This is a genomic window from Dictyoglomus sp. NZ13-RE01, assembly GCA_002878375.1.
GTDB lineage: Bacteria > Dictyoglomota > Dictyoglomia > Dictyoglomales > Dictyoglomaceae > NZ13-RE01.
This window is the reverse complement of record NIRF01000009.1, coordinates 1-87,403: the sequence shown is the minus strand read 5'-3', so window position 1 is coordinate 87,403 and position 87,403 is coordinate 1. Positions and strand designations below refer to the sequence as shown.

77 protein-coding genes and 9 pseudogenes are annotated in these 87,403 nt (G+C 33.9%); 33 read left to right on the top strand and 53 right to left on the bottom strand.

Annotation, left to right across the window (positions count from 1 at the left end):
• The 3 genes from CBR30_07190 to CBR30_07180 all read right to left on the bottom strand — a co-directional run.
• Positions 1-201 (bottom strand): hypothetical protein (locus CBR30_07190; GenBank protein ID PMQ01274.1); only part of this gene is annotated, 201 nt, incomplete at its 3' end.
• Between the two features lie 118 nt (positions 202-319).
• Positions 320-1,099 carry an ATP-binding protein gene (locus CBR30_07185; GenBank protein PMQ01265.1) on the bottom strand — a complete coding sequence of 260 codons (780 nt, stop codon included), beginning with the start codon at positions 1,097-1,099 and terminating at the stop codon, positions 320-322.
• A complete protein-coding gene (locus CBR30_07180) occupies positions 1,089-1,268 on the bottom strand; it encodes a ferredoxin (GenBank protein PMQ01264.1) in 180 nt (59 codons plus the stop codon). Before CBR30_07180 ends, CBR30_07185 begins: the two co-directional genes overlap by 11 nt.
• 151 nt (positions 1,269-1,419) lie before the next feature.
• Between CBR30_07180 and CBR30_07175 the strand changes: the two genes are divergently transcribed.
• On the top strand, positions 1,420-2,760 hold the full coding sequence (locus tag CBR30_07175; GenBank protein PMQ01263.1) for a glutamine synthetase: 1,341 nt from the start codon (positions 1,420-1,422) through the stop codon (positions 2,758-2,760).
• A gap of 21 nt (positions 2,761-2,781) precedes the next feature.
• On the opposite strand, the gene CBR30_07170 is transcribed toward CBR30_07175, so the two are convergent.
• Positions 2,782-4,038: an Mg2+/Co2+ transporter gene (locus CBR30_07170; GenBank protein ID PMQ01262.1), complete on the bottom strand. Its 1,257-nt coding sequence runs from the start codon at positions 4,036-4,038 to the stop codon at positions 2,782-2,784.
• Between the two features lie 115 nt (positions 4,039-4,153).
• Here CBR30_07170 and CBR30_07165 point away from each other — a divergent pair, with 115 nt between their 5' ends.
• The 5 genes from CBR30_07165 to CBR30_07145 all read left to right on the top strand — a co-directional run bounded on the left by CBR30_07165 (position 4,154) and on the right by CBR30_07145 (position 6,228).
• Complete coding sequence (locus tag CBR30_07165; protein PMQ01261.1) at positions 4,154-4,522, top strand: iron-molybdenum cofactor biosynthesis protein; 369 nt, start codon at positions 4,154-4,156, stop codon at positions 4,520-4,522.
• 144 nt (positions 4,523-4,666) lie between these two features.
• The gene (locus CBR30_07160; protein ID PMQ01260.1) at positions 4,667-5,065 is read left to right on the top strand and encodes a transcriptional regulator; all 399 of its coding nucleotides are present in this window, start codon (positions 4,667-4,669) and stop codon (positions 5,063-5,065) included.
• 111 nt (positions 5,066-5,176) lie between these two features.
• Entirely contained in the window at positions 5,177-5,413 is a 237-nt protein-coding gene (locus CBR30_07155) for a 4Fe-4S ferredoxin (GenBank protein PMQ01259.1), read from the top strand.
• On the top strand, positions 5,413-5,766 hold the full coding sequence (locus tag CBR30_07150; protein ID PMQ01258.1) for a heterodisulfide reductase subunit A-like protein: 354 nt from the start codon (positions 5,413-5,415) through the stop codon (positions 5,764-5,766). The genes CBR30_07155 and CBR30_07150 overlap by 1 nt, the downstream gene beginning before the upstream one ends.
• 48 nt (positions 5,767-5,814) lie before the next feature.
• Positions 5,815-6,228 carry a zinc-binding protein gene (locus CBR30_07145; GenBank protein ID PMQ01257.1) on the top strand — a complete coding sequence of 138 codons (414 nt, stop codon included), beginning with the start codon at positions 5,815-5,817 and terminating at the stop codon, positions 6,226-6,228.
• 167 nt (positions 6,229-6,395) lie between these two features.
• On the opposite strand, the pseudogene nadE reads toward CBR30_07145, so the two are convergent.
• The 6 genes and pseudogenes from nadE to CBR30_07115 all read right to left on the bottom strand — a co-directional run bounded on the left by nadE (position 6,396) and on the right by CBR30_07115 (position 12,535).
• Positions 6,396-7,140 (bottom strand): annotated as a pseudogene (gene nadE / locus CBR30_07140) (NAD(+) synthase).
• On the bottom strand, positions 7,106-8,134 hold the full coding sequence (locus CBR30_07135) for a hydroxyacid dehydrogenase (protein PMQ01273.1): 1,029 nt from the start codon (positions 8,132-8,134) through the stop codon (positions 7,106-7,108). The pseudogene nadE and the gene CBR30_07135 overlap by 35 nt, the downstream one beginning before the upstream one ends.
• Positions 8,135-8,206: 72 nt before the next feature.
• Positions 8,207-9,307: pseudogene (locus CBR30_07130) on the bottom strand (transposase).
• Positions 9,308-9,371: 64 nt separating this feature from the next.
• Positions 9,372-9,601: pseudogene (locus tag CBR30_07125) on the bottom strand (IS200/IS605 family transposase).
• Between the two features lie 71 nt (positions 9,602-9,672).
• A complete protein-coding gene (locus CBR30_07120) occupies positions 9,673-11,388 on the bottom strand; it encodes a 2Fe-2S ferredoxin (GenBank protein PMQ01256.1) in 1,716 nt (571 codons plus the stop codon).
• Entirely contained in the window at positions 11,375-12,535 is a 1,161-nt protein-coding gene (locus CBR30_07115) for a methyltransferase (GenBank protein PMQ01255.1), read from the bottom strand. Before CBR30_07115 ends, CBR30_07120 begins: the two co-directional genes overlap by 14 nt.
• Here CBR30_07115 and CBR30_07110 point away from each other — a divergent pair.
• A pseudogene (locus CBR30_07110) lies at positions 12,471-14,151 on the top strand (beta-mannanase). The gene CBR30_07115 and the pseudogene CBR30_07110 overlap by 65 nt on opposite strands.
• 4 nt (positions 14,152-14,155) lie before the next feature.
• Here the strand turns inward: CBR30_07110 and CBR30_07105 are convergent.
• Complete coding sequence (locus tag CBR30_07105) at positions 14,156-14,716, bottom strand: hypothetical protein (GenBank protein ID PMQ01254.1); 561 nt, start codon at positions 14,714-14,716, stop codon at positions 14,156-14,158.
• A gap of 36 nt (positions 14,717-14,752) precedes the next feature.
• On the opposite strand from CBR30_07105, the pseudogene CBR30_07100 reads away from it, so the two are divergent.
• From CBR30_07100 to CBR30_07090, 3 genes and pseudogenes are all read left to right on the top strand, one after another.
• Positions 14,753-15,157: pseudogene (locus CBR30_07100) on the top strand (hypothetical protein).
• Between the two features lie 402 nt (positions 15,158-15,559).
• On the top strand, positions 15,560-16,738 hold the full coding sequence (locus CBR30_07095; GenBank protein ID PMQ01253.1) for an rRNA large subunit methyltransferase I: 1,179 nt from the start codon (positions 15,560-15,562) through the stop codon (positions 16,736-16,738).
• 15 nt (positions 16,739-16,753) lie between these two features.
• A pseudogene (locus CBR30_07090) lies at positions 16,754-17,071 on the top strand (hypothetical protein).
• A 9-nt stretch (positions 17,072-17,080) separates the two neighbouring features.
• Here the strand turns inward: CBR30_07090 and CBR30_07085 are convergent.
• From CBR30_07085 to CBR30_07045, 9 genes and pseudogenes are all read right to left on the bottom strand, one after another.
• Positions 17,081-18,331 carry a transposase gene (locus CBR30_07085; protein PMQ01252.1) on the bottom strand — a complete coding sequence of 417 codons (1,251 nt, stop codon included), beginning with the start codon at positions 18,329-18,331 and terminating at the stop codon, positions 17,081-17,083.
• A gap of 234 nt (positions 18,332-18,565) precedes the next feature.
• Positions 18,566-18,710 (bottom strand): annotated as a pseudogene (locus CBR30_07080) (ferritin).
• A 14-nt stretch (positions 18,711-18,724) separates the two neighbouring features.
• The gene (locus tag CBR30_07075; protein PMQ01272.1) at positions 18,725-19,888 is read right to left on the bottom strand and encodes an isocitrate dehydrogenase (NADP(+)); all 1,164 of its coding nucleotides are present in this window, start codon (positions 19,886-19,888) and stop codon (positions 18,725-18,727) included.
• 65 nt (positions 19,889-19,953) lie between these two features.
• Positions 19,954-20,478, bottom strand: coding sequence for a hypothetical protein (locus CBR30_07070; GenBank protein PMQ01251.1), 525 nt, complete (start codon positions 20,476-20,478; stop codon positions 19,954-19,956).
• Position 20,479: 1 nt separating this feature from the next.
• Positions 20,480-22,912 (bottom strand): beta-mannosidase, encoded by a 2,433-nt coding sequence (locus tag CBR30_07065; GenBank protein PMQ01250.1) that lies wholly within the window; start codon positions 22,910-22,912, stop codon positions 20,480-20,482.
• Positions 22,913-22,961: 49 nt separating this feature from the next.
• On the bottom strand, positions 22,962-23,375 hold the full coding sequence (locus tag CBR30_07060; GenBank protein PMQ01249.1) for a prepilin-type cleavage/methylation domain-containing protein: 414 nt from the start codon (positions 23,373-23,375) through the stop codon (positions 22,962-22,964).
• A 9-nt stretch (positions 23,376-23,384) separates the two neighbouring features.
• On the bottom strand, positions 23,385-24,308 hold the full coding sequence (locus CBR30_07055; protein ID PMQ01248.1) for an aryldialkylphosphatase: 924 nt from the start codon (positions 24,306-24,308) through the stop codon (positions 23,385-23,387).
• 69 nt (positions 24,309-24,377) lie between these two features.
• The gene (locus CBR30_07050) at positions 24,378-25,274 is read right to left on the bottom strand and encodes a type II restriction endonuclease (protein ID PMQ01247.1); all 897 of its coding nucleotides are present in this window, start codon (positions 25,272-25,274) and stop codon (positions 24,378-24,380) included.
• Positions 25,268-26,170, bottom strand: coding sequence for a DNA methylase (locus tag CBR30_07045; GenBank protein PMQ01271.1), 903 nt, complete (start codon positions 26,168-26,170; stop codon positions 25,268-25,270). The genes CBR30_07050 and CBR30_07045 overlap by 7 nt, the downstream gene beginning before the upstream one ends.
• Before the next feature lie 156 nt (positions 26,171-26,326).
• On the opposite strand from CBR30_07045, the gene cysK reads away from it, so the two are divergent.
• A complete protein-coding gene (gene cysK, locus CBR30_07040; GenBank protein ID PMQ01246.1) occupies positions 26,327-27,250 on the top strand; it encodes a cysteine synthase A in 924 nt (307 codons plus the stop codon).
• Here the strand turns inward: cysK and CBR30_07035 are convergent.
• The 3 genes from CBR30_07035 to CBR30_07025 are packed head-to-tail and all read right to left on the bottom strand — an operon-like array spanning position 27,227 to position 31,234.
• On the bottom strand, positions 27,227-29,074 hold the full coding sequence (locus CBR30_07035) for a multidrug ABC transporter ATP-binding protein (GenBank protein PMQ01245.1): 1,848 nt from the start codon (positions 29,072-29,074) through the stop codon (positions 27,227-27,229). The genes cysK and CBR30_07035 overlap by 24 nt on opposite strands.
• Positions 29,067-30,794, bottom strand: coding sequence for a multidrug ABC transporter ATP-binding protein (locus CBR30_07030; protein ID PMQ01244.1), 1,728 nt, complete (start codon positions 30,792-30,794; stop codon positions 29,067-29,069). Before CBR30_07030 ends, CBR30_07035 begins: the two co-directional genes overlap by 8 nt.
• Positions 30,779-31,234: a transcriptional regulator gene (locus tag CBR30_07025; GenBank protein ID PMQ01243.1), complete on the bottom strand. Its 456-nt coding sequence runs from the start codon at positions 31,232-31,234 to the stop codon at positions 30,779-30,781. The genes CBR30_07030 and CBR30_07025 overlap by 16 nt, the downstream gene beginning before the upstream one ends.
• Before the next feature lie 135 nt (positions 31,235-31,369).
• On the opposite strand from CBR30_07025, the gene nifS reads away from it, so the two are divergent.
• Positions 31,370-32,551 carry a cysteine desulfurase NifS gene (gene nifS / locus CBR30_07020; GenBank protein PMQ01242.1) on the top strand — a complete coding sequence of 394 codons (1,182 nt, stop codon included), beginning with the start codon at positions 31,370-31,372 and terminating at the stop codon, positions 32,549-32,551.
• 13 nt (positions 32,552-32,564) lie between these two features.
• Complete coding sequence (locus tag CBR30_07015) at positions 32,565-33,590, top strand: tRNA 2-thiouridine(34) synthase MnmA (protein PMQ01270.1); 1,026 nt, start codon at positions 32,565-32,567, stop codon at positions 33,588-33,590.
• Between the two features lie 6 nt (positions 33,591-33,596).
• On the opposite strand, the gene CBR30_07010 is transcribed toward CBR30_07015, so the two are convergent.
• Both CBR30_07010 and CBR30_07005 read right to left on the bottom strand, forming a co-directional pair.
• The gene (locus tag CBR30_07010; GenBank protein ID PMQ01241.1) at positions 33,597-34,775 is read right to left on the bottom strand and encodes an MBL fold hydrolase; all 1,179 of its coding nucleotides are present in this window, start codon (positions 34,773-34,775) and stop codon (positions 33,597-33,599) included.
• A gap of 83 nt (positions 34,776-34,858) precedes the next feature.
• Positions 34,859-35,293, bottom strand: a complete 435-nt coding sequence (locus tag CBR30_07005; protein ID PMQ01240.1) for a hypothetical protein — start codon at positions 35,291-35,293, stop codon at positions 34,859-34,861.
• An 84-nt stretch (positions 35,294-35,377) separates the two neighbouring features.
• On the opposite strand from CBR30_07005, the gene CBR30_07000 reads away from it, so the two are divergent.
• From CBR30_07000 to CBR30_06985, 4 genes and pseudogenes are all read left to right on the top strand, one after another.
• Positions 35,378-36,769, top strand: coding sequence for a histidine kinase (locus tag CBR30_07000; protein ID PMQ01239.1), 1,392 nt, complete (start codon positions 35,378-35,380; stop codon positions 36,767-36,769).
• Positions 36,770-36,771: 2 nt separating this feature from the next.
• Positions 36,772-40,266 (top strand): hypothetical protein, encoded by a 3,495-nt coding sequence (locus CBR30_06995; protein PMQ01238.1) that lies wholly within the window; start codon positions 36,772-36,774, stop codon positions 40,264-40,266.
• Between the two features lie 44 nt (positions 40,267-40,310).
• Entirely contained in the window at positions 40,311-41,705 is a 1,395-nt protein-coding gene (locus CBR30_06990) for a hypothetical protein (protein ID PMQ01237.1), read from the top strand.
• Positions 41,706-41,733: 28 nt separating this feature from the next.
• Positions 41,734-42,306: pseudogene (locus tag CBR30_06985) on the top strand (hypothetical protein).
• A 6-nt stretch (positions 42,307-42,312) separates the two neighbouring features.
• Here CBR30_06985 and CBR30_06980 read toward each other — a convergent pair.
• The gene (locus CBR30_06980) at positions 42,313-42,498 is read right to left on the bottom strand and encodes a hypothetical protein (protein ID PMQ01236.1); all 186 of its coding nucleotides are present in this window, start codon (positions 42,496-42,498) and stop codon (positions 42,313-42,315) included.
• 82 nt (positions 42,499-42,580) lie between these two features.
• On the opposite strand from CBR30_06980, the gene CBR30_06975 reads away from it, so the two are divergent.
• From CBR30_06975 to CBR30_06965, 3 genes are all read left to right on the top strand, one after another.
• Complete coding sequence (locus CBR30_06975) at positions 42,581-43,696, top strand: hypothetical protein (GenBank protein PMQ01235.1); 1,116 nt, start codon at positions 42,581-42,583, stop codon at positions 43,694-43,696.
• Between the two features lie 163 nt (positions 43,697-43,859).
• Positions 43,860-44,480 (top strand): type II restriction endonuclease subunit R, encoded by a 621-nt coding sequence (locus tag CBR30_06970; GenBank protein ID PMQ01269.1) that lies wholly within the window; start codon positions 43,860-43,862, stop codon positions 44,478-44,480.
• Positions 44,481-45,395 carry an SAM-dependent methyltransferase gene (locus tag CBR30_06965; GenBank protein ID PMQ01234.1) on the top strand — a complete coding sequence of 305 codons (915 nt, stop codon included), beginning with the start codon at positions 44,481-44,483 and terminating at the stop codon, positions 45,393-45,395. It begins immediately after the preceding gene.
• Here CBR30_06965 and CBR30_06960 read toward each other — a convergent pair.
• Complete coding sequence (locus CBR30_06960; protein ID PMQ01233.1) at positions 45,367-45,645, bottom strand: hypothetical protein; 279 nt, start codon at positions 45,643-45,645, stop codon at positions 45,367-45,369. The genes CBR30_06965 and CBR30_06960 overlap by 29 nt on opposite strands.
• Here CBR30_06960 and CBR30_06955 point away from each other — a divergent pair, their 5' ends adjacent.
• From CBR30_06955 to CBR30_06915, 9 genes are all read left to right on the top strand, one after another.
• A complete protein-coding gene (locus CBR30_06955; protein PMQ01232.1) occupies positions 45,646-47,505 on the top strand; it encodes a peptide ABC transporter substrate-binding protein in 1,860 nt (619 codons plus the stop codon).
• Between the two features lie 74 nt (positions 47,506-47,579).
• Complete coding sequence (locus tag CBR30_06950) at positions 47,580-48,590, top strand: ABC transporter permease (GenBank protein ID PMQ01231.1); 1,011 nt, start codon at positions 47,580-47,582, stop codon at positions 48,588-48,590.
• 14 nt (positions 48,591-48,604) lie between these two features.
• Positions 48,605-49,483, top strand: a complete 879-nt coding sequence (locus CBR30_06945; GenBank protein PMQ01230.1) for a peptide ABC transporter — start codon at positions 48,605-48,607, stop codon at positions 49,481-49,483.
• Positions 49,484-50,479, top strand: a complete 996-nt coding sequence (locus tag CBR30_06940) for an ABC transporter ATP-binding protein (GenBank protein PMQ01229.1) — start codon at positions 49,484-49,486, stop codon at positions 50,477-50,479. It begins immediately after the preceding gene.
• Positions 50,476-51,453: a peptide ABC transporter ATP-binding protein gene (locus CBR30_06935; GenBank protein ID PMQ01228.1), complete on the top strand. Its 978-nt coding sequence runs from the start codon at positions 50,476-50,478 to the stop codon at positions 51,451-51,453. Before CBR30_06940 ends, CBR30_06935 begins: the two co-directional genes overlap by 4 nt.
• A gap of 195 nt (positions 51,454-51,648) precedes the next feature.
• Positions 51,649-52,920: a hypothetical protein gene (locus CBR30_06930; GenBank protein ID PMQ01227.1), complete on the top strand. Its 1,272-nt coding sequence runs from the start codon at positions 51,649-51,651 to the stop codon at positions 52,918-52,920.
• 53 nt (positions 52,921-52,973) lie between these two features.
• Positions 52,974-53,849, top strand: coding sequence for an ABC transporter permease (locus CBR30_06925; protein ID PMQ01226.1), 876 nt, complete (start codon positions 52,974-52,976; stop codon positions 53,847-53,849).
• A 9-nt stretch (positions 53,850-53,858) separates the two neighbouring features.
• Positions 53,859-54,710 carry an ABC transporter permease gene (locus CBR30_06920; GenBank protein PMQ01225.1) on the top strand — a complete coding sequence of 284 codons (852 nt, stop codon included), beginning with the start codon at positions 53,859-53,861 and terminating at the stop codon, positions 54,708-54,710.
• A 71-nt stretch (positions 54,711-54,781) separates the two neighbouring features.
• Positions 54,782-56,140 (top strand): alpha-glucosidase/alpha-galactosidase, encoded by a 1,359-nt coding sequence (locus CBR30_06915; GenBank protein PMQ01224.1) that lies wholly within the window; start codon positions 54,782-54,784, stop codon positions 56,138-56,140.
• A 27-nt stretch (positions 56,141-56,167) separates the two neighbouring features.
• On the opposite strand, the gene CBR30_06910 is transcribed toward CBR30_06915, so the two are convergent.
• From CBR30_06910 to CBR30_06875, 8 genes and pseudogenes are all read right to left on the bottom strand, one after another.
• Complete coding sequence (locus CBR30_06910) at positions 56,168-57,487, bottom strand: hypothetical protein (GenBank protein ID PMQ01223.1); 1,320 nt, start codon at positions 57,485-57,487, stop codon at positions 56,168-56,170.
• A gap of 15 nt (positions 57,488-57,502) precedes the next feature.
• Positions 57,503-59,779, bottom strand: coding sequence for an alpha-xylosidase (locus CBR30_06905; protein ID PMQ01222.1), 2,277 nt, complete (start codon positions 59,777-59,779; stop codon positions 57,503-57,505).
• A complete protein-coding gene (locus tag CBR30_06900) occupies positions 59,779-60,603 on the bottom strand; it encodes an ABC transporter permease (protein ID PMQ01221.1) in 825 nt (274 codons plus the stop codon). The genes CBR30_06905 and CBR30_06900 overlap by 1 nt, the downstream gene beginning before the upstream one ends.
• A gap of 12 nt (positions 60,604-60,615) precedes the next feature.
• Complete coding sequence (locus tag CBR30_06895; GenBank protein PMQ01220.1) at positions 60,616-61,518, bottom strand: ABC transporter permease; 903 nt, start codon at positions 61,516-61,518, stop codon at positions 60,616-60,618.
• Entirely contained in the window at positions 61,508-62,809 is a 1,302-nt protein-coding gene (locus tag CBR30_06890) for an ABC transporter substrate-binding protein (protein ID PMQ01219.1), read from the bottom strand. Before CBR30_06890 ends, CBR30_06895 begins: the two co-directional genes overlap by 11 nt.
• Positions 62,810-62,879: 70 nt before the next feature.
• A pseudogene (locus CBR30_06885) lies at positions 62,880-64,099 on the bottom strand (hypothetical protein).
• Between the two features lie 2 nt (positions 64,100-64,101).
• Complete coding sequence (gene fsa / locus CBR30_06880; protein ID PMQ01218.1) at positions 64,102-64,746, bottom strand: fructose-6-phosphate aldolase; 645 nt, start codon at positions 64,744-64,746, stop codon at positions 64,102-64,104.
• Positions 64,743-66,137 carry an aldehyde dehydrogenase gene (locus CBR30_06875; GenBank protein PMQ01268.1) on the bottom strand — a complete coding sequence of 465 codons (1,395 nt, stop codon included), beginning with the start codon at positions 66,135-66,137 and terminating at the stop codon, positions 64,743-64,745. Before CBR30_06875 ends, fsa begins: the two co-directional genes overlap by 4 nt.
• Before the next feature lie 116 nt (positions 66,138-66,253).
• Between CBR30_06875 and CBR30_06870 the strand changes: the two genes are divergently transcribed.
• From CBR30_06870 to CBR30_06860, 3 genes are read left to right on the top strand one after another with little or no spacing between them, the layout of a single operon-like run.
• Complete coding sequence (locus CBR30_06870; protein PMQ01267.1) at positions 66,254-66,937, top strand: GntR family transcriptional regulator; 684 nt, start codon at positions 66,254-66,256, stop codon at positions 66,935-66,937.
• 2 nt (positions 66,938-66,939) lie between these two features.
• Positions 66,940-67,221 (top strand): hypothetical protein, encoded by a 282-nt coding sequence (locus tag CBR30_06865; GenBank protein PMQ01217.1) that lies wholly within the window; start codon positions 66,940-66,942, stop codon positions 67,219-67,221.
• A 2-nt stretch (positions 67,222-67,223) separates the two neighbouring features.
• Positions 67,224-68,381 carry a D-galactarate dehydratase gene (locus tag CBR30_06860; GenBank protein PMQ01216.1) on the top strand — a complete coding sequence of 386 codons (1,158 nt, stop codon included), beginning with the start codon at positions 67,224-67,226 and terminating at the stop codon, positions 68,379-68,381.
• A gap of 51 nt (positions 68,382-68,432) precedes the next feature.
• Here the strand turns inward: CBR30_06860 and CBR30_06855 are convergent, their stop codons facing one another.
• From CBR30_06855 to CBR30_06800, 12 genes are all read right to left on the bottom strand, one after another.
• Positions 68,433-69,356: a pseudouridine-5-phosphate glycosidase gene (locus CBR30_06855; protein PMQ01215.1), complete on the bottom strand. Its 924-nt coding sequence runs from the start codon at positions 69,354-69,356 to the stop codon at positions 68,433-68,435.
• Complete coding sequence (locus CBR30_06850) at positions 69,353-70,285, bottom strand: ribokinase (protein ID PMQ01214.1); 933 nt, start codon at positions 70,283-70,285, stop codon at positions 69,353-69,355. The genes CBR30_06855 and CBR30_06850 overlap by 4 nt, the downstream gene beginning before the upstream one ends.
• Positions 70,275-71,498 carry a hypothetical protein gene (locus CBR30_06845; GenBank protein ID PMQ01213.1) on the bottom strand — a complete coding sequence of 408 codons (1,224 nt, stop codon included), beginning with the start codon at positions 71,496-71,498 and terminating at the stop codon, positions 70,275-70,277. The genes CBR30_06850 and CBR30_06845 overlap by 11 nt, the downstream gene beginning before the upstream one ends.
• Positions 71,499-71,555: 57 nt before the next feature.
• Complete coding sequence (locus tag CBR30_06840; protein PMQ01212.1) at positions 71,556-74,615, bottom strand: restriction endonuclease subunit R; 3,060 nt, start codon at positions 74,613-74,615, stop codon at positions 71,556-71,558.
• Positions 74,616-74,618: 3 nt separating this feature from the next.
• Positions 74,619-75,908 (bottom strand): restriction endonuclease subunit S, encoded by a 1,290-nt coding sequence (locus CBR30_06835; protein ID PMQ01211.1) that lies wholly within the window; start codon positions 75,906-75,908, stop codon positions 74,619-74,621.
• Between the two features lie 23 nt (positions 75,909-75,931).
• Positions 75,932-77,461 carry a restriction endonuclease subunit M gene (locus tag CBR30_06830; GenBank protein ID PMQ01210.1) on the bottom strand — a complete coding sequence of 510 codons (1,530 nt, stop codon included), beginning with the start codon at positions 77,459-77,461 and terminating at the stop codon, positions 75,932-75,934.
• Positions 77,462-77,499: 38 nt separating this feature from the next.
• A complete protein-coding gene (locus CBR30_06825; GenBank protein ID PMQ01209.1) occupies positions 77,500-77,898 on the bottom strand; it encodes a hypothetical protein in 399 nt (132 codons plus the stop codon).
• 50 nt (positions 77,899-77,948) lie between these two features.
• Positions 77,949-78,302, bottom strand: a complete 354-nt coding sequence (locus tag CBR30_06820) for a hypothetical protein (GenBank protein ID PMQ01208.1) — start codon at positions 78,300-78,302, stop codon at positions 77,949-77,951.
• A complete protein-coding gene (locus CBR30_06815; protein PMQ01266.1) occupies positions 78,253-78,624 on the bottom strand; it encodes a DNA-binding protein in 372 nt (123 codons plus the stop codon). The genes CBR30_06820 and CBR30_06815 overlap by 50 nt, the downstream gene beginning before the upstream one ends.
• 91 nt (positions 78,625-78,715) lie before the next feature.
• Positions 78,716-79,492, bottom strand: coding sequence for a hypothetical protein (locus tag CBR30_06810; GenBank protein ID PMQ01207.1), 777 nt, complete (start codon positions 79,490-79,492; stop codon positions 78,716-78,718).
• Positions 79,493-79,495: 3 nt separating this feature from the next.
• Positions 79,496-80,062: a hypothetical protein gene (locus CBR30_06805; protein PMQ01206.1), complete on the bottom strand. Its 567-nt coding sequence runs from the start codon at positions 80,060-80,062 to the stop codon at positions 79,496-79,498.
• Positions 80,056-80,238: a hypothetical protein gene (locus tag CBR30_06800; GenBank protein PMQ01205.1), complete on the bottom strand. Its 183-nt coding sequence runs from the start codon at positions 80,236-80,238 to the stop codon at positions 80,056-80,058. Before CBR30_06800 ends, CBR30_06805 begins: the two co-directional genes overlap by 7 nt.
• Positions 80,239-80,448: 210 nt before the next feature.
• On the opposite strand from CBR30_06800, the gene CBR30_06795 reads away from it, so the two are divergent.
• Positions 80,449-81,102: a magnesium transporter MgtC gene (locus tag CBR30_06795; protein ID PMQ01204.1), complete on the top strand. Its 654-nt coding sequence runs from the start codon at positions 80,449-80,451 to the stop codon at positions 81,100-81,102.
• 2 nt (positions 81,103-81,104) lie between these two features.
• Here the strand turns inward: CBR30_06795 and CBR30_06790 are convergent, their stop codons facing one another.
• From CBR30_06790 to CBR30_06765, 6 genes are read right to left on the bottom strand one after another with little or no spacing between them, the layout of a single operon-like run.
• Positions 81,105-82,007: a dihydrodipicolinate synthase family protein gene (locus tag CBR30_06790; GenBank protein PMQ01203.1), complete on the bottom strand. Its 903-nt coding sequence runs from the start codon at positions 82,005-82,007 to the stop codon at positions 81,105-81,107.
• A gap of 3 nt (positions 82,008-82,010) precedes the next feature.
• On the bottom strand, positions 82,011-83,012 hold the full coding sequence (locus tag CBR30_06785; GenBank protein PMQ01202.1) for a hypothetical protein: 1,002 nt from the start codon (positions 83,010-83,012) through the stop codon (positions 82,011-82,013).
• Positions 83,009-83,818: a hypothetical protein gene (locus CBR30_06780; protein ID PMQ01201.1), complete on the bottom strand. Its 810-nt coding sequence runs from the start codon at positions 83,816-83,818 to the stop codon at positions 83,009-83,011. Before CBR30_06780 ends, CBR30_06785 begins: the two co-directional genes overlap by 4 nt.
• Positions 83,815-84,699, bottom strand: coding sequence for a hypothetical protein (locus CBR30_06775; GenBank protein ID PMQ01200.1), 885 nt, complete (start codon positions 84,697-84,699; stop codon positions 83,815-83,817). The genes CBR30_06780 and CBR30_06775 overlap by 4 nt, the downstream gene beginning before the upstream one ends.
• A 56-nt stretch (positions 84,700-84,755) precedes the next feature.
• A complete protein-coding gene (locus tag CBR30_06770) occupies positions 84,756-86,030 on the bottom strand; it encodes a hypothetical protein (protein PMQ01199.1) in 1,275 nt (424 codons plus the stop codon).
• A gap of 54 nt (positions 86,031-86,084) precedes the next feature.
• Positions 86,085-87,104 (bottom strand): LacI family transcriptional regulator, encoded by a 1,020-nt coding sequence (locus tag CBR30_06765; GenBank protein PMQ01198.1) that lies wholly within the window; start codon positions 87,102-87,104, stop codon positions 86,085-86,087.
• Positions 87,105-87,403: the final 299 nt, after the last annotated feature.

The window sequence follows — 87,403 nt, the reverse complement described above, 5'->3', positions numbered from 1 at the left end:
TAATTCTACCTTAATTCCCATTCTTTCGCTCCAGAGCCTCCAAAAATCTACAGAAATTCCAACAAGCTGTCCTTTTTCATTTATAAAGGTAAATGGTGGATAGTCTTTATCTATAACAATCTTTAAACTATTTTCATAATTAACCTGAGGAAAGATAGAGGTTATGATTAGAAGGCTAAAAAATATCAAAAAACTTTTAATTTCTTCATCCCAATTCTCCCCCTAAAAACTAAGTATATAGTATCATAAAAAGAGGTTTGATTGCAAAGGGGGAGAAAAAGGACAAAATTTTAAAAGAGGGAGGGGAATTTTTTCTCCCCTATTTCTCTCTTACAAAATTTTCAATTTTCTCTACAATATCCAAAAAACTTTTTGAAATTTCAGAATCTTTATCTTCAAGAAGGAAGGGATGTCCTACATCCCCACTCTCACTTATTCTTACATCTAAAGGAATTTTTCCCAAGAATGGTACTCCTAAATCTCTTGCTATACTTTCGCCCCCTCCACTACCAAAAATATCCACCCTTTTTCCACAGTATGGGCATACAAAGCCACTCATATTTTCTACAATTCCAATTACTGGCAAATTAAGGGCTTTTGCAAAATTTACAGACCTTCTTACTACTTTTTCAGAGACTTTTGAGGGAATAGTAACAATAATAGCTCCATCAGGATTTGGTAGTTCTTGTGCAATACTTAGAGGCTCGTCACCAGTTCCTGGGGGAAGGTCAATGATCAAAAATTCCAAATCCCCCCATGCAATATCCGATATAAATTGTCTTATTAACTGTGCTTTTAAAGGTCCTCTCCAAATTATTGGAGAGTCCTCATCCTTCACTAAAAAACCAGCAGATGCTACTTTAATTCCTAAGGGACCACTTGCAGGTATAATCCCCTCATCATACTGATACATTTTCTCTGAATTCATATTAAAAAGTTTAGGAATGCTATAACCATGTATATCCGCATCCAAAATCCCTACTTTATTCTCGTAACCTTTCAATGCAAAAGCAATTGCAAGATTTGCAGAAAAAGTGCTTTTTCCTACCCCTCCCTTTCCACTCATAACTATTATCTTATGTTTAATATTACCCTTCATTTTTTCTTCTCCTTTCCTCAATCAACTTATGATGTTCTGATCCTTCCCTTACTAAAACCGAACCACATTTTGGACATCTCTCCTCTCTACATGGAACTCCAGGAACATGCTCCTTTTTATAACCACATTTAGGACATATACAATATCCTACAGGACCTAATCCTTCCATATTTTTAACCTCCCAATATATTCAATCTACATATATTGACTAAATTCACAATAGCATATTTTAAACCACGCAGTTTATAATGTCAATTGACAAAACTTTCTTTTTAAAATAGCATATAAAAGTTTTCATTCAAGGAAAGGGAGGAGAAAAAATGGCTGGTAGTTTTCCAAAAACAAAAGAAGAAATCTTAAAGTATATCAAGGAAAATGATGTCTATTTTGTGGAAATCTGGTTCACAGATATCTTGGGATATTTGAAAAGCTTCACTATAACAGCCCATGAGTTAGAAAAAGCCTTTGAAGAAGGACTTGGTTTTGATGGCTCCTCAGTTAGAGGCTTCACAAGAATCGATGAAAGTGATATGATCGCCTTCCCAGAACCAGAAACCTTCACCATCTTACCTTGGAGACCTAAAGATAAAAAGGTCGCAAGAATGTTTGCTACTATTGTAGAACCAAGCGGAAGACCTTTTGAGGGAGATCCAAGATATGTGCTAAAAAGAGTATTGGAAAGAGCTAAAAATATGGGATTTACTTTCTATGTGGGTCCTGAATTGGAGTTCTTCTACTTTAAAACATCTAATCCTTCCCCTGAGGTTTTAGATTGGGGAGGTTACTTCGATCTAATCCCAAGAGATGAGGCTATTGATTTGAGACATCAGACTGTTTTGATGCTTGAGGAAATGGGAATTGAAGTGGAGTTTACCCATCATGAGGTAGCCCCCTCTCAACATGAAATTGATTTTAGATATGCAGAGGCTCTAAAAATGGCTGATACTGTTATGACTGCAAGATTGGCTATAAAGGAAGTGGCATATCTTAATGGAGTCTACGCTACCTTTATGCCAAAACCTTTATTTGGACAGAATGGCTCTGGAATGCATGTCCATATGAGCTTATTTAAAGAGGGAAGAAATGCCTTCTTTGATCCTAATGATAAATATCATCTTTCTGATACTGCAAAGCATTTTATTGCAGGCTTATTGAAACATGCAAAAGAGATAACCCTTATTACTAATCAGTGGGTAAATTCTTATAAGAGGTTGGTCCCTGGATACGAAGCCCCCGTTTATATCTCCTGGGCATTAAGAAATAGATCAGATTTAATAAGGGTTCCTATGTATAAGCCTGGAAAAGAGGAGGCTACAAGAGTTGAGTATAGAGCTCCTGATCCTGCATGCAATCCATATCTTACCTTCGCAGTAATGCTTTCTGCAGGTCTCGAAGGAATAGAGAAGAAATATCCTCTTCCTGAGCCGGTTGAAGAAAATGTTTATCATATGAGTGAAGAAGAGAGAAGAAGAAGAGGAATAGAAAGCCTTCCTGGCAGTTTAATTGAAGCTATAGAGCTCACTGAAAAGAGTGAACTTGTTAGAAAAACTTTGGGAGATCATGTATTTACAAACTTTATAGAGAACAAAAAGATTGAATGGGATAATTACAGAAGACAAGTGACAGGATACGAGCTTGAGACTTATTTGCCAGTGCTATAAAAATTTGGGGTAGACTTTAGTCTACCCCTTTAGATTTATTAACAGCAAAATATTTAATACAAGGACAATTATAAAGGTTAAAATTAAAAGTAGCTTTTCTATACCCTTGTTGTGATATTTTCCCATTACCTTCTTACTTGATGTCAATGTGATCTGGGCAAGAATTGTAAAAGGAAGCTGTATGCTCAAAATTGCCTGACTTATAATAAGCCCTTTGAAGGTGTCCTTTAAAAAGAAAATTATTAGGGTTGCAAAGAATAAAGATGAAATAATTCCTAACCTTGAGTGGTTGTCCTTTGTGTCAAAAGGCTCATTGGAATAACCTGCCACAACAATTCCAGAAGAAATTGCTGCAGTAATAGAGGAAGAAATTCCAGAAAAAAGAAGTGCAATAGCAAAAACTAAAGAGGCAAAATTTCCTAAGAGAGGTTTTAAAGTTGCCTGAGCTGATTCAAGCTCTGTCACCTGTATGTTAAATTTATAAAAAACTTGACTTGCCACTATAATCATTGAAGAATTTATAAGAAATCCTACAAACATGGAGAATATTGTGTCAAGGAATTCATAAGAAAGTTGCTTTTGAATTACCTTTTCATCCTCAAGATTAAATTGCCTACTTTGAATAACCTCAGAATGCAAGAATAAATTGTGAGGCATAACTACAGCACCAAGAACACTCATGATAATAAGCTCAGAACCTTTTGGAACCCTTGGCACAAACCATCCTAAAATTACCTCTTTTACATTAATTCCCACAAGGAAAAGCTCTATAATAAATGAAATACCAATAAGACTTACAAATCCAATAATAATGCGCTCAATTTTTTTGTAAGAATTTGTCAAAACAAGATATACAATAAAAATACTTACAATCACAGAAGCAATTTTTATAGGTATGTTAAAAAGCATTTTCAAGCCAATTGCAGCACCAAGTATTTCCGCAAGTGCCGTAGAAACAGTAGCAAGATATGCAGTTAAAAGGACAAATCGAGAAATATTCTTAGGGAAATATTTATTTATAGATTCTGCAAGACAAAGACCCGTTACAATCCCAAGATGGGCAGAATTATGCTGAAGAATAATAAGCATTATTGTAGAAAGAGTAACCATCCACAAAAGCTTGTACCCATACATTGATCCTGCGGAGATATTAGATGCCCAATTACCTGGATCTATAAAGCCAACTGTTACAAGAAACCCAGGACCAATGTACTTAAGGATTTCTAAAGCTTCAAGCCTTGGCTTATGTTTTGAAAATAAATCTTTAACCCTCTTCATAGATTACTAATTGATTATATATAAAAAAAATAAAAATTGTATATTGACAAAAATTTTTTGTCATTATATCATATGTGCAGTTAGCACATATGTAAATAAAAGGAGGTTGATAAAAATGAAAATAGCAATTGCGTCTGATGATGGAAGGACCATTTCCTCCCACTTTGGGAGAACAAGAGGATTTGTAATTTTTGAGATTGAAGATGGAAAGGTTCTTGGAGAGGAGTATAGACCAAATACATTTACAGGACATGCTCGGGGACTCCATCATTCTGGTCATGGTCACTATGATACCCATGGAGATATTATAAACGCCTTAAGAGACTGCAATGTGGTTATCTCCCATGGGATGGGAAGAAGATTATATGACGATTTAAGATCCGCAGGTATTCAAGTTATCGTTACAGAAGAGACTGATGTAAAAAGAGCCTTAGAGCTATACCTCTCTGGCAACTTAAAAGATTTTCCTGAGCTTACTGATTAAATTTTTTAAAAGGTGGATAGAATGGATGTTGGAGATATCTACCTAATCTTTGCTTTTTCCTTTTTATTACTTTCTGCCTTAAAAGATAAGAAGAAAACAAAAGATAACGCTTGACTTTTTAATTTTATGTGCTAATATGTGCATATGAATAGATACGCAATGATATTTAAAGTGCTATCTGAAGAAAAGAGATTAAAAGTTTTGCTTCTCCTTTTAAAAAGCAAAGGGGAATATTATGTGTGTGAGATTGCAGATGCTTTGGGGGAGAATCATTATAATGTCTCAAAATATCTTTCAGAATTAAAAAGGGAGGAAATTGTAAAGGAAAGAAGAGTTGGGAAAGGGGTGCTTTATTCTATTAAAGAGCCTGACAATGAGTTCAAGAGTTATCTTTTTAAGGCTCTTGAAAGTATACCTGATGAATATATAAAAGAAAATTTGGAATTATTGAATCTGAGGACAAGATTTAGGAAGGAAAATAGATGTGTTATTTTGAAATCCCATGAATGGGAAAAAATTATAGAAAAGAGGGATCTTTTATGAAGAAAATTTGTCCTTGCTGGTGGCATGGTTATTAAATTTTAAGCCTTATAAAAATATATATAAAAAGTTCCAAGGAATAAACAAATTTTAATGCAAAGGAGGAGAAAAGAGATGTCAAAACATTGGTATCCAATTATAGACTATGAGAAATGTATATCCTGTCTCTCCTGCGTAGAATTTTGTCCTCATGGAGTTTACGAGGTAAAAGATGGAAAACCATTTGTAGCTCATCCTGAAGAATGTGTTGATTTTTGTAAGGGATGTCTAAAGGGTGCTTGTCCAGTAGGAGCAATTAGCTACTTTGGAGATAAAAAGATGGAGTTAGCAGCAGATGGAGGTGAAAAATAATGAAAGGACTACTATTATGTGTATGTCAAGGGACTTGTCCATCTTTCCAAGGAATGAACATATTTGAGATTTTAAATACCATCAGGAGAGAGGGATTAGTAGATTTTGTAGCTTTACATCCACAGCTTTGTGCTGATGACGGAGAGAACTTCTTAAGTATTCTTGCAAAGGATGGAGAAAAAATTGAGAAGTTATATGTAGCAGGATGCGATCCCAAAATGCAGGTAAAAATGTTTAGGGATGCCTTCGAAAAGGCAGGATTTGATAAAACAAAACATTATGGGGTAGATATTCGCAACATGAATACAGAGCAAGCACTTTCAGTTATAAGAGAGCTTATAAAGAATTCATAAAATTTAGGGGGAGGTTTCTTCCCCTTATCTTTTAAGGAGGTTTTTAAAATGAGTGAAGAAGTTACTCCTAAAGAAGGAGCAAATTTACTTCCTGTTTGTACAAAGGAACCAGAAAAGTTAGATATTATTTTTGTATGTGATGGGGCTGCCAGTGTTGGACAAATTGGGCATGAAGTAGGAGTTAGACTAACAAATATGAGTGGACCTGCCCGTATGTGTTGTACCAGTGCTGTTGCCGCAGGTTCGGAGCCCCATATAAATGTAGGCAAGAAGGCAAGAAGAGTTATAGTTATAAATGGATGTGCTAATAAATGTGTAACAAAGATTATGGAAAAGAATGGTATAAAAATTGATTTTGATTACACTTTAACAGAATTAGGAATTAAAAAGATTCCTACTTTGGATTTTAGTGAGGATGAAGTAGAAAAGATTGTGAATATTATTCTAAAAGACCTTACCTAATTAACTGCTCTTTTTATCAATAGAATAGCCCCCAATAAGAGAGGAATTTTTCCAAATTACTGAATGGGGGCTATTCTCTCTTTGGGAAAATATTCTTGCTACAAAAACTTCTAAAAAGATTTGTATTTATTTAAGCTCCTCTAAGAAGTCCTTTTGTAGTAAATTTTTTATTCCTTAATCCTTTCTAAAGAAAGGGGCTTATTTTTTTCTTTTTTAACCCATTTATAATGTTCATATACGAGATTCAATAATTTTTCATCAAATTCCTTTAGCTCAGATGGCAACTTCCCCTCTTCAAACATCATAAGCATTTTATCTAAAGTATTATAATCTATACCTATGGAGAATTCGTCCGTAATTCCTGGCAAAAGGTCTAGAGAGGGTGGCTTTTCAAACTAAATAATTCATCCTCTCTGCATAAAATTATAAAAGAGCCATTCTTATTCTGTGTTTTATTCTATGATAGGCAATACCTTCATAAAACCAGTTTAATTTTATATTTATTTTCTCCTTTAAAGCAAAAAATATGGGTTTTCCTAAAATTTTACTATATTCTCTATATAAATATCTAACTGCTCTCCTCTTTAAAGGTCTAAACAAAAGAAGCCACAAAGGTATAGTTTTATATACTCCTAATACCCATAAAGCCTTTGTTAGAGAGATAATTTTATAAGGAATTCCAAGGGTTTCTACAACAAGTAATGCATCCTTTTTAGAAGATGGCTCAGAATCCATCTCAGGCATTATAAGGGCAAAAACTCTCTCTTTTCCTACAGCCTCCCGAAGAAGATAAGATACAACACAGGAATCAATTCCCCCGCTTACTCCTACAACATACCCCTCTTTTCCTTCCTCTTTCAACTTTTCCCTTAAAAAATTAACTATTCTCTCCTTTTCTTTTGATATATCCATGATTAGGCGCCAGGTCTTCAAAAAATTTTTTAATTTCTATTCTACCATCCTTTTCAATGCTCTCTAAAACAATAAATTTAGGCTTTTCCCTTTTTAAAGCTAAAATTAGATTTTCAGTAGCTATACTTGCCATATTCTCTATTGCCTCCTTTGTATGAGCCCCTATATGGGTGGTAACAACAACATTATCCAAAGAAAGAAGAGGAGAGTTTTCAGGAGGCTCTTTTTCAAAAACATCAAGCCCTGCTCCCAAAATCCTTTTATCTCTTAAAGCCTCATAAAGAGCATTCTCATCAATAATTCCACCTCTTGAGGTATTAATTATTATGGCAGAATTCTTCATAAGACTAATTTCCTTCTTAGATATTAAATGGTGGGTATCCTTTGTTAATGGTACATGAATAGAAATAATATCAGAGCCTTTCAAAAGCTCCTCCATACTTACATATTTCACATTTTCCCTTTCTGCCCATGAGTAATCTGGATAAATATCATAACAAAGAATATTCAAATTGAACCCCTTTAAAAGACTTACTAATCTCTTCCCTATACTTCCCGTTCCTATAATTCCCAGAGTTTTTCCATAAAGCTCATATCCCACAAACCTTCCCCAAAAACCTTCCCTTGCCTTCCTATCGGATACATGAATATTTCTAAGTACACAAAAAATGAGTCCTAATGTGAGCTCTGCAACAGCATTACTATTTGCACCTGGTGTATTTGTAACTATAATTCCCATCTTTTTGGCAGTTTCAAGATCTATGTTATCAACTCCAACTCCATACTTAGATATAACCTTTAGTCTTTCCGCCTTCTCCAAAACCTTCTCTGTTATGGGATCTATTCCTACTATTATCCCATCTACATCCTTAATAAGGTTTATTAACTCCTCCTCCTTCAAAACCCTTTTATATGGATGTGAACTACCATCCACCTTGAACAGGTGTAGGCTTCCTGATTCATCGGCCAGACTTGCCACCATGGTTTTATCCATGGCAGTAGAGGTCCAATCTCCACAGGCGTAAATTCGGGTGGTCCCCACCCTACTACTTCTTATACATCTATATCCATAGTCTCTTAAGTTCTTTCCTGCGTTCTCGTCCCTGTCATGAACTTCTCCACATTCAGGACATTTCCATACTCTATCTCTTAATTTCAGCTCTTTATAAATGTATCCACATTTACTGCACATTTTTGACGATGGAAATGTCCTATCTGCTTCTATTAATTCCCTTCCATACCACTCTGCCTTGTACCTTAGAAAATCTATAAACCTTGCAAAACTGCTATCCAGAACATACTTCGAAAGCTTTGTCCTTGATAAACCATTTACATTCAAGCTCTCAACCACCACGACTTGATTCTCGTCTATGATGGCTTTCGATATCTTGTGCATAAAATCTTCTCTTGTATTTTTTACATATTCATGCTCTTTTGCAAGCCTTTCTCTTGCTTTCTTCCAATTCTTAGAACCTTCCTTCTTCCTCGCAAGCTGTCTCTGTAACCTTTTCAGTTTCTTTTCAGCTTTGATTAGATATCTTGGGTATTCAATCTTCAAACACTCTGAATCATTCACAACTGTTGCAAAACTTTTCAACCCTAAATCTATCCCACAAATAAAATTCTGTGGTTCTTTAATTTTATTCCTCGGGTCCTGTACATCTACAAGTATGCTCACATAATACCTGCCTGCTTTTGTTTTAACAACTGTTGCTGATTTTATTCTGCCTTCAAACCTCCTGTGAAATTCCGCTTTTATTGCACTTTTTATCTTCGGTAAATATAAAAGCCCTTTTTCAAAATCTACCCTGATTGTCTCACTTCCACTTTTGGTTTTCTGATTGTTTGTCGTGTATGACTGTTCATCTTTCTTCCTCTTGAACTTCGGAGGGCTAAAATGTTTCGGATTATTGAAATGATCCTTAAATGCTTTCTCTTGTTGAAGCTGAACATTTGCAAGAGCAAGACTATCAACTTCTTTTAAAAAAGGATACTGCCTTTTGTACTTTGCTGGAGTTATCCTTGGAATTTTCCTATCCCGTCTTAATGCTTCAAGCTTTTCTTCCAGCATCATGTTCCATACAAATCTGCAACAACCAAAGGTCTTTTCAAAAAACTCTATTTGGTCTTTGTTCGGACATATACAATACTTATATGCTTTCAACATTTCCTTTTTTTACTCCTTCAGCTGAAGCACCACCACTTGTGATAAGACAATAACTTCTTGACTAAAAATATTCCTTCCAAAGCTTTTGCTTGATTTTTAGCTTTTATGAACTTAGAAAGTGGCGTTGTAGGAGTTGCCTTGAATAGAACATGAATATAGTCTTTCTCGTGATTCCACTTAATCAGAGTTTTCAAATTTTATCATCTATTACATCTCTTCTATATAATGTTTATTAGTATCAAACTTCATAATTATCACCAGGTCTATTGTATACTAAAACAAATTATTTATCAATCGCAATTCATCTCTATCTTACAGAAGATGGAGACTCCTTTCGAGTATATTAAACTTAAAATCTATGTTTTCTAAAAATACATGAACTCTACAAAGAGGTCCTGAAAGTCTTTACGAGATGAAAGCTCAGTATATTTAACCCTTTTAGATAAGAGTTCTGCAATTTTTTTATAATGCTTATTTAAAAGTACAAGTTCTGCTCCCTTTAAGGATGAATTTCCAACTGGAATTACCTTTCTCCTTTCTATCTTAGGGATTAAACCCACCTTAATGGTATTCTCAATATTTATAAAGCTCCCAAAGGCACCTGCAAGAAAAATCTTATCCACATCTTCTACTTTTATACCTGCCTCCCTTAATAATATTTCAATACCAGACCTTATAGCGGACTTTGCCAACTGAAATTCTCTAATATCCTTTTGCAAAATCTTCACATTTCCAAGCTCTATTTCTCCGCCTTTGATTTTTCCTGTATTATCAATAAGCCCAAGTTCCAAGCCTTTTGCTACCACGTCTATTAATCCTGTCCCACACATTCCCCTTTCCCTACTTTCACCTATAGTACTAAACCGTAACTTTCCTTCATCAACCCAAACATGATCAATAGCTCCCTCTTCTGCATTCATTCCCATACTAATATTTCCCCCTTCAAAAGCAGGTCCACATGCAGTAGCGCAAGAATAAATAATATCACCACTTTTTAAAACAATCTCCCCATTTGTTCCCATATCTATAAAAATAACATTTCCATCCTCCCTCCAAAGCTGAATAGCCAATATACCAGCCAAAATATCTCCCCCAACATATCCAGATATAAGAGGGAAGGTATATATTTTAGAAAAAGGATTTATATTATGAAAATTAAGAGAAAGGGCATCAAAGGTTAGAGAAGATGTAAACACAGGAATGTAAGGAGAAAAAGATATGGATTCTGGATTTACACCAATGAAAATGTGTGTCATAGTAGGATTTCCAGATAAAGCAATCTCATATATATCCGATAATCTCTGAAAGTTTTTGAGTCTCTCCTTAATCTCAGAAACAAGAGTATAATTTAGTGTATCTATTCCTCTCTCATTCTCCATAGTATACCCAATAAGGGAAATAACATCCGCCCCAAAAACATTCAAGGGATTTCTAAAGGAGGTATTCCAGATCTCTCTCCCATTAGATAAACTTAATATTTTCATAACAATAGTGGTTGTGCCAAGATCTATGGCAAGCCCCAAAGGATCATTAAAGCTTTCTTCTCTTATATCAATGATCTCATCCTTATAAACTATGACGTTCCCTAAAAAATTATTATTTTTAAAATAATCAGGAATCTTTCTTATCAAAAAGATATTAGCAATTTTGTATTTATTATCAAAGTAAGAAAGAAGTCTATCATGATAAGAAGTTTGATTAGTAAGATCAGGCTTTTCTAATTTAAAAGCTTTAACCTTAACCTCAGGGTTAATAGGATAATAAGCTTCCAATAAAAAATTAGTAAGGATATTTATATTTCTCTCATCCTCTAAAGGGGCAACATAAACTTCATCCTCTATAAAAACCTGACATGCAAGACGCACATTATTTTTTATCTCATACTCTCTTAAAAAGGATTTTTCTACTTCTGTAAGAGGAGAAACATTACCTTTCTCTATCTTTACTTTGCACTTACCACATAAACCTTTCCCTCCGCAGGGCGCAGAAATTTTAACTTTCTCTTTTTGAAAGATTTTTAATAAATTTCTCTCATCACTTATAAACACTTTATCCTTATAAAATACTTTATAATTTTTCATTGTAATCTTTGACTGCAGAGAAGAAAGCCTCAATATTTTCTAAAGGAGTTCTATAAGGAATATCACAACCTGAAGATATCACAAAATTTTTATAATCCTTCAATTCTTCTAAGAGATTAATAGTTTTATTATAAATCTCTTTTACTTCTCCTTTCATAAATACATTAACAGGATCTAAATTGCCCATAACAATAATATTTTCAGGAACCTTTCCTATTATATCCTTTTTCAAATCTACCGCATTTCCAAAATGAAGTATTTTACTACCTGTAGATACCATAGAATCTACAAGTTTCTGAGTATTTCCACAATTATGAAGTATTACAATAAAATGTTCATCCTGCAAATTATCAGTTATTCTTTTAATATAGCTTGAAGAAAACTCATCACAAAACTTAGGAGATAAAAGACCTGCTGCCGGTTCTGCTATCAATACTCCTTTTGCTCCCAACCTCTTCATCTCTTTTCCATATGAGAGTAAAAACTCAAAAGTTTTTTCAAGAAGTTCGTGGACTTTTTCTGGCTCTTCAATAAGGTTTACCATTATTTCATTAATATCATATAACCTTATGGATAAAGAAAAGGGACCTATCATGCTTCCAAAAACAGGAATTCTTGGATTTTCTTTTAAAACCCTTTCTAAGGTTTCAAGAACAATTTTAGTTCTTTTTCTGCCAACTTCAGAAACCTTAATGTATTTTATATCTTCTAAACTACTAATTAATGGTTTTTTAACCTTTGGTACCTCTTCCTCTTCAAAATCTATACTACATCCGAATTCTTCCGCCTCTACAGAAAGGTCCATTGCAGTTGCAACTCCATACACATCAAACTTCTCCATTATCTTCATTAAACAAAGATAATGTATCTCTGAATCTGTAAGCATTTGAGCCACATTATAACCAAGGATTTTTAAAATAGGATATGTAAGAATTGGGAAAGAAAATCTTTTGGGATAGTTTTCATAAATTCTATTGATCCACTTATTCATAAAATTCCCCCTTATAAAAACGTTTTTATAATGATAACCTATAAAAACATTTTCATCAAGTATGTATGTGATAAAATATAAAAAATTGTAAATAGGAGGTGATTTTTTGCAATTTGTTAAGATTTTACTTGTATTAACCCTAATTCTTCTTCTCACAGGATGTGCTCCAAAAACTTTAGGAGGTGAAGAGGTGATTATTTCAGGAGAATTTGATGCTCAAATAACAATTGATTCATCTTCTGAAAGAACCCCAATAAGTCCATATATTTACGGAGCTAACCAAGATATAGAAGGAGTAAACCATACAGCAAGAAGAATTGGAGGAAATAGATTAACAGGATATAATTGGGAAAATAATTGTTCCAATGCAGGTTCAGACTGGTACCATAGTAGCGATTATTATCTCCCATGGGTAATGGGCATACCTCAAAACCAATATAACATTCCTGCCATTGTGATACAAAAGTTTCATGAAAAGTCCTTAGAGATAGGGGCATACAGTGCTGTTACCTTACAGATGGCAGGATATGTAGCAAAGGATGCTAACGGAGAGGTTAAGGAGAATGAAACTGCTCCCTCCCCAAGATGGGCAGAAGTAAAATTCAAAAAGGACTCTTCTCTATCTCTTACTCCAGATACATCAGATAACTATGTTTATATGGATGAGTTTATAAACTTTCTCACAAATAGATATGGTAGAGCAAATACAAATAATGGAATAAAAGGATACTTACTTGATAATGAACCAGATCTATGGAATTCCATCCATCCAAGAATTCATCCTAACCCTGTTACATGTGATGAATTAATATCTAAATCTGTATCCCTTGCGCAGGTTATTAAAGAAATTGATCCGTATGCAGAAGTATTTGGATACGAATCCTATGGATTCATGGGATTTCTTAGCCTACAGAATGCTCCTGATTGGTCCAGTGTAAAAAGGAAATCATAGATGGTTTATAAGCTATTACTTAGAAAAAATGAGAGAAGAGTCTCAAAAAGCTGGAAAGAGGCTTTTAGATGTACTTTCTCTCCATTGGTATCCAGAAGCAAGAGACCCAAATGGAGTAAGAATATGTTTTGATGGAGAAAACAATACAAGCCCAGAGATGAGATATGCAAGAATGCAAGCCCCAAGAACCTTATGGGATCCAACTTATAAAACTACACAAAAGGGACAAATTACAGCAGGAGAAAACAGTTGGATAAATCAATGGTTTCCTGAATATCTACCTATACTAACAAATATAATAAACGATATAAACACATACTATCCAGGGACAAAACTTGCTATTACAGAATTTGATTATGGAGGAAGAAATGATATATCAGGTGGAATTGCCCTTGTAGATGTGCTTGGTATTTTTGGAAAGTATGGAGTATATCTTGCCACAAGATGGGGAGATAGTGGAACCTACGCAAAAAGCGCCTATAACATATATCTGAACTATGATGGAAAGGGCTCAAAATATGGAGATACATGTGTAAAGGCAGAAACCACAGATGTTGAAAACTTACCTGTATACTCAGCTATTCACGGAGAATCTGATAATAAATTACACATTATCATAATAAATAGAAATTTAGATAAAGTAGGAAAAGTAAGTATAGTTATTAATAATGCAAGCAAAAACTATTCTACTTCAGTTATATATGGTTTTGACTATTCATCTCCTGAAATAAGAAAAATGGGAGAGGTAAATAATATTCAAAACAATAGCTTCCAAATAAATATTCCACCTCTCACTGTTTACCATTTAGTATTGGAATAGTCATTTAAAATACAGGGAGGGGGGTCAACTCCATTGGTTTGATATGAGCCCCCTTTATTAAGGCTATTCCTAAAGATATATCTATCCAATCTTCTTCTAATACTTCTAAAAACCCTTCATCATACCAATTTAAGAAATCAGATTGGCTCCAAGAAAAAATAGCAACTTCCCTATTAACCCCGTCAAAGATTGTTCTTCCTATTACTTCTCCGATTTTGTTAAAACTATCCCATATCTCCATAACATTTGGAATTGGGAAAATTTTAGGTTTTATAAAATATTTCTCTCCATTTATGGTCCATAGATCATAGAGGGAGTAAAAAACTCTGGGATGAGAATTTATATTTATAACGCTTACACCAAACAAATCTTTTACCTTCAAATAAACAGGAGCTAGAGCCCTTAACTTTCCAAGTCTTTTTACAAAATGAGTAACAATATTTCTATTTTCATCCTTTGCAAAAGCAACAAATTTACCATCATAAGAAAAAATATTAAAAGAGGCAAAAGGACTTAGTACTCCAGAATCTCTTTTTATTATAAACTTTGTATCTTTAAAGATCATGGTTTATTATAATATGAAATTTTCTATAATCAAAATATGATTAATTTAAGATTTCATCATCTTTTATGTTTTCTTGGATTTAGAGGATTAGGATATGGAGAAAACTTTGTAGAAAATTTCAAGAAGATATATACAAAAGTTATCTTTGAAAACACCAAAATAAATCTTATTTTAGATCCAGATTAAATATGTAAGGGCTGTCCTAATCTCATAAACAGTGTGTGTAAATTTGAAGATAAGGTTAAAAAATTAGATACAAAGCTCTTGGAGTTTTTGAAGAAAAATGGATTTACAAACTTCCATAACATTTTACCAAGCGAGGTTTACACTATTTTAACTAAACTTTCCATAGAAGAATTTGAAAATATCTGCAGAGATTGTGAATGGTTCAAATTAGGATATTGTAAGGAAGGACTCATTAATTTAAAAAAACAAAAATAATTAGAAAGTGAGGGAAAAATATACTCTCTTTTTTAAAATTTTCCCTCTTGACAATGTTAAGGTATTGTAAAAGCTATGTTTTAGAAATAGATGTTTTCTAAAAGAAAGATTTTAACATAATTTTAATAAGGGTTGATTTTTTGAATGGATTTGGTATAATATAATTGCCACAGGCATCAAGGGGTCCGATGGAGGACCGTGGCAAGGCTCCCTGTGGCGGAGTAGGTCTCCTGACCTTTGGGAAAGGGGAAGTAGAGTTTCCCTGATTACTGAAGGAGATAAAGGAGGCTGAAAGCAAAGGGGGTGATTGCCATGAAAATCCGGAGGGTCCGTTGAGCCTGTGGCTTCTTTTTTTATAAACTCAAACCTTCCCCATTTCTAATAATCTGGTATAATATCTCTGTGGTACAGGTAATACTTAAGAAAAATGAACATAAAAATGTAGTAAAGGGTTTTCCCTGGATCTACTATAATGAGATAGATAAAATAATTGGCGAATACGAACCTGGGGATATTGTAGATATTTTGGATTCAAGCAAAAGTTTCATTGGCAGGGGATATATTAACCCAAAATCTAAAATTACAGTTAGAGTACTCACAAGAAAAGACGAGGAAATTAACAAAGACTTTTTTTATAGAAGAATATTACAAGCATGGGAGTATAGAAAAAAAGTAGTAGATACTTCTTCATGTAGAGTAGTGTTTGCGGAGGCAGACTTTTTACCAGGACTGATAATTGATAAGTTTGAAGACATTTTTGTAATTCAAACCTTAACCTTAGGAATTGACAGGTTTAAAGATGTAATCGTGGATGTTCTGAATGAAATCTTTAACCCAAGAGGAATTTATGAGAGAAATGATGTATCCGTGAGAGAAATAGAAGGGCTTCCTCTTCAAAAGGGATTTCTTAAAGGCAACTTTGATACAAAAATTTTGATTATGGAGAATGATGTAAACATTCTTGTAGATGTAGAAAACGGTCAAAAAACTGGATACTTCTTGGATCAGAGAGAAAATAGAGCTATGCTAAAAAATATTGTTAACAATGCTGAAGTATTAGATGCATTCTGCTATACTGGATCCTTTGCCATTCATGCTTGCAAATATGGAGCGCAAAAGGTGACGGCAGTTGATATATCTTCAGACGCATTAGAAATTGCCAAAGAAAATGCTAAAATAAATAGCTATGAAGATAAGATTGAGTTTATTGAGAAAAATGTTTTTGATCTACTAAGGGAATATCATAAAGAAAAAAGGCAATTTGATGTGGTAATCTTAGATCCTCCTGCTTTTACAAAATCTCAAAAGACTGTAGCAGATGCTTTAAGAGGATATAAAGAAATAAATTTAAGAGCCATGAAAATATTAAGAGAGGGAGGATTCTTAATAACCTGCTCCTGTTCTCAGCATATCACAAGGGAACTTTTTGAACAAGTTATTGAGTCTGCCAGTGAGGATGCTAATAGAATTTTAAGGCTTGTAGATTTTAGAACTCAGGCAAAAGACCATCCAATACTTCTCTCATACCCTGAATCCTACTATTTAAAATGTGCCATATATCAGGTGCTTAAAAAAGATTGAAATGCTAAATATGTAGTGCTAACCTTTGACGATGGACCAAGTATTGACCCAGATCTAACTCCCAAAGTACTTGATGTTTTAGAAAAGTATAATATTTCAGCTCCCATCTTAGAAAGAGCAAAAAGACTTGGCTGTGAATTTGGTAACCATTTAGTATACAGGGCAAACACCAAGATTTTTCCGACCACCAAATCTCGCTGTGAATAACCTGATGTTTGAATGCATATACCTCACCCTACGCCTCAAACTTTAGAAATAATTATTCCTGAATTATTAAAGCAAGGATATAAGTTTTTGACCTCCTCTCTGCCTCACAGAGACGAGGATTCCTGACAGCTCGATTCAGGCTGTCTTCCCAGCAGAATTTCTCATCCACGGATGGGTGTTCCATTCTACTGGGCAACGCAGGTGCCATCTGAATCTCACACCTGTGGGGCAGGCCAATCGCCCTACTACCAGGAATTTTATCCCTGTATACTTTTTGTAGATGTTTATAGCCCCAACTCCGTCCCTGTGGTACCTAAATCCACATTCTCCGCATTCATAGTTCCTGTTTCGTGGTTTGTTTTTACTTCCGCATACAGGACAAACTTGTGATGTGCCATTCTCCTTTACATACACAATATCTATCCCTACAAACCCTGCTTTCTCTCCTATCCTTCTTGCCACTTTTCTAAACATCCATTGATGAATTTTCTGATTTGCTACCTTCCCATACTTCGCTTCATTTCTTATACCTTTTAAATCACCTATCACAATTGTTCCTATGTTATTTTTCACACAATACCCTATCAAATGGGATGTATATTTTTCCAATACATCCCTGATTTGATTTCTGATTTTCTTTAAAATTTTTCTCTTGGCTCTCTGGAGTCTTTTCCATCTCTTTGAGCCTTTCTTGCATTTGGACAGTTTGTTTTGTATCTCCCCAAGTTTCTTGTTTCTGTATCTTATCAGCGAATTCAAAATTCCACCATTGTATATTGTTACTCGTTTCCCATCAAAGCATGTCATCGGATGTATTATACCAAGATCTATTGCAATTGTTTGGGCTTTTTCAGAGTTTACCTGCTTTTTTGGAAATTCTACTACTACATGCATATAATACTTGTTCTTATCTTTATGGTAGATAAGTTCTGCATACTTAGGTCTTGCTTCAAAATCCTCAACTTTTATTACTATCCTTTCTGCTCCTTTCATGTTTGAAAAAATTAGATTGCTACCTTCTTGTTTTATCGCTGAGCTTTTAAAACATACTTTGTTGTACTTCTTACTTTTGTATGGTACTCTTATCTTTGAAACATCTTTATTTTTCTTTTCTGTTTTCTTAACCTTTTTTAGGGTTGCAGTATATGCTGTCCATGCTTGTTGATATGCCGCCTGTTTGCTCTGACTGTGCAGTATAAAACCTTTCTTATGTATCCACCATTCCATGTATCTGTCAAATGTCTTTCTTGAAATCTTTATGGCTTTTTTATTCATTCGTTTCAGAAAACTTACAGCTTTGGAGTAGATTTTTCCAGACTGCTGGGAAAGTTGTTTTGCAAGGTTTTGATACTCTTCTGTAACTGGCACAATATATGTCTTATCCATCTTCCTCTACCTTCTTACTTCAGGGTCTTTTAGAAACTTAGCATGTCGTGTTGATTTGTAGGTATTCATTTTCGGTTCTCATTTTCAATAATTGCATTCATCCCCACCTGAAAGGACGAGACTTTCTACAAAATTTTTTGTAACTCTATCTAAGCTCTTTGAAATTAAAGGAATTAACCCCACCCCCAAAGACAAGAAATTATGGGTCTACGTACAATAGGCTTGAATTTATTTTTAAACTTCTTCTAAGAGACTTGTAAAGGTATCGTGATGATCTTCTTCTTCCTCAAGAATGTCCTCAAATATTTTGGCAGTAGTAATATCTCTCATCTTTCTTATCTTGTTCCAACATTTCCTTTAAAGTTTTTCCAACAAATATTTTTTCTGCATGTTTCATTTCTTGGATTGCAACAGTTTCTCTTCCAAACGCTCTTTAACCCTCTTAATAAACTCTTCTGTGTATACATATCTTTCCACTTTGGGCTCTGCTAATGGCTGAATATCCTTTGTCATTATACCACTTTCTATGGTCTCAATAACAGCCCTTTCTAACTTATCCGCAAAATCACATACTTCTTTTGTATTATCTAATTCTCCCCTTTTTCTTATACCTCCTGTCCACGCAAAAATTGAGGCGGTTGGATTTGTAGAAGTAGGATTTCCTTTTAAATATTCGTAATAATGCCTTCTAACAGTTCCATGGGCTGCCTCAAACTCAAACTCTCCTTCAGGAGAAACCAAAACAGAAGTCATAAGTCCTAAGCTTCCAAAACCTGCTGCTATCATATCTGACATTACATCTCCCTCGTAGTTCATACATGCCCACAAAATTCCACCCTCATGTTTAATGATCTGTGCTACTGCATCATCTATTAAAAAATATCTATAACTTATTCCTACTTTTTCAAAATCCTCTTTTCTTTTATCTACCTCTTCCTGAAAAATCTCCTTAAAATAACCATGGTATACCTTAGATATAGTATCTTTAGCGGAAAACCAAAGATCCACTTTTTCACTTAGAGCATAATTTATACATGACCTTGCAAAACTCCTAATGGATTTTTCTGTATTATGGAGGACCATAAATACACCATTTCCATCAAATTTATGCACAATATGAGTCTCTTCTCCTCCATTACTAAGAAGAACCTTTAATTCCTTTTCTCCCTCCACTTTATACTCAAAGGCACTGTAAATATCTCCATAGGCATGCCTACCAATTATTATGGGCTTTTTCCATGTTCTTACAAAGGGAGGAATGTTTTTAACAATGATAGGTTTTCTAAAGACTGTACCATCTAAGTAAGCTCTTATAGTTGCATTAGGACTTTTCCAAGCCCTTTTTAAATTATATTCTTTTACTCTTTCTGCATCAGGTGTTATTGTGGCACACTTAACTCCAACTTTATACTCCTTAATCGCTTTAGCCGCCTCTAAGGTAACCTGATCATCAGTCTTATCCCTATTTTCTATACCCAAATCAAAATATTTAATAGGAATGTCCAGATAGGGGAAAATGAGCTCTTTCTTTATCATGTGCCACATAACCCTTGCCATTTCATCCCCATCTAATTCTACAATCGGATTTTTAACCTTTATCAAATCTAATCCCTCCTCAAATTTTACAATATATTAAAGGTTTGAAGAGCATCCTCAAATATGGGAAGATATTGATCATAATTTGCTGTGGTGGAAGTAAAAGTAATAGCATAAAGTTTGCCATTCTTAAATATGTAAACTTGTTTCTGCTTTAGAGAAAATATCTGATATTCAAAAGTATATTCTATTTCATAAGCCTTAAGATTATTTACTAATATTTCTTTCTGGGAAACTATATTAAAGGAATCGAAACTTGCAGAGAGCTCTTCTAAAACTGCTTCTAAAAAGCTATCAATATTAGAATAAAAATCTTCATCGCTGAGACCTTCAACAGGAGTCACCCCAATGTTTATATTAGTTGCAAAACCAAAATTTATAGGTCCTCTAAATATAACAGCAACTCTATATGGACTTCCTTCTAATACCTCCCAGCCCTCAGGTGGAACAATGGAAAAACCATTTTTCTCATCCACATAGGCTTTTGTCTCTGCAAAGGCAAAACTTAGAAGAAAAAGGATTAAAAAAATAGGTATTATATATTTTCTCATTTTACCTCCTCCTAATTTTCTTAGAATTATACCATCTTATCTTTAAATTATCCTTCACATATTTTAAATCCTTTGAAGTTTTGAATCTAACCTCATAATCCTCTTTCGGATAAAGATGGAAGTAATTATCCTCCCATTTTGCTCCATCAAGCTCTAAGGCTACAAATAATGCAGTTACTTTTGAATTAAGCCTTATAACATACTCATCCTTTTGTTTCCTTATCTCATACTCAACTTCTGCCTTAGGAAGCTTCAAATGTTTAAATTCCGCAAAGAAATACTCATTTCTATCTACAATCTCTCCATCCTTAATAAGCCTTACAACAATAAACTCATTATAAACTTGAGGTTTATACCTAAAGGAGAAAACTTTTATACTACTATTTGCAGGTATAGTACAATTAACGGTATAGCTTCTTTTCCTTCCGCCTCTAAAGCTTAAAACATCTATTTTAAGCTTTCCTTCAAAATCCTTTAAAGTATCATTTATTCCATAGATGATGATCTCTCCCTTATTTTCTTTAATTGTGACCTTTATATCTTTCAATGCCCTCTTTAAAAAGTAATAAGCAGGCTTCTCCCTCTTATAGTAGTCTATAATGCTCCATGAGACTACAGGCCAACAATCATTCCATTGCCACACTAAAGCTCCTGATGTATTAAACTTATTGCTTCTCCAATGTTCCATTCCAGTTTTCACTGCCAAGCCCTGTACTATCTGAGTAAGATATATATAATCTTCCATATCTGATGTGATAGGGAAATGCTCTGCCAAAAATCTTATGATCCTTTCTGTGCCATTTATCTGCTTGTTATGAAATTCCATCTCCATACTTTGAGGATAATATTCATCAAGAGATGAGAGAAAATCAATAATAGTTTCCTTATGAGGAGGCGCCTGAAAACCAAACTCACTTATAAACTTTCCATTATCTTTTAAGTAACCTTTATAATCTTGCCATCCTGCCCAAACTATCCAATTATGCCTATCTCCTTCCTTTTCACTATTTGGATCTTTTCCTCCATAGGGACTACTTGGCCAATAGGGTCTCGTTAAATCAAGCCTGGCACAAACATCAGGAAGAACCTTATGATAAATGATCTCTCCCCAGAACTTTTCTCTTTCTCCCCACCAATGGGCATAAAAGCCCCAATCATTCTCATTATTTCCGCACCAAATCACAATTGAAGGGTGATTTCTCAACTTTTTTATGATGATCTCTGCCTCTTCTTCTACCTTCTTTAGAAATTCCTCATCCTCTGGATATTCTGCACAGGCAAACATAAAGTCCTGCCATACCATTATCCCTAACTTGTCACATAAATCATAGAAGATCTCATTCTCATAGATTCCTCCGCCCCAAACCCTAAGCATATTAACTCCAATTTCCTTCGCCCTTAAAAGTAGCTCCTCATAATCTTTTTCTTTTAAGCGGGGAATAAAGGAGTCTGAAGGAATCCAATTGGCTCCTTTTGCAAATATGGGAATATCATTCACATAAAAAGTAAAACAACTTTCATCATTTTGATCTTGAGTTACTAAATCTACCTTCCTTATAGCAAACTTCTGCTCTTTCCTATCTAAGATCTCTCCCTTCTCATCTACTAAAACCAACTGAAGAGTATAAATGGGTTGATCTCCATATCCATTGGGATACCAAAGTTTTGGATTTTCTATAATCAAAGGTATTTTTACAATGATCCTTCCTTCTGGAAGAGTAAATCTCAACTTTTTATCTAAAATAGGCTTATCTAAAGAAATTCTTAGTGGCACATCTATAGTAGCATTCTCCTGGAGCTCCATCTCAAGTTCCAAATTAATTTGGGCTCTTCCCTCCATGATCCCTACAGGAATCCATATATCTCTGATCCTTGCCTTCCTCCAAGCCCTTATATAAACAGGTCTCCATATACCAGAGGTGGCAAGTCTTGGTCCCCAATCCCAACCAAAAGAATACTGGGCTTTTCTTCCAAATACACGAGGTGCAAATTCTCCCCCTCTTAACTCTACTGGATAATTCTTAGCCCTTTCTTCCAATACCCTTTTAGGTGAGTGGAAAAGCACTTCTAATGTATTTTCTCCTTCTTTCACATAGGGCTTAATGTTGAAACTCCATGGAATAAACATATTGTCAGTTTCTCCAACCTTTTGTCCATTCAAAAAGATCTCAGAAAAAGTATCAAGACCTTCAAAATAAAGCTCTAAATTGGGGAATTCAAGAAATTTTTTATCAAGATTAAAAGTTTTTCTATAGATCCAATCTTCCTCTTCTACCCATCTAACCTCTAATTCATTTAGCCCAATAAAAGGATCAGGGATTAAATCATTCTCTAATAGATCAAGATGCACACATCCTGGCACTTTTGCAGAATACCATTTAGAATCATCTTTCCTCTTAAAAAGCCATCCTCCATTAAGATCAAGCAACTCCATAAATCCCTCCACAAAACGAGATGTTTTTTTTGATTATAACATAAAAAGCTTAGCGGGAATAATAAGTTAAGGCATAATTTCCACTTTCCTCTAACTTATAATAAATATTTTGATAATTATTACTCGCCTCTACCCAATTCCAAATATCATCCCAATTAGTATAAGAAGGTTGCCATTGAATAGCTTGATAGGGTTTGTTATTGTATGGACAAATCAAGGTTTCAGAAAAATATTCACTATTATATAGAAAATACGTAGTAAAAGCCCATGCGTCTTGGGAATAAGTTTTGTACTTTAACTTGTAAATTTCTAACCCTTCTTTTATTAGTTTCATGTTATGAAGCTGTGCATTTCTTTTTGCCTGATGAATAGCATCAAAATATAAAGGAAGGGCAATTGCGGATAAGATTCCTAAAATCAAGATTACTACCAAAACCTCTAATAAAGTAAATCCATCTCTCATAAATTCCCCCTATTGTTTTTTAATAGAGAGAGCCCTCTTGGGATTATCTATTAATAACTTTTGAGAAAGAGCCTTAGAAAAATATTTTTCAAGCTCTGGAATAAGTTCTTTCTCAATGGTTGTGTAGGGTCTAAACCTTTCTTTACCTCCATCCTTTTCTCCAACATTATACCAACCTGCATCATGAGAGATCAAAAGCCTATCTTCAACCCCTTTTTCTACAGCCTTTCTAATTAAATCAACATGGTATTCTAAAGGTCTTCCTCCAACTGAATCAAACTCTATAAAACACCCTTCCTCTGCCAAATTCCATATAACCTCTTTTTCTATACCATCCGCATGAACTATGATCAGAGAAGAAGTGGGAACATCATAATCTTTTATAATAGACAAAACCTCCAAAGCACATTGAGCTTCTCCTGTATGGCATGCTATAGTAAGCCCTGTCTCATGATAGGTAAGACAAGCACTTTTCACAATTTTCTTCTCTATTTCTCTCAATGGTCCTGGGTCAACACCAATTTTTATGAACCCAGGTCTGACACTCCCATTTATACCATTCTTCCATTCTTCTATCCAAATGTTAGAAATTTCCTTCTCAGTCATATCATAGGCAAATCTCGGAATATATTTATCATTTCCTGCACAATAAAATCCTGTATTTGTAATAATATTCAAGCCTGACATATTAGAAAGCTTTAAAAGTAATTCTGGATCCCTTCCGATATAAGCAGGAGTACAATCTACAAAAGTCTTATAACCCAATTCTTTTATCTCTAATAAATAGGGAAGAACTATCTCAACAACCTCATCTATAAAATATCCCTTATCCTTGCTAAACTCTGCTCCTCTAAAATCTACCAAGATGTGCTCATGAATTAGGGTTTTCCCCAAATCATCATCCTCTATTTTCCCTCTCACAGTCATTATCATAAAAATTCACCCTTTTTGAGTATTATAACTATTTCTAAAAAATAATTCAAATAGAGAGATAGAGTGCCTTTATTTTTCCACGATGAATTTTATTAATTCCAGCATTTTGTAATTCAAAATCCAATCAATATTTCTAATAGAATGGAGAATTTGTCCTTTCATTTTAATCCAAGCAGGACCATCGGTAACCCATATGAAGGAGATATTTAGATTTCTTGCTAAATTAGATAATTCTTCATAACTTTCTGATATAGATATTTCCTTACTCCCTGATATATTATAAAAACTGCACTCAACAATTGCTATTGGTCTTTCTAAATTATCTTTATAAATAGTAAAATCATGAGTTTTAGTCTTGAATTTTGTATGTTGTTTATATAATGAAAAATTTGTATCATTCCTTAATATTTTATAAGATCTAAGAATTTTTCTTAGCTTTCCCTCTACCATATCTTCAAAAATCTTTCCACTTCTATTTTTCCTTGCATTTGTATCAATACCCACTTCTACACCCATTAGATAATCATATAAATCCTTTATCTCTGAGAATAGAGCCAATACCCCTACCTTCTCAACAAATTCTGTTATTTTTTGAAGGGAAGTTTCATCAATATTATTAATATCTAAATCTATCCTAATAAGTTCCTCTAAATCAGGATCAAAAATATCTATATGGGAATTTTTTATTCTTTCCGCAATAAGTACCGGAATTACTTTAACTACCCTTGGATATTCCTTTATTATTTCTATAAACCTTTCTTTTCTCTGATTAGAAGGAACCCGAGAAAGAGTATTTAATAATGATATTTCATTGAGATATCTAAATATGTTCTCTTTGACCTTTTCCCAATCTACAAAATATTCATAAGTTTTATTGCTTGGAAGAAGGGTACTAAAAAAGTAATTTGCATATTCATCAAGGCTGTTAAATCCTAACTTTTTGTATTTATCTGGCTCTTTCACCATTTAATACTAAACTTGTACTTTTTATATTCTTTTGTATCTTCAGGTTTTCTAAATACAAATATATGTTCATGAGAAATTAGGTAAAAATCATAATTTCTAAAACTCCATTTTTCTCTTGTAGTCTTCATATTCCATTGGACCTTTATAATATCTTCCTTCAAAATAAAACCAACATCTAAAAAAACTTCCATAACTCTAAAAGCAAGAGGAATATAATGCTTGTGTTTCCTTGTATCTCCAATTAATATGGCACATATCTTACCAGGCTTTAATACCCTAAAAGCCTCTTCAGCAACTTTTCTCATTTCAAGTAAATACTCTTCAAGGGGAAGCTGTGATAAATCATTCTCAAGCCTATTCTTTTTTGAATAAGAGATTATATTAGCATAGGGAGGGTGAGTGGCTATAAGATCTATACTGTCATTTTCAATTTTATCTAAATTTCTCGCATCTCCAAAGTAAGTTTTAATAATAGGCTCTTTATACTCCTCTAAAAGGGGATTGTAGGAAAAATTCAGTCTGTCTCTTGCCAACATAACTGCACTTAAATTTATATCTACCCCTATAGCATTTCTTCCCAAAAGCTTTGCCTCTACCAAAGTAGTTCCACTTCCCATCATCTGGTCCAAAATCCAATCTCCCTTTTGAGAATATTTTAATATTAGGTTTCTCGGGATGTAAGGGGACCAATTCCCTCTATAATCTCCCACATGGGTAGCCCAGCTTCCTCTCTCTGGAAAGCTCCAAACGGTACTTTTTTCTAATTCATACTCCTCAGGGGGAGAAAAGCTCTTAATATTCCAGGTTTTCCTTAGCTTTATCTGAACATCTTCAATAACAATGATGTCATTTTCTTTAATAAACTCAAGATATTCCTCTTGAGTTACCTCTTTCATCTCTACGTATTTATTTTCTTTTGTAGCTTTCCTTCGTATTATCTTCATGTTTTTATATTAACAAAAAATTTATAGCTTTTCAAACTATAATCCTACTCCCTTTATTTTTCACACAAAAATGGTATAATTCGTATCAAAAAAGGAGGAGATTAAAGAATGGGAGAGATAAGGAACAATATATTGGAGCTAATAGGAAATACTCCTCTTGTTAGGCTGAATAAAATTGTTGATGAAGATATGGCAGAGGTTGTAGCAAAAATTGAATTTTTCAATCCTGGTGGAAGTGTAAAGGATAGAATTGCTTTAGCAATGATTGAGTCTGCAGAAAAAGAAGGCTTATTAAAAAAGGGTTCTGTAATTATCGAGCCTACCAGTGGAAATACAGGAATTGGACTTGCAATGGTATGTGCTGTGAAAGGATACAAATGTATATTAACGATGCCTGAGACTGTAACTATTGAGAGAAAAAAAATATTAGAAGCCTATGGTGCAGAGGTAATTTTAACACCATCTTCTGAAGGTATGGCGGGAGCAGTTAAAAAAGCAGAGGAACTTCTAAAAGAAATTCCAAATAGTTTTATGCCCCAGCAATTTAAAAATCCCGCAAACCCTGCCATCCACAAAAAAACTACTGCTATTGAAATATGGAATGCTGTGGATGGGAAAATAGATGCCTTTGTAGCAGGAGTAGGTACTGGAGGAACCATTACAGGAGTTGGGGAATTTTTAAAGGAGAAAAATAAAAATATTAAGATAGTTGCTGTTGAGCCTGAAAAAAGCCCTGTTCTTTCAGGAGGAGCTCCAGGTCCCCATAAGATTCAAGGGATAGGAGCAGGATTTATCCCTGATGTACTCAATTTAAAGATCATTGATGAGATCATTAAGGTAAGTGATGAGTCCGCCATAGAAACTGCCAAAAGTCTTGCTAAAAAGGAGGGCATCTTTGTAGGTATATCCGCAGGTGCCAACACTTTTGCTGCATTAAAAGTAGCAAGGGAGCTTGGAAGAGGGAAAAGAGTGGTGGTTATCCTCCCAGATACAGGAGAAAGATATTTATCAGTCTTCTCCAACGGAGGATAACTCCACTTCACTGAACTGGCTCATATAAAGATTGTAGTAAAAGCCCCTCTTTCTTAATAGTTCTTCGTGGGTACCCCTCTCAATTATTTCTCCGTGGTTTACCACGAGGATTAGATCTGCATTTTTTATGGTGCTTAGCCTATGAGCTATAATAAAACTTGTTCTTCCCTCCATTAGTCTAAGCATGGCGGATTGTATGTATCTTTCTGTCATAGTATCTACGTTGCTGGTTGCCTCATCTAAAATTAATATCTTAGGATCCGCCAAAATAGCCCTTGCAATAGCAATGAGCTGTCTTTGTCCCTGACTAAGGCTTCCTCCATCTTCAGAAAGTACAGTATAATAGCCTTTTGGCAGGCTCAAGATAAACTCCTCTGCATGTGCAAGCCTTGCAGCTTCTTTTACTTCCTCATCAGTAGCAGAAAGTCTTCCATATCTAATATTTTCCATTACTGTTTCTGAAAAAAGATAAGTATCTTGTAAAACAATACCCAAATTAGCCCTTAAACTACTCTTCTCTATCTTTCTAATATCTATTCCATCTAATAATATACTTCCCTCATCTACATCATAAAAACGTGCAATTAAGCTTGCTATAGTTGTCTTTCCAGCTCCTGTTGGACCTACGATGGCTATTTTTTGACCAGGAAGAGCCCTAAAATTAATATTTTTTAGCACTGGTACACCTGGCTTGTAGGAGAAATAAACATTTCTAAATTCTACCTCTCCTTTTACCTCTTTTAACTCTATTAAGTTTTTATCATCCTCTTTCTCTTCCTCTTCCGCCATAACCTCAAAGATTCTCTCTGCACTTGCAATGGCGGACTGTATCATATTAAATTGGTTGGCAAGTTCATTTATTGGTCTTGTAAATTGTCTTGAGTAACTTAAAAATACAGAGATAGTTCCAATGGATATGAGTCCCCTGAAGGCAAACCAACCGCCAAATCCTGCAATAATAGCAAAGCTTAGGTTATTAAGAAGGTTCATAATAGGACCAATAATACGTGAATAAATCTGTGCCCATACTCCTACCCTTCTCAGCTCCTCATTTACTACAGAGAATTTTTCATACTCTTTCTTCTCCCTATTGAATATTTTTATAATCTTAAGTCCTGAAACATCCTCTTCAATTATGCTATTCAATTTACCTAATATCGATTGATTAGCATAAAATAAATTTCTTGTCCTTCGTGAAATAAACTCTGTTACAAAAATAGTAAGAGGAATAGTAATCATACTTATAAAAGTAAGGGTTACATTTACCCTTAACATCATAATAAAGATTCCTGCTAAGGTTATAATCCCTGAAAACATCTGGATAATGCTATTTCCCAGTACAAAACCAATATTATCTATATCATTGGTAAACCTACTCATAATATCTCCATAGGGTCTCAGATCAAAATATTTCAAGGGAAGTGCATGAATCTTATTAAATAAATCCTCTCTCATTTTAAAAACAAGCCTTTGTGTAGTATCCAGCATTAAATACCCCTGAATCCAAGCCAAAACTGCCCCTAAAACATATATTCCTCCAAGAAATAATAAAAAGTTAAAAAATCCCTCAAACCTCTTTGGCACTATATAATTATCAATTGCTTTTCCAATTAGGAATGGTCCTAAAATTCCCAGCAAGGAAGAAATCAATACTAAAAGAAAAGCAATAAGTAATCTAACCTTAAATATACCTAAGTAACCAATTAATTTTCTAAGGGTTCCCCATGGATCCTTTACCTTAACATCCGTATAACTCCTTAAAGGTGGTCTTCCACCTGGTCCTCTAAATATGGGTCCTGGTCCCATCCTTCTCTGATCACGCATACTCTATTCCCTCCTCACCAAGCTGCGACTTAAAGATCTCCTGATATACCTTGTTACTCTTCAAGAGTTCTTCATGCTTTCCTATTCCTGATATTCTTCCCCTATCCATCACAATAATCTTATCCGCATTCATAACAGTACTTATTCTTTGTGCAATAATAAAGGTTGTAGAATTTTTCATGATTTCCTTTAATCCTCTCAAAATCCTTTGCTCAGTAGCAAAATCTACTGCAGAGGTACAATCATCAAGAATAAGGATCTTAGGCTTTCTAATGATGGCTCTTGCAATGGCAATCCTTTGTTTTTGTCCTCCTGATAGTGTAACTCCTCTTTCTCCAATAACAGTATCATAACCTTGTGGTAAATTCATGATGAAATTGTGGGCTTGGGCAATCTTTGCAGACTCTATGACTTCTTCTGTTGCATCTTCTCTCCCAAATAATATATTCTCCCTAATGGTCCCTGTAAAAAGAATAGTATCTTGAGGCACCATAGCAATTGAACTTCTAAGTCCCTCCAGATCATAATCTCTAACATCCACATCATCAATCAAAACCCTTCCAGAAGAAACATCGTATAACCTTGGTATCAGATTTACTAACGTAGATTTACCTGAGCCTGTAGTTCCAATAATAGCAACAATCTCTGAGGGCTTAGCAATAAAAGAAATATCTTTTAAAACATACTCATCACTGTTATAACTAAAATAAACATGATCAAAAACAACTTCTCCCCTCTCAATGGTCTTTTTTACAGGTTTTTCCTTACTTTCAATGGAAACTTTCTCATCTAATATCTCATTTATTCTTTCAACAGAGGCAGATGCCCTTGATATAAACATCAAAATGTTTCCAATCATCATAAGAGAAAACATAATCTGCATCATGTAATTTATATATGCCATGATCTCTCCTACCTGCATGGTGCCACTTTTTACCTGAAATCCTCCATACCACAAAACAAAAATCATACTGAAATTCATCACCAACATAAAAAGAGGCATACCATATACAGTTAATCTTATGGCTCTCTTAACCGCATTCATTAGCATTTCATTTGCCTTCCTGAATCTTTCCTTTTCAAAATCACTTCTCATAAATGCCCTTACAATCCTAATTCCTGCCAAGTTCTCCCTAACAACCCTATTTAACCCATCTATTCTTTTTTGCATTTCAGTAAATAATGGAAAACTCTTTTTCATAATAAAGATAAAAATAAAGGATAAAAGGGGAATAACAAAAAGAAAGATAGTGGACAAACTCCTATTTATTGAAACAGCCATTATAATTCCACCGATAAAAAGAAGAGGAGCTCTAACAACTATTGTTAAAGACATAGTAACGGCATTTTGCAATTGAGTAATATCATTGGTTAATCTTGTAATTAATGAAGATGTATGAAACTTATCTATATTGGAAAAGGAGAAGGATTGTATCTTTTTAAATAAATCCTTTCTTAAGTCCGCACTAAAATTTTGTGAAGCAAAGTTTGCAAAGATACCACAGCCAACTCCCCCAACAAGACCAATCAAGGCAACTCCTACCATCTTAAGCCCAGTATTTATGATAAAAGGAAGATTATGTTTTAGTAGTCCTTCGTCCACAATTCTTGCAAGAAAGGTAGGCTGATAAAGATCACAGATAACCTCTACTACCATAAATAGTGGGGCAAGAATTAAAAAATGAAGATATGGTCTTAAATACTTTAGAATTTTCCGCATTTCTTTCCATCTCCTTCCTCATTTAACCTTCTCAAATTCTCCCTAATTTTAATGAAAACTTCCTCCAAAAATCTTCTCTCCTCCTCATTTAATATGCCAAAACAGTCCTGAGAGAGGGTTTCAAAAATGCTCTTTAGCTTACATACTAAATTTTTCCCCTCTTCAGTAATATAAATCTTTGTAAATCTTTTATCCTTTTCATCCCTTCTTTTAACTATGTATCCTCTTTTCTCTAATCTTCTTAGAATAAGGTTCAAAGTAGATGGTTTTATTTTTAGCTCATACGCTATCTCCTTCTGAGTAATCCCATCCCTCTCAGAAAGTAGAAGGAGTACAGGAGCTTGTCCTCGAAAAAGTTTTACTTTTCCAAGGAGCATCTCCCTTCTTATAAAATGTTCCCTTAATACATCCTTAAATAAGCTATATAAAGGATCTTTCATTCCAAATCTTCCTTAAAAATTATTTAGCTAACTAAATATTATCATAGAAAAGGAAAAAATGAAAGAGAAATTTTTGACATTTAATTTCCAATTTCATATAATTTATACTAAATTAGTCAAAAAAAGGAGGAGTAAATAATGAGAAAAGTATATTTGGATTATGCAGCCACAACACCTGTGAGACCAGAAGTATGGTCCGCTATGGAGCCTTACTTAAAGGAATATTTTGGAAATCCATCAAGTTTACATAGATTTGGAAGAGAAACAAGAAATGCTATTGAATCTGCCAGGGAAAAAGTAGCAAAAGCTATCTCCGCAAAGCCTGAAGAAATAATATTTACCAGTGGTGGTACCGAGGCAAATAATATGGTATTAAAAGGGGTTGCCTTTGCCCTGCAGGAAAAAGGAAAACATATTATTACAACCCCAATAGAGCACCATGCTGTATTGGAACCATGCCATTTCTTAGAGAAATTGGGATTTGAAGTTACATACCTTCCTGTAGATAGATATGGACTTATAGATCCCGACGATCTAAAAAAAGCCATCAGGAAGGACACTATATTAATATCCATCATGCACGCCAACAATGAGATAGGAACCATAGAGCCTATTAAAGAGCTTGCCCAAATTGCAAGAGAAAGGAATGTTTACTTCCATACAGATGCTGTACAAACTGTAGGTCATATACCTGTAGATGTTAATGATTTAGGGATTGATTTCCTTTCAATTTCTGCCCATAAGTTTTATGGTCCAAAAGGAATAGGAGCTTTGTATATAAGAAAGGGGAGCAAATTATACTCTTTAATTCATGGGGGAGAGCAGGAAAGCAGAAAAAGAGCAGGAACAGAGAATGTAGCAGGAATAGTGGGTTTTGGTACTGCCATTGAGCTTGCTGTAAAAGAATTAGATCAAGAAATGAAAAGATTAACAGAGCTTAGAGACTACTTCATCAGTGAGGTAGAAAAGAGAATAACTGATGTTTATCTGAATGGTCATAGGGAAAAAAGACTTCCTAATAATATTAATTTTAGTTTTGCATACGTTGAAGGAGAAGCTCTACTTTTAAACTTAGACTTAGAAGGTATTGCGGTATCTACAGGATCTGCATGTAGCTCAAGTTCCTTAGAGCCCTCCCATGTTCTTTCCGCCATAGGAGTACCTATAGAGCTTGTACAGGGTGCCTTAAGATTTACCCTGGGACTTTGGACTACAAAAGAAGACTTAGACTATACCTTGGACGTTTTAGAAAAAACAGTAGAAAAGTTAAGATCCATATCTCCATATAAACAGGGGTGGACATTAAAGCGTGAGTAGAGTTGTTGTAGCAATGAGTGGTGGGGTTGATAGTAGTGTAACAGCCCTACTACTTTTAAAGGAAGGATACGAAGTTATAGGATTAACCATGAATATTTCCGTTTCTTCAACCTCCATTAATGATGCCAAAAAAGTAGCCTATCTTCTCAATATTCCTCACTATGTAATTAACCTAAAAAGAGAGTTTGAAGAAACTATTGTTAAATATTTTGTAGAGTCCTACGAAAAGGGATATACTCCTAATCCTTGTATGTTTTGTAATAGATTTATAAAATTTGGTTTATTGATGAAAAGAGCCAAAGAAATATCCGCAGAATATTTTGCCACAGGTCACTATGTAAAAAAAGAATGGGATCAGGAAAGGAAAGTGTTCTTGTTGAAAAGGGCAAAGGATGAAAGAAAAGATCAGTCCTACTTTTTAGCCTATCTAACCCAGGAACAGATAGAAAAATCCCTTTTCCCCTTAGGAGATTACACAAAAGAAGAGGTAAGAAGAATTGCAAGAGAAAATAATTTGGTCACAGAGGAAAAAAGCGAAAGCCAAGAAATATGCTTTCTTCCCAATAACGATTACAGAGAGTTTATAAAAAAATATGTAAAGGAGAAGAAGGGAAAAATTATAACGGAAGATGGAAGGATAGTAGGAGAACATGATGGAGTATTTTCTTTTACCATTGGGCAAAGAAAGGGATTAAAAGTAGCTATGGGAAAACCTGTATATGTGAAGGAAATAGTACCCGAGGAAGGATTAGTAATAGTGGCTGAAAGAGAAAGAATCTTGTCAAATTTAGTATATGCAAAAAATGTTAATTTCCCATCCTTTAAACCTAAGAAGAAAAGAATAGATGTTTTTGCTATGATCCGCTACAACATGAAGCCCCAGCCTGCAGAGCTAAAAATTATATCAGAAGAGGAGGTAATGGTAGAATTTAAGGAGCCTCAATGGGCACCAGCTCCAGGACAAATCTTAGTTTGTTACCTTGAAGATTTTGTCCTTTGTGGAGGCATCATTGAAAAGATGAAATCACCCCCCTCCTAATCTATATTAAACTAATCCCAACTCCTTATGCTTCCTATATACTTTTTCGGAAAGCTCATCTAAAAGTTTTAAATCTTCTTTCTTAGAAAGACCCTTTACAAGCACGGGATCAAGGATTTCTGCATCAAGATTTGTTATCATTCCTTTTATTATATCTACAGTTTTTCCTCCCCAACCATAGGATCCAATAATAGAAACCAATTTTGCTTTAGGCTTTAGAGCATTTGCCAAATAAACTGCAAAAACCACATGGGGATGTGGTCCTGTAAGAACCGTTGGCGTTCCTATAATTATACTTCCTGCATCCACTAAAGATATAGCCAGTTTCCCAATATCAGCAGAGGATAGGTCAAAAATCTCCACCTTTATTCCCTTCTCGATCAATCTTTCCGTAAGGTAATCAACCATGATCTTAGTACTATCATGCATGGATACATATGGTATAACCACAATATTTTTAGGGGGATTATTTACCCAATCATTATAGGCGGAGATTATAAAATTGGGATTTTGGTATATGGGTCCATGACTTGGAGCAATCATACTAATCTTATATGGGCTTAGCTTCTCCAAATTTTTCTGGATAATAGCCCTAAAAGGCATCATAATCTCCGCATAATATCTTTTTGCAGACTCATAAACTAATCCCTCATCAGTTACATAAAGGTCTGAAGTTGCCAAGTGGGAACCAAAAAGGTCGCAGGTAAAGAGTATCTCATCCTCTAAAAGATAGCTAACCATTGTTTCCGGCCAGTGTACCCATGGCGTATATATAAACTTCAGGGTTTTATCCCCCAAGGATAAGGTTTCACCATCTGCCACCGTAATAAACCTATCCTCTGGTATATGAAGGTGTAAACTAAGTAACTCTTTTCCTTTTAGATTTGTAACCACCTTTGCATTTTTATACTTCTCCAACACATAAGGGATAGAGCCTGAATGGTCCTGCTCCGCATGGTGCGAAATTATATAATCTATATTATCTATCTCTTCTAAGTAGGAGAATAGTATATCCTTCTTTGATGGATCTACTGTATCAATTAGGGCGGTTTTTTCGCTCCCTACTATTAAATAGGCATTGTAGCTTGTTCCATCTGGCAAAGGAATTAAGGAATCAAAAAGTCTTCTATTCCAATCCTGCGCCCCCACATAATATATATTCTCTTTTATAACTCTTGGTTTCATATTTCAACCTCCCAATTTATACTTTTTTAGTCTTATTTTCGCAATAATTATATACCATTTCCCTATTAATTGCAAATTTTTTTTCAATAAATTTTTTTCTCTTTGCGAAGATATTCCAATCTTATTCTTACAGTATCTTGGGATACCCAAAAAATCTTAGCAATCTGAGGGATGGAAAGATGTAGATAATTTTCCAATATAAAATAGGGGAGAAGAAGGGTACCTGCAAAAATATTTGCCTCCCTCTCCTTCTTCTTATCAAATCTTAGAGAATCCCCATCATGGAGGAAATAATGCCCCAGTTCGTGAGCAATAGTAAACCTCTTTCTTACCATGGGATCCTTCTCCTCTACTAACATAATCTGTTTATCATTGTATAAGATAAGTAGACCGGAACCTGCAGGAAGATTAGTATAATGGATATCTATGCCAAGACCAAAAGAGATAAGCTCAGGCTTTATAGGAGGCTTATTTGCAGAAAAATAAAGCAGTATCTGCCTTACCAAATCCTCATACATCTTTCCAAAACTCTCCCCTCTATTTGAAAATATTTTAACATGTAATGAATTTTTTGTATAATAAAAGAAAAAAGGACGTCTTTTATGTTATTTAAAGAGGAAATACTGAAAGATATTATTTTAGATTCCATAAAAGAGCATGTTATCCTCTACGACAAGGATATGAATATCCTTTATGCCAATAAGTCCGCAGGAGACTCTCTAAATCTACCCAAGGAAGAATTGATAAATAAAAAATGCTATAATCTTTGGCATAAAAGAGAGAGCATCTGCGAAAACTGTCCTGTTAAAAAGGCTATGGATACAAAAATGCCCCAAGAGGCAGAAATAAAGACTCCCAATGGAAGAATATGGTTTATAAGGGGATATCCGGTATTAGATGAGAATGGAAATATAATAGGCGCAGTAGAACTTACAATGGATATTACTGAGAAGAAGAAGATGGAGGAAGAAATAAAATATTTAAGTTTTCATGATTCTCTTACAGGACTTTACAATAGATACTTTTTTGAGGAGGAATTAAGGAGACTAAACACAAAAAGGAATCTTCCCCTTACAGTAATCATGGGAGATTTAAATGGTCTAAAGCTCATAAATGATGCCTTTGGACATGAAGAGGGAGATAAATTCATTATAGCCATAGCGGATGTATTAAGAAATTCGTGTAGAAAAGAGGATATCATTGCTCGATGGGGAGGGGACGAATTTACCATTCTTCTTCCCAAAACTGACAAATTCACAGCTCAGGAGGTATGCGAGAGGATAAAAAGAAATTGTGAAAAATACAGTATTGAAAACAATAATGCAATAAAGCTAAGTATATCCTTAGGATATGCCACGAAGGAGGAGGAAAGGGAGAATATAGAAGATATTATTAAGATAGCGGAAGATAGGATGTATAGAAATAAACTGATTGAGGGAAAAACCTTTAGAGAGTCTGTACTATTATCCCTTAAGAGTCTTCTTTGGGAAAATAGCTATGAGAGTAAAGAGCATGAGGATAATATAGAAACACTATGTTTAAGAATGGCGGATTACTTATATCTTTCCGATGTAGAGAGGGAAAAACTATCTCTTCTTTCTCATTTCCATGATATCGGAGAGATAGCCTTACCCCCTACCATATTAAAGAAGAATGGTCCTTTAAATGAAGAGGAGTGGGAAATTGTTAAAAAGCATCCAGAGATAGGATATAGAATTGCAGGAGCAAGCTATGAACTATCCATCATATTAGATGAGATCCTTTCCCATCATGAATGGTGGAATGGAGAAGGATACCCAAGAAAACTTAAAGGAGAAGATATTCCTTTGGTTTCAAGAATTTTTATGATTGCTGATGCTTATGATGTAATGATAAGAGGAAGACCTTATAAAAAGGCAAAAACAAAAAAGGAGGCTATTGAGGAATTGAAAAGATATGCAGGAATACAATTTGATCCTAATTTGGTTCCTATCTTTCTAAATATTTTGGGATAATTATGATTATTAAATATATAAATGCTTTTTTGGAATATTTAGTTTGGCTTCTACCTATTGGGATAATTGCTCTCTTAAGATTTAAACTAACTTCAAAAAATGGAAAAATAAATGGCATTCAATCCATAGTAGTATCATCCATTCTTACCGGAGTTTCTGTAACCATTAAAAACTTTCTTATACTCCAATCTCCTTTAAAATTAGAAAATGCCATTCTTATTGGGAATTTGTGTATCTTTTTTTCTTATTTATTTATCCTCATATCTATAATTCAAATAAAAAGAGAGATTACTGAAAAGATAACTATCCCTAAAAGAATATATTTTTATTCACTCTTACTTCTACTTCCTCCATTCCTTGCTCTAATAAACAAAAATTATATCTTGGCTTTAGACCTCTTTATATACTATGCCATAATAGTAATACTACTCTCTTCAGTAGGAACCATTTATCTTCTCATAAGAGAGAGAACCTTTTATAGATCTCTTTCTCTTGGTTTTTTCTCTCTAAGTGTTAGTTTAGATTATCTATTAAAAGCTTTTTCCTCCTTTTATAATATAAGCTTTCTGCAAGAATTAAAATTTTTCTCCTTTTTATTGAGAGGCATCTCATCTACCATACTTTTCATTACTTTTTTGAAGGCAGTAATTAATGCAAGTGCCAAAAAAGAAGAGGAGATAACTATCTCATCCAGTCTAAATTTTATAAATAATTTTTTAAGGGCTGGTCTTATTTGGACCATCATTTTCTCCTTAGTTACCTTCATAGCTTTTTCCTATTTTAATAAGAGTATAAAAGAGTTAAATAACAATTTTCAGTATGAACTCACCTTAAATACCAAGAATATTGAAGATAAGTTTATAAATCTTATTGAGAAAATTAGTAAAGAATTGAGAAGCTTGGGAGAGGATGAAAATATTATATTCCTTAATGAGAAGGGAAAGAAAGCTCTCGTATCTTATTATCTTAGAAATGATGGAATAATAGCAAGTATTACCCGCATGAATAAAGAAGGGAAAATTATCTTTACATATCCATATACCCAAAATAAAGGATTTCCCACATTTATTTACCATGAGCCCCTTTTCTATAAAGGGGTATTTTCAGGTTCCTTAGCAGTACTTTTTAAGGATACTCCATTATTAAATATCATTTTAAAAACTGAATCCTTAAGGGGAGAGATAAACTTAATTACAGATAGTAAAGGAAACATTATTATTGCATCTAAAAAAGAATTACTATTTAAGAATGTAAAAGATATCATTAAGGAATGGGGAAGAGTCTTTTTAGTAAGGACCCCTCTAAAAATTGCAGGTAATATATCCTATATCTATTCCATAGCACCCTACAAAACCTTTATTAATGAGATAATATATAAACTTTCCCCTATGATCCTATTTATAATTTTACTAATATTAAGTATTGTCACCTATATGGTTCATTTGACAGGGGTCTATTATAAAGAATGGGAAGAGCTAAAAAGCATTGCTATAAATCAATATTCATCATCCCTTACCCTTTCGGATAAGCTATCAAGGCTTGTTGAGTTTTTTAGCACTACTGATATAGAGCAAAATACAACTGAATTTTATAGAAGGCTTTTAAACTATACTTTATCCATAATTAAAAATGCAATAGGAGGAATAGTGGTAATAAAAGAAAATAATAGATTTTCTATTAAGGCGCAAGTAGGTGATTGTGATAATGAATTAATAGAGGAGATTTTATCTCATCCTACAATGATCCCTAATATTATTAAGGCGGAGGATGCTAAAAATTATTCCCTATTACATGTACCCTACATAGTGGATAATAATTATTATGGTGCATTGATACTATTTTACAGCTCTCAGGAATATTCCACTGAGGATATAGAGATTGCTAAATCTATATCAAACCTGGTCTCCGCCCATATAAAAAATAGGCTTCTTACAGACTCTTTAAAAAAGGCAGAGGAAAAGATCATGTATATGATTTCTGAATTTTCAAAGATAGATATATCCCTTGAGGATGAGGAGTTTTTCAAAGGTATATTGAATGTAGGAAGGAGTTTAATACCCCATGCGGATGCAGGCTCTATAATAATTAAACATGGAGACTATTACAAATATGAAGATTCCTTTGGATATAATAAAGAAATTTTACATAATATAATTTTAAATGATGATACAATTTATAAGCCAAAGGAAAATAAAGCTCATATAGTTAAAGATATTGTTTCTTTCAATAATACATTGCCCTCTCATCTTAGAGAACAATTTAACTTAGCAGGATCAGAGAAAATTAAGCAAACCTTGGTAGCCCCTATATTTATAAACAATGAATACTTTGGAGGTATATTTTTTGATAGTTTTTCAGAGAAGGAGGTTTTCAAAAGGGAAGATTTTAAAATAGCGGAAGCACTATCAAAGCTTTCAACAGCCTTTATTGAGAGCAAATTAGCATATGATAAGCTAAATAAGTTGCAATCCTTTGATAAGGCTGGAATTTCCCTCTATAGAAACATAACCTTAAGCTCAAAAAAGGATGAGATTATAAAACACGTTTATGAAATTTTGAAAGAGTTGTATGAAGATTTGGATTATGTAGGAATATTGGAGAAAGAGAAGAAAGATTTTAAATTCCATCTATATAATGGATACTATATGGATTCTACTTCTTTTAGAAATGAAGAGGGAATAATTTTAAAAACTCTCGAAGATAAGGTCTCCCAAATAAGTGATGAGGAGGTCTCAGTTTATACCAATGTCACTAATTTCCCCATATTTTACATTCGTTTCAACACTATTAAAAAATTTGAGGATGAAGAGAGAGCATTTTTTGAAAGATATGGAAGGTATGTAGCTAATTTATTCCAAATGGTAACATCCCATCAAAGGGCAAAAGAGTTGCTCTTAGGATACATGTTATCCATAACAAGAGCTATAGAGTCAAAAGATCCATATACAAAGGGGCACTCGGAAAGAGTTACATTCCTATCCCTATTCATTGGAGAAAAACTCCAATTGGATAAAGAAAGTCTGCAAAAGATAATGATGGCAGGACTGCTTCATGACGTAGGAAAGATAGGAGTTCCTGAGGAGATTCTGAATAAAAAAGGGAAATTGACAGAGGAAGAATTTGAAATAATAGTTAAAGAGCACCCAACAATAGGGGAGGAGATAATACTGCCATTAGATCCAGAAATAGCAAGAATAGTAAGGCATCACCATGAGAAATGGGATGGAACAGGATATCCGGATGGTCTCTCAGGAGAAGATATTCCCCTTCTTTCCAGGATAATAGCAATCGCAGATGTATTTGATGCCCTAACTTCTGATAGACCATATAGAAAAGCCTATGAGTTAGAAAAAGCTATAGAGATTATGATGGAAGAATCAGGCAAAAAGCTTGACCCATATATAACCAATATATTTATATCCAACATTTCTACTAATCTCATTGACTCTCTGAAAAATATTGATATAATCTCTATAAGCGAAAAATACTTTGACTAAAAATTGTTTCACGTGAAACATTAACATTAAAAAGAGGGAGAAATATGAAAGATTGGTGGGATAGGAACCCAACACTAATAGTCTACAATAATCTGAATGTAGTAGACGAGAAAATTAGTAAAGAGGAGTTAAATGCAATTAATACATACTTCAAAATATTTTATGAGGATATAAGGGAAAATTTTAAAAATTTGGGAAGCAATACTTACATCTATGAAGAGCATAAAGAATTATTTAAAAAGGAATTTCATGTGCCTTTTGGTATAATACTAAATCCTGTAGCAATAGGTGATTTTCCATACCCAAATTCCTTTGAAGGCTTTGAGGAATTCCTTAGGGAGAATTTACCAGAAGTTTTCCCTCCTTTTGCTATAGAGATAGGGAAAAATACCCTTAATCTTTCCCCATCTCCCCATCCCAATTTCATTAATGTTATTTTTATCCATGATGAGAAAGAATTGATATTTAATCTTCCCTATGATAAAAAGATACTTCTATTTAGGATGTTTATGGCAAAACTTGGTGCCTTTAAAAATATCATCATCCCTTACAAATTAAAGAACAATGATATTTATGTGAATGGTTTTATTCTTTCCACCTTAGAAGGAGGATGCCCTGTTTTAAAAGATACAAAAGAGCTTTCAAAAAGGCTTAGGGTATTTGGCTCCTGTAAAGAGGTTGGAGGACACAGGAAAAGAAATGATGTTATCCCCTATGATAAGTGGGAAAACTCCATAGGTGTTAGATCTATAATAAATCTTGGAAGGTATTTAGGAGAAAAGGGGCTTCTATCCTCTCCTGTGGAGATAAATAGCTTAGTTAAGAATGAAAAATTAGGTAAATTTATATCCATGATCCTATCCTACTCAAGACAGGCGGAAGGTGCCTTTATGTCCTATGACTATGAATTAAAACTTTTTGTAGTAACTGCATCAGGCAGATTTAATGTGGATAAGTCAAACCTATCTCCTAAGGATTTAGTTCCTGTTATCCCAACTGAAGAAGGGATCGTAGAGGTTTTTAATATTGAGAATATAGAAGTAAAGGGACCATCGGTAGAGGCAGAAGAATTTACATTGCCCCTTAAGGAACTTGGTCAGGATATTCCTGAAATTTTGGGAATAGTTCATCTTCATAGAGGAATAGATTACTTTGATGATGAGAAGATCATTTATGTGCCACAGGATATAGAAAAGTATCCACCTGTTGGCTGTGGTGTAGATCTTATGCATGAAATGAGCAGATATGCCATATTCTATGCTATTAATGAAAGGAAGATTCATCCTGAAAAAAAGATAGCAATATTCTCAGTTCCCAACCATGGCACAAATATTTACTGCTTTAGGGATGAAAAGTCCCTATCCAATCCCTTTATATACTTTTTAAAATTTCTTGAGGAAGGTAAAATTAAGTTTAGGTTTGATGTGCCACAGGTGTAAAATTTTGCTCTTGGAAGTATAATAAAGAGTGCAAAGCTTTTTTGGTTTTCTGATAATTCTGCTCGATAAGATTGTAAGTAAGGTTCAGGGAGTAAAGATCCTTACTCAAAATCCCTATTGTATCTTAAGGTATAGACCTGTTAAAGCTAAAAAAGATATTTACCTTCCTAATGGTGATCTCATTAAAAAAGGCACCTGGTATATAGAATTACATCTATGGAATGAACATCTCCCAAAACTTCCTCAGGATGGTGTTAGTTTAGCTTGGGGTAAAAAATTCCTACATCTTCTAAATCTATCCTTTTTAGAGCTTTTGAAATTTCTTGAAAACTCTCCTTGGAAAAATTCTGAGTATTTGATGGGAGAAATAGCCTTTTTCTTTGTCGATCAGGAAAGGATAATGAATTTTTTGAAAAAGCTTGGATTTTTAGTGTTAGAAGTAGAGGAGGGAAAGACAAGAGGGGAAGATTTCTATAGATTCTTACAAAATGGATATAGCTGGTGTTTAGTCTACGCCTATAATCCCCAAAGTCTTAAAAGAAAGAAGGATTTTTTTAAAGCAAAAAGATATCATATCTGGATAAAAAAGGAGATCCTTAAAAGAAATTTACATAAACTCCCTCTTCATTCTTCTCCATATAAACAAAAGCCCAAATATATTAATAACCATCACAACTAAATTTAAGTAAAATTCAAAGGGATAGAATCTATTAAGAAGGTAGTAAACAAGGACAAGGATCTCTAAGATTAGACCCCATATAAGGGTTACCAATATAGGTCTATAAATATCCATACTTCTTCCTCCCTATTAAAGTCTGTAAGTATATTGTATAATAAAAATGAAAAAGTTTTAAACTTTTTTAGGAGGTTTCAACATGAAGTTTTTAATCCTCTTAACCTTACTTTTCCTAATTACCATCGCCTTTGCCCAAAACCAGGTTACTATCTATCAGCAAAATTTAGCGGTAGTATCCATTACTAAAAAGGTACAGTTGAAAAAAGGTATAAATTTTGTACCACTCTCTGAGATTCCTCAAAATGTATCTCCAGACTCCTTTTTCATTGTGACTAATAATGGCTCTATAATAACAGAGGTATTATATCCTCCAACTGGAGTTTGGATTGAGTCTCCATCAGACATGGAAGAAACCTTGGATATATTTTATATTCTTCAGAATATTAATTGGTCCGCTTATCATCTCCTACTCATAGATAATGACCAACTAAAATTTAAAACTAATGTGCTAATTAAAAATAATACGCCAAGCTACCTCCAAAATGTAAAGGTTAATCTTCTTGCAGGTGAGGTTTCTCTTACGGAAGATAGATTTTTTGACCTTAAAAGTGTAGACATGGAAGCAGATATGTCCATGCAAAAAGAAAAATCCTTTGAATCCTTACAGGGTTATAAAATCTATTCAATTCCTGATGAGATTAGTATATCTCCAAATGGGACAAAAATTATTCCATTAATAGATACAAATATAAAGAATGCCCTAAAAAGATATATCTATGAATACTCAAAATCCTTTGATAGTGTTTTTATCTTTTGGGAGTTTGATAACAAAAAGGAAAATGGGCTTGGAATACCTATTCCTGAAGGAAACATAAACATATTTGTAAAAGATCAAGGTAGAACAGTATTTCTTGGAGAATCTCCCTTAGACAACACCCCTGAAGAGAAAAAAATATCTATTCTACAGGGGATTGATTTTGATCTAAAAGGGGAAAGAATAGTTGTATCCTCAACAGAAAAGAAAAATGGAAATTACACTGTTAAAGAAAGTAGTGTAAAAATTAAGCTTTTAAATGCTAAGAAGGAAAATGTAGTGATAGATGTTATTGAATATTTAGGTAAGGGCTGGCAAATAACATCCTCCAATATACCTGCAGAAAGATTGGATGAAAATAGAGCATTATTTAAAGTGGAGGTAAAGGCACAAAGCACCTTCACATTAGAATATACTTATAAAGTAACATACTTAAAGTGATTAAGGAGGAAAGAATTATCCTGTAAAGTTAAAAATTGATATAATAAGAACAAGAAAAACATTAGTATAAACTTTTCTATGGTAGTGTTAAATATTTATGGAAAAACTATATAAATTTTTGTTGTTACAAAACTTGTAGGAGGAAGTAAGAATGTCTAACCATATAATAGAAATATTTGAAGATAGAAAACTTGTTGAGAAAATTAAAAAACGCCTGCCCTATTTGTTTCAAATTGCAGAACTGGAAAGCTCAAGAGCAGGTAAAATAGGTATGGAAATTGGCTCAATTCGTGAACGAATAATAGTTGCATTGCTCATTTATAAATTTGGTGAGGAAAATGTTGAAACAGAAATTCCTATAACAGAACCAGAAGTAGATGTAAAATTATTTGGAGAACCAATATCAATTAAAACAATTACGAGTAAAAAATTAAGTGGAGTTAAACTAACTTGGACTGTTGATGCCCAAAAAGCAAAAGAATTTATGGAAAATTATTACCCACGCTGTGATATTTTACTTGTACAAATAAACTGGAATGATATTGGAGGATTCTATCATATTCCCTTAGCAGTACAGAAAGGGACTTTTAAGCAATTAGGTAGAGAATTTTATATAAAACCTCCTAAATCAGGTACAAATCCCAGAGGTATTGAAATCAATAAAGACGCGCTCACAACTTTAGTAAAAGATAGTGAAACGAGATGCATTCCGATAGAATGGAGAAGAACAAAAATAGAGCTAAATCCATATAAAAGATGGGTTGATCTCTGGAGGGACGAATAAATGAGAAAATATCAGAAAAAAGAGGGCACAAGAACAAGTATATTTGGTTCTCCTGGAAGGATAAATCATGATGCTACACCATTTTATACTAGCAGATTATATGAGGGGTTACCAAAAGAGGAATTTGTAAAATATTCAGAAAATGCAATTCCACCTCAGTTTATTGACAAGATTTTTTGTAAGTCCTGTGAAAAGATGGATGAATTACCAGACAATAGTATCCACCTAATAGTTACTTCTCCACCATATAATGTAGGAAAAGAATATGATAAAAACCTTACTTTAAATGAATATAGAGAATTTTTAAGAAAGGTTTGGAATGAAGCTAAAAGAGTTCTTGTACCTGGTGGAAGGGTGTGTATAAATATTGCTAATCTTGGAAGAAAACCTTACATCCCACTTCATGCATTTATTATTGAAGATATGCTTGATTTAGGTTTCTTAATGCGTGGTGAAATCATATGGAACAAGGCGAGTAGTAGTCCTTCAACTGCTTGGGGGAGTTGGCTTTCAGCAAGAAATCCCACATTGAGAGATATTCACGAATATATTCTGATATTTTCAAAATCTACATTCTCAAGGGAAAATTTGGGAAGAAAAAGTACAATTACTAAAGAGGAATTTCTTGAATTTACCAAAAGCGTTTGGACATTTCCCGCAGAATCAGCAAATAAGGTTGGTCATCCAGCACCTTTTCCAGTAGAATTACCCTATCGTTTAATTCAGCTTTATACTTTTGAGAACGAAATTGTTTTAGATCCTTTTATGGGTAGTGGGCAAACAGCTATAGCAGCAATTAAAGCAAACCGCCACTATATTGGATACGAAATTAATGAAGAGTATGTAAAATTAGCAGAGAAACGCATTAAGGAATTTATCTTAAATTTTAATATGCCAAAGTTATTTGAATTTTAAGGCTTCTTCGATCTCCTTTGTTATACTTATTTATCCACAGCATCAATTTAATTCTTGATATTTTATTTCTATATAGTACAATATAGTTAGAAAAGTTTATAATAAACAAAAAAGAAATACTAATAAAAGAAACATTAATTGTAAAATCCTCAGCAACTAAATTTTTAATAAAGGAGGTGAAATTAGAAAAGAAAATCACCTTTCCAACCTCTAATTTTAGGGGAATATTTCTCATTGAGGAGGTGTTCAAATGAAAAAGTTATCTTTTACTATTGTTTTGATTCTTTTACTTTCCTTGTTAGGTAGTTCTGTTACATTTTCTCAGATACTTCCCAATTTACCACGCAACGAAACCCTCATTGTAGATGCTCTTCATGGTAGATTAGCAAATCCTAAGGATTTTAACTTCTGGAAGCCAGGTGTTAGTGTAGGAAATGGTACTCAGCAAATGCTTTTAGATGGATTATGGTATCTTGATCCTCAAACAGGAAAAACTATAAATGCTTTAGCGCAAGAAGCACCCATTTATGATAAGGATTTCAAAAAGATGACAGTAAAGCTAAGAAAGGGAATTTATTGGAGCGATGGAAAGCCTTTTACAGCGGATGATGTAGTTTTTACTGTGGAATATCTAATGAAAAATCCTGGAATGAGCTATAGTGCCCAATTTAATACCTATGTATCTAAGGTTTATAAAACTGATGACTATACAGTAGTTTTTGAGTTAAAGAATCCAACTCCTGCATTTCACCACATATTTACTTCCTTGGTCTACTCCACATGCTATATTATGCCAAAGCATATATTTGAAAAAGTAGAGGATCCTTTGAAGTTTGAATTTAATCCTCCTGTTTCTCTTGGACCCTATGTTCTTAAGGATTATGATCCACAAGGATATTGGTGGCTCTTTGAAAGGAGAAATGATTGGAGAAGAACCAGTGTTGGATTATTATATGGAATGCCAAGACCAAAGTATGTACTATTTATCTACTATGGTCCTGACGAAAAGAAAGTTATTGCACAAACAAAACATGAATTAGATCTAATCTTCGATCTAACTCCAGAAGCATGGGAGGTTTTAAGAAAGGGCAATCCCTATTCAAGAGTTTGGTATAAAGACTTTCCATGGGCATGGATGGATGATGTAAGGGCAAGAATAATGGCAATGAACTTAGAAAAATTCCCATATAACAATAAAGATGTAAGATGGGCACTGACATTGGCTATAGATATTGTAGATGTGGTTACTTCAGGATTTGGTGGAATCTCAAGAGTCAATCCACTATATATGTGTGCTACACAGTCTCTGTTAAAGGAATATTACGCTCCTCTTGAGGACTGGCTAAAGGATTTTGCCTTAGAAGATGGATTTAAACCTTGGGATCCAACCGTCCCATATAGAATTGCGGATTTTGCAAAAAGTAAAGGCTACAAAATAAAAGGAGAGCCAAGGGAGATTTTTGGATATGGTTGGTGGAAATATGCACCAGACGAAGCAGAAAAACTATTAGTAAAGAATGGATTTAAGAAAGTTGGTGGAAAATGGTATCTTCCCGATGGTAAGCCTTGGAAAATTACCATAACTGCCCCTGCAAACTTTGAAATCCATGCTACAAGATTAGCCTTTGCAGTTGCAGATCAATGGAGAAAGTTTGGTATAGATACTACTGTGGAGACTGTAGAGGCAGGACCATTCTGGACGAAGTGGAATATTGGTGATTTTGATGTAGGCTCCTATTGGGCAGTCCCAGCTACAGATGTATATCCCTTCCTCCAAGGATTTCATTCTAAATTCTATAAACCTACAGGAGAAGTTGCTACAACTAACCAAATAAGATGGAAGAGTAAGAAAACAGACGATATTCTTGATAAACTAGTAAAATTACAACCAGAAGATCCAAAGGCGAAAGAACTTGTTATGGATTTCATTAAAGTTTTTGTTGAGGAAATGCCTCATCCTATCACAATAATAAACTTGAAATTCTCCGCTCAGGATCACTATTACTGGACAAACTATCCATCCGCAGATAACCCTTACATGGCTCCTGTATGGTGGTGGGGTCAATTTAAGTTTATTCTACCATTTATAAGAAGTACTGGAAGAAAATAGGAAGTATAAAAAATTAGAAGGAGCCCCGTCCTCAAAAAGAGGATGGGGTTCCTTTTGGTCAGGAGGTTTTAAAAATGAATTTTTTAAAGAGGTATATATTACCAAGATTGATACAATATTTTGTGGTTATTTTTATTGGTATAACCATAGTTTTTTTAGTTCCACGCTTTACCCCATTAGATCCAGTCGTTTCAGTTATGAACAGAATGACTTCTTATGGCTCCATGTATTTAGATCCTCAAGCATTGGAAAAATTAAGAGAGACCATGATGGAACTTTATGGTCTAAAAGGTAGCGTTTGGGAACAGTACATTAAGTTTTGGGGAAGGCTTTTTAAGGGAGATTTTGGACCATCTCTTTCTATCTTTCCTACACCAGTAATTTCTATTATAAGAGATTCACTACCATGGACAGCTGGGCTTCTTATTATAGCTGCTTTACTTTCTTGGATAATTGGAAATATTCTTGGAGGGCTTGCAGGTTATTATAGTGAGAAAAGATGGTCAAAGATATTATCAGTAGTCGCTATGAGTATCTATCCCATCCCATATTACATAATGGCTTTAATATTAATTATTCTATTTGCATACATATTCCCCTTTTTCCCCATAGTAGGGGGTTACAGTATAGGAATGAAACCTTCTTTTTCTATTAGCTTTATATTAAACCTCATTAAGCACGCCTTTCTTCCCGCATTAGCCCTCATAATTGTAGGTATTGGTTGGTGGTTTTTGAGTATGAGGTCTTTAACCTCCACTGTAAAAGCGGAGGATTACGTAATTTATGCAGAGGTCATGGGAATTCCAAGAAGAAAAATCCTTTTTCAGTATGTAATGAAAAATAGCTTGCTCCCACAAATTACAAACCTTGCCCTTCAAATTGGAGGAATCTTTAGTGGCTCATTAGTTACAGAGAGTGTTTTTTCGTATCCAGGACTGGGACAAGTTTTGTATATGGCAATAAATAATGGAGATTTTAATCTAATGATGGGGATAGCTGTATTTTCAATTGTAGGTATCTCTACAACCGCTTTACTAATTGATCTACTTTATCCCCTTTTTGATCCAAGAGTAAGATACAGATAGGGGGAAGGAAATATATGTTTACTGTATTTAAGGACCTTTATAGGAATGATAAAAAATTTGCCTTTGGCTTTACAGTAATCTTGATTTTGATTATTTTAGTTATTCTCTCCTTTTTTTCTCCATATGATCCAAAACTTTGGAATGTGGTTCCTAAGGATATGCTCCCTTCTCTAAAATATCCATTAGGCACAAACTCAATGGGACAAGACATATTTTGGAATATGACCCATGCTATAAAAAACTCTCTATCCTTAGGTTCTCTAACTGCAGTTATTTCTATTTCAATAGGAACAATAGTTGGGTTGATAGCAGGATATAGAGGAGGAAGATTAGATAGAATCTTAATGTCTATAAATGATAGCTTTATAGTTCTTCCAAGTCTTCCCATACTAATTCTTCTATCTTCTATTCTAAAAGAACATCTAAGCATAGTGCTAATAGCAATAATTCTTTCCTTATTTTCTTGGCCATGGGGTGGAAGGCAAGTAAGAGCCATAGTTCTTAGCTTAAGAGAAAGAGAGTTTACATATACCGCTAATTTTTCTGGCATGGGAACCATGAAGGTGGTAGTAAAAGAGCATTTACCTTTTGTAATTCCATGGGTAATGGCTAATTTTATAAATACAATTCTTTGGGCTATAGGAATGGAAACTACCTTATCCATATTTGGTCTATCCAGCCTGGAGACCCCAACTATTGGGACAACCATTTATTGGGCTGTTCAATATCAAGCTATCTTTAGAGGCATTTGGTGGTGGATTTTAACACCTGTAGTTATAGCAGTGATTTTATTCATTTCTCTTTATATGCTATCAGTAAGTATTAGCAACTTTTTAGATCCAAGAACAAGACTCCAAAGAATGATAATGGAGGAGAAAGGTGGTGAAGCATAAATGGAAATATTAAAGGTAGAAAATTTAAAAGCATACTACGTAGCCTCGTTATATGGAATAAGAAGAAATGTAAAAGCAGTAGATGGTATTAATTTAAGTATTAAAGAAAATGAAATTTTCGGTATCGCAGGAGAATCAGGCTGTGGAAAAAGTACCCTTCTCAAGGTTTTAGTAGGCTTAATAAAACCCCCTTTAACGCTCCTTAGCGGTAGAGTTGTTTACAAACTTGGAGATGAAGAGATAGATATCACACATATTCCAAAAGAAAATTTAGATTCCATTAGGTGGAAAAAAATGTCCTATATCCCTCAAGGTTCAATGAGTGTTCTTAATCCTACCAGGAAAATTATTAAAACCTTTGAGGATGTAATAAATACCCACGGAAATAATTTAGTTAACAAAGATTACAAAAAGTTTATAGAGGAACATATAAAAGCTTTAGGTCTCCCAGTAGAAGTTTTAAACTCCTATCCTCATCAATTATCTGGTGGAATGAGACAGAGGGTTACTATTGCCCTTGCAACATTATTAAAACCTTATATTATCTTTGCTGATGAGGCTACAACTGCCTTAGATGTAGTAGTTCAAAGGGGGGTTATTCAACTCTTAAAAAAGATTCAATCAGAATATAAAAATACTTTAGTAATAGTTACCCATGATATGGCGGTACATGCTAATATTGCGGATAGGATTGCTATTATGTATGCAGGAAAAATTGTTGAAGTAGGAAAAACAGAGGATATATTTAAGCTTCCAAAACATCCCTATACTAAGTATCTTATTGAATCTCTTCCTAAAATTGGTGATAAGTCTCCTCGAGTAAGTGCACCAGGCTCTCCTCCATCCCTTTTAAATCCTCCTCCTGGCTGTAGATTTCATCCTCGCTGTCCTTATGCAATGGATATTTGCAAAGAGAAAATACCAGAATTGGTTGAGGTAGAGAATGGACATAAGGTTGCTTGTTTTCTCTACTCAAGGGAGGTAGAAGAGATATGAAGGATAATAAACTTCTTTCTGTAGAAAATTTAACGAAGGTTTTTGTTATTGGAGGAAGATTTTTAGGAACAAAGTTGGTAGCAGTAAATCATGAATATTTTGATATGCCCCTGAAAAATCCTGAAATTCTTACTATAGCTGGAGAAAGTGGTTGTGGAAAAACTACTTTGGCTCGTATGATTTTAGGAATTATAGAACCAACTTCTGGAAAAATTTATTATAAAGGGAAGAATATTACAAAAATATCCTCAAAAGAAGAAAAATTAGCCTTTATGAAGGAGGTCCAACCAATATTCCAAAATCCTTTTGAATCCTTTAATCCCTTGAAAAGAGTAGACTCATACTTATTTGAAACAGCTTTAAACTTTAAAACTGCAATGGATAGAAACTCAGCCTACGATACTATTGATAGAAATTTGCAAGCGGTTGGACTGAGTTTAAGAGAGATAGAAAAAAGATATCCTCATGAACTTTCAGGAGGACAACTTCAAAGAGTATCCATAGCAAGAGCTCTCATCACAAATCCATCCTTACTGGTAGCGGATGAACCTGTCTCTATGGTGGATGCTTCTCTAAGAATGTCTATTGTGAATCTTTTTAAAGATTTAAAGGAAAATTATAAGGTTTCTGTTATATATATAACTCATGATCTTGCTACAGCCTACTACATAAGTGATAGAATAGCTATAATGTATAGGGGGAATATAATAGAGTTTGGACCTGTAGAAAAAGTAATGCTATCTCCTTTGCATCCCTATACAAAGTTGCTAATAGAATCAGTTCCTGAGCCAGATATTGAGAAGAGATGGAAGGGTGAAATAAAGCTTTCCGCTATAGAGGCAAAAGAGTTTGCTAAATTGGGATGTAAATTTTCAGAAAGATGTCCTGATGCAGAGGATATATGCCATAAATTGGAGCCTGAAAAGGTCTTTGTAGACGACCGTATTGTAATGTGTCATAAATATAGTAAATAGTGAGAGGAGGTATCAGAATGGTTAAGATTGCTATTATTGGAGTAACAACTTTTCTATAAGTTTATCCTTGACAAAAGATTTTTAATATCATAAACTTATAGTTAAGAAAATTAACAAATAGGAGGTGAGAAATTTTAAATCTTAATTTTTGAAAATTAGGGGATTCATAAAATCCTAAAAAGGGGGAGAGAAAATATGTTCTTTAAAAAGTTTCTTAAAGTTTTTCTTATTTTTCTCCTTTTAGCTTTTGTCTTTACAATTGCTGAAGAGGTAGAATTACACACAATAAATGGACCTGGTGGATTAGAGTGGCTAATTAAAAGATACAAAGAATTTCAAGATAAAACCGGAATAAAAGTAACAACCACAGTGGTTCCATATGGAAGAGATCAGAACATTAAACTCATGGCATCATTCCTCGCTGGCGGTTCTGCATATGATGTCTTTGTAATCGATTGTGTAGAAGTTCCACAATATGCTGAAGCTGGATGGGTTTTAGCAATAGATGAATATATAACACCTGAAATGAAAAAGGATTTGTTACCCTTTGCAGCTGATGGAATGATGTACAAAGGTAAATGGTATGGACTTCCTTGGGCATCAGAATGGAAATCTTTCCTCTATAATGCTAATCTTCTCAAAAAGGCAGGATTTACAAATCCACCTAAGACTTGGGATGAATTTGTGAAAATGTCTCAAACTCTTCAGAATAAAGGAATTGTAAAATATGCTTCTGCGTGGAGTTGGGCTCCAAAAGAATGTTTGATTTGTGATTATGTAGCAATTGCTGCTACATTTGGCGCAGAACTTTTTGATAAAGATAATAATCCTAAACTAAATTCTCCTTTAGCAAAACAAGCATTGCAATTTATGTATGATATGATACATAAGTACAAGATTGTGAATCCTGCATCTATTTCTTGGACAGAAAACGACGTAGATAAAGCAATGGCAGCAGGAGATGTAGCTTTTGGAATGAGATGGGGACTTCCTTTAGTTATGCTTAACGATCCAAGTCAATCTAAAACTGTAGGGCAATGGAAAATAGCTCTAATGCCATCTATAGATGGAAAACATCCATATACTGTCTCTGGACCTATGGGATGGGCAGTATCAGCAGGCTCAAAACATAAAGAAGAGGCAATAAAATTTATATTCTTTATGGCGGATAGAGAGGGAGCTAAAAAGGCAGCTATAGAACAAGGAGTAGTTCCTGGATGGGCATCTGTATTCAACGATAAGGATGTAATAAAAGCAGTCCCAGGAATTGAGGATCTATTAGAACAAGGGAAATATGTTGTAAATAGACCAAGAGTTCCATGGTACCATGATTTCTCTACAATGTTTGCAAAAGAGTTAAACTCTGCTTTGTCTGGTATTAAGAGCGTAGATCAAGCCTTGGAGGATGCCCAAAAGAAAGCTTTAGAGATAAAAGAAGAATACGAAAAAAGCAAGTTAGGTAAGTAAAATTAAAGGGGGGAGGATTCTCCTCCCCCCTTTTTTCTTAGGAGGAGGTAAAAGTGCTTCAAAAAAAATTTGGATATATTTTAATCTTTCCTTCTTTTTTAGTAATCACATTAGTTCTCTTTTATCCTCTAATTTATTCTTTGTTTCTTTCTTTTTACCAGACATCAGTAGGATTAGGTGGTTTAAAGCTTAAATTTGTAGGATTAAATAACTATATTGATGTTTTAAGAAGTTCTGAATGGTGGATGTCCTTTTTAAGAACAGCATATTTTGTTTTTTATGATATTTTTGTAGGAATGTCTTTAGGTTTAGGAATTGCAATTCTTCTTAACAAAAATTTCAGATTTAGGGGAATTGCAAGGACTTTAGTACTTTTTCCTTATGTTCTTCCTACTATTGTTAAGGCTTTAATGTGGAAATGGATCTATAACTCAGACTATGGATTTCTAAATAGCCTTCTTTACCAATTAGGGATTATTAATCATTATATTCCTTGGCTTTCAGAACCAAAACTTGCCATACATATGTTGATTATTGTTAATCTTTGGGAAGGAACCCCTTTTGCTATTATTTTATATTTAGCAGCCCTTCAAACAATTCCTAATGAGTTGTATGAAGCTGCGGAGATTGACGGAGCAAATAGTTGGCAAATATTTTCCAAGATAACTCTTCCTTTATTAATGCCTATAAATCTTATGCTTATTGTATATAAAACAATAGCAACATTTAAAATTTTTGATATTGTTTATGCTCTTACTGGAGGAGGTCCAGGAACTACAACTCAAGTTGTAGCTCATTTAATGTATTCTACAGTTTTTGACTCTCTACAATTTGGTAAGGGTGCCTCTATGTCTTTTATTCTCTTAATTATTATACTTGTATTAGTTTATATCTATACTAAATTATTTAAGAGTGAAATTAATTATTAGGGGGTTCTTATGAGTAATTTAAAGAAAAGGATATTTTATTTTATTGATATTATTTTAATTATTCTTGCCCTAATATGGACTCTTCTCCCTATATTCTGGACTTTTATAACTAGTATTTCTGAAGAAACAGAATTAACGAAAGTTCCTGCCAGTTGGTTCCCTTCACATCCTACCTTTGAAAACTATTGGAATGTATTTTTTAAGAAAGCAGGAACTACTAATGCCTTTAGGGTAGGTCTAATGAATAGTTTTATAATAAGCACTGTTGTATCTATAATTTCTGTATTTCTGGGTTCTTTAGCTGCCTACGCTATTTCAAGACTAAAGATTCTATCAAGTAATATAGTAGTCTTTCTTCTCCTATTTATTCAAATGATTCCTCCTGTAATTTTAGTTACATCACTTTATGTCATTGGCTCTTACTTGAAAATTCTTGATACTAAATTTTATCTTGGTTTAATATATCTAGCCCTTAATCTTCCAATGGCTATATGGATTTTAAAGGGATATTTTGATACCCTTCCTAAAGAAATAGAAGATTCTGCTTTAGTAGATGGCTGTAGTCCCCCTACAGTACTATTTAGAATTGTTATTCCACTATCAGGACCAGCACTTTTTACTACCGGGATTTTCACATTTATTGCTTGTTGGGGAGAGTTTTTATTAGCTTTAGTCCTTACAGACTCTTTAGCTTCCAAAACTATGCCTGTCACTATATCTGAGTTTATGGGAAGGTTTTATGTAAGCTTTAATCTTATGGCAACAGTTGGGATTGTAGCATCAATTCCCCCAATTCTTATTGCTTTAGCTTTTCAAAGACTTATAATTCAAGGATTGACTTCAGGTGCTGTTAAAGAGTGATCAGTTATTTTTGTAGATGATCGTGTTGTAATGTGTCATAAATATAATAAATAGTGAGAGGAGGTATCAGAATGGTTAAGATTGCTATTATTGGAGCGGGAAGTGTTGCTTTTTCCATGAGACTTTTGCAGGACCTTAATGTTTTTAAAGATCTTGCAGGAAGCACTGTTACCTTTATGGATATTGATGAGGATAGGCTAAACCTTGTTTATAACCTGGCAGAAAGATTCAAAAAGGAATCTGGAGTTAATTTGAAATTGGAAAAGACTACAGATAGAAAAAAGGCTATTGATGGGGCGGATTTTGTAATAAATACGGTAAAAGTTGGTGGTTATCATTTTATGGAGAAGGAAAGAGAGATTGCAGAGAGTTTAGGATATTACAGAGGAGTTGGAGATAGGGTAAGTGATTACTATGGTGGTTTCGCCGCTTATGAACAGCTAAATTTCATAATGGATTTAGCAAAGGATGTGGAGAAGATAAGTCCTAATGCTTGGTTTTTGCAAGTATCTAATCCAGTTTTTGAGGGGACAAACTTAGTTTTGAGAACTACTGGTCTGAAAGTGGTAGGATTTTGTCATGGATATTTAGAATTGTTCCATTTGATAAGTGCTTTAGGACTGGATAAAAATGAGGTGGAAGAGCAGGTAGCAGGATTCAATCACTGCATCTTTCTTACAAAGTTCCTATACAAAGGGGAAAATGCATATCCTTTAATAGATGAGTGGATAGAAAAGAAGGCACCTGAGCTCTGGAATTCTTATGATTACATGATATCTCCATGGGAATATACCCAACTTTCTCCAGCCAGTGTAGAGATGTATAAACTATACGGGCTATTTCCTATTGGGGATACTCCAAGAAGTGTATCTCCTTGGTGGTTCCATACAGACCTTAATGAGAAAAGGAAATGGTTTCCAGCAGGAGGACCTGATTCTGAGATTGGTTGGACCATGTATTTATACGGCTTAAAGTTAAGATTAAATACTATGAGAAGAATAGCAGAAAATCCAGAAGTGCCTGTTTCTTCTGAAATACCATTAGAAGAGAGTATGGAATCGATTATACCTTTTGTAGATTCTATAGTGAATAACCATAGGAGAAGATTAGTAATAAATGTGCCAAATAATTCTGCAATCCCAGGCATACCTGATGATGTAATAGTGGAGATACCAGTATATGTAGATAAGAATGGAATAGAAAGGGAGAAAATAGAAAAGATCCCTTCAAGATTAATGCTTTATGTATTGATCCCAAGATGGCTAAGAATGGAAAGGATTTTGCAAGCCTTCTTAGAAGGTGATAGAACAAGCTTGATACTAATGACTATGGACGATCCAAGAACAAAGAGTTTTGAACAGGGAAAGAACTTGGTAGAAACCATCCTTTCTCAGCCTTGGAATGAAAAGGCAAACAAGCATTATAAATAGGGGATTGGGGGCAAAAATGCCCCCAATCTAATTTAATATTATAACTGGTATTTCTAACCAATACAAAACTTCCTTTATCAAATCAACATAATTTCCATAGGAAAGTACCAAGTGATGTGGAAAACCCTCTCTCAGTATAATATCAAATAGTTCTTTAGGCTTAACAGTTAGATCAGTTACATACGCAAAACTTCCTTGAAATTTTGTATCAAATGGATATGAGATTTTTCCAGAGAATACCAAAGCATTTTTCATGTCCTGATTAAAGGAAAATATAGTTACTTCTCCTTCTTTAAATCTACTATCAATAACAGTTCCCATCCCAGGATGATTAAATTGGTAATCTAAATAGACCTTGGACTTCGTAAGAGATAAAGGAGTATTTCCACAATGCCAAAGTACTATACCTTTCTCATCATAATAGACCAAGTCCAATACTGTGGTAGGTGTTTGTGATAGTTCTTTGAGCATATACATGGCTAAAGAGCTTAGTATGTCCCCCTCACAAGAAACAGGAATTTCTTCATTTAGGACAGCAAAACTAAAACATGGGAAGATTGATAACTTCTCTTTAAAGTCTGGCCAGCAACGGGAAGCAATAGCTTCCAATTTATAATCCTTTGCTATTTTTCTTAAAGCTAAGGATATTTTTATACCTTCATCAAGCCATTTCTCTTCTATCTTCATATCAATCTTCCCTATTAAATTCGCTTTCTCTTTCTTTACCTCTTCCTCATCTAAATTTTTAATGGTTTCCATTAAAAGATCTAAGTTAGGAAATTTAACTATCTCTGTACCTAATTTTTCCTTAATTAGATCTTCGGAGACATCTAAGTTTAAGAATCCTGGTGCCGTACCCACAAGGTGCCCAATTCTCAAGTTTTTCAAGCTTTTTACAACCTTATATATCTTTAGCTCCCTTAAAAGATCAGAGGCATCATGGATAGGTGAATAGACCCATTTAAATTTCTTATTTGGATTAAACCTTTTTAGCAAACTTACAAAAAAGTTTAGGGCACATAAAGAGTTCCATTTCAAATTATTTGCAATTTCAGGCTCTGGTAATGCCCAATATATTACAGGTATATTACTTTTAGCAATTATTTCTCCTATATTTCCAGAGGAAAAAGTAGTAGTTTGTACTATGAGTAGATCTATTTTTGTTTCCCAATCCCTCATTAGATCTGCTAAGAAGTTTGGGTCATCAATAAGAGTATCATTATATATTAAATTAAAGGGCACTTTATCCGCAAAAGATTTTAAAACATTAATAGATTCATTAAAGACTTCTTCTTTTCTATATTTAAAGGTTTTCTGGGTAACCCCTATAAAACCTACATTTAGCATTTCTAACTTTTCCTCCTATTCCTTGTATAACTTTATATTTATCTTTTGCAATTCTTTTATAGTAAAGAGAATTCCATTTGGAGTATAATTATAGTCTATGCCAGGGTCTATTTCTCTTATGTTTTTAAAACCTAATATATGTACTATGAAATCTGTTTTTAATTGACTTTCTATATCAAACTCCATGTAGTCTGGGAACATCTCATACTTTATCTTGAAAGTGTTATTTTTAGTATAGAAAGTTTTCTCCTTTTTCTCGTTTGGAAACCAAATCTCCACCAAATACTTTTCTTCAAGCTCTTCTGTATTTCTCCCAATTTTTATAAATCTTGGAATAATTGCTCCTTCCTTAATAAAAATAGGTATTCTGCTTAAGGGAACCTTCTTCTCTAAAACCTTTTCACCATCATAATAATCCTTATCCCAAAAATCATACCACCTACATCTTGGTAGGTAAATTTTTCTTTCATTTTTATTTGTAAAAATGGGAGCAATGAGTATATCATCTCCTAAAAGGTATTCATCCTCTATATAGGCGGATATAGGATCCTTTGGAAATTCCAGTATTAGATGTCTCATAACAGGTAGGGATGTTTCTTTTCCTTCAACAGCAGAAGAATATATATATGGGAGAAGAGAGTATCTTAAAAATGTAAACTTTTTGAATATTCTTTCTGCTTCTTTTCCATACTCCCAGGGCTCTCTTGGAGTTGTTCCGTGGGCTCTAACTAATGGATTTAGTAAGGCAAATTCAGACCATCTTATATAAAGCTGGCTGTCTGGCTTTGCACCATAAAATCCCCCTAAATCATGAGCCCATAGCAAGTTACCACCAGAAAGCCCATAGCTTAATCCTCCTCTTAAACTTGTAAACATTCCCTCATAAGAGCTTTCAGTATCTCCTGCCCACTGCACAGGAATTGTCTGGGAGCCAATATAGCCTGATCTTCCCCAAACTAATCCTTCCTTCTTTTCCTCCTTTACAACCTCATATACTACCTGGTTATAAATAAAGGCATAATAATTATGCAGTTCATCACCTTTCATTCCATTATAAGCTATGACATCTTCTGGAATTTCCTCTCCAAAATCTGTCTTAAAAGTATCTATTCCCATTCTTAATAAGGGTCTATGAAGATCCTTGTACCATTCTCTTGCTTTTGGATTTGTAAGATCCACAATTCCTGCGGATGGTGGATTATGCAATCCTTGAAACTCTTCAGGAACCCACTTTATTTTTTTCGTCTGACCATTTAAATCTTTAAGTAGGAAACCGTTCTTTTCAGCCTCATAAAATAGAGGGGATTTTTCAGAAATATAGGGATTTTCCCATAAACAAACCCTAAATCCCAGCTCTTTAAGCCTTGATATTAGTCTTTTTGGATCGGGATATCTTTCCAAATCCCATTGGAAATCTGTTTGGTATCCATGCCTAAGCCAAGCTCTTCCATCTAAATTTATTACATCACAGGGAATATTCTTCTCCCTTAAAGTTTCTGCTACCTCTAAAACAGTTTTTTCGTCCCAATAGTAGCATCTTGACATCCACAAACCAAAACTCCAAAAAGGCGGTATTTCAGGCTTTCCTGTTAAGATATGGTACTTTTTAATTATCTCCTTAGGTTCTTTACCAAAGAATAAGAATATATCTAATATAGAAGAATAATCCTCAAAATAGTAGCCTGAAAGATTTTTATCAGGATGCGCTATATAATGCTTAGTCTTATAATTAGTATTAAATAATATTCCATATCCTTTTGTACTCCACGAGAAAGGAAGAGGCTTGTAAGCTCTTTGTGTAAAAGTTCCATAGGCATCATTTACCCAAACTTCCAATTCTTGGGAATGTCTTTCACATGGGGTAAAAAACTCACCTAAACCAAAAATTCTATCCTCAGAATCTAATGAGAATGTCCCACAAAAGCCAATTTCATTTTTTGCTAATGGGGGAGTTAAATGTAAAAGCCCCACATTTCTGTGATTATCCAAGGATAATATAACTTCTTCTCCTTTTTTAAAGAAAAAGAAGAAGGGGCTTTTTAATATATATAAATCAATTTCTTCCCCTTCCATCAAAACAAATTCTCCTTCCTCCCTTACATTAAAAGAGGAAGGAAAAAGATGAACAGGATTATTTTTAGGACTTTCCTCCGATAATTGTATTCTCCAAAATTCTTTATTGTATAGAGAGATATATAGGTTTAAAAACTTTCCTTTTTCAGTATTTAAAATACCATGAAAAATGTTATCCCTTATACTATATTCTATCAATTTAATTATTTTATCCATAATTATCCCTTTATTCCTCCTCCCGAAAGCCCCATAATTATGTATTTTTGTAGAAATAGGGCGATTAAGAATACAGGAAGAATAATTAATATCCCTGCAGCACTCATCTTTCCAACCTCAGGTGCATACATACCTACAAATGTTGTTACTAACATAGGAGCTGTTGTAGTTTTAACATTACTTAGCACTAATGTGTATATAAAATCATTCCAGGAACCTAAGAAGCAAAAGGTCATAGCAACAATAATTCCTGAGGATGCCAAAGGAAGAAATATCTTGCTAAAAACCTGAAGCTTATTACAACCATCAATTAATGCTGCTTCTTCATACTCTACAGGTATTTGTTGGAAGAAAGGAAGAAGAAGCCATACTACATAGGGAAGACTAAAAGTTGTATGGGCTAAGATGAGACCGGTATAGGTATCTAAAAGACCCAAGGTTCTCATCATTGAGTATATAGGTACTGCAAGAGCAATTTGAGGAATCATTCTACTGAATATTATTCCCATAGCTATTTCTTTTTTTCTTTTTATGGGGAATCTGGCAAGGGCATAAGAAGCCAAAGCCCCTCCTAATACTGAAAGAAGGGTAGTCCAAACAGCTATATAAGTACTATTGAGTATGTTTTTAACAAATGTAGTTTCTTTAAATACTCCTATATACTGCTCAATGGTAGGAGTGAAAGGATGAAAAGGGGTGGGAGAAGTCCATATAGCCATGTTTGTCTTTATACTTGTCAGAAAAAGTAATATGGCAGGTAAAAGCTCAATAATAAGGATAATTAAGGCTAAAATGAATATTAGTGATTTTAATCTCTTTCTAAGCACAATATCACCTCTTTAATACATTTCTCTTGTAAATATTCTTGTAAGTCCAATAGCGCTTATGGTTAAAGCTATAATTGTAAGAATATATCCTGCAGCATTCGCATATCCCATTTGGAAAAATCTAAAGGCATTTTTGTAAATAAAGATTGATAAGAATGTAGTTGCATTTCCTGGACCACCTTCGGTCATTACATATACTTCAGAGAATATACGTAACGCATCAATCAATCTAAGGAAACAGGCTACTATAATTGAAGGTACCAATAATGGAAGGGTTACCTTAAAAAAGGTTTGTACTTTGTTTGCACCATCTATTGCAGCTGCCTCTTTTAACTCCTGAGGAAAATTTGAAAGGGCTGCATAGAGGGTGATAAACATAAAGGGCCAGGTTCTCCAAATATCTTGAAGAATAACAGCTATGAAAGTGAGAGTACCATTGCTTAGCCAGTCCACAGGCTCTTTTCCTAAGAACCTATATATAGCTCCAAAAACACCATATGTAGGATGGAGAATAAATCTCCAGGTAGTTCCTGATAGGGATGGAAGAATAAAGAAGGGTAGAAGAAGTAAAGTTCTCATTGTTCTATTGCCTGGAAACTCTATTTGGAATAAAAGAGCTACTAATAGACCAATCACAAGCTCAATGGGAATTGCTATAGCTACAAATATAACTTGTATTTTTAAGGCGTTCCAAAACAAAGGATCATTAAAGAGATTAATATAGTTTTTAAGACCTATAAAAGAGGGGGGAGTTACTTGAGCAAGCTCCCATTTATGTAAAGACATGTAGAAAGAATAGACAAGAGGATATAGAAGCATTAAAATAAGGAAAATAATAGCAGGACCAAGGAACAGCACATTATTTAGGAACTGGCGGGGATTTCCCCGCCAGAGACTTATCTTCTTATTGACCATAGCCCCCCTCCTTTAGTATTTTTTCTATCTCGTTATACATAGCATCTACTGCTTGTTCTGGAGTTAGCTCACCACTTATTCCTTTTGTCCAATAAACTTGTATCACTTCAGATACTCTTGCATAATCCTTAAATCTTGGACGGCTTATTCCATATTTAAAGGCTTCTAAAGTTGCTTGATACCACTTTCTTGTCTTTTGAAGTTCTGGATCAGATAATAGATCCTTTCTTACAGGAGACATTCCTGCCTCTATTAGTTTCCTTCCAGCCTCTTTTGATGCCCACCAGTAAGCAAATTCTGCTGCAGCAAGCTTATTCTTTGATGCCTTAGGAATTCCAAGAATCCAACATCCTGTAACTGCTACTCTTCGAGCAGGACCTGCAGGAGGAACCATATAGCCAACTTTTCCTGCAACAAGAGACTGTTTTGGATCTTCATGATTAGGAATTAAAGCAGGCCATTGGAACATTACTGCAATTTGTCCCATATTGAAGGCTTGAATTCTTTCAGTATGTCCAAAGGAGAGTTTTCCTGGAGGAGCTGTCTCTAATAGTTGCTTATAGAAGTTAATTGCATCCACAGCCTTTTTCTTGTCAAGAACCAATTTAACATTTTTACCACTCACCTTTAGTATATCAGTACCAAAAGAAGATAAAATAAACACTGCTTCAGCTGTCACTCCTTCTGCCTTTATAGTAAATGGTCCAAATCCATACATATTTGGTTTCTTTGCAAAAAATCTACTAACATCAAGAAGCTCTTTGAAAGTATTTGGAGGATTTAGTTCATAGCCATATTCTTTCTTAAATTCTTCCTTATTCTTTGGATCATCAAAGAGATCTTTTCTATAGATGTAAACGTAAACATTACCGTTTATAGGAAGACCTCTTGGAGAGCCTTCCCACATACTTGCATTTACTGCACCCTCTACAATATCCTTTAAATCCACCTTTGGAAAGACCTTACCTTGTGGCCAGAGATTGTAGTTGAGGAGTAATTCTCCAAATTGAGGAACAAAAGGCTCATCAATAGAGACTAAGTCGTAATCGGTTCTATCCATAGAAATTCCAATCGCCGCTTTTTCCAGTACTGATCTTGTTGGAAGAGCAACAAAGTTTACTTTTATACCTGTGGCTTTTTCAAAATCTGGAATTAGAGTTTTTACTGCTTTTGTATGGGCATCATCCCATACAAGAACATTTATTGTTGTTTTGTAAGGAGCTCCTTGGGCTAAAACAAAGCTTAAAGATATTAGAAACAAAGTAAGTAAACCTAACACTAATTTTTTCATACTTTTAACCTCCCTTTAAAGTAATTGAGGTTTTTGGAAACTAAAATATGCCTTCTCTCCCTCCTTTCTTTTAAATTATTGGAACTGTAAAATCACCCCCCCCCATCAAGATAGCCAAACTTTCATCAGTAGAAATGATTTTGTATAAATCATTCTCCGAAATAATATTTATAAATTTTGTTAAGGGAGAATTAGAAAAATCGAAGTCACTATAGAGATAAAGATTATATTTTTTAGCTAATTCTAAGAAAAATAGAAGCTTATGTTTGCCAACGGAAAAATTTTCTCTAAGATTATTAATTGTTTCGTCTATATCTTTCAAATTCATTGTAATCTTCATAAAGTCTTCAGAACCCCATCCTCTTGTGCAAGGTGAAAAAACTATAATTTTGCCTTTTTCCTTTGTAGCATAGCTTGCATGGGTAAAAGCTTTTTGGGTCTGATATAGATCCTGATCTATTGGGTATCCTCCAGGAGACGTAATTACTACATCGTAGATCTTATCAATCTTCACACAATATAATTTTTCAGACTCTTCTATGGCTTTTTGGAAGGATGCTATTAACTCTCCCGAAGCTACCCCACAATTTCCTTTCTAATATTTTGAACAATATTAATAGCAAAAATATCAGGAATCTTTCTTGAAAATTCTTCTACCCATCTTCTAACAATATTCTCTCTTCTTCCTGCTTTAAAATCATGATATAAAACTTGCTTATGGGTATAATTTATGGTCTTTCTATCACAAAGACCTGGAATTATGCTTTTTGGTGGTCCTGAAAAACCAAAAATTTGATGTGGAATTACATCTCCAATAATTATTCTTGCATCTGCTTTTACAAAATTCTCATTAATCCCAACAGGTCCCAAATTTTCATCTTCAAAGAAAAAGAGATTATTGTCGGGATCATGTTTAATTACTTCAACAGAAAATCCATAGCTTATATCAGAAAAATCATACTTAGTATTATCCTTATGAAGACCTGTAGCCACAATAATTTTTACGTTTTTATTATAAATACCACTCTCTCTAAGATAATCAAATAACACTCTAAGAATCTTTTTATTATCTATAGGTCTTGTATCATCCTCTATACTTATTGCAATCTCCCTTTTATCTCTAAGAAATTCAGAAAGAGATAGAAAATTAATAGGCTTTTCCAAAGACTCCTTAAGCTCTTTTTCTAAAGAAATAGCCTTCCCCTGGAAGTTTGGTTTCAAAACTTCCGCTTCCTTTGGGACATTAACCTCTATAAAGCCTTCTCCATAAGGAAGATGATATTTAAACATAATTATTTAGGCACTTTTTCCCAATCTTTTAAAAATTGCTCGAGACCAAGGTCAGTCATAGGATGCTTAAATAGAGACATCAATATCTCATATCTCATGGTTGCCACATCCGCCCCAATTAATGCAGCTTTTACCACATGCATGGGGTTTCTAATTGCGGATACAATTATTTCTGTTTTAAATCCATAATTTGCATATATTTTCTTTATATCCGCTACAAGACTCATTCCATCTTCACTAATATCATCCAATCTTCCCACAAAGGGGCTTACATAAGTGGCTCCTGCTTTTGCAGCGAAAAGAGCCTGTGATGGTGAAAAGACAAGTGTTATATTTGTTTTTATCCCCTTTTCTGAGAGAATCTTTGCAGCTTTTATCCCTTCTTTTATAGCTGGAATCTTTATAACAATATTGGGAGCTATTTTTGAAAGCTCTTCTGCTTCCTTCACAATATCTTCCGCATTAAGACTTACAGCTTCCACACTTACAGGACCCTTTACAATTGAGCATATTTCTTCTACTAATTCTCTAAATTTTTTATTTTCCTTAGAAATGTGAGTAGGATTTGTAGTTACACCATCTATAATTCCTGAATTCCATGCATCCTTTATCTCGCTTATATTTGCTGTATCAAGAAAGATTTTCATAAGACACCTCCCTTAAGATTAAAACATATAGTTTTTATTTCAGTCATTTCTTCTAAAGCATACCTTACTCCTTCTCTTCCTAAACCACTTCCCTTTACACCACCATAAGGCATAAAATCCGCTCTATATGAAGGAGCATCATTGACAATAACTCCTCCCACTTCCAATTTTTTGATGGCATAGAAAGCTTCTTCAATATCATTAGTAAATATTCCTGCCTGAAGTCCATATTCAGAGTTATTTGCCATCTCAATAGCCTCAGAAAGAGAATTAAAGGAGTTAACTAATACGACAGGTCCGAAAACCTCCTTTTGGAAAAGTTTTGCTTCCTGAGGTACATTTATTACTACTGTAGGTTCAAATAATGTTCTTTCTCTCTTTCCTCCTACAACTACTTTTGCACCCATATCCACTGCTTCTTTTATCCATTCTTCAACTCTTCTTGCAGAATCTTCATTAATCATGGGACCCATATCGGTATCTTCTCTCATGGGATCGCCAATTTTGATTTTTTTGACTGCTTCGATAAGTTTATTGGTAAACTCATCAAATTTATCTTTATGTACCAGTACTCTTTGTACGGATATACAAACTTGTCCAGCTACTGCATAACCTCCTTTAACAGTAGCAGAGACTGCAGAATCAACGTCTCCCTTATTAGAAAGGATAAGAGCGGAGTTAGAACCAAGCTCCAAAGTAACCTTTTTAAGTCCCGCCTTTTTCAATATTTCTAAGCCCACATCCTTACTTCCAGTAAAGCTAATCATTCTTATTCTATTATCCTTAACAATTGCATCCCCTACAGTACTTCCAGGACCAACGACCACATTAATTGCTTCTTGAGGAAGTCCAGCCTCAACTAAAGCCTTTGCTAATTTAATATCTGCAAGAGGTGTTGCTGTGGAAGGCTTAAATACTACAGAATTTCCACCTGCTATTGCAGGAGCTATTTTATGACAAGCAAGAACCAAAGGCACATTAAAGGGTGTAATAGCGGCAATAATACCTACAGGAACCCTCATAAAATAACCAGTTCTTTTTTCCGCATGAAGAACACTATCAAAAGGTAGGGTTTCGCCATGAATCCTTTTGGCTTCTTCACTTGCTAATCTAAAAATTTCTACCGCTCTTCTTACCTCGACTCTTGCCTCTTTGATTGTTTTTCCTACTTCTTTCACTAAGGTTATAGCAAAATCTTCTTTATTCTTTTCAATGATTTCTGCAGTTTTTCTGAGGATTTCGGATCTCTCGTATAGGCTCATCTCCGCCATGATTTTTTTACCTTTTTCTGCATTTTCTATTGCCTTCTCTACATCCTCCAGGGTCGATTCAGGAATGGTATCCACAACACTACCATCGTATGGATTATAAACATTTATTAACCTCATGATTACTCCTCTCCTTACCTTTCTTTTTGTAAAAAATTCTATCAATCTAAATTTAAAATGTCAAGTTGAAAATTTTAAATTTAAAATGTATAATTGAAGAAAAAATGAAAGGAGGGAAAATAAAAAATTTGAAGCCAATTCAAGAAACATTAATATCAATTAGAGCTTATGAAAACATCAGGGAGGCAATAATCTCAGGTCAATTTCCACCTGGCACAAAACTCACTGTAGACATGCTATGTAATGAATTGAACATCAGTAGAACCCCAGTTAAAGAAGCTTTAGTAAGATTGGAAAGAGAGGGTTTAGTAGAAAATATACCAAGAAGAGGAATGTTTGTAGCCAAAATAAGTATTGAAGATGCCATTGAGATTTATGAATTAAGAGAGGTATTGGAAGGCTTTGCAGTAAGAAAACTTTGTGAAAATATAGATGAAGACACATTAAAAACCTTGAAAGAACTTATTGATGAGGGAGAAAAATATATCTCCCAGGACAAACTAAAAAAATATTCTGATATTGATGAGAAATTTCACAAAACTATTTGGGATAAAAGTGGGAATAAGAGACTTTTTAAAATACTTGAAAACATTAGAAGTCAGATAAGGCTTCTAATGACGAGCTCTATAAATATTCCTGGTAGAGCGGACGCATCTCTAAAAGAACACAAAAATATAATCAAGGCTCTTGAAGAAAGGAATCCAGATCTTGCAGAGGAATATATGAGAATCCATATTAGAAACACTCGAGAAGTAGCATTAAAAAATTACCTTGAAAAAATTTCCATGAAGGAGGTTAAGTGAGTATGGAGCATAAATTTCTTGTTCATCACGAAAAAGATAATGTGGGAGTTGCTGTTGCAGATATAGAAAAAGGAGAAAAAGTAAAAGGATACTACTTAGAGGCAGGAAAATGGATAGAATTGGAAGCTTTAGATAATATCCCATTGGGACACAAAATAGCTCTTCAGGATATTAACAAGGGAGAACTTGTAGTTAAGTATGGAGAAATAATTGGCGAAGCCAAAGAAAATATTAAAAAGGGACAGCATGTACATGTACATAACATTAAGAGTAGGAGGTGGTAAAGATGGAAAGAATAACCTTTAAAGGGTATAGAAGACCAGATGGAAGAGTGGGAGTAAGAAATTATGTTGCAGTTATTTCTGTTGATGACATATCTAATGCTGCTGTAGAAAAGGTATGCCAAGCAATCTCAGGAACCCTTCCTGTTACACATCCTTATGGAAGACTTCAATTTGGAAGAGATTTAGACTTATTTTTCCGTACTATGATAGGGACTGGAGCTAATCCCAATATAGCTTCCGCCATAGTAATTGGAATAGAAGAGAATTGGGCAAATAAAATTGCAGAGGGTATTGCTAAAACTGGAAAACCAGTAGAAGTTTTTGGTATTGAAGGTTATGGAGAGTTAAAGACTGTTGAAAGAGCAGAAAGAGTTGCCATGAAATTAGTTCAAGATGCCTCACAAATAGAAAGAGAAGAGGTAGACATTTCAGAGCTTGTAATGAGTATAAAATGTGGAGAATCAGACACAACTTCAGGTCTTGCAGCAAATCCTACTGTAGGAAAAGTTGTAGAAAAATTAGTATCTCTCGGAGGAACTGTTCTCTTTGGGGAAACATCGGAACTCACAGGAGGAGAACATATAATTGCAGAAAGGATTAAAGACGAAAAAGAAAGAGCAAAATTTTTAGAAATATTCAATGAATATCAAGAATTTATAAAAAGAGAAGGGGTTGATCTCTTAGGTTCACAGCCTACAGAAGGAAATATTAAAGGTGGATTAAGTACCATAGAGGAAAAGGCTTTAGGAAATATTCAAAAAATTGGAAAGGCAAAAGTGGATGGAGTTCTGGAAATGGCAGAGACTCCTAAAGGTAAAGGGCTCTACTTCATGAATACCTCTTCTGCTGCAGCAGAGGCTATTACTCTATTTGCAGCTGGCGGGGCTGTTGTACACCTCTTCCCAACAGGACAAGGAAACGTGGTAGGAAATCTTATAATACCTGTAATTAAAATATCTGGAAATCCAAAAACTGTAAAAACAATGAGTGAACACATAGATGTTGACGTAAGTAAGGTTTTGACATTGGAAGAAAGTTTGGAAGAAGCAGGAGAAAAACTCTGGAACTACTTACTGAAAGTTATTTCAGGAAGATTAACCTGTGCAGAAGTCCTTAACCATAAAGAATTCGTACTAACAAAACTTTTCAGGAGTGCATAAAAAAATTAACCTCCCCAAAAAAATTTTGGGGAGGTTTTTTCATTAATTTTACTAATCTCTTAAAACCAACCTATTAAACTCTATTGAAATTCTTGCTCCAACTTTTGCATTATTCTTAACAAGTTCTATATTTGCTTTTAGGCTTTCTCCGCCTGTTAGCTCCTTAATTTTATCCAGAAGGAATGGAGTGAGTGCCTTCCCTCTTACTCCCCTTCTTTCTGCCTCCTTAATAGCTTTCTCAATAATTTCATCCATATATTTTTTATCTAAGGAGTATTCTTCTGGGATAGGATTAGCAATAACTACACCTCCAGAAAGTCCCAAGTCCCACTTTGTTTTTAAAATTCTTGCTACCTCTTCCTCTGATTCCGCCCTATAATCTAAGAAAAGTCCACTACTTCTTGTATAAAAGGCAGGAAATTCAATGGTTTTAAATCCAATGACAGGCACCCCTTTTGTCTCCAAATACTCTAAGGTACGAGGAAGGTCTAATATGGATTTTGCCCCAGAGCATACTACTGCGATATTGGTCCTTGAAAGTTCTTCTAAGTCTGCAGAGATATCAAAGGTTTCTTCTGCTCCCCTATGAACTCCACCTATTCCTCCTGTTACAAAAATTTTTATATTAGCAAGATCTGCACAAATCATGGTAGCAGATACTGTTGTTGATGCACTTAACTTCTTTGCAATGGCTATAGGAATATCTCTTCTGCTTGCTTTAATAACATCCTTTGATCTGCCTATAAACTCCAAGTCCTCATCCTTTAATCCTATCTTTATTTTTCCCTTAATTATGGCAATGGTTGCAGGGACAGCTCCCTCCTCCCTAATTATTCTTTCAACCTCTTTTGCAGTCTCTATATTCTCAGGATAGGGCATACCATGGGCTATTATGGTAGACTCCAAAGCAACAATTGGCTTTTTCTCCTCTAATGCAGTCTTAACTTCCTCAGAAAAATCTATATACTCCTTCATCTTTCAAATACCTCTCCTAAAAATTTTTTAATTTTTTCCTCAGAAAGCTCTGGATAAACAGAATAGGGAGTGGATATAGTAAGGGCGGATACAGCAAGCCCAAACATTACAGCTTCCCTAATGGCATATCCATGATAAACTCCATAGGTAAATCCAGCAGTGAAAGAGTCACCTGCTCCCGTTACATCAACCACGTTATAAGGTATGGGAGGGATAAATTCATTTTCTGATGAGACAAAAATACCTTTTTCACCTAATTTAACAATTACTTCTTTTGCTCCCATACTTTTCAATTCATGCACCGCGGTTATTATATCCTCCCTTTCATTATTTACAATTGAAAAAAGCTCCCTTTTATTAGGAATTAAATAATCAATTTTATGGACTAAACCTTTTATCTTTTTTGCTTTTTCATAAGATACAGGATCTACAACAACAGGAATATTTCTATCATTACAAAGATTTACAACAAGTTCAATAATATTGGTATTTAAATTTGTATCTAATACTACAATTTTACTTCCTTTAATTACATCCATTTTTTCTTCTATATATGAAAGGTCAACTTCTTCTAAGATTCTCATGTCAGAAAGTGCAACCTCCATCTCTCCCTTTTCGTTTAGTATAGCAAGATAAACCCCTGTTCTTTCTTTTGATACCTTCACATGCTCCATATTTACCTTGGCTTTTTCCGTCTCCTCATATACCATCCTTCCAAAAAGATCCTTCCCTATACAAGTTAGCAGTATAACTGGAATATTGAGCAAAGATAGATTATGGGCAATATTTCTTCCTACCCCTCCTGGAGAGATATTAATGGCGCCTGGATTTGATGTACCCATCTTCAGTACATCAAAACTTCTCCCCTTAATATCAACATTGGCTCCCCCTATAACGGTAATATAATCTCTTTTTCCTTCAAAACTCAAAGCTAAATCCTGTACTTACAGAATTTATTAATCTTATATCCCTAAAAATTATATCAAGCCTATAGGTCAAAAAGGGCTTAAAGGGTATATGGTTGTCGGGCTCCCAGCCCAAGTTTAATACGAATCCCAAGGAACTACTTTTGCTCTCTTGAGAATCAAAATAATCTAAAACTCCTATGGAGGTATTAAATAGCTCATTAAACCTTCTCTCTAATACAATACCAAAAGAAAAAAGACTTCCAAATTTTGTAAATTCAAAGCCATATCTTTTTGAAATATCCATGGGAATTAAAAGCCTTATTCCCTGGTGGGAAACTTCTATCCCATCCCTATATCCATATCCCCAATGGGGTCTTAAGATTACTTTAGATTTACTCTCAATATATTCTAAGGATTTCCTATCTTTTAGACTTTCAAGATCATATCTATGTTTTCCCTTTGATAGCTCATCATGAAGATTAAAAACTTCCGTATCTGAATCTCTATAGGTTATATAAATAGTTTTATTATTAAGATCATAAACATTTGACCACAAAGTAGTATTTTGGCGCACTCTTCTCAATAGATCTTTTACATCCTCTACATTAAAGGTTTTATCTAAATTCTCCTTAACTATATTATATCTTTCAAAGGATGTTTCATTATCTGGCTTTATATCTGGTCTTGATATAAAATGGTTCGTCATAATTTGTGATTTCAAAGGATCTTTTATTATAACCATCTTATTCTCAACATATTCCACTATAGCGGAATTTCCATCTTTATCAACAATCATGTAGTGAATAATGGGATTTCCAAATAAAACCCCAAACACTACAGAATATTTAGGGAATATGCTTAATGCCTCATCTACAGATTTAGCCTTTGCCAAAACCAATTTCACCATCTCTAAACTTATCCTTATAGGCTTAAAAGGAGAAAAGGGCGTATGAGTATTGGGAACTGCGGATATACCTATAAATAAACCTTTATCATTTATTCCCTCATAGGGCATGTCTACTCCCAGCTGTTCTATGATTGCCATACCATTATCTTTATCCTCAGGAGGAATAAACCATATCCTTCCTCCCTTCCCTTCAGAATCAAAATTTCTTCCTACAAGCACATTCCCATTTTTATCTAAGATATAAAAGATAGTGCATCCAAGAATAGGCTTAATTAATAAGGAGATGGTAACAAAAAGAATGATTAATAATTTTATATATTTACCCATTCTCCACCTCCAGGAGTCCACCTCAAAATTATTTCAAAAACCTTCATTATTTTGAGCTTAGGCACTCCATAATTCTTCAGCCTGAGAGAGCATTTGCGAGGTAAGATTATTAATTTCCTGGTAGGACATGCGAGAGCCTATAGTATTTAATAAAATTTCTTTAAGCTCAGCTCTTATTTTAGCTTTTATAAATTCTTTCCTATTCCAGTCCGTTACTTTTACAAAATTACCAAGCTTATCCACAATCAATTTTGCTATATTTTTTATCTCTTCATAATTATTAAAAATCTTTTCTTTAGAAGATAAAAGATCATAGAAGGCAAGTTCCTCTTCAGTTAAATCCAGTTTTTTACCTTCTTCTTGCTTTTTTCTAATTTCACGAGCTATCTCTATTAGTTTTTCTATAACATCGGTGGTTGTTATTAACCTAACATTATAATTATCAATTAATTTTTCAAGAAGTTCATAAAGGGATTTATATCGGAAGGGATTTCTTCTCAATCTTACTCTTAATTCGTCATTAATTATCTTCATTAACAAATCTGCAGCATAATTTTTATATTCCATATTCTTAAATTGTTCTAAAAATTCTTCATCTAAAATAGAAATTTCTGGTTTTTCTTTACCAAGAAATGTAAAAATATCTATTGGTTCCTCTGCAGAAATACTCTTGGAAATAAGTAAATTAATCTCATATTCTAAATCTCTTGAAATTTCTCTGGTTTTAGCAGTTGAATACTTTACTATCATTTTTTTAATCATTTCAAAAAACATAATATCGTCCTTTATTTTATATGTTTCAGGATGAGGACTTGCGAGTAAATAAAGCTTTTTAAGTGCTATAAAGTTTTTTATAAACATATCTTTTTTATCATCACTTGCAATTTTGTTATATGCAATCGTTGTTAGTCTTGAGAGCTCCTCTGGGCTAAGTTTTCTCCATCCTTTATAATCTATTCCATTAAAAATAGAAGAAATTATGTCATATTTTTCCTTAAGTAAAGTGAGTACCTCATTTATATCTGTAAGCACTTCCTTTATAGCCTCAATAGTGTATTTACTTAAGGACTTTCTCAAATTATCTGCTATCCCTATATAGTCAACAATTAATCCCCCTGGTTTATCTTTAAATACCCTATTTACCCTTGCTATAGCTTGAACTAAAGAATGGTCCTTCATAGGTTTATCAAAATACATAGTGTGTAGGCAAGGAACATCAAAACCTGTCAAAAGCATATCAACTACTATTACCATCTTAGGGTCCTTCTTTGGATTTTTGAAATTATTTAGAAGTTCCTCAAGTTCATGTTTATTCCTTAAATGGGGCCAGAACTCTTCTGGATCTTTATACTTACTTCCAGAAATTACAACAGCCACAGAGGGTGCATTAGGTAGTTTTATTATCTCCTCGTAAAGTTTTATTGCAACTTGTCTCGATATGGTAACTACCATCGCCTTTCCTTCCATTTCTTGTTCTCTCTTATGGAAATGTTCTACTATATCTCTTGCAATCTCTTTTAATCTCTCAGGATTCAAAATTAATTTCTCAAGTTTTGCATATTTTCTTTTAACAGCTTCTTTCTCTTGTTCATCCATAAATTCTGATATTTCTTCGAATTCATCATCTATAAATTCATTTGTCAAATGAAGTTTTGAAAGCCTTGCCTCGTAATATATAGGGACAACTACTTTATGCCTTTTTGCTCTATCCATAGAATAGATACTTATAGGTTCACCAAAGACAAGATATGTATCCCTATCCTGAAGTTCTATTGGTGTAGCAGTAAACCCCATAAATGATGCATTGGGGATGGCTTTTCTTAAGTTTCGAGCAAGTTCTCTATACTGGCTTCTATGGGCTTCATCTGCAATTACAATGACATTTCTTCTTTCTGTGAGTAAAGGATACTCTTCACTTTTTCCTGTACTGAATTTTTGAATAGTTGTAAAGATTATTCCTCCTGCAGATGTTTTAATTAACTCTTGAAGATCTTTTATACTTTCCGCACGATTTACATGCATAAAAGAGAAAAGATCATAAAGTTGTTCGTCAAGATTTCTTCTATCGGTTATAAAAAGTAATAATGGATTTTCAAATTCTTTTATCTTTAATGCTTTTCTGGCATAAAAGAGCATAGTAAGAGATTTTCCAGAACCTTGAGTATGCCATACTACCCCAATTCTTCTATCTTCTGGACTTTTCCCCTCGAGAACACAATTTTTGGTCCTTTCTATAGCTTTTTTAACTGTATAGAACTGATGGAATATTGCTATCTTTTTCTCATATGTTTCTCCGGTTTTATCATAGAGTATAAAATCTTCAATATATTCCAATAAATGCTCCTTCCTGAAAAGACCTTTTAAAAGAACTTCGAGCGAAGTCATTTTCTGATTTTTATAGAAATATTCAAATTGACCTTCCTCAATTTCCCTTACTACAACATCATCATCACTTAATATACCTTCCCACACAAAAAATCTATCCCAATCACTTGTAGGAGAACCATATTTGGTTTCAAAGCCATCACTCACAACAAGGATTTGGGCATAAGCATATAATTGGGGAATATCCTTCATTTTCATTTTATGATCATTGAAGGCAGATTTTGCAGTTTCATTGGCATTAAAGCTTTTAAGTTCAAATACTGCGACTGGTAAACCATTTATGAATATGACTATATCAGGTCTTCTATACATTTCTTTTTCATACTGATACTCAACTGTAAATTGATTAGCGACTATAAACTCATTATTATCCGGATTTTCAAAATCAATTAATTTTACAAGCCTTGTTTTTTCTTCTTTTCCCTCTTTATAGGTGAGTTTTACACCATTGGTTAATAATTCGTAAAATTGCTTCCCTTTTACTACAAAATCTGGATGCTCAAGATGAGTTACTTTTTTATATACCTCTTCAGCTAAAAGGTCATCAAGCCATGGATTGATTTTCTTTATAGCATTAATAAAGCGCCTTTTGAGAATGACATCCCTGTAGGATTCCCTTTCTCCACTTTCAGGGTTTAATTGTGAGCCGTGAATATAACCATAGCTAAGCTCTTTCAACCAGTTTATAACTGACTGCTCAACGAGATAGTCTTCAGTAAGTTTTGCTTTCATATTTTATATCTCCTCCACTCTTAATTTTCCAAAAACCAGCAGAGGCAAGAGGGTATCCCTAATTTTCCTCAAAATCATAATTTGCTTTTGATTGAGGATAATTTTTTGAAAGAGAGGCTCAACGAGGGAGTGGTAGCGTTGGAGAATGGGTAAAGGAGGGAATAAAAGTTTATAGTTTTCAAGGTCGGATTTTTTTAAATTTGAAATATTTGTACCAGAAACCACGGATGAAAGGAATTCTTTAAAATAATCTGAGTTAAGATTTGAAAAAATATAGTCAAATCTTGTTCTAATACAATACATAAATGAACCAAATGAAATTTCGGGAAAATCTGGGTTTTCAACAAAAACAGCAAACTTACCGACCAAACTAGGATTTCCATTAGATCCTACCATAATTATGTCTTTTTCCCTAAGTTTTTTGAATTCCGGAACTTTATGTGAAGGAATAAACATTAAATCTCTGAAATCAATACTTTTGTTATCCATAATATTATTCGCTCTGATCATAGGCACAGATTTTGGAAAATACTCGAAAGAACTTTCATCTTGTTGAAATGAAACACCTCTTATTATTTCTGCCACCTCCCCCAACCTTCTCACTTCCCACCCCTTAGGTATCTCCTTTCCCAAATCTTCATTATAAACAAACTCTTCATCTTTAAAATGCTCAAAGTCGATGAACCAGGATTTAAAAATCGCCATCGCGGTCTTTTCCAAAATCTCATTCTGACGCTTTTTATTCTCAATAAGCTCATCAAACCACGATAAAACGGTAGCAATGCGGGATTGCTCGGGGAGGGGAGGAAAAGGAATGGCAAAGTCCCTAATCAAATCTAAATTCAAATTTTGTTGTGCAGCTCCTGATGCAAATAATAATAACCTTTCTCTATTCCCAATAAAAGAATAAAACAAAAATTCGTTACATTCTGATTCTAAAGCAGCTAGTGCCTGATTGATTGTTGAATATGTTTTTAGAATTCCGACTCTACCAGCTGTTGGGGCGGCATATATTGCTAGAATCAAAGTTCCAGGTGGATAAATTCTTTTTGCGTTACTATTTCTTCTACCCTCTTCTGTAATTTTTTCTTCTGTGTCATATATATAATTATCGTTTACTTCTTGACTTTTTAGCCAATTTATCTCACCACCCCAATATTTTTTTACTTTTCTTGATGGTGTTCCCCCAGTTGATATATTTGCAATATCCCCCAGCCTCTTCACTTCCCAATCCTTCGGTATCTCTCCAATCTCCGTCTCCTTAAATTCTGTTTCCCATCTGAATTTAAGCATAGTTATTACCTCAAATTATCTCATTATATTTCCCATCCTAAGGACTTGTAAACCTCTTTAATTTTCTCAGTCAATTCTCTTTCTTCTCGAATGAGATTTGATAATTCAGAAGAATAAGCCTGCATTTTTTCTTCAAAGGTTTCATCCTCTTCGTTATTAAGTTTTATGCCTACATATCTTCCTGGGGTTAGAACATAACCATTTTTTGCAATTTCTTCCAAAGTGGCTACCTTGGCGAAACCAATCTCATTTATTTTTTCTTCAGATTCTCCTCTTTCAAACATTCTAAATTTTTCAACGATTTTTGCAATATGCTCTTCTGTGAAGGTAACTTGTCTTCTGGATATAGGTTGATACATGTTCTTAGCATAGATAAATAAAGTTTTACCTCTCATATGTTCAGGCTTTGATTTCCTCAAGAACCAGAGAGAGGCAGGAAGAGATACTGTATAAAAAAGTTTTGCTGGAGTAGCTATTATGCCATAAACTAAATCGTCCTCAATAATCTTTTTTCTTATCTCTCCTTCAATACCTCCTGCTGATAGTGCACCATTTGCCATTACGAAACCAGCTTTTCCATTTGGAGCTAAATGATAAATATAATGCTGAATCCAAACAAAGTTGCCATTATTCTCTGGAGGTAATCCATACTTGAATCTTGGATCTTCAGGCTTCACTCTATCTCTTCCCCAGCCACTATCATTAAAAGGTGGATTTGAAACTATATAATCTGCCCTTAGATCAAAAAATTTGTCATCATGATAGGAATCACCTATTCTTATATCTCCTTCAGCTCCCCTTATTACAAGATTCATTTTACACATTTTCCAAACGAATTCCTTTGATTCTTGTCCATATATAGAAAGATTATAAGGATCAATTCCTTCTCTTTCCAGCTTCTCAATAGCAGAAACAAAAAATCCCCCACTTCCACAAGCAGGGTCAAAAATTCTTCCTCCCTTTATATCTAAAATCTCAACAATAAGTTTTGTAAGACATCTTGGAGTATAAAATTCACCACCCTTTTTACCTTCTGCCTCAGTAAATTTCCCAAGAAAATATTCATAAATCCTTCCAAAAATATCCTTTTCTCTGTGAGCTGTGCCAAAATCAATTTGAGAGAAAAGATTTATAAGATAAGAAAGATCATGATGATCAAGATTGATTCTCGTGTATATCTTAGGAATAACATCCTTTAGTTTATCAGGATATTCGTTCTCAAGTATTTCTATAGCTTTATCTAATATTTCTCCAATGTTGGGTTGATTCGCATTCTTTTTTATATAGTCCCATCTTGCCATTTCTGGAATATACAGAGTTTTATCAGCTAAATAAAAATCTCTATCTTCACAAAGCTGTAATTTAATATCTTCAGAATAACCTCTCTCCTTATTTAATAATTCATTTCTTCTTTCCTCAAAAGCAAAAGATAAATATCTTAGAAATATAAGTCCAAGTACTACATATTTATATTCATGAACCTCAACTTTTTTTCTAAGTTTATCCGCAGCTCTCCAAAGTTCATCTTCAAAGTTTAGGTCTATTTCTTTCATACTTCTTTACCTCCTAAAAATTACATTGGTTATATTGTTCATATACTTTCTATTAATTCCCATCTATCTTTGAAATCTTCATAATCTTTATATTCCAACCAGTAAGCCACCTCTCCCTTTTTATTTTCAGTCTTATGTAAGCGCTCTCTTACTTCATCTATTTTCATTATATATACTATTGGGCTATCAAATACATTTCTAACAATTATTAATAAGTCAGCAATTAGGTGAGGATTTGAGCCAAAAGGTACTGCACTACGTTGAGTTAAAGCTTTAACTTGAATGGTTAATTTTTTTTGGGCGTCTTGGCTATAAATTACAATGTCTACTCCTTTTGCGTTCCTTGTTGTAGGTAAACAGTTCCATCCTCTTTTTGATAGCTCATAACAAACATAAAATAAGCCTATATTGCCAACTAATTGATTGTCTCTCTGCATAAATTCCGCTACTCTTTAAGAAGCCTCTTTATTTTTATATTATATCTCATTTATTTTGTTTTATCTAAAATAATCACACCATTTTCTATCATTTTACTAATTGTATTTTCCATTTCTTTAAATTCACTGAGAGAATAAACATGGGGCTCCAAACCTCTTAATCTAATAGATTTTTTCACAATTTTAAATGCATCCTCACGTATAGGGTCCTCATAGACTACAAGAAGGTCTATATCACTAAAGGCAGTAAAATTTCCTTTTGCATAGGATCCAAAAAGTACTACAAGAACCAAGGGAAGATTTTCGGAAAGTTGAGGTAAGGCTTCTCTTATTTTTTCAAGCACTTCTTCTTTACTATATTGTGGATAGAAGATCTTTACAGAACTTGATAATTTTTTCTGCATAATTTATCAACCTTTCCGCCTCAATTTTAGAATACTTACTCCTTGGGGACCCCGAAGGAAGGGCATCAGGATATCTTGTAGGGATATATGCTTTATCTAACTCAAGGGCAAAATCTTTTAACTCTTTTGGAATTTCGTATTGTTTGCTAAGCTCTTCCAAAAGGTCCGCCACGGAATGTCCCCACGCTTGTACTCCTAATTTTTGAAAAACCGCCCTTACAGCCTTCTCTGCAGATTGCTGGGCAGAAAAACAAGCCCAGTTATAAAAGCCGTGCTCTAAGTCATGCTTTGCATGTTCAAGATCTCCCTCAAAAGAGTCCATCCAGTCTTTACTTCTTTCCAAAAAATACCCCTCGCTTTTCCTCAAATTTCTAAGTTCATTTTAAACAAATACAATAAAAGTGTCAAAATAGTTATTGTGAGGTTGAAATAAGCTTTCTTATCTTTACTTCATTTTCCTTTTCTGTAAGGATTATTAAATAATCTCCTGGAAGAATTAAAGTATCTCCCCTTGGAACAATCTCCATTTCCCCTCTTTTTACTCCTATAATTAGAGAATCCTTAGGCAAATTTATATCTTTTATTCTTTTCCCTTCCCATCGGTAGCCAACAGGTACAAGTATCTCTAAAATCACCTTCTCTTTGTTTTCAACTTGGGATAAGATTTTTCTTTCTTCTATTATTCTATCCAAAAGTGAATCATAAATAGGAGCATTTTTTAAAAGTAGAGAGGTCATATAGGCAATAAGGGAAACTAAAGCGGATGGAAAAAGATGGTTAAAGTTTCCTGTCATTTCTGTAATTAAAATGAGTCCAGTAATAGGTGCTCCAACTATAGCGGAAAAATATCCAGACATAGCAAAAACAATAAAATTATTTAGTAGAGATGAATTTAAGTCTGCAAAAGAAATTACAATTTTTCCATAAATAGCTCCAATAATTGAACCAATTGTAAGTAGGGGCATAAAGATACCGCCAGGCACTCCCGAGCCATAACTTATCATTGTAAACATAAATTTAACAAGGAATAAAAGAAGCAAAAACTCAATATTGAATACCTTATGGATTAAGTCATCAATGAGATGCTCCCCACCCCCAAGAACCTCAGGTAGGTAATATCCAATAATGATAGAGAAAAGTATTGGAATTATAGGTTTAATATGGTCTTTTATTTTTTGTCTCTTGTATATTTCCTAAAATCTTAATAAACCTTCATTAAAAACTTTTCCTAAGAAACCCAAGATAATTCCTAAAAATATCAAATAAAAGTATTTATCTAAAGGCATTAGACTTAAATTTCTAATATCAAATACAACTTTTGGTCCTAAAATTAAATAGGTAACAAAAGCGGATGATAATGAAGAAAGCATAACAGAAATTAGTAAAAGAGGTGAAAAGCTTTTGTGCAGTTCTTCTATGGCAAATATAGCACCTGCCAGAGGAGCATTAAAGGCTGATGCAAGCCCTGCACTTTCCCCACACGTAACCAAATATTTTTCCTCCATCCTTATACATTTAGATATCTTGCTTACTATTCCCCCTATAGAAGCTCCAATTTGAATAGATGGTCCCTCCCTACCTAAGGACAAACCAGAGCCAATGGAAAGAATAGTCCCTAAAAACTTTAGAAAAAATATTCTAAAATAGGACATGTCATCAATATAGCCTATAATTTTACCTTTAATTTGGGGTATACCACTTCCCTTTATAAAAGGTTCCTTTTTGGTTATGTATCCAAGCAGTAATCCTATAATCAGTATTTATTTATAACTTCGTATATTTTAATTGATAAAGATAAAATTTTACCTATGCTTATTCTAAAGAAAGATATAGAAATTCCCGATAAAATCCCAATAAGCAAACTTTTTAATAAATAATCAACTCTATGCTTTCTCCATCTTTTATATAGATAAGATATAGAACTTTTCTCCACCATATATGTTAAATGTTATCACTCTCTTAGAATTTGTTTCAAGTTTATTATAATACCTGACCTGTAATTACTTTTATTTACCTACAACCATAAGCACAATCAATAAATCAACCTCACTCTTCCATATTCAGGATAGAGATGCATGATCCAAAAGATGATACAAAAGAGCTTTACACTATTACAAATCCCATATACATGGTATAATTTTAAAAAATGATTAATGATTTAGAAATAGTTCTAAGACTTTTATTATCTGTAGTATTAGGCGGAATTATAGGTTGGGAGAGAGAGAAAGAAGAAAAGCCAGCAGGCCTTCGAACCCATATGTTGGTATGTCTTGGCTCTACTCTAATTATGATAGTCTCAGCCTATGGCTTTCCTGGAAGATATCCCTCTGATCCTGGGAGAATTGCAGCTCAAGTAATAACTGGTATCGGTTTTATAGGGGCGGGAACCATATTAAGAACTGGAGCAACTATCAAAGGGCTTACCACTGCAGCAAGTATATGGACAGTAGCAGGTATTGGACTTGCTGTTGGTGTAGGATTATATTTTCCTGCAATTTTAACTACCCTTTTAGTAGTGGCAACTTTAATTCTGGCAGTAAAACTCGAGGTATCTCTTATTGGAAGCCACAAGCCATTATCCTTAAGATGCGTAATAGAAGATAGACCTGGATCTATTGGGGCTATAGGATCCCTTCTTGGAAGTATGAATGTGGATATAAAGCAAATTGAAATCTCTTCAGAGTGGGATGGAAAAGTTATTCTAACCCTTAATTTAAAACTTCCTGCTAAACTTTCAGAGGAAGAAGTTATAGCAAGATTAGTAGAGCTCGATAATGTAATAAGTGCAGAATGGACTTAAATTTAGAAGCTTAGTCCCACTTCAAGAAGAACCTTTTCTAAATCTTCTCTTAAGCTTCTACTTTCTTCTTCATTTAAAGGAAGAAATGGTCTTCTCATATATCCCTTTCCAATTCCCCTAAACTCTAAAGCTTTTTTAAGTACAGGAATACTGGCACCATCATGAAGGGAAAGAGAAAGTTTTGTCTGTTTCTTTTGTAATTCTAAACAAGCTTCATAATCTTTCTTCTTAAAGGAATCATAAATTTTAACAAAGATTTCAGGGAACACACCTCCAGGTCCTGTTACAGTTCCTTTTCCTCCCATCATGAGAGATGGAAAGAAAGCCCTATCATATCCTGTTATTACAATAAAATCCTTTCTTGTATTATAGATATATCCTAAGATAGTGGAAAAATTCCCACTACTATCCTTTATCCCAACTATATTCTCAAAATCATAGGAAAGTTTAGAGACAAGAGGTATAGAGAGCTCATTTTTAGCTAAAGATGGGATATTATAAAGATATATAGGAATATCTTTAAACTCTCTTGCTATAGTAGCATAGTAGTTATAAAGCTCCTTTTCAGTGTAAGAATAATAAAAAGGAGCTACTATTCCAACGCCATCTGCTCCTACTTTTTTTGCGTGATCAATAAGCTCCATGGTATCTCTTAAATTTATGGCACCACAATGGGCAACTACAGCTATTCTTCCCTTATTCTCCTCTATGATGGTTTCTAAAACCTTTTTTCTCTCCTCTATGGATAAAATCAATCCTTCTCCTGTAGTCCCACATACAAATATTCCATGAACTTTCTTTTCAATAACAAAATTTACATATTTTCTCAATGCCTCATAATCTATAGATTCATCCTCATGAAAAGGTGTCGTATGGGCAACTACTACTCCCTCAAGAAGTCTCATTTTCTATTCCTCCTCCAAAAATTTAAAAATGCAATGTTTTATATGGGTTCTTTTCCAGGTATAGACTAAATGAATATTACCGCTCTTCGCTTCTAAAAGATTAGGATATGAGAACTCAAAGGGCTCATTTTCTACATCTAACACCTTTATCCAATCTTCAAGATTTTTTGATAAAGCTAAACTTAAAGGAGTTCTTTTTTCAGAGCTATCGTTATATGCTAAAAGATAATATCCCTTTCTTAATTTGATAAGATCTATTCCACTATTTGGATTTTTTATAGAAGTTGGGGATGGATTTTCCCATGTTCTTCCAAAATCTATTGATTTTGATTTATAAATAAAACCATCTCTTGTCCTCATAAAACATACAAGCTCTCCATTTTTAACCTCTACAACTACAGGATGAATGCATCCTTTAGGAGTTTTTAGTCCTCCATAAAATTCGAAGGAATCAAAGCCATCTTTTGTTATTCCCAAAAATACTTTCCATTCCCTTTCATCATAAAAAGGAAACAAAAGTTCTCCATTTGAAAGAATTAAGGGTCTTGATCTTATCATCCATCCCCATTCTTTTCTAAATATTTTTTCTTCTCCAAAGCTTTTTCCGCCGTCCTGAGACTCCCTATATCTTATGCTACAAGTATCCCACGCTCCCTTAAGGTTTCCTTTTTGCAGTTCCTCTACAAAGTTTTTTCCTAAATCAGGAGGAAGTCCTCCCCCTTCAATAGTCACATAAAAAAGATATAACCTGTCCTTCCATTCAAACAGTACGGGATTTCCATCCGCCTTGTTAGGGGTGTCTACTACAATTTGAGGTTTACTCCAATTTTCTCCATCAAACTCAGAAATTAAAATAGCTTGATCAGGAGAAGTTTCATACTTTCCTGAATACCAAACTACCAAAATATTCCCATCTCTTTTTTCATAAATAGAAGCACAATGGGAAAAAGGATAACTCTCATTTTTATAGAAAATAAATTGCGAAAAAATCAATTCTAACTTCATCTTATTGTTCCAGACCAACTCATACCCTCCATTATTCTTTTTCTTAAAATTAGAAATACAACAAGAACAGGTAATGTTGCTAAGAATGCTGCCATCATTAGAAGACCGTAATCAATATCATATGCTCCCTGAATAGCTTTTAAACCTATTGGTATTGTAAACATTTTGGTCCTCTGTAAGGCAACTAAGCTCCAAGTATATTCATTCCATGCAAATATGAATATATATATCCCCAAAGCTGCAATTGCAGGTAAAGACATGGGAATAATAATCTTAATTAGAATTTGAAAGGAGGAACATCCATCTATTTTTGCGGATTCTTCAATATCCTTAGGAATAGTAACAAAAAATTGTCTTAAAAGAAAAACACTTATTGACATTGCAATTATAGGCAATATTACAGAAATATGAGTATTAAGAAGCTTAAAACTATTCATTATAAAATAAAGAGGGATAATATTTACCTGCCAGGGAGCAAGCATTGTTATTAAAAAGATAATAAAGAGAATATCTCTTCCCCTCCATCTTAAACGAGCAAAGGAAAATGCGGCAGGAATTGCAAGTATAATAGAAATTATGGTTGACAAACCTGCAATGATAGTACTATTAATGAACCATTGTCCCATAGGCCATTTTTCAATTAAATGATAAAAATGTTCCAAAGTATAAGAAGGAGAAATCCATTTGGGAGGAATTGTAAAAATATGAGGTGTAGGCTTAAAAGCAGTATCTATCATCCAAAGAATAGGTATCATCCAAATAATAGATACAACTATAAGAATAATCCTATATAATAAGTTTTTCATTCTATTTCTCCTCCCAGTCCTAAAATTTTCATTCCTACTAGAGTTAGTACAAACATTATTACTACCAGAACAGAACCTGCAGCTGCTGCTTTTCCCATATCAAAATATTGAAATCCTAATCTATAAAGATATAAAGCTAAAACTTCTGAAGCATTTCCAGGACCTCCATCAGTCATGATCATTACCTGACCTAAAGCAGTAAATCCAGAAATAGTAGTTAATACTAATGAAAATAGAAATTGTGGTCTTATCAGGGGAAATAGAATTTTCCACATAATTATCCAAGTACCTGCTCCATCAATTTTTGCTGATTCCACTAACTCCTTAGGTACAGTTTCTAAGGCTGTTAAAAATATAGTAGTTCTATAACCACTGAGCCACCAGGCAGAAGCTAAAGCAATAGCAGGAACTGCCCAAAAGATACTATTTAGAAATCTTGGAGCTTTCCCTAAAATAGATGATATATAATATGTTATTAATCCAAAATCTGGATCTAAAAGCCATTTCCAGATCAGTGCAATAACAGACACATTTAATAAATATGGAAAAAACAGAAAACTTTCTGAAAAGGTTCTTGTCTTACTCTTTGGGAAAAAATAAAGTAAAAAGGCAAAAGATAAAGCCAAAAGAAGAGTTAATATGATGAATATCCCTGCAAACTCTAGGGTTCTAAACAATGAGTTCCAAAACCTATTATGAGTAAAGAGATATATATAATTTCCAAAGCCTAAGAATTTTGACCCCTTCAAAGGATTCCAATCATAAAGACTTATTACAAATCCATAAATTGTAGGCCAAGCACTAAAAATTAACCAAATAATACCAAAGGGGAGAATATATAAGATCCCCACGAGATCCTCTTTCATTCTCTTACTAAACATAAATAATCCTCCTTTTTGAAGAGGGATGGCTTTATGCCATCCCTCGCTGTTTATTTCTACTTCTTTTGAGCATTATATTCCGCAAGAATTCTATTACATTCTGCCTCTGCTCTCTTTAATGCTTCTTCAGGAGTTATACTTCCATTATATGCAAGTTGAATATTTGTTTGAATAGCCTGTTCAAGTTCTGCTGCCTTAGGATGGTCAGGAGGATAATGTACATAACCTTTCTCTGCCATGTAGGAAAATACTGATAAAGATCTCTTCCATGTATCACTTTCTAAGAGTTCTTTATTCTGTTTTGCAGGAAGATATGCTGGCATATGTCCTCCATACAATCCCCAAAGATAAGACTTTTCGCTAATAAGCTTCAAAACTCTTGCAGCATCAATATAATCTTGGGGAGTTGCTGTCTTGGGAAGCTTAGGAATAACAAGATTATGGCTATTTCCCCAAGTTTTTGGATAATAGAAAATTTTAGGAATGGGAGCTACCCCAAAATCTATCCCAGCAGAAACAGCAGTAGGATAGTACCAATTTCCAGCAAATAGTATTCCTAATCTTCCACTGGCAAATTGTTTGAATCCATCGGTTCCTGGTTCGTTCCACTTATATTTCAAAACTGAATCTACAAGGAATTTTAAAGCCCTCAGCCCTCTTGAATTATTGAAAGTAGCTTTTGTATAATTTTTATCAAACAATTCTCCTCCTAACTGCCAATAAAATATATACCATGCCCTCATAATTTTCCTTGGTAAAGCATCTTCCGCAAAATGAACTGCGTAATAACCTGCCTTCTTTATAGCTTCCGCTGCTTTAGTAAGTTCTTCTAAATTTGTTGGGGGTTTCTCTGGATCGAGTCCTGCCTCCTTAAAGATCTTTTTGTTATACCACATTGCCCACATATGAGTATCCAAGGGTACCCCATACTGTGCTCCATCAATATTAGCAGCTTTCCATAATTGTGGTATATAATTATTTTTATCTATTCCCACAATTTTAAGCAGATTTCCTGCAGGACTCTTGTCTAAAGGAGTCAAAGCATCTTTCATAGATGGGAACATGTTAGTATGACAAATGCCGAGATGTGGTGGATTTCCTGCTACTACTGCATTAAAAAGCTGAGCATAATAATTTTCCCATTGTCCCTGAGTAAGATCTACGTAATAATCTTTTTGGGTTTCATTTACAAGTTTGACAATTTTTTCCATTGCCTGAGCATCGCCACTATGGAAAAGAGTATTAAAATAAATAGTCTTTTTTGCTTGGGCAACAGTAGCAAAAGTTAAAAGTAATGCAATCATTAAAATACTAAGAATTAACTTTTTCATATATTTAACCTCCCCTTGAAAAATTTTCCATAACAAGAAAAACTTAAAATCTTCTCACCTCCTATCCTCCTTTAAAATCATTCTTCTACTTGATTCCCTTACTATTAACCGAGGTTTTAAAACCACAATCTCTTTTTCTTTCTTCCCTTTTCCTTGCAATCTCCTTATTAGAATTTGGGCGGAATTTACTCCAATTAAATATGTAGGCTGAGAGATTGTAGTTAAGGGACATTTCAATAGAGGTGCCAAATCAATATCATCAAAACCTACAATCCCCAATTCTTCCGGAACATTTATATTTAGTTCTGAAATAGCAAGCATAGCTCCTATAGTCATTACATTGTTAGCAATAAAAAGGGCATCAATCTTCCCTTTTGAAAGAAGCTTTTTAACAGCCCTATATCCCCCATTTTGAGTATATTCACCATTTTCTACAAAATCTTCTCTAATTTCTATACCTGCCTCTTCCAATGCCTTTTTATATCCTTCTAATCTCTCCTTTGAAGTCATTACACTTAAAGGTCCAATAATTGCTCCAATTTTTCTATAACCTTGTTGAATTAAATGTTTTACCCCTTCATAAGCTCCAGCAACATTATCAATAATTACCGCATCTAATTCTACTTCCTCGATCAATCTATCTAAAAGGACAATGGGAATATCCTTTTTTAAATAATGGAGTAAATGCTTATGGCTTCCTCCCGCAGGAGTAAGAATAATCCCATCTACTTTTTTACTCTCTAAAACTCTAAAATACTCTTTTTCTTTTTCAATATCTTCATCACTATTACATAAAATAAGGCTATATCCCATGTTGTTCAAAGTATCTTCTATGCCTCTTACTACTTGTGTAAAAAATGGATTTGTTACATCTGTAACTATTACGCCAATTACTTTAGTTAAAGTCTTTTTATGTTTTTTCTTTTCTAATTTGTATCCAAGCTTTTCACTTATTTCTATAATTTTTTTCTTTGTTTCTTCACTTACATAGCCCACTCCAGATAAAGCACGAGAAACTGTTGCAGTAGAAACCCCAGCTGTTTTTGCTATCTCTCTTATAGTAACTTTTTTCATTCTTTAAATCACCCTATCCAACAAAACTGTAATTTTTCGTAGTATAAAATGTAAAATTACATGTGTCAATAGTTAATACGAGGCTGACCTGTAATCAGTTTTTGAAAAGAAAAACCTCCCAGGGTTAGAATTAGATTAGAAAGAGATAACATCCAAACCCCGGGAGGTGAAAACTATGGTCATTAATATTCTACCAGATTTTTCTTTAAGAAAAAAGATAAAAGAAATTTTAATTGTGTTAATAATGAGTTTAATAAAAGAGAAAAAACCATCAATTAGAGCTCTTTCTAAAAAAGCTT

What these genes read in the sequence shown, in the direction of transcription:
- CBR30_07185 (PMQ01265.1), bottom strand. Translation starts at nt 1,099, where the DNA reads ATGAAGGGTAATATTAAACATAAGATAATAGTTATGAGTGGAAAGGGA.
- CBR30_07180 (PMQ01264.1), bottom strand. Translation starts at nt 1,268, where the DNA reads ATGGAAGGATTAGGTCCTGTAGGATATTGTATATGTCCTAAATGTGGT.
- CBR30_07175 (PMQ01263.1), top strand. Translation starts at nt 1,420, where the DNA reads ATGGCTGGTAGTTTTCCAAAAACAAAAGAAGAAATCTTAAAGTATATC.
- CBR30_07170 (PMQ01262.1), bottom strand. Translation starts at nt 4,038, where the DNA reads ATGAAGAGGGTTAAAGATTTATTTTCAAAACATAAGCCAAGGCTTGAA.
- CBR30_07165 (PMQ01261.1), top strand. Translation starts at nt 4,154, where the DNA reads ATGAAAATAGCAATTGCGTCTGATGATGGAAGGACCATTTCCTCCCAC.
- CBR30_07160 (PMQ01260.1), top strand. Translation starts at nt 4,667, where the DNA reads ATGAATAGATACGCAATGATATTTAAAGTGCTATCTGAAGAAAAGAGA.
- CBR30_07155 (PMQ01259.1), top strand. Translation starts at nt 5,177, where the DNA reads ATGTCAAAACATTGGTATCCAATTATAGACTATGAGAAATGTATATCC.
- CBR30_07150 (PMQ01258.1), top strand. Translation starts at nt 5,413, where the DNA reads ATGAAAGGACTACTATTATGTGTATGTCAAGGGACTTGTCCATCTTTC.
- CBR30_07145 (PMQ01257.1), top strand. Translation starts at nt 5,815, where the DNA reads ATGAGTGAAGAAGTTACTCCTAAAGAAGGAGCAAATTTACTTCCTGTT.
- CBR30_07135 (PMQ01273.1), bottom strand. Translation starts at nt 8,134, where the DNA reads ATGGATAAAACCATGGTGGCAAGTCTGGCCGATGAATCAGGAAGCCTA.
- CBR30_07120 (PMQ01256.1), bottom strand. Translation starts at nt 11,388, where the DNA reads ATGAAAAATTATAAAGTATTTTATAAGGATAAAGTGTTTATAAGTGAT.
- CBR30_07105 (PMQ01254.1), bottom strand. Translation starts at nt 14,716, where the DNA reads ATGATCTTTAAAGATACAAAGTTTATAATAAAAAGAGATTCTGGAGTA.
- CBR30_07085 (PMQ01252.1), bottom strand. Translation starts at nt 18,331, where the DNA reads ATGGATAAGACATATATTGTGCCAGTTACAGAAGAGTATCAAAACCTT.
- CBR30_07075 (PMQ01272.1), bottom strand. Translation starts at nt 19,888, where the DNA reads ATGGCAAGGGTTATGTGGCACATGATAAAGAAAGAGCTCATTTTCCCC.
- CBR30_07070 (PMQ01251.1), bottom strand. Translation starts at nt 20,478, where the DNA reads ATGAGAAAATATATAATACCTATTTTTTTAATCCTTTTTCTTCTAAGT.
- CBR30_07065 (PMQ01250.1), bottom strand. Translation starts at nt 22,912, where the DNA reads ATGGAGTTGCTTGATCTTAATGGAGGATGGCTTTTTAAGAGGAAAGAT.
- CBR30_07060 (PMQ01249.1), bottom strand. Translation starts at nt 23,375, where the DNA reads ATGAGAGATGGATTTACTTTATTAGAGGTTTTGGTAGTAATCTTGATT.
- CBR30_07055 (PMQ01248.1), bottom strand. Translation starts at nt 24,308, where the DNA reads ATGATAATGACTGTGAGAGGGAAAATAGAGGATGATGATTTGGGGAAA.
- CBR30_07050 (PMQ01247.1), bottom strand. Translation starts at nt 25,274, where the DNA reads ATGGTGAAAGAGCCAGATAAATACAAAAAGTTAGGATTTAACAGCCTT.
- CBR30_07045 (PMQ01271.1), bottom strand. Translation starts at nt 26,170, where the DNA reads ATGAAAGAGGTAACTCAAGAGGAATATCTTGAGTTTATTAAAGAAAAT.
- cysK (PMQ01246.1), top strand. Translation starts at nt 26,327, where the DNA reads ATGGGAGAGATAAGGAACAATATATTGGAGCTAATAGGAAATACTCCT.
- CBR30_07035 (PMQ01245.1), bottom strand. Translation starts at nt 29,074, where the DNA reads ATGCGTGATCAGAGAAGGATGGGACCAGGACCCATATTTAGAGGACCA.
- CBR30_07030 (PMQ01244.1), bottom strand. Translation starts at nt 30,794, where the DNA reads ATGCGGAAAATTCTAAAGTATTTAAGACCATATCTTCATTTTTTAATT.
- CBR30_07025 (PMQ01243.1), bottom strand. Translation starts at nt 31,234, where the DNA reads ATGAAAGATCCTTTATATAGCTTATTTAAGGATGTATTAAGGGAACAT.
- CBR30_07015 (PMQ01270.1), top strand. Translation starts at nt 32,565, where the DNA reads ATGAGTGGTGGGGTTGATAGTAGTGTAACAGCCCTACTACTTTTAAAG.
- CBR30_07010 (PMQ01241.1), bottom strand. Translation starts at nt 34,775, where the DNA reads ATGAAACCAAGAGTTATAAAAGAGAATATATATTATGTGGGGGCGCAG.
- CBR30_07005 (PMQ01240.1), bottom strand. Translation starts at nt 35,293, where the DNA reads ATGTATGAGGATTTGGTAAGGCAGATACTGCTTTATTTTTCTGCAAAT.
- CBR30_07000 (PMQ01239.1), top strand. Translation starts at nt 35,378, where the DNA reads ATGTTATTTAAAGAGGAAATACTGAAAGATATTATTTTAGATTCCATA.
- CBR30_06995 (PMQ01238.1), top strand. Translation starts at nt 36,772, where the DNA reads ATGATTATTAAATATATAAATGCTTTTTTGGAATATTTAGTTTGGCTT.
- CBR30_06990 (PMQ01237.1), top strand. Translation starts at nt 40,311, where the DNA reads ATGAAAGATTGGTGGGATAGGAACCCAACACTAATAGTCTACAATAAT.
- CBR30_06980 (PMQ01236.1), bottom strand. Translation starts at nt 42,498, where the DNA reads ATGGATATTTATAGACCTATATTGGTAACCCTTATATGGGGTCTAATC.
- CBR30_06975 (PMQ01235.1), top strand. Translation starts at nt 42,581, where the DNA reads ATGAAGTTTTTAATCCTCTTAACCTTACTTTTCCTAATTACCATCGCC.
- CBR30_06965 (PMQ01234.1), top strand. Translation starts at nt 44,481, where the DNA reads ATGAGAAAATATCAGAAAAAAGAGGGCACAAGAACAAGTATATTTGGT.
- CBR30_06955 (PMQ01232.1), top strand. Translation starts at nt 45,646, where the DNA reads ATGAAAAAGTTATCTTTTACTATTGTTTTGATTCTTTTACTTTCCTTG.
- CBR30_06950 (PMQ01231.1), top strand. Translation starts at nt 47,580, where the DNA reads ATGAATTTTTTAAAGAGGTATATATTACCAAGATTGATACAATATTTT.
- CBR30_06945 (PMQ01230.1), top strand. Translation starts at nt 48,605, where the DNA reads ATGTTTACTGTATTTAAGGACCTTTATAGGAATGATAAAAAATTTGCC.
- CBR30_06940 (PMQ01229.1), top strand. Translation starts at nt 49,484, where the DNA reads ATGGAAATATTAAAGGTAGAAAATTTAAAAGCATACTACGTAGCCTCG.
- CBR30_06935 (PMQ01228.1), top strand. Translation starts at nt 50,476, where the DNA reads ATGAAGGATAATAAACTTCTTTCTGTAGAAAATTTAACGAAGGTTTTT.
- CBR30_06930 (PMQ01227.1), top strand. Translation starts at nt 51,649, where the DNA reads ATGTTCTTTAAAAAGTTTCTTAAAGTTTTTCTTATTTTTCTCCTTTTA.
- CBR30_06920 (PMQ01225.1), top strand. Translation starts at nt 53,859, where the DNA reads ATGAGTAATTTAAAGAAAAGGATATTTTATTTTATTGATATTATTTTA.
- CBR30_06915 (PMQ01224.1), top strand. Translation starts at nt 54,782, where the DNA reads ATGGTTAAGATTGCTATTATTGGAGCGGGAAGTGTTGCTTTTTCCATG.
- CBR30_06910 (PMQ01223.1), bottom strand. Translation starts at nt 57,487, where the DNA reads ATGCTAAATGTAGGTTTTATAGGGGTTACCCAGAAAACCTTTAAATAT.
- CBR30_06895 (PMQ01220.1), bottom strand. Translation starts at nt 61,518, where the DNA reads ATGGTCAATAAGAAGATAAGTCTCTGGCGGGGAAATCCCCGCCAGTTC.
- CBR30_06890 (PMQ01219.1), bottom strand. Translation starts at nt 62,809, where the DNA reads ATGAAAAAATTAGTGTTAGGTTTACTTACTTTGTTTCTAATATCTTTA.
- fsa (PMQ01218.1), bottom strand. Translation starts at nt 64,746, where the DNA reads ATGAAAATCTTTCTTGATACAGCAAATATAAGCGAGATAAAGGATGCA.
- CBR30_06865 (PMQ01217.1), top strand. Translation starts at nt 66,940, where the DNA reads ATGGAGCATAAATTTCTTGTTCATCACGAAAAAGATAATGTGGGAGTT.
- CBR30_06860 (PMQ01216.1), top strand. Translation starts at nt 67,224, where the DNA reads ATGGAAAGAATAACCTTTAAAGGGTATAGAAGACCAGATGGAAGAGTG.
- CBR30_06855 (PMQ01215.1), bottom strand. Translation starts at nt 69,356, where the DNA reads ATGAAGGAGTATATAGATTTTTCTGAGGAAGTTAAGACTGCATTAGAG.
- CBR30_06845 (PMQ01213.1), bottom strand. Translation starts at nt 71,498, where the DNA reads ATGGGTAAATATATAAAATTATTAATCATTCTTTTTGTTACCATCTCC.
- CBR30_06840 (PMQ01212.1), bottom strand. Translation starts at nt 74,615, where the DNA reads ATGAAAGCAAAACTTACTGAAGACTATCTCGTTGAGCAGTCAGTTATA.
- CBR30_06835 (PMQ01211.1), bottom strand. Translation starts at nt 75,908, where the DNA reads ATGCTTAAATTCAGATGGGAAACAGAATTTAAGGAGACGGAGATTGGA.
- CBR30_06830 (PMQ01210.1), bottom strand. Translation starts at nt 77,461, where the DNA reads ATGAAAGAAATAGACCTAAACTTTGAAGATGAACTTTGGAGAGCTGCG.
- CBR30_06825 (PMQ01209.1), bottom strand. Translation starts at nt 77,898, where the DNA reads ATGCAGAGAGACAATCAATTAGTTGGCAATATAGGCTTATTTTATGTT.
- CBR30_06820 (PMQ01208.1), bottom strand. Translation starts at nt 78,302, where the DNA reads ATGCAGAAAAAATTATCAAGTTCTGTAAAGATCTTCTATCCACAATAT.
- CBR30_06815 (PMQ01266.1), bottom strand. Translation starts at nt 78,624, where the DNA reads ATGGACTCTTTTGAGGGAGATCTTGAACATGCAAAGCATGACTTAGAG.
- CBR30_06800 (PMQ01205.1), bottom strand. Translation starts at nt 80,238, where the DNA reads ATGGTGGAGAAAAGTTCTATATCTTATCTATATAAAAGATGGAGAAAG.
- CBR30_06795 (PMQ01204.1), top strand. Translation starts at nt 80,449, where the DNA reads ATGATTAATGATTTAGAAATAGTTCTAAGACTTTTATTATCTGTAGTA.
- CBR30_06790 (PMQ01203.1), bottom strand. Translation starts at nt 82,007, where the DNA reads ATGAGACTTCTTGAGGGAGTAGTAGTTGCCCATACGACACCTTTTCAT.
- CBR30_06785 (PMQ01202.1), bottom strand. Translation starts at nt 83,012, where the DNA reads ATGAAGTTAGAATTGATTTTTTCGCAATTTATTTTCTATAAAAATGAG.
- CBR30_06780 (PMQ01201.1), bottom strand. Translation starts at nt 83,818, where the DNA reads ATGAAAAACTTATTATATAGGATTATTCTTATAGTTGTATCTATTATT.
- CBR30_06775 (PMQ01200.1), bottom strand. Translation starts at nt 84,699, where the DNA reads ATGTTTAGTAAGAGAATGAAAGAGGATCTCGTGGGGATCTTATATATT.
- CBR30_06770 (PMQ01199.1), bottom strand. Translation starts at nt 86,030, where the DNA reads ATGAAAAAGTTAATTCTTAGTATTTTAATGATTGCATTACTTTTAACT.
- CBR30_06765 (PMQ01198.1), bottom strand. Translation starts at nt 87,104, where the DNA reads ATGAAAAAAGTTACTATAAGAGAGATAGCAAAAACAGCTGGGGTTTCT.